This window comes from Acidisoma cellulosilyticum (assembly GCF_020621385.1).
In the GTDB taxonomy this organism is placed as follows: domain Bacteria; phylum Pseudomonadota; class Alphaproteobacteria; order Acetobacterales; family Acetobacteraceae; genus Acidisoma; species Acidisoma cellulosilyticum.
Window position 1 is genome coordinate 114229 of sequence record NZ_JAESVA010000005.1, and the last position, 111931, is coordinate 226159.

Genomic DNA, 111931 nt, shown 5'->3' on the forward strand with positions numbered 1-111931 from the left:
TCAGCTGGATCATCACCGCCGTGCCATGCTCATGGCATTCATCCGTCAGGCGCTTCATCCATGGGACGATCTCATCGCGATAGGCGAGAAGATTGCCGAAGGCGGCGGGCGAATCCCGGCTGACGACGGCCGAGCCCGCCGTCATGGTCAGCGCGATGCCACCCTTCGCCTTCTCGACATGATAGAGCCGGTAACGCTCCTTCGGCATGCCGTCTTCGGAATAGGCGGGTTCGTGCGCCGTACTCATCACCCGGTTGCGCAGCGTCAGGTGTTTCAGCTGAAAGGGCTGCAGCAGCGGGTCAAGGGTAATGTCAGGCAAAGGCGGCGTTCCGTTTAAAGGTGGTTGGCTGTCGTGCTTACGCGACCTGCACATCCGTTTTGGCAAAATCCTGGCCAACGAACAGCAAGGGGCAAGCACGTCTCCGAGCGAGCGCGTATGCGAAGCAATCGCCGAAGTTGAGGCCGGCCGGGTGAATACCTTTGCCCCATTGCCGATAGGCCGTGCTGACATCGTAAGCTTGCTCTATCGTGACGGGCACGATTTCGGCCTGCAGTCCCGCAAGCAGGTCAAGGATTGCTGCCTGTTTTCCAAGACGCTCGCCGACGACGAGGAGTTCGGCGAGCGTGCCACCCGACATCAAGATTGTTTCGGTCGGATGCAAAGCCGCAAGGCAGCGCTCAGCCTCCGGCTCATCCTTCAAAATGGCGATCAGTGCGGATGTGTCCAAGACGATCAAACCGGCAGGCCGTGATCGTCATAAAGATCCTCCGCATCCTTTGCGGCCAGGCCATCTTTCGCTGCACCGCGAGCGCGGGCGAGGGCAGCGAGGCGCCGCTCACCGTCGGGTGCAAGACTGACGAGCCTGGCGATTGCTTCGCCACGCCGCGTGAGGATGACTTCCTCGCCTTTCTCAGCGCGACGGACAAGTTCCAGCAATTGGGCTTTGGCGTCACTGACGGCGATTTTCATCGCACTCTCCTCGTGAGGCAAGATTTTGGACCAATGTAATGGTCCATGTCAAAACCTATCCGGCCATCCGCCCCGTCGCCGGGGGTGCCGCCAGCCGCATGCCAGCGCGGGCGGTGAGCGGGCTCATCTGAAACCGCCGGCGAAAGGCCCGAGCGAAGCTGGAGGGGGAGGTGAAACCATGGGCGGTCGCGACTTCGGCCACACCCATGGCGCTCTGTTCCAGCATCCGCTTGGCCGCCGACAAGCGCAGGTCCAGGTAATAGTCATAGGGCGATTGGCCGAGCTGGGCGCGGAACCGCGTCTCCAATGTCCGTCGCAACACGCCGGATTGTGCGGCGATAGCGGTCAGACCCAAAGGCTCTTCCAGATGGCGCTGCATGAGGGTGATGGCACGCGCGAGGGCCGGATCATCCCCCAGCAGGCGGCCGAGGGAGACGACCGGCTGCGGGGTGGAGCCCGGCAGCGTTTGGTCGTAGACAAAGACACTGGCGACGTTCAGCGCCAGCGGCAGCCCATGGTCCTGCCGCAGCAGGGTCAGCATCATATCCAGCGCCGGGGTGGCGCCGCCCGCCGTCCAGCGCTTGCGGTCCATGACGAACCGGTCATTGCGCACCGCGATCTTGGGGAAGCTAGCGGCAAACTCATCCAGATCCTCCCAATGCGTGGTGGCGGCAAACCCGTCCAGCAGCCCGGCGCGGGCCAATTCCCATGAGCCCGCTTCGACGGCGGCCATAATGGCGCCACCCCGGGCGGCGCGGCGCAAATCGGCACGCAAGCTACGATCCGTCATCCGCGTGTTGAAGGACCCGAGCAGGAACAATGCGTCCCGGCTGTCCGCCGGGTCGAAGACGTCATCGACATTGACGGAGAGGCCTGACGTGCTGAGGGCGGAAACGCCCTGGCGGGAGAGCAGGCGCCAGCGATACAGCGGCAGGGCGGCGACGCGATTGGCGGCACGCAACGGTTCGATGACGGCGGCCAGGCACATCAGCGAGAACTGATCCTGCAACAGCACATCGACCCGCATCGGGCCGGACAGGGCGAGGGAAGGCGCCTGCATGATGCTTCTTTCGCAAAACGGACGAAAATCTTCGGAAAATGTATAGCACGCACCGGGCCGCGGTAGCACCCTTTTGGTCAGAGGCGTGACACACGCCGCTTGACCAGCAGACGTCCTCGGAGCCATCGCCCATGAACTGGGATGCTTTCATTACCTGCGCCGTGACCGGCGTCGGCGACAGTGCCGGCAAGAACCCGCATGTGCCGATCACGCCCGAGCAGATCGCCGGTGCGGCGATCGAGGCGGCAAAGGCCGGTGCGGCGATCGCCCATCTCCATGTCCGCAATCCCGAAACCGGCAAGGGCGCGCGCGATGTGGCGCTATATGCCGAGGTCGTACGCCGCATTCGGGAATCCGATACCGATGTCATCATCAACCTGACCGCCGGCATGGGCGGCGATCTGGTCTTCGGCAGTGTGGAAAATCCGCTGCCGCTGAACCCCCATGGCACCGATATGGTCGGCGCCGAGGAACGGTTGGCGCATGTCACCGCGCTGCTGCCCGAAATCTGCACGCTGGATTGCGGGTCGATGAACTTCGCCGAGGGCGACTATGTCATGACCAATACGCCCGGCACGCTGCGCGCCATGGCGCGGCGCGTACAGGCGCTGGGCGTGCGGCCGGAGATTGAGGTTTTCGATACCGGCCATCTCGTTCTGTGCAAGCAGCTCATCAAGGAAGGGCTGATCGATGACCCGGTGATGATCCAGCTTTGCATGGGCATTCCCTACGGTGCGCCGAATGATCCGCAGACCTTGATGGCCATGGTGGCCAATTTACCGCCGGGTGCGGTCTATTCGGCATTCTCCATCGGCCGTATGCAGCTGCCCTATGCTGCCATGGCGGTGCTGGCGGGCGGCAATATCCGCGTCGGGTTGGAAGACAATATCTGGCTGTCGCGCGGTGTGCCGGCAACCAACAGCCAATTGGTCGAGCGCGCGGTGCAGACGGTCACCAGCATGGGCGCGCGCATCATGGGTCCCGAGGAAGTCCGCGCCAAGCTCAAGCTCGAAAAGCGTGTGGGAGCGCTGGCATGACCGCGATCCGTCATTGCGCCATCATCGGTGGCGGCGTCATCGGCGGCGGCTGGGCGGCGCGCTTCCTGCTCGCTGGCCTGGACGTCACGGTCTTCGATCCGCATCCTGAGGCGGAGCGGCGTCTGCGGGAAATGGTCAAGCTCGCCGGCCGCGCCTGGGCGAAATTGATCGCGGCACCTCTACCGCCGCTCGGGCATCTGCATGTCGCCGTCAGCCTGGAGGAGGCGGTGCGCGACGCTGACCTTATTCAGGAGAGCGCACCTGAGGTCGAAGCGATCAAGCAAAAGATCCTGGCCGAGATCGACCGTTTCGCGAAGCCTGATGCGCTGATTTGCTCCTCGACCTCCGGCCTGCTGCCGACGCAGATTTCGGCGATGATGGCGCGGCCGGAGCGTTTCATGGTCGCCCATCCTTTCAACCCGGTCTATCTGCTGCCGCTGGTCGAGCTTTGCGGCGGTGAGAAGACATCAGCCGATAACATCGCAAGGGCGAAGGCTTTCTTCGCTGACATTGGCATGCACCCGCTGCATGTGCGGAAGGAGATAGACGGGTTCATCGCCGATCGTCTGTTGGAAGCCCTGTGGCGGGAAGCGCTTTGGCTGGTGCATGATGGGGTCGCCACGGTCGCGGAAGTGGATGACGCCATTCGCTTCGGCGCCGGCATGCGCTGGGCCTTCATGGGCACCTTCCAGATTTACCGTCTTGCGGGCGGCGAGGCCGGGATGCGGCATTTCATGGCGCAATTCGGCCCGACGCTGAAACTGCCTTGGACCAAGCTGATGGATGTGCCGGACTTTACCGATGCATTGGTCGATCTGGTGGCTGAGCAATCCGATGACCAATCCGGCCAATGGGATTTCCGGGCGCTGGAAGCCAAGCGCGATGATTGCCTGATCGGCATCATGCGGTCACTGAAGGTGCAGGATTTCGGCGCGGGTGCCACCCTGGCCGGATTCGAGAAAGCCCTGCGTGACCGCGCGACGGATGGCGATGCCGAACCGCTGCGGCTGTATGAAGGTCAGGTCCCGGCCGAATGGATCGACTATAACGGCCATATGAACGAGAGCCGCTATCTGGAAATCTTCGGCTATGCGACGGATGCCTTGCTGGCGCGGATCGGCATGGATGACGCCATGCTAGAAAAGGGCTTCAGCTATTATACGGTGGAAACGCATCTGCGGCATCTGGATGAGATCAAGCTTGGCGAATCCTATGTCGCGACCACGCAGATTCTGGCGCATGACGAGAAGCGCATCCATATCTTCCATCGTCTGCTGCATGGCGACGGGCGGCTTTTGGCGACGGCCGAGCAGATGATGCTGTGTGTGGATATGAAGGCGCATCGCGCTACGCCGGCCGCACCGGAAACGCTCTCCGTTCTGCAAGGTCTTGCCGCCGGCCACCGCGCTTTGCCGATGCCGGATGGCGCAGGACGCAGCATCGGCCAGCGCTGAACGACGAAGACGACGAAACAAGACAAGGCTATCCGACTAGAAAAACGCATTGGGGAAAGACAGAGCGATGTCGATCATCGAACGGACAGAAGCCTTACCCGTGGCGCCGACTTTGCCGGCATCGCTCTATCGTGACCCCGCTTTGTTCGAGCGTGAGCGGCGTGAGATTTTCGCGCGCGAATGGCTGCTGTTCGCGCGCAGCGACCAATTGCCCAATGCGGGCGACTTCATCACCGGCACCATCATCGGCTATCCGATCATGCTGGTGCGGCAAAGCGACGGCAAGCTGCGCGGATTCCACAATGTCTGCCGCCATCGCGCGTCGATGCTGACGCAGGAAGACGCCGGGACCATGCCGGGCGGCGTCATCCGCTGCCCCTATCATAGCTGGACCTATAACCTCGACGGCTGCCTTAACCGCGCGCCGGGTTTCGGCGCGGCGAAGGGGGAGGTTGACCCGGCCAATTGGTCGCTGTTCCCCATTTCCGTCGATGAATGGCGCGGACTTGTCTTCATCCGCATCGCGAAGGATGGGCCGGGGCTGATCGATTGGCTGGGGCCGATCGTGCCGCTTGCCGCCCATTATCCGCTGGAAAGCCAGAAGTTCTTCTCGGAAAAGAACCGCGACGTCGATGTCGATTGGAAGGCGTATGGCGAGAATTATCTGGAATGCTATCACTGTCCCAGCATGCATCCCGGGCTTTGCGAAAGCCTGGATATCAGCCGCTATACGATCGATTCCTTCCCTGAGCACGGCTTGTTCCATCTCTATGGTCCGAAGAAGGACGGCGGTATGACGGATGGTCTGTATTTCTATCGGTTTCCGTTCCTGATGCTCAACCTTTATGAATGGGGCAGTTCTATCGCGACGGTGGAACCGCTCGGCGCGGGCAAGCTAAGACATATCAACTGGTATCTATTCTCCGATATCAGCCCGGAAAAAGCTGAGGAGAATGCGCGCTCCGCCGCATGGTCGGCGCAGATCATCAGCGAAGATCTGGAGATCGTGACGGGGGTTCAGCGCAATCTGAATACCGGCATCTATGATCACGGCATTCTCTCGCCACGGCAGGAAAAGGCCGTAAAGGCCTTTCAGGATATGGTTCGCCACGCGATGCCTGGATTGGAGGGCTGACTATGCCGGACAGCACCATCGCGGCCAGCGCAAGACAATACGACGCCATCATTATCGGCAGCGGGCATAACGGTCTGGTTTGCGCCAACTACCTGGCGCAGAAAGGCATGAAGGTCGCCGTGCTGGAGCGCCGGCATGTCATCGGCGGGGCGGCGGTAACGGAGGAAATCCACCCCGGTTTCCGCGCCTCCATCTTTTCCTATCTCATGAGCCTGCTGCATCCGCGCATCATCCGCGATTTTGAACTCCGCCGTCATGGGCTGACGGTGCTGCCTTGCTCGGACATGATCTCCTCCGTTTCCTATGATGATTACATCCTATTCTCGGAGGACATGAAGAAGACGCAGGAAAGTTTCGCCAAATTCTCGCAGCATGACGCGGAAATCTATCCGGTCTTCGATGCCTATCTGCAGGAAGCGACCAAGATCGTGCGCTCGCTGCTATGGGAAACACCCGTCGACCCGGCCAAGCGCGACTGGAAGAATTTTCGCGAATCCGCTGCGATATTATGGAAATACCGCAAGATCGGCCGGAAGATGTATCGCCTCGTCGATCTTCTGACCATGAGCGCCTATGACTATCTGCGCGAATGGTTTGAGGATGATCGGGTCATGGCCTGCCTCGCCTATTACGCGTCTATCGGCACCTTCGCGGGTCCGAAAACCCCAGGCTCCGCCTATGTCATCATGCATCACATCATGGGTGAGCACGAAGGCGCGGGCGGTTGGGGATTCATCAAGGGCGGCATGGGGGCAATTACGCAGGCGCTGGCGTCTTCCGCGCGGGAGAAGGGGGTTGAGATTTTCACGGAGGCTGCCGTTGGTGAAATCCGCGTCTCGGGCGGCCGCGCGACGGACGTGGTGACGACCAAGGGCGATGTTTTCCGCGCGCGGGTTGTCGCCTCCGGGGTCGATGCCAAGACGCTTTATCTGAATATGCTGCCCGAAAGCGCCGTGCCGGCCGATGTCTTGCGGGAAGCGCGGAATTACCGGACCTTCTCGACCGCCTTCAAGATGAACATCGCCTGCGAAAGGCCGCCGCAATATCGGATTCTGGAGAAGGCCAAGGCAGATGGGTCGCTGGGCAATTTCCCTTACCCGACCTATTGCCATATTGCACCCGATATCGATTATCTTGAACGCGCCTATGACGATGCGAAACATGGCTGGTATTCGTCCGAACCGTTTATGACGCTGTGTACGCCGACGATCGTGGATGACACGCTGGCGCCGCCAGGCAAGCATGTCGTGAACGTCTTCGGCGGTCATGCGCCCTATAAGCTGAAGAATGGCGACTGGGCGGTGGAGAAAGAGAAATTCAAGCAGACCGTCTTTAAGGCGATCGACAATTACGCGCCCGGCTTTTCCGGCGACATCATCGCCGAGCAGACGCTGATTCCGCCGGATCTGGAAGCGATCGTGGGGCTGCCGCAGGGGCATATTTTCCACGGAGAGCTATCCGCTGACCAGCTGTTCTTTCAGCGCCCGGTCTCAGGCTATGCCGATTACCGCACGCCGGTGAAGGGGCTTTACCTCTGCGGGTCCTCCACCCATCCGGGCGGCGGCGTCTCGGGCATTCCCGGCCATAATGCGGCGCGGGAAATCTTGCGGGATGTGAAGTCCCGCAAGATCTAATGTCTTACTTCATCTCGGCCAGGGCAAGGTTCAGCTGCACGACATTCACGTTGGTCGTGCCGATGAAGCCGAGCGCAGGCTGTGTCGCGATCCGGTTGACGAGGGCGACCACGTCCTCCACCGGCAGATGCCGTGCGTTGGCCACGACCGGCGCCTGGGCCAGCGCATTGGCGAGCGAGATATCCGGATCGACGCCGGAACCCGAGCTTGTCACCGCATCAGCCGGAACGGAGCCCGCGCCATAGGTCTTATGCCAGGACGCGATGCGGCTCTTGATCGCAGCAAGCAAAGTGGCACTCGTCGGCGCCAGGTTCGACGCACCTGATTCCGAATCGTCATAGGGTGTCGCCACGGCATTGCCCTTGGCATCGGTGCCCATCAGCGCGGAAGGGCGCGGATTGAACCAAGCGGGGCCGGTGAAATTCTGTCCAATGATGCCCGAGGCAACCGGCCGTCCCTTCTGCATAATCAGGCTGCCGCCAGCCTGGAAGGGAAAGACCGTCTGGGCGACCTGGGTGAAAATCCCCGGTATGATGAAGCCGAGTGCGATGGTGAACAGAACCACCAGGGACAAGGCAGGGCGTATTTCGCGGATCATGGAATGATCTCTCAAAGGTCAGGAAAATATGTGGAAGGCGTGCAGCACGACATCGATTGCCTTGATGCCGACGAAAGGCGCCAGAATGCCGCCCAGGCCGTAGATGAGCAGGTTGCGGCGCAGGAGCGCCCCGGCACCGATGGCCCGAAACCGCACGCCGCGCAGCGCCAGCGGCACCAGGGCCACGATGATGATGGCATTGAAGATGACGGCCGAGAGGATGGCACTTTCCGGTGACGACAGATGCATGATGTTCAGCGCCTGCAGGCCCGGATAGGCACCGACGAAGATCGCCGGCAGAATGGCGAAGTATTTCGAGATATCGTTGGAAATACTGAAGGTCGTCAGCGCACCACGGGTGATGAGCAATTGCTTGCCGATCTCCACAATCTCAATGAGCTTGGTGGGATCGCTGTCCAGGTCGATCATATTCCCGGCCTCGCGCGCGGCCTGGGTGCCGGTCTGCATGGCGACACCGACATCGGCCTGGGCCAAGGCCGGCGCGTCATTGGTGCCGTCGCCGCACATGGCGACAAGCCGGCCCTCCGCCTGCATCTTGCGGATATAATCGAGCTTGTCCTGCGGCGTTGCCTCGGCAATCACGTCATCCACGCCGGCTTCGGCCGCGATGGCGGCGGCGGTGATGCGGTTATCGCCCGTCACCATCACCGTGCGAATACCCATGCGGCGGAGTGCGGCAAACCGCTCCTTGATGTCCGGCTTCACGATGTCCTTGAGTTCCACCACGCCGAGCAGGCGATGATCGACGCTGACGGCCAGCGGCGTGCCGCCGGCGCCGGCCACGCGGCGCACGGCATCGGTGAAGGCTGCCGGCGGCTCTGTGACACCGATCGCACGCAGCACGGAATCGACAGCCCCTTTGCGGATGCTTTGTCCTGGCAGATCCAGACCGGAGAGGCGCGTATTGGCGGAGAAGGGCACGACCGTCGCGCCATCAGGCGCCTGCACGGTCAAGCCAAAGCGGTCGCGGACGAAGGTGACGATGGAGCGGCCTTCGGGTGTGTCGTCACCCAGCGACGACATCGCCGAAAACTGCGCCAATTCGCGCTCCGTCACGCCCGGCACCGGGTAGATCCCGGCGGCCATGCGATTGCCGAAGGTTATGGTGCCGGTCTTGTCCAGCAGCAGCGCATCGACGTCCCCGGCCGCCTCCACCGCACGACCCGAGGTCGCGATGACATTGAAGCGGATCAACCGGTCCATGCCAGCGATGCCGATGGCCGAGAGCAAGCCGCCGATCGTCGTCGGGATCAGACAGACCAGCAGGGCAGCCAAAACAGCGACGCCGAGATTGGTGCCGGAATAAAGGCCCAGCGGCACGATGGTCACGACCGCGATCAGGAAGATGATGGTCAGGCCAGCGAGAAGAATATCGAGCGCGATTTCGTTCGGCGTCTTGCGGCGTTCGGCACCCTCCACCAATGCGATCATGCGGTCGAGGAAGGTCGAACCCTGTTCGGCGGTGATGCGCACCACCAGCCAGTCGGACACGACCTGCGTGCCGCCCGTCACCGCTGACCGGTCACCACCGGACTCGCGGATGACAGGGGCACTTTCGCCGGTAATGGCACTTTCATTGACCGAGGCGATGCCCTGCACGATCTCCCCGTCCGAGGGGATAAGGTCCCCGGTTTCGACCAGGACCAGATCGCCCTTGTGCAGATCGGGGGCCGGTGTTGGCTTGAACATATGCGGTTCACGCGGATCGAGGATGAGCTTCGCCATCGTATCCGTCCTTGCCCGGCGCAGGCTTTCCGCCCGCGCCCTGCCGCGCCCTTCCGCCATGGCCTCGGCGAAAGTCGCGAACAGAACCGTCAGCCAAAGCCAAACAGCGACGGCGAGGGAGAAGGCGGCACCCCGGCCATGCACCATCTCCTCGATGCCGACGACGGTGGTGAGCATGGCCACGACTTCCGTGACGAAGATCACCGGGTTGCGCATCAATGTGCGCGGGTTGAGTTTCAAGACCGCGTCGCGCGCGGCGCGGGTCAGGATCGCGCGGTCAAACAGCGCGATCTGTTCTGCATTCTGCGTCATGTTCTATGGCTTCTTTGCGAGTGCCAGATCAATAAGTCTTGCCGGCGAAGAGCTGAAAATGCTCCGCGATCGGGCCCAGCGTATCCGCCGGCATGAATTGCAGGCCGCCGAGGATGATGATGACGCCGATCAGCAGACCGGTGAACAGCACTGTGTCGGTCGGGAAAGTGCCCGATGATGCCGGCAGTTTCGGCTTGGCAGCGAGCGATCCTGCGATGGCTAGCACCGGGATCAGGAAGGCGAAGCGGCCGAACAGCATGGCGGTGCCAAGGCCGTAGTCCAGCCAAGGCGTATCGGCGCTGATACCGGCCATGGCGGAGCCGTTGTTTTCGCTCGCCGATGTCCAGGCATAGATCATCTCGCTCAACCCATGCGGCCCGGCATTGGCCATGGAACTGAGACCGGTCTTGCTGATCACGGTATAGCCGGTGCCGACAAGGATGAAGAACGTCAGGATCAGGAAAGACAGCATCGCAAGCTTGATCTCCTTCGCCTGGACCTTCTTGCCGAGATATTCCGGCGTTCGCCCGACCATGAGGCCGGCGACGAAGACACTGAGCAGCGCGAAGACGATGATGGTGTAAAAGCCTGACCCGACACCGCCGGGCGCGATTTCACCCAGCTGCATCATGAAGATCGGCACCAGCCCGCCGAGCGGCATATAGCTGTCGGTGAAGCTATTAACGGCGCCGGTGGAGGTGCCGGTGGCCGAGACATTGAAGGTTGTGGACGCCGCAATGCCGAAGCGTGTCTCCTTGCCTTCCATATTGCCGGGCGCCGCGCTGATGCCGGCCGCGACATGCAGCGGGTTGGCGTGGGATTCGGCGGCATAGGCGCCGATAACGCCGGCGCCGAGGATGATCGCCATGGCGGCATAAAGCACAAAACCCTGGCGGGGTTTGCCGATCATGCTGCCGAAGGCGATGGGCAATGCGAAGCCGGTGACCAGCAGCAGCACGTTTTCAAGGATATTCGTCCAGATCGTCGGGTTTTCGAAGGGATGGGCGGAGTTTGCGTTGACAAAGCCGCCGCCATTGGTGCCGAATTCCTTGATCGCTTCCTGGAAGGCCATGGGGCCGATGCCGATGGTCTGCGCGCCACCGACGATCGGGTGAACCGTCGCGAAGGGCGCGAAACTCTGCGGCACGCCGGACCAGACCAGGAACAGGCCGGCGACGATGCTGACAGGCAGCAGCAGATACAGCGTGATGCGCGTCAGGTCGGCGTAGAAATTACCCAGCGAGGCGATGCTCGACGCCGTGAAGGCGCGCATGACGGCGCCGGCTACGGCAATGCCGGCAGCGGCCGAGACGAACATATGCACGCACAGGCCGAACATCTGCGCGCCGTTGGAAATCTGGGCTTCCGGCACATAGGCCTGCCAGTTGGTGTTGGTCGCGAAGCTGACAGCGGTATTGAAGGCCAGACGCGGCGACATGCCGCCAATATGCTGCGGATTAAAGGGCAGATATTGCTGCAGACGCAGGATGGCATAGAGAATAACGACGTGAATGACACTGAGGAGAAGCAGAGCCACCGTATATTCCTGCCACTGCATCGGCCGGTCAGGATTGATGCCGCAAATGGCGTAGATGCCGCGCTCGACAGGGGCGAGGAACCGCACCTGCCCCTTGAGGATGCGGGCGATGTAAAGGCCGAGCGGAATGGCCGCGCCCAGCGTAAGCAAGGTAATGAGGGCGATGTAAGCCCAACCCGAGACTGTCATGATATGGTTGATCCGTGGCCGGGAAAATCAAAAATCTTCGGGGCGCAGCAAGGCCCAGAAGAGGTAGACGAGCAGCAGGCCAGAAACGCCGCCGCCGAGAATGAGATCGAGCATGGCTCAGACCTTTCGACAAAATGTAACGAAACCGATCAGAAGCATGAAAATGACCGCCGTATAGGCGACCGTGATCACGTCCCCCATGATGAAACCCCACTCTTGAGACGATAGGCAGGGTGCCGGCCCGGGGCGTTAAAACGCCATTCGCGAAGCGGCAGCGCTGCATAAAAATGAAATTAAAAACGGCGCGGCGCGCGCTGCCTTTGCAGGCGCTGTTCTTCCCGGATCGCGGCCAGCGCCAGAAGGGCCAGCAGCGCGGATAGGCAGAGGATGACGACAATCAGGTTCAACACGGCACCCTGTCCGATGGTTCAAACGGACAGTTTCAATACGCGGGGATTGCGTTAAAGCGCGATGCGGTTTGGGCTACCGGCGCGTTAAAGCGGAATTAAAGGGGCTGGCCTGCCCTTGCCTTAGCCCGGCAAAAGCCGATCTTGATTGGTAAGGAAGCCAGTCGGCGGCGCGGGAGCAGGACTTGGATAAATTGGATAGGAACCCTGCCGACCGGCCGCTGAAAGCCATCGGTGCGCTGACCGCCCTCGGCATCGTCTATGGCGATCTCGGCACCAGCCCGCTTTATACCTATCAGACCATCGTCGCGGATGCCGGCGGCCATCCTTCGGCCAGGGTTGCGCTCGGGCTGCTCTCGCTCGTCATCTGGGCGCTGATCGTCACCGTCTCGGTCAAATACTGCGTCTTCGTGATGCGGGCGGATAATAGCGGGGAGGGTGGCATTCTGGCGCTGATGTCCCTTGTCACCAAGCGTGTCGGCGGGGAGCGGTCAAAGACCACGGCGGCCCTTGTCGCCATGGGCCTGTTCGGCGCGGCGCTGATTTACGGTGACGGCATCATCACGCCCTCCATCTCCGTGCTCAGCGCGCTGGAAGGGGTGAATGTCGTCACCACCAGCCTGCAGCCCTATGTGCTGCCGGCGGCACTGGCCATTCTGGTCATTCTGTTCGTCGCACAGCGCTGGGGCACGGCGCGGATCGGCCGGTTGTTCGGCCCCATCATGCTGGTCTGGTTCGCGGTCATCGGCCTGCTGGGACTGATGGCCGTGATCCGCCATCCGGGCGTGCTGGCGGCGATCGACCCGACCTATGCCATCGGCTTTCTGGTCCGGCATGGCGCCCGCAGCTTGTTCGTCCTCGGCGGCGTCTTTCTGGCGATCACGGGCGGGGAGGCGCTTTACGCCGATATGGGGCATATCGGGCGCGCGCCCATTCGCGCCGCCTGGTCCTTCATCGTGCTACCCGCGCTGCTGCTGAGCTATGCCGGGCAGACCGCGCTGATCATCTCAGACCCCGGTCTCAGCGGAAATCCCTTCTTCAGGCTCGCCCCCGGCTGGGCGATCATCCCGCTGGTTGTGCTGGCGACCTTCGCCACCATCATCGCCAGCCAGGCCATCATCACCGGGGCGTTTTCCTTGACCCGCCAGGCGATCCAACTCGGCTGGCTGCCCGGCGTCATCATCCGCCAGACCTCGGACGAGGAATATGGCCAGATCTATGTGCCTTCGGTGAACTGGCTGATGATGGTCGCGACGCTGGCGCTGACCTGGGGTTTCGGCAGTTCCGCGAAGCTGGCCGGCGCTTACGGCACGGCGGTTTCCACGACCATGCTGCTGACGACGGCACTGCTGTTCAATGCCATGCTCGACGTCTGGCGCTGGCCGCTCTGGGTTGCGGCTTCCGTCAGCGGGGTCTTTCTGCTGGTCGATCTTGGTTTTTTCACCGCCAATCTGCTCAAGATCGCCGAGGGCGGCTGGATTCCGCTCGTGCTGGGTGCCGCGATCTTCATCGCCATGCGGACCTGGCGGCGGGGCATTCAGGCCATGCGGGCAAGGATCGATGAGGAGGAGAAGGCCCCCAACCAGCTCATGGCCGATCTCGCTGCCGGGCGGGTAACGCGCGTGCCGGGCACGGCGGTCTTCCTCAGCCGCACGGACACGGCCGTGCCCATCATGCTGACGCGGCATGTGGCGCAGATGGGCGCGCTGCAGGAAAGGGTGGTGACGCTGACGCTCGTCTTCGAGGAAGTGCCGCGGGTGGCCGTGGCCGATCGGGCGCAGGTGGAGCAGATCGGGCCGGATTTCTGGCATGTCCGCGTGCATTTCGGCTTTGTCGAAGTGCCCAATGCCATGGTGGCGTTGGCCAGTGCCCGCGCCAATGGCTGCCCCATCGACCTGGATCAGGCGGTTTTCTTTGCGGCGCGCGATCATGTGGTGCGCGGGGCGACAAGTCATCGGCTGCCGGCCTGGCGGCGTGCGATCTTCAGCGTCATGTATCGCAACGCTGTCCGTTCGTCAGACCGGTTCGATCTGCCGGCCGACCGCTTTCTGGAAGTCGGCCGACAGGTGGAGTTGTAGACAAAACGCCGTCACACTTGGGCGGTTGTCGACCAACGCAGCCATCGGCAGTTTGCGCAGTTGACCGCAAAAGCGGTCAATTGCGATGCATGGATTGAATCCGCGAGCGCAAGAAGATCCATGAGCGTCCCGCTGCTGAGACGGTCTGTCCAAATTAACCCTCTTATCCTTGAAAGCGCATCGGATTATGCCTCGTTCATCATGCCTGATCAGAGAGTGACATCACCGCCCGCCGCCCCAATCAGTTTGGGTGCGTCTGAGCATGCCTCGGCGGAGCCCGTTGGCCTGTCGAAAGCGATCGTTTTCCTTTTCGCTTTGGCCTGCGGTGCCACGACCGCCAATGTCTATTATGCGCAGTCGATCGCGGGACCTATCGCAGACAGTCTGCATCTGCCGAGAAGCCTGGCGGGTCTCATTGTGACGACGACGCAGCTCGGTTATGGGCTCGGTCTGTTCTTTCTGGTCAGCCTCTCCGATCTCGTCGAAAATCGCCGTCTTGTCCTGATGACGACCTCCGGAACCGTCCTGAGCCTCGTTTGGGTCGCGATCAGCCTGTCGGCGCCGAGCTTCCTGGCCGCTTCGCTTGTTCTGGGCATCTGCGCGGTTGGCAGCCAGATTCTCGTTCCACTCGCGGTCCACCTGTCGCCGGAGAAGCAGCGCGGGCAGGTTATCGGCAGCATCATGGGTGGCTTGGTGACCGGCATCATGCTGTCCCGACCATTGGCGAGTTTTCTGGCGGCGCAATTGGGTTGGCGCGCCATATTCGTCCTGTCAGCCGCCATCATGCTGAGCGTGCTGCTGTTACTGGCGCGCAGCCTGCCTGCCTGGAAGCCCCATCCCAGTCGCGGCTATTTGATGACCTTGCTCTCCACCCTGCGTCTGCTCGCAACGGTGCGCACGCTTCAGCGCCGGGCAGCCTATCAGGGCACATTGTTCGCGGTCTTCAACCTGTTCTGGACCGGCGTGCCGCTGATGCTGCACACACGGTTCGGCTTGGGAAAAATCGGCATCGCGGCTTTTGCCTTGGCCGGTGCGGCGGGCGCCCTGGCGGCACCCATCGCCGGTCGCGTGGCAGACAAAGGCGGATCGACCATCGGCACAGGCGTGGTCCTGTTGGGCTCAGCCATCGCACTTCTTATCAGCGGCTGGGGCCAAGCCGCCGGATCCATTCTCATCCTCGTGGCCGCGGCTTTGATTCTCGACGGTGCCGTCCAGGCCAATCAGGTCTTCGGCCAGCGCATCGTTCAGAGTATCGATCCCAGAGCGCGGGGGCGGCTCAATGCAGCCTATATGACGGTCGTCTTCCTGTGCGGTGCGGCTGGGTCCGCACTCGGGTCCCTGACCTATTATCATGGCGGCTGGTGGCTGACGGCCTCAGTCGGGGCGCTGATGGCCCTGGGCATCTTCCTGGTTTTCCTGACGGAATCTCCGAGGTCCCGCTTGCCGGTCCGGTGACCTGGCGCCATTGCCCTCTGCATCTGCCGCTACAGGCTTGGCAGCAAGGGCCAATGGCGGGCAGGCCCGGTGTTTGACGGAACAAATGCGTCGATATTGTCTTGTTTCAACGCCCGCTAAACGACGCTCGCACTCCCGAGCCGACAGTCTCCTTTCAAATTGTGTGAGCCTTGGCTTACTGAGTTTTCACCGCAGCGCATTGCAGGCTAGAAGCTTCACTTCATGGAAAGCTTGCCCGCACAACCGCTCCGCCTGTCCTCCCTCGCTTTGTTCGGGGCCTTTTTCCAGGCCGGGCTGATGGGTTTCGGGGGGGTATTACCGATGATCCGCCGCGTGATGGTGGAGGATCGGAAATGGCTGACCCCGGCCGAGTTCAATGAGCTGATCAGCCTCTGCCAGTTCCTGCCCGGTGCCAATGTCGCCAATATGGCCGTCATCTTCGGCTCCCGCGTTTGCGGCCCGCAGGGCAGCGTGGCAGCGCTGCTGGGCCTGCTCGGCGCGCCGGTCGCCATCGTGCTGGTCATTGCCGAGCTATATGCCCGCTATGGGGAGTTGGCGCCGGTCAGGCATATGGTGACCGGCCTCTCCGCCGGTGCGGCAGGGCTTATTCTGGCGACGGCGCTGAAGATCGCCATGCCGCTACGCACATCGCCGCTCAATCTGGTGGTGGCAGCGCTGGCCTTCGCGGCGCTCGGCATTGTCCGGCTGCCCTTTTTGCCCAGCCTCTGCGTCCTCGTGCCGCTCAGCATGGTGCTTGCCGGGTGGAAGCTGCGGGCATGAGCCATCTTCTGGCGCTGGCGCTGATTTTCGCGGAACTGTCCTTCCTGGCCATTGGCGGCGCGTCGACGACGCTGCCAGCGATGGAGCACGCGGTCGTCCATCAGCAGCATTGGATGAGCGCCACGGAATTCGTCCGCCTCTATGCGCTGGCCCAGGCGGCACCCGGGCCGAATATGCTGGCGGTGACGCTGTTCGGTTGGGAAGTCTCCGGCATCGCGGGCGCCATCGTCGCGACGCTCGCCTTCCTGCTGCCGGCCTGCGCGCTGGCTTTCGTCATGGGCCATCTGTGGGTGCGGTTCCGCGACCGGCAATGGCGCAAGGTGGTGCAGGCGGGGCTGGTGCCGGTGACGGCCGGGCTGATGGTCGCGGCCGCCTATCTGCTCGTGCGCGACGCGGCGGTGGATTGGCGAGCCTTGGTATTGTCAGCCGGTGTCGCGATCGGCTGTCTGTTCACCAAGCGCCACCCGCTCTGGTTCCTCGGGCTGGCAGCGCTGGCGGGGTTGATCGGTTTTCGCTGACCCTTTGATAAGAAACGAAAACCTTCCCATCAGGTGACGCCACCTGATGGGATATCGCTTTATTTCACGCTGGAAAATGACGTCGGCATCAGGAATTCATTGGCGATCGAGGCGACGATAGGCTTCTCACGCTCGGTCTCGTTACGTTGAGCCACCCAGTCGGCGTCAGCGCCGAAGGCGGCCCATTTCTGTTCGCGCTCGGCCAGGCTTTCCCAGGCCAGCATATAGGTCAGGCTGTGATTGCTCTCACCCACCAGGGTCGTCCAGAAGCCGGCCTGGCGGATGCCGTATTTTTCGAAATAGCCCAGTGTGATGGTTTCAAACCTTTGGAGCAGGGCAGGTAAGCGTCCGGGCAGGCAGTGATAGGTACGGAGTTCGTAGATCACGCGCGTTCATCCTTGAGATGGGGCGGATATCGCCCGACTTTTGAGATTTTTTCTAGCTTTTGTTCAAAAGAGCCACCTGATCTTGGCAGCGCGGAACTCTAACGGCTCCAGCCGATTTTGCATAAAAAGAATGCGGCTTGCACATATGTGCGCCATTCGCATGAGAAAGATAAGCGGCGGCAGCGTTATGCTGCGCTGCCGCAACGGCTATCTCGGACCCAAGCCGATCACCGGTGTTCAAACGGTGGTCGAGGCCGGACACACAGGTGCCCGGCATGGTTTGGAGATGATACTATGAAGAGCATGATCCTCGCGGCCGTTGCCGCCGTTACCCTGGGCATGACCGGTTCGGCCCTGGCCGATGCGCCGGTTCGCCACAGCCTGTCCGGCGCCGAACAGGCCCGTAACTCGACGGTGCTGCCGAGCCAGCGCCCGTCCTACCTCGCGCGCAACTCGACGGTGCTGCCGAGCCAGCGCCCGTCCTACCTCGCCCGTAACTCGACGGTGCTGCCGAGCCAGCGCCCGACCTATCTCGCGGGCAACTCGACGGTTCTGCCGAGCCAGCGTCCGGCCTACCTCGCCTGATCAATCCGGCGAGCGCATGAAAAAGGCCGGTCCCTCGCGGGGCCGGCCTTTTTTGTCTGCGGTGAAGGTTTTAAGCGCTGCGGCGAATACGCGCGCCGCAGGCGATGAGCTTTTCCACCATCCCGTCATACCCACGGTCGAGATGGTCCAGTCCGTCCAGCACGGTCTCGCCCTCGGCGACCAGGCCGGCCAGCACCACGGCGGCAGCGGCCCGCACATCATGGCCCGTCACCCGCGCGCCCGTCAGCCGTTCGGCGCCGCGAATGAAGGCGACGCGACCCTGCACCTGGATGCGCGCGCCCATTTTCCGCAGCTCATCGACATGCCGAAAGCGCTGCTCGAAGATCGTCTCGGTAATATCGCTGGCACCCTCGGCCATGGCCAGCAGCGCCATGGCAGGCGCCTGAAGATCGGTCGCGAAGCCGGGATAGGGACGTGTCTGCAGCGCAATCCCCTTCAGCCCGGCCGGGTTGCGGCGCGCGATAAGCCCGCCCGCCACTTCCTCCAGCACCACGCCGGCGGCCTCGAAGGCCGGGCCGGCGGCGCCGAGCAGATCCAACCGGGCATGGGTCAGGTGCAATTCGCCGTTCGTCATCGCGGCCGCACAGGCAAGCGTGCCGGTCTCGATCCGGTCCGGCATGACGGTATGAACGGCGCCGGTCAGCGGCGCGCCACCGGCGATGCGGATGACGTCGGTGCCCGCACCGTCGATTTGCGCGCCCATGGCCTGCAGGCAAAGGGCGAGGTCGACAATCTCAGGCTCCAGCGCCGCATTGCGGATCGTGGTCTGCCCTTTTGCGAGGACGGCGGCGAGCATCAGGTTTTCCGTGGCGCCGACTGACGGCAGGGGCATGAGGATATCTGCGCCATGCAGGCCCTGCGGCGCGCGGGCGCGAATCTGCCCGGATTCCAGGGTGATCTCGGCGCCCATGGCCGTCAGTCCGGCGATGTGAAAGTCGATCCCGCGCAACCCGATGGCGTCGCCGCCCGGCATGGGCAGGCAGGCCTCACCCGCGCGGCCCAGCAGGGCGCCGAGGATCAGCACGGACGCGCGCATGCGGCAGACGAGCCCGGCATCGATTCGCGCCGGGTGGATCTGGTCGGCCGCGAAGGTGGCGGAGAGGCCGGCTGCCGTTTGCGACCAGGAGAGTTTGACGCCCAGACCTTCCAGCAGATTCGCCAGAACCGCGACATCCAGGCTCGCCGGGATATTGTTCAGCGTGACCAGATGCGGCGTCAGCAGTGCCGAGACCATCAGCGGCAGCACGGCATTCTTGGCGCCGCTGATCGGATAAGTGCCGACCAGCTTTTGGCCGCCCTCGATGATGAGCGACGTTTCAGGGCGCGGCTGCCACCAGGGCGAGGCGCGAAGCAGGGTCTGATCGAGAAGCGGCATCTTGTCCCTACGAACAAAAGGATAGCTGCCGTTCTTAACAACTCGCTTCCAGAAATCAAAGAGAGTTTCGCTATGTTACTGCCGCTCACGACCCCCTTTTTCGGACACGGTTGCGCGAGCGGACTGGGGCAAAGCGCGGATGACGGTGCGACTCATTCCGACAATCCAGGGGCATGTAAATGAAATTGCAGATTAAATCGAGTGGAAATTTCCCAATATTAAATGCGGCTAAAATAGGGTTATTCAAATCTGCCGCTTCGACTTCCGAACAGGCGTCATGACACGGGTATGTGAAGCATTGCGGGCGCCAATACTAGCCCCCGAAATTCCACAGAATGATGGTCGGATACTCGGCTAGTCCGCTGATATCAGAGGATTTTTTGTCAAGGTTTTGGGATGGTTTGGATTGCGCGATGGGCTTAACCGCCCGATCCTTGAAGAATATCCAGGCACTTACATATCCGATCACGAAACACGCTTCGGCCTCTTACACAAGGAGGACAATATGAAACGAGAAATTCTTGCCGCCGTGATCGGCGCCAGCTTTATCGCCGCACCGGCTTTCGCGCAGACGAGTTATCAGACGACGACAACAACCGTGCCGACCCCGCCGCCTATGGTCATGCAGCCGGTACCGCCGCCCGGTATTCAGCCGGTGGCGCCCCCGCCGCCGGGCACGCTCAGCGTGACGACGGAGAAGAAATACCAGGATGCCTACGGCAATTCGCAGACATCGCAGCAGACAACATACGGAAATGCGAACGGCACTGTGTCGCAGAGCCAGTCGACCACCGTCACGCAGCCCGTGCCACCGCCGGTGACGACCACGACCCGGACCACGACCACATCCGTCAACTGATCAAACAGGAGCCCTTCATGACCCGATTGAAAACACGTCTCGCTTTTGGTGTCGCATTGCTGGGCGGCACTTGTTCGCTCGGCGGCTGCATCATTGCGCCGCCGCCGACGCCGAGCAGCAGCACGACGACGGAAAGCACGACGACCCAGGCTCAACCCATGACGCCGCCGCCGCCCGTGCTGACGCCGGGCCAGCCGGGAACGACGACCACGACGACCACACAGCCTTCACCTTAACCCGTATTGAGCAGGCATCCTGCCTGCTCCGTCGGAGCATGTTTCGGCAGCCGATGCCGCAGATCGTTCAGGATCTGCGGCATCGGCTGCTTTGCGACTATTCGGATGGGATCAGCGGATCGGCGCGGAACCAAGACCCGCGTCGCCGCCCCCGGGCGTGATGCCGCCATCGTAATAGGCATCGACCGCGCGGCTATGCCCACCGCTCCAGCGGCCGATATCATCGGCATCGTAGTGTGGTGCGGTTTCAAGCTGCGCCCTGTTCATATCGACAACATAGCCGCCGAGCCGCGTGTGGTATTGCAGTTGCTGCCAGGGCAAGGGGTGATAGCGGTCGCCGATGCCCAGAAAGCCGCCGAAGCTCAGCACGGCGTAATCGGTTTGGCCGGAAACCTTGTCGATGACGATGTCATAGACCTGGCCGAGCTTTTCGCCCGCCGGATCGAAGACTGCCGTGCCGCTCACCTGGCTTGCCGCAATCTTGTCGCCGCTGGGATCGTGCGGAGCCTGAATTGAGGCCAAGTTATCCTCCTGTCGCGGCAAAAGGCCGCTGCCTCCGAATTGGTCAGCATCGACCGTCGCGGCAAGCATCCTCATCACAAGTTGAGTGCGGATCTTTCTAATGACTCGTCAACATTGTCCGGATCGAGATGGCTGAGATAGGCAGAGAACATATCGGCCATGGCCTCGGCATAGGTGGTGATATCCGCGTCGGTTCGTGGGGATTCTGAGAACTGCTTGCCCGCCGCGCTCAATGTCGTCGTTATCAGCGTGCTGACCGAATGGCGCTGGGCATCCGTCGCCTTGGGCAGAACGACCTGCATGAAGCGCCGGACCGTATCGCTGCCTGACACGCGCACCGCTTGTGCCTCGGGCGCGTCGCGATACAGCGGCGCTGCGTCGTTCAAGGCAACCCGCATCGCGGCTTCCTCGCATTCCGAACGGATGAATGCATGGACAAGCCGGCGCAGGCGCAGCAGCGGCGGCGTTTGCTCATCTTCCAGAATATCGCGCAGCATGTCCGTGGTTTGCCGCCATTCGTCGCTTTGCAGGCGGAATAGGATTGCCGCCTTATTGGGGAAATACTGATACAGCGACCCGATACTGACGCCGGCCTTCTCGGCCACCCGCGCGGTGGTGAAGCGCGGCGCGCCCTCCTTCGCCAAAACCTGAGCCGCCGCTTCCAGAATGGCGGCGACAAGCTCGGACGATCTTGCCTGTTTGGGCTGCTTTCGCGAGGAAATCCGGGGTTTTTTGGGGTCTGTCATGATGCGCCGCTGAATGCGAATAGAGAATGCGACGGATTAATCGTATTTCTGGCGGCGCGCAAGAACGCGCATCGCTTTGACCGGAGACCTGCATGACCACGCTGACGACTGCCCCCGTCGCTTCCTTGCTCGAACGCTTGTTCGAAACGGATGCTGCATCCTGGTCCGGGGCCAGCCCGGACCTCGCCGCGATGTCCGAGGACGAACAGAACCGCCTGATGCGGAGCAAGACCGAGTATCGCGATTTCTACGGCCGTATGAAGGACCTGCCGCTGGCGGTCAGCCGGGAGACGGGTGCGCTGCTCTATATGCTGGCGCGCAGCACGCGCGCGAAGGTGGTCGTCGAATTCGGCACGTCCTTCGGCATTTCCACGCTGCATCTCGCCGCCGCCCTGCGGGACAATGGCGGCGGTCGGCTCATCACGTGCGAGTTCGAGCCTTCCAAGGTGGCGCGGGCGCGCGACCATCTGACCGAAGCGGGCCTAATCGATCTGGTCGAGATACGCGAAGGGGACGCGCTGCAGACGCTGAGTGTGGATCTGCCCGAGACGATCGATTTTCTTCTGCTGGACGGCGCCAAGTCGCTCTATCCGGAGGTTTTAAGCCTGGTCGAAAGCCGGCTAAGGCCGGGCGCCCTGATCATTGCTGATAATGCGGATTATGCCCCGGATTATCTGGCGCGCGTACGCTCGCGCGCCAAGGGCTATATCTCCACGCCTTTCGGTGATGAGGTTGAACTGTCCATGCGCATCGGCTAGAGCATATCACAGTCAGATGACATCATCTGACTGTGTGAAGATGCTCGCAAAAACAATAATCTAGAGCGGTATCTGTGAGCGTAAGCGAACAGGAAACGCTTTAGCGCCCGGGCGTGGCGCCGATGAAGGGCAGGGGCGTATTGCCGGTCAGATAGGTCGGCATCACGCCATTCCAGCGCGACAGCGCACGGAGTTGCAGAATCTCAGGCGTCAGAGAGGCATTCACCAAAGCATTGGCCTTCGCCTCTGCTTGAGCCTGCAAAACGGTCGCCTGCGCGCTGCCGGTGGCGGTCTCCACCGCCGCGTCGGCTGCCGCTTTGGCCTGCACCACCTGTTGCTGCGCGCTGATCTGGGTCTGCTGCAGCGTGTACTGGGCCTGCAGGGCCTGCTGCTGCGCCACCTGTTTTTCCTCGATCGCCTGTTCATAGGCCTGGGAGAAGGCGAAATTCGCGACGTTCACGCTCTCGACCGTCAGGTGATAGGGGGCGAGAGACGCGACCACCAGATCCTTGATCTCGGCGTCGATCCTGTCGCGTGAGGTGACGAGTTCCTGTGCATCGTAGCGGGCGGTGATCGCCTTCACGTCATTGCTGACCGAAGGCGTGATGATGCGTTGCCCGACCGTGTCGAAGGAGCGGAAATTCTGCCAAAAATAGGATGCCTCGGCCGGATCGACATGGAAGGTCACCGCGATCGCCGTCTGGACGGTCTGCAGGTCATGCGTCGCCGCCGTCTCATTGCTGGTCACGGTCTGCGGCTGTGTCGAGACCGTGACCACCGTCTGATAGAACGGAATGGCGAAATGCAGGCCGGGCTGCAGCGCCTCCGGCTGAACGGACCCGAAGGCGGTCTTCAGCCCGACCGTGCCGGATTGTACGGTATAGAAGGGATTCAGGGAGACGATCACGACAATGACCACAAGAACGGCAATCGCCCCGATGATAAGCCGGCGGAACGGAGCGGGAGTCGGAGAGGGAAAGGAGCCCGCGGACGGGACGGAGGTCGGGAGACGCATGACGTTCCTCTGGTCATTGCTGGCCCGCCCATCATACAGGCTGGCCTACCGTTAGGCGACTGGCCGGGCCGCGCTGACGGGGCTAGGGTCGCCTAGAAGCCGGGGCCGGCCCATATCAGGCGAGAGACCGAAGCATGCTGGTTCATCAGGGCGAACAGCGCAGCTACAAGGCGGATCAGGGCCTGGCCTGGTGGCTGGCCGGTGTCGCCGGGGCTTTGAACACGGCGGGTCTTTATGCGGTCGGCATGTTCTCGGCCAATATGACGGGCAATGTATCTGCCTTCGCGGATCGCTTCGGCGTGGGCGATCTGCTCGCGGCCATCCCCTATCTGGGGCTTGTCCTCACATTCATTGCGGGGGCGACGATATCGACGGTCTTGATCAATTACGGCCGGCGGCGGGGGATCACCCGTATCTTTGCCTTGAATATCGTGGTGGAGGCATTGCTGCTGATGGCCCTGAGCCTGGCCGATTATTGGATGCCGCCGCTGGTCCACAGCACGGTGCTGGCTTTCGGCCTGGCTTTCGTTCTGGGGCTGCAGAATGCCGTGGTGACGCGCATCTCCAACGCCCGCGTCCGCACCACGCATGTCACCGGCATGGTCACCGATATCGGGATCGAGCTTGCGAATCTTCTCGAATTTCGCGGGGTGGCGTCGCCGGATGCCCGCGCCAATCGGGACAAGCTGCGGCTGCATCTGCAGACCGTCACATCCTTCGTCTTTGGCGGCATTATCGGCGTGATCGCCTATCGCCGCATCGGCGTCGGATTGCTGCTCGCCGCCGCGACCATCCTTCTGGTGCTTGCGATCCGTGGCCTCGTCCAAGCGGGGCATCTCCGTCAGGATGGCCTCGCCGCGCGATAGAGACAGCGCAAATTGCCGCTAATGCTTCACAAGGTTCATTGTGCTATCGCCAGGACGCTCCGGGAAGCTCATGGCCGTCCCTGCCGGCAGACGAGCAAATACCTTGGCGTCATGATGGAACGCGCGATAGGTCGCCTGGGGCAGCGGTGGCAGTCCCCAGTCTGACGGCACCGCCAGTAGGACGGTGCAAGCGAGAAGAGCCGAGCCGAGCCAGCGCGCTGATCCGATACGGCTGCAGGCGCAGGCGACCAGGACGACGAGCCAAGCGCAGATCGGGTGGAAGGCGTAGCGATACGCGATATTCGCCTCAAAACTTTGCCATGCGGGAATATTTGCCAGACGCAGGCTGTCGATCAGGCCGGCTGCAAATTCGCAGGAGACAAAAATCAGAAACAGTCTGAGAATCAGCGGGCCGCGCAGAAAAGCCGTCAATACGGTGCCGAGAGCTGCGAGCGTCAGACACAGGGACAAAGCGACGGAAACAGGATCGCCATTGGATATCCAGCCAAAGCCATATCCCCAACCATTGCTGACGATACGTTGCGCGCCGAAAGTGGCGACCCCGACGACGTTGATGAGCAGAATATTGGCGAAGGCAGGAATACTCGCACCAAGGCCCGCCCCGGCGCCGCCCCGGCTCGCGTGATGAAGAACAATAAGGCTCAGCTGGACCAGGGCCGTCGCGATGACAAGGCAGGCGCGCCAGAAATTCCAGCGGGAGCGTCGCCAAAACCACCAGATCAAGGCGGGTGGCGCAAGGAATGCCGAAAATGGCCCGCTCAGGCCGGCAATGAGGAGAACGAGTGTATCGAACAGTTTTTCGACGCTGTTGCGGGGCGTGGCGGCGGTCAAGACAAGGAAAGCCAACAGCGATAGGTGCCATTGGCTATCGGTTGTATTGACATAGACTTCATGCATGCCTGGAACGGCGATGAGCAGGGCGGCCAGAAAGAGGCGTTTACCCTGTGACGGTATCGCTTCTGCCATGCGGCGCGACAGGAGAAAGGCGGCCGGAGCCGCCTGGATCACAAGCGCAACCCAGGCAAAGACGATCGGCGCATTGATCAGAGAGACAGCCTGGCTGATCCAGGCTGTGAGCATCGAAACGGTTTGCAAATAGCTGCTTTGGTCGATCAGCAGACATTTCCAACCATTCGCATAGCAGCTTGGATACCAAACCCAGCCATCCTCTGCCCAAAAAGTCGCTCGGGACAATATTGTGGGGCAGCGCAGCCAAATAAGAAACATGACAATGCAAGTGATGGCCAGAGGGCGCCAATAGAACCGATCCGGAATTGCATTGAGCTTTGTCAAAAGAAAGCTGAGGCCGCTCTCCGTGTCGACAGAGAATTTGATGTCGAGGCCTAGGAGTCGAACAGACCGGAATGGATGTTTTATTGGTAAGGCCGAAGCTTTTGCGATGGTCCCAAATGCGGTCTGGGACGGATTGTCTTCCGCGATTTTGTTCAGCATTTGACGCCAGTTGCTCACACAGTGTCGACGTTAAACTTGCTGAAGCGGGTCAGTTGTTCAGTCTCTCCATTCATCTGAAAGACCAAACAAGCTATCCTTAATATAATTTTGTGGACCAAACAAGCTGTTGACCTTGTCGACTTTCTGCCAGTTTTGCTGTTACAAAGCAGGCCAAATTTTGTAAGGCCTTCATACCGTTCCGCTCTTTGCACGGAGGCTGCGGAAAGGAACGGCATGGGGTGAACCTTCGACGCTTTCGCTGGGGGGACGTGACCTGGACGCAGGTGCAGCGACTCGTTGAGGAGGCGCGGGGCCAGGCGACAGAGGCCGATCGCCGTGGCGAGCCTCTGTCAAAAAGGTCGGTTGTCAGTGCTCATTTGTCTGGATCGCTCGGCGCGAAGCGCTTTCCGGTCGATTGTGTGCAAGGCCCATGAACAGAAGGACGGCCACCCCCAAATCTGTCATGCGCGGGCCTGGCCGGCCCGCCCCCCGACCCGCGCATCTACCCGCTTGCGCAGGCAAACGGCCGTCTGGGTGGGGCGGCGGCTAGGTGCGGCCGGCTAGGTGCGACCGGGTAGGTCCGGGGCGCGCGGCCCGCGCAACAAGTGCGGGGATGACGAGTTATCTCTTAAAACCTGACAGGCTCTAGCGTGAGGAACTTATGGCTCCCGGCCAAACATCGCCCGATAGACTTCCTTATACGTGAGGATGACATCGGGAATGGTATCGGCCGATCTGATGGTTTCAAGCACATGGGCCGTAAGGGTCGCCGCCGCCTGAGCTTCACCGGCGCGGATCAAATGCTGTAACTCGGCCGCGTTCTGGCTGGAACTAGTCATGACGTTTCCTTTTTTGTTTGTTCTTGGCCGGATCCTAGGCTTGTGACATCGAACTGTCACGGATATCTGTTTGTGCAGTGCAAGCCAATCAGCGGGCGACTGGCGGCAAGGGCTCACCGCTGGATCAAGACGCGCGATTTTCAGCGCGAACCCGCGCGGCTCGCGCGGCGCCAGGTGCTTTCCAGCAGAATCGCGGCGAGGCCCAGAAACAGAAAAGGTCCTTTCCAGGTCAGCGATATGCCCAAGCGCGGTAGAGCGAGCCAGACAATCAACAGCCAGACGATGATGGCGACGGCGAAGCGGCCATCATCCACGAACAGGCCCCAAACTTCCCGCAGGATGGTTCTGATCCAGGACATCATGTGCTCCTAACCGGTCGCGCGGGAGGTGGCAGCCGCTCTCGACCGACAGAGCGGCACCGCAAGAAGGGCGATCGCCAGGAAGCCCGCGACCAGAAACAGAATCGACCGATCCTGGCCCGGCCAGGGGGCACCGATCCCCTCGCCGACCCAGAAGGTGCCGAAGGCCGAGAGCAGCACGCCGACCATGAATTTCAGCGCATTCTCCGGCACACGGGACAGCGGTCGGTGAAGGATGACACCAAGCATCCCGACCAGGACCAGGGCCGCGAATGCGCCGATGCTGGCCGATAGAAGCAGGCCGCGTCCACCCGCGCCGACCGCGATGACGATGAAGACGACCTCTACCCCCTCCAGCATGGTGATCTGAAAGGCCGCACCGAAAGCGACCTTATCCCAGCCGGAAGCAGCGCCGTGATGCCCCATGGCCTTGGTCTGCCGTTCGAACGCCGCCGTTTCATCGTGGAGAGGAATGACGCCGCTTGCGCGCAGGATCGCCTTGCGCAGCCAGCGCAGGCCAAACAGCAGCAGCAGCGCGCCCACGGTCAATTGGATGATGTCGAGCGGCATCCTTGTCAGGGTCGTGCCAAGCACGCCGACCAGAAGCAGCAGCACGCAGAGAGCGGCGGCCGTGCCTGCCAAGGCATCGCGCCAGCCGCGCATACTGCCGACCGCAAGGATGACTGTCAGCGCCTCGACGAACTCGACCGTCGAGGCCAGGAAGGCGGCCAGCATGGACGGACCGATATGGGTCCAGGCGAGATCGGTCATCCGAAATTCCCTTGTTTATTCGGCTGGGGCCGTGACCCGGTCAACATCGCGCCGGGTGACGGACAGATAGAAGACAAGCAGAACAATGCAGGCCGTCAGCAGCAGGCTGAGATGGCCGGTGCCGAAGCCCAAGCCGCCAAAACCTGTCGGCTTGCCGATCCAATCCGCGAAGGACGCCCCGAGCGGACGCGTCATGACATAGGAAAACCAGAAAGCGACGATCGGGTTCAAGCCGAATTTCCAGAAGCCAAGGCCCGGTAGCAGAAACAGGCCGAGGAAGACAAAGCCGGACAGCAGATTGCCGAGGTGAAGCGTGACGGCTGTCCAGTCCCCAGCCGCAGTGCCAAGCGTGAAGCTGGTCATGACCGTCACCCAATAGAAGACCTCACGCCGGCTCGCATCGATGCTGTGGACAGACAGCGTGCCTTCGACCCGATACCAGGCGAAGAAGATGACTGCCAGAAGGCTGGCGAAGACGACGGTGGAGATTGTCAGAGGTAAGCCGAATAAATGTAGCGCATCCGCGAACATGGTGCCGAAGATTGCGATCATCGAGACCAGGAACCAGTAGCTCCAGGAGTTATAACGCGTGGTGGAAAACTGAATGAGAAGGGCGATGACAAAGCCCGTGGCACCCAGGCCGACCGCCAGAATAGGGTCCATATGCTTCACGAGGTAGTCGGAGGCCGCTTCGCCCATCGCGGTGGAGAGGATCTTCACGGTCCAGAAATTCAAAGTTGTGAGCGGAACCTTAGATGCGCCGATGACGCGCGGCCTCTCCTCCAATGTCGTTACTAATGAACTCATGATCCTTCCTTTATCGGTCGGGGACTGCGCAGGGCATTTCCTAGGAAGCGCGCCGTGAAACGCGCTTCGCCCCAATATGAACCAGGCGTTAGATGAGTGGGCAGCGCCTATGAAGCGGCCTTATCAACCAGCCCGAGTGGGGTGTTGAGGAATTCTGTCGCCTGGGCCTCGGCTAGGCTCGCCATGGGAGACTCATGATTGAAGATGTGCCAAAGCGTCGCGATCAATACCAAGACGGACCTGCGGCTTGTTCTGGCGAAGAACATACGCCGCGCGCGCCAGCATGCGGAGCTCAGCCAACGCGACATTCAGAAGCGGACAGGGATCGCGCAAGCCTATCTGAGCCAATTGGAAGGCGGTCGGTGGAGTGTCGGGCTTGACACTATCGCGAAAATTGCAGAATCATCTGGATTTGTCTGGCATGAGCTGTTGAATCCCGACTTCAATCCAGTGATGAGCGCTTAGCGCGATGCCCAGTCCCACCTTCAGCTTGTGCAGGGTCAGCGATGGCACCTGACCGATCTGCTCGGCGATGAAGGCGCGCTGCCAGTCGCAAAGCTGGATGAAAACCAGACCTTGGTGATTTGTCCTCGGACCATTGCCTAAGCGCGGGTATGCGTGTGGTCGCTGCCCCGCCCGCCGTGCTCATGCCGGTCGTGCGTCACCGCCACCGGCACGACATGAAGATTGGCATGACGCACGCCGCGCTGGCTGGTCAGGCTGTCCGCTAAGCCGCGCACATCGCCCACCGGCCCGCGCAGGACCGACACTTCCAGGCAAGTATCATGGTCTAGATGCACATGCATGCCCGCGACGCTCAGATCGTGATGGTCATGCAGCGTATGGGTCAGCCGTTGCGCCAGGGCCCGCGTCTCATGGTCATAGACATAGCCGAGTATTGCCACGCAGGGCGTCTGGTCCGCGATTGCCGCTTCTTGTGTGGCGGCAGCACGAATCATGTCGCGAATGGCTTCCGATCGGCTTGCATAGCCTTTGGCGGCCATGAGCGTATCGACCGCCTCAAGCAGATCGTCGTCGATCGTGATGGTGAAGCGCTGCATCGGGTTCGATCTCCACATTGGTGTCTTCGGGCGCTGGACGTCATATTATCTTTATGAATAGTATGACGTCGAGCGCATGGGCGAGGCGGTTTTGCGACAGGTCATCTCTCGGATCTTCAATGACCGCAGCGGCAACCTGCCTATCAAGGTCATCGGCCTCTATACGATCCTGATCGGCGCCAATCTCGCGGCCTGGGCCTGGGCGATCATCGCCTTTCGCCATCACCCGGTCCTGCTCGGCACCGCGCTCCTCGCCTATAGTTTCGGCCTGCGGCACGCGGTCGACGCGGATCATATCGCGGCCATCGACAATGTGACGCGCAAGCTGATGCAGGAAGGGAAGCGGCCGGTTTCGGTGGGCTTTTTCTTTTCCTTGGGCCATTCGACCATCGTCATCTTAGCTTCCGTCGCGATCGCGGCGACCGCGACCGCCTTCAAAAGCCAGATCGATGGGCTGCACACAATCGGCGGCGTCATCGGCACCTTGGTCTCGGCGCTGTTTCTGTTGGCGATCGCGGCCATGAACCTCGTCATTCTATTGGGCGTCTACCGCACCTTCCGGCGCGTGAAGGCGGGCGCAGCCTATGTGGATGATGATCTGAACGCTTTGCTCGCCGGGCGGGGGCTGTTTGCCCGCCTGTTCCGGCCGATGTTCGGGCTGATCCAGCGCAGTTGGCACATGTATCCGCTCGGTTTCCTCTTTGGTCTTGGTTTTGATACGGCGACGGAGGTCGGGCTGCTCGGCATATCGGCGGCCCAGGCCTCGCAGGGCCTCTCGGTCTGGTCGATCCTGGTCTTTCCAGCCCTGTTCACGGCCGGGATGTCCTTGGTCGATACGACCGACAGCATCCTGATGCTGGGGGCCTATGGCTGGGCTTTCGTGAAGCCCATCCGCAAGCTCTATTACAACCTGACCATTACCCTGGTCTCCGTCGTCGTCGCGGTTCTGGTCGGCGGCATCGAAGCGCTCGGCCTGATTCAGGGCCAGCTCAACCTGACGGGTCCGTTCTGGCGCGGCATCAGTGCGCTGAACGACAATTTCGGCAGCATCGGTTATCTCATCATCGGTGTCTTCGTCGCGAGCTGGATCATCGCCGCGGTCATCTACCGTGCGAAGGGATACGACCGTCTGGACGTCGAGATCGGCTGACCGCCGATGATGGTGCCAGCCGCGCGCCCTATACCACGGGCGTGCTGACGGTTTTGAGCGCACTTGCTTAAGGCAAGGCGGGATGGCGGCGCAGGACGCGGCCATCCCGATCAGACCTTAGAGGCCGCTGCCTCCGGTCTGGCTGATCTCGATATCGTCGAGCTTCTTCACGCGGTAGATGACGAAGGAGATGCTCCAGGCGGCGGCAAAGATACCGATGATGCCATAGCCAAGCAGGCCGAAATTATTGTTGAGGTCGTTCATCCGATCCCAGAACCAGCCTTGCAGGTTCAACTCTCCCGCGATGAGGCCGAGCGTCTCGATCCCACCAATCAGTATGGCGACGATGGCGGAGACGATGGTGATGGTGAGGTTGTAATAGAGCTTGCGGATGGGCTTCACGAAAGCCCAGCCGTAGGCGCCGAGCATCAGGATGCCGTCCGTCGTGTCGATGAGCGACATCCCGGCCGAAAACAGGGCCGGGAAAGCCAGGATCGACCAGACCGGCAGGCCCTTGCTCGCTTCGGTCGCGGCGACCGTCAGCAGGCTGACCTCCGTCACCGTGTCGAAGCCGAGGCCGAACAGAAAGCCGACAGGCAGCATCTGCCAGCTATGGTCGATGAGCCGGAACAGCGGGCGCAGCAGGCGCGCGATCACCCCACGATTATTGAGCAGGATGTTGAAGCTGTCGTCGTCATAAGCGCCACCACGCCGCACGTGGCGGTAGGTCTGCCAGACCCCGCGCGCGATCATCAGGTTCATGACCGCCATGATCAGCAGGAAACTGCCCGAAACGATGGTACTGATGATGCCTGCGTAGGTGTTGAAGACGTCGAAGCCCTTCTGCAGGCCGACGACCGCGACGGCGATGATGGCCGTTCCGATCAGCAGCACCAGGGAATGACCGATGGAGAAGAAAAACCCGACCGTCACCGGGCGCTTGCCTTCCTGCATCAGCTTGCGCGTGACGTTGTCGATGGCCGCGATATGGTCGGCGTCGACCGCATGACGCAGTCCGAAGCTGTAAGCCAGCAGCGCGGTGCCGAGCAGAACCGGGCGGTCGTGAAAGGCGACGATGGCCCAGATCCAGGCCCCGATATTGGCGGCGATCAGGAATGTGTACATTCCGACGACCTTGCCGCGCACATCGGCTGAGCTGTCGTTGAAGACGTGTTTTAACGTTCTAAGCATGAGCAATCTGCCCTCAATCGGCGTTTGTCTCTACAAACCGGCTCAGGAGAGCAGATCCTGAACCCACCGAGGCACCCCGCCCGGTGTGAATGCGTCGACGCCTGTCGATGGCAGGTCTCCTGGCTCACGGGTCTTTGTCCAACATCGCCTTCCCGGGTCACCCCAGTGGCATTTTGACGAAGGACTCGCCGCTTACAGTTGCGGGGGCAGCCGTGGCATTGGGCTCGCCGCCCGCACCACATTCCCGTTTAATCCCCTCTCGGGGAACCATCTCCTCCGGCTTAGCCGGAAAGACGCGATCGTCGCAAGCGGCAGGTCAGCCATCATCAGCCATCAAAAGAAAAGGCTCCGGCATTGCCGAGGCCTTTCATCAGTCCGGTGAGGACGGTTAGCGCCAAGCGAGCTTCGGGCTTAGGCGCGGACGATCCAGACGGCCGGGAAATCAGACGGCACTTCGTTGATCGGCGGCAGGATCGCGGCCACCACAACGACGGCGACGAAGTCGGAGAGATGAGATGCTGCTATTTTCGAAAAATGAGTCCGCGGTGAGTTCGGGCGACGAACCCACTAGTCACTGTCGAACTTATTTAGGGAAAATCCACCACATAACCCAATCAAATCCGAGGGCTACGTGGTGGAGCCAAGGGGAGTCGAACCCCTGACCTCTTGAATGCCATTCAAGCGCTCTACCAACTGAGCTATGGCCCCGCCGTGCGGTGAGCGGCATATAGACGGGCCTTATCCTGCCGATCAAGCCCCCTCTTTCCGAAACCTGTCACATTCAGATGCATGGCTGACACCCTATCCTCCTCCATTTCCCGACAGGCCCTGATGGAATCAGAGGCCTGTTCCAACCTCTGGGCGCTCCACCTCTGGGCGGTAGCGTCTGGGACCAGGATTCCCCCTTGCGACGCCTATGGCAGCGATTCGGTATTGCAACTGATCCAGGGATTCGCCGGTCGGGCCGATATCCCGGCTCATCTGCTGGCCGGGCTGCTGCTGGCAGCCGATCTACGGCCCGACGACCGGTTATGGGTGGAGGGGGCATCGCCCGTCTGGCTGCCGCAGGCTCTGTCTCTCATTGCGGGGCGAGCGGCGTCCTATGAGGCAGCCCACGTGCTGGTGACGGACGCCTGGCCCGCCATCCTGCTGCCCACCGTCCGGAGGATCATTCTGACCGGCGACGGGGCAGGGCAGGGGGAAGCCCCGCCCGGCGTCACGGTCAGTCTCTCAAAAGACTGGTCTTAGGGTCGGGAATCGAGGGCCGATTGCAGGATGCGGGCGGCGGCCATCCTATCCACCACGGCGGCTCGGCGCTTGCGGCTGAGATCGGCCTCGCCGATCAGGATCTCATGCACGGCGGAGGTCGTCAGCGTCTCATCCCACAGCGCCGCCGGCAGTTCCAGCGCGTCGGAAATGGCCCAGGCCCAGTCCCGTGCCGCTTGTGCTGCCGGACCCATGCGCCCGTCCTCACCCAAGGGCAGGCCGACGATGAGCCCGCCGACCTCCTCCCGCATGATCAATTTGCCCAGCTGTTCGACGATGCCCGACAGCTTGCCCCGCCGAATGCTGCCATAAGGGCTGGCGACTTTCAGCCTTACATCGGACAAGGCGACGCCAATCGTCTTCGACCCGGGGTCGAGCCCGATGAGCCGTTCGTTATGCGCGAGCCCCGCGCATAGGTCCTCGAAGTTGATGACTGTCATGCTGCCCTTTATGGTCCGCGCCCATTCAAACCCCAAGGACCGTTTTTGCTCCATGGCCTCCTCATCCTCCCCCCTCGACCCTGCCGTCGTCCGCCGCATCGCCCGGCTGGCGCGTATCCGTCTGGCCGATGAGGATGTCGCCCAATTGCAAACCGAGCTCGGCTCCATCATCGGCTGGATCGAACAGCTGGATGAGGTCGATGTCTCGGGCGTCGATCCGCTCGCCAATATCGGGGCGGCGTCGATGACGTTGCGCGATGACGTGGTGACGGACGGCGATCAGGTCGATGCCGTGCTGGCCAATGCGCCCGCCCGTTCCGGGCCTTTCTTCACCGTGCCCAAGGTCGTGGAATAAGACGATGACATTGGAATTCACCCTCGCCAGCGCGCGTGACGCGCTGCGCAGCCGCCGCATCTCCTCCCGCGAACTGACACAGGCGCATCTGGCCTCCATCGCGGCGCTGGACCCCAAGCTGCACGCCTTCATCACCGTGACGCCGGACCTCGCACTCGCCCAGGCCGATGCGGCGGATGCCGCACTCGGCCGTGGCGAGGCCGGGCCGCTCACCGGTCTGCCGGTCGCCATCAAGGACGTCTTCTGCACCAAGGGCGTGAAGACGACGGCGGCCAGCAAGATTCTGGAACCCTTCGTGCCGCCGTACGAAAGCACGGTGACCAGCAACATGCTGCGCGACGGCGCGGTCTTCCTCGGCAAGCTCAATCTGGATGAGTTCGCCATGGGCTCGGCCACCACCAATTCGGCCTTCGGCGCCACCATCAATCCCTGGCAGCGCCAGGATAGCGATGTGGCGCTGGTCCCCGGCGGCTCCTCCGGCGGTTCGGCCGCCGCTGTCGCCTCCGGCATGGCCCTCGCGGCCACGGGCACGGATACCGGCGGGTCCATCCGTCAGCCGGCCTCCTATTGCGGCATCGTCGGCATCAAGCCGACCTATGGCCGCTGCTCGCGCTACGGCATCGTGGCCTTCGCCTCCTCCCTCGACCAGGCCGGACCCTTCGGCCGCACGGTGGAGGATACCGCCATCCTGCTCGGCTCCATGGCCGGGCACGATCCCAAGGACAGCACCAGCGTTCCCCGCGCGGTGCCGGATTTTGTGGCGGCCGCCAAGCGTGGCGTGAAGGGCCTGAAGATCGGCGTGCCGCGCGAATATCGCGCCGAGGGCATGCCGGCTGAGATCGAGGCGCTATGGGCGCAGGGTCTGGATTGGCTGCGCCAGCAGGGCGCGGAAATCGTCGATGTCTCCCTGCCGCATACCAAATATGGTCTGGCGACCTATTACATCGTCGCCCCGGCCGAGGCCTCGTCCAACCTCGCGCGCTATGACGGCGTGCGTTACGGCCTGCGCGTGCCGGCCAATGACCTCAAGGATTTGTATGAGGAGACCCGTGCTGCCGGCTTCGGTAAGGAAGTGCGCCGCCGCATCCTGATGGGCACCTACGTCCTCTCGGCCGGCTATTACGACGCCTATTACCTCAAGGCACAGAAGGTCCGTGCCTTGATCCTGAAGGATTTTACCGAGGTTTTTACCAAGGTTGACGCCTTGCTCACGCCGACGGCGCCGTCGGCCGCTTTCGCCATCGGCGAGAATGCGGATGACCCGGTGAAGATGTATCTGAACGATATCTTCACGGTCCCGGCCTCCATGGCCGGCGTGCCGGGCATGTCGGTGCCCGCCGGGCTGGACGCCCACGGCCTGCCGCTGGGCCTGCAGGTGCTCGGCCGGCATTTCGATGAGGAGACGGTCTTTGCGGTCGGCGCTGCCTTGGAAAAGGCCGCCGGCTTCACCGGCCTGCCGCAGATCCGCATGGGGGAGGGCGCCTAATGTCCTATATCATCGAAGGCCGCACCGGCCCCTGGGAACTGGTCATCGGTCTTGAAGTCCATGCCCAGGTTGTCTCCAACGCGAAACTGTTCAGCGGGGCCTCGGCCACATATGGCGGCGAGCCCAATGCGCAGGTGAGTTTCATCGATGCCGGCTTCCCCGGCATGCTGCCGGTCATCAACGGCGAATGCGTGGCGCAGGCGGTGCGCACAGGTCTGGGTCTGAATGCCGAGATCAATCTCGTCAGCCGTTTCGACCGCAAAAACTATTTCTATGCGGACCTGCCGCAGGGCTATCAGATCAGCCAGTTCGCCCATCCCATCGTGGGCAAGGGCATCGTCGATATCGAGCTGGAGAGCGGCGAGGTTCGCCATATCGGTGTCACGCGCCTGCATCTGGAGCAGGACGCCGGCAAGTCGATGCATGATCAGCATCCGGCGGAATCCTTCATCGACCTCAACCGGGCCGGCGTCGCGCTGATGGAAATCGTCAGCGAGCCCGATATGCGCTCGCCCGAGGAGGCTGGTGCTTACCTGCGCAAGCTGCGCACCATCCTGCGCTATCTCGGCACCTGCGACGGCAATATGGAGGAGGGCTCCATGCGCGCCGACGTGAACGTTTCCGTCCGCAAGGCGGGCGAAGAATTCCGCACGCGATGCGAAATCAAGAACGTCAATTCCGTTCGCTTCGTCATGCAGGCGATCGAGGTTGAAGCCCGCCGTCAGGTCGAGATCTGGGAATCGGGCGCGAGCGTTGACCAGGAGACGAGGCTGTACGACCCGGCGCGGAGCGAGACGCGGTCCATGCGCAGCAAGGAAGACGCGCATGACTATCGCTACTTCCCGGACCCGGACCTGCTGCCGCTGGTCATCGAACAGGCTTGGGTCGACCAGCTTGCCGCGATGCTGCCGGAACTGCCGGACGCCAAGAAGGCCCGCTTCATCAGCGACTATGGCATTCCGGCCTATGACGCCCGCGTGCTGGTGATGGAGCAGGCGAGCGCCGATTTCTATGAGACGCTGGCAAAGGGCCGCGACGGCAAGGCCGCGTCCAACTGGATGCTGGGCGATTTCTTCGCCGGGCTGAACCGGCTGGGGAAGGGCATTGAGACCAGCCCCATCTCGGCTGCCACGCTGGGCGGTCTGCTGGACCTGATCGCGGATGCGACCATCAACGGCAAGATCGCCAAGGAGGTCCTGGAGGCGATGATGGAGACGGGCGAGAGCGCGGCCGCCATCGTCGAGGCCAAGGGCTTGAAGCAGGTGACGGATACCGGCGCGATCGACGCGGCGGTGGATGCGGTTCTGGCTGCCAACCCGGATAAGCTGGCCGAATACAAGTCGGGCAAGGAAAAACTGTTCGGATTCTTCGTGGGTCAGGTGATGAAGGCCATGGCCGGCAAGGGCAATCCGGCGCTGGTGAATGAGGCGATCAAGCGCAAGCTTTGATCGCCTGCTGTCGCGGCCTGGGGCGCTATGCCGTCCCGGGCCAGCCTCCGGCCAGCTATGCATCCTGACCGCAAAATGAGGCGTTCAGGGTGCATTGACCGGGGTAAAACCCGCCGCTAGAAGAGGCCTGCAAACGTCGTGCAAATGGCATTGCTTCTCCCGGCGGAGGGGTGGCCGAGTGGCTGAAGGCGGCGGTTTGCTAAACCGTTGTACAGGGTCAACCTGTACCGTGAGTTCGAATCTCATCCCCTCCGCCAATTATCTGCACCTTTGGAAAGTGCGCACAGGCCGTTTACAACGGTTTTTGCTACACCTGTGACACCTTCTGCTACACCCCCACACCGTTTGCCACACCCCCACACCCTACTTCAGAGCGGCCGGAAGAGACCCGAAAAGGTCAGTCCGACGCCCGTATTGCCGATGGGCGCCCATCCCCCGTAGGAATCGGGTGTATTTCTCGGTGGTCTTGATCGAGCTGTGCCCCAAATGCTCAGATAGACGATAAAGGCATGTGTCATCGTCGAGGACCGACGCGATTGCGAACGAGTGTCTAAAATCGTGGATGCGGAATTTCTGCAGAGTCTCCGGATCCCGCCCCTCATCAGCGGCTGATTTTTCTTCGCGCCCCTGCCGCTGGCGCCGCCATTGTCCGTAACGCGTGCTGACCACGGCGCTATCTGCGTGAAGACGCGCGAACAAGCGCCCACGCTTCGGAAGCACTGGAAGCAGTTCAGCCGCTCGACCTAAATTAATTATCCGGGTCTTGAGGCCATCCCTGTTGCGCTTTACGCCTCGGATGAGGGTCGCCCTAACCACATCGGGGTGGATATCCTCGGCATGCAGATGGAGAGCCTCAGCCAAGCGCATACCGGTCTCGCGTAGGAACCGAAACAGCGTCGCCATATCTGCGCTCCACTCAGCGACCTCGTCGATGAGGGCCTGGGCCTGCTCGTCGGTCGGGGGATCTAAGTCGTCGACAGTCGTTCCCACAAACATATCCCGATCGAATGTCTTCGCGACATTCTGCTCAACCCAGCCCGAAACCACGGCGAACTGCAACGCGCGGCTCATCGCCGTGAGGTCGTTCAAAATTGTCGATGTCGACCGTCCTTCTTCGAACCTGGCCTTGGAGTAGTCCTTTAGTGTGCCAACTGTGATGGCTGACAGAGGCACCGGCGGGAACACACCGTTCTCGTCTGGATCACCGGCGAGTGCCAGCGTGAGCTGCACTAAGCTCACCCCGTAGCGCTGGACCGTCTTTTCAGATAGCGAGCGATTAGCAACAAGCTGCTTTGTGTGGTCAAGGTAGCCATTCACGGCATCCTGCCAAGTTTTCTCGGCCTCGCGGACGATGCCACTTCTGAGCGCCTTGTTCTCCTTCAGGATTTTGTCGCGCGCACGCCTCGCCGCTTTGACATCAGCAGTGCCAAGGGACTGGAGCTGGGGCTTTCCCCCGAGCTTAAAGCGGACGTACCATGTCGACCCGCGAAGCTGGAGGTTGTGATTCGGGTCGGCGGACGGACCTTTAGCGGGCTGGATGAGGGGCGGGGGCATTTGGGTGTAGCAATCCTGTTCTCTAAACCATTGATGTAGATCGAAATCTGTCGCGAGATAACGGTTTTGTCAAACAACCACACGTTTGCCCCAGGATATTTAAAGGCTGGCAAACTTCCCTCGGCAGCCATCTGCTCAATTTGGCGAACAGAAAAGGGCAAGATTTCCGCGACCTGATGGGATCTAATGAGCTGTGGGCCCTCGGAAATTTGGACGCACCTCGAGCTATCGTCGATCGCCTCAGCGTCGGGGATGGCTCGGAAGGAAGACATTAGGGTCCAAAATTTAGCGGGTAATCTAATGCTCTCCTGTAAACCTATATTCGTCAATGAATTATTTTGAGATTTCCAAGAATCTGGTCGAATTAGTCCGTTGGAGAAGTTTTACTTAATCTATGTTGACATCGTTGCTTAGGATTTATCGACAAAAAAGGGGGCCATCTTTACGATGAGCCCCCGTTTCTGTTCGCCGGAACTGACTGGTCTGAGATACCAAGATCTTAGTGAATCGCGGACGCTCCGGATTTCAGGAGATCTGAAAGGCTGCCGTCGAAAAGTAGGACTTCTTCTCCAGGAATTCCTCTCTCCAAAACCTTCTCAGCTAGTTGATGCGCAGACTCAAGAATGTCGTCAGTCAACGAATCAAACCCGACATCATCAGCATCGCGAGCAATCGACAGTGTGTATTCTTCGTGAGTGATGCCATCGATCACCCGAGTTTTTCTGGTCTGTGGCATAAGCGTAATTTTCATAGTTTCCTCCCAAAATTCGGCCCCAGACAATCAGGGCTCACTATAATAAGTGAGCCCTGGACTATGGAAATTGCAAGAAAGTCGTGATTTATTTTAGATCGACACGATTTCCTCATCCTCATCTTCGTTAACAATTTTGTTTGAATATCCATTTGCAAGCACGTCTGCCAGGTCTTCATCATTCCAAGAGTTGTTGTCAGACCAATCAGACCATTCGTAGCCGTCCGTAAGTTTGGAGATAGCATCTAGATCTCCGTTTACCGCAGCGACCAGGTCTCTGCCGATATCGCTGCCTACAGACGTGTAGTTGAGCAAAATTGTATAGTCGTAGTTCTCTCTGAATTCTGCTTGCGCAACGAATTCTCCTTGACCCTCGTAAACTAAATTAAATGAAAACGCGATTGTGTCGAGCGGCTCTTCTTCTTCGATTGCCTCAGCTTCTGCGGCCTTGCGCTCAGCGATGGCTTTCTGAATTGCGATGTCGCAAGCCACGTTAATGCGATTCCAGATCTCACCCCTACTCACAATGATGAACCCGGGGATCTCTTTTGCCGTGAACTTCGACTCTGATGAGCCGGTCTGTGCAAGCATGTCGTCAACGTTTTTATATCCAGCATCAACCATCGCGGCATCGATAGCCAGCGCTTCTGTGTCTGCCTGGAAAATTCCGTAGCTGTTGTTATTTGCAAAAACTTCAAATTTAGTCATCTTAGTCTCCATCTGTGGGGTCTGAAAGCTTCATCGCTCTCTTAATATTATGAAACCATGGGTTCATCAGAATTACCTAGAAAATCAGCACTTCCAAATCATCAAGGCTTGCATGCAATTTACTCAGTGAACAAATTTTCCAACGTTTACTGAACAACGTAGTCAGCCGGAAGCTCTGAGTCGCATAGTAGCTGATACAACACAAATATTCCAGGCCGCTTGTCGGGTCCGTCTTGCCAGAACATCCGGTGCCTGACTAAACCGATGCCTTTCCCGATCTGGCTCCAGTGCATCTGAGATAGCTCATACTGAATCAGTGCCCACAAAATCCCCCTCGAGCACCGACGGTCTCCGTAGAAAGCAGAATTTAGCCTCGCAATTTCCCACGCTTCCGTCGGCGTCCATCCGTCAGCCATCCGATTCATGGCGACTGTAACGGCAGATAGATGCCGATAAATTTCAGGATCCCTGTCGATCAGGATTTCCAGAAATTCAAGCTGCCGGTCACGGTCTGCGATGGTGTTCCTACTCGGAATTTGTTGACTGCTTTGAGTGTAGATTCCCAGGTGCGTCGGATATCCGAGGATCTGCCGAGGGTCTCGTTTTTTGGGGTGCGCATGTTGTTGAAGTCCTCCGGAGAGGGTAAGGGTCTCCGCGTGATCAGGAGACCCTTAGTTTGGGCGGACGTTAGAAGGGGAGGTTGTCATCATCGCTGTGATCACGAGGCTCTTCTGGCTTCCAACCCCTGCATATGTCGATGCACCGGCGCGACTTATGAGCGTGCATGGGTAGACCCATCTTCTCGAACGCCGAAGCCTCTTTCCCGAAGAATTTGATTTGCCGGGCGTTGACTACTGCCATTTCATCATCGCCGTACGGATTAAAGCAGCCGTAGCTCGCAAAATATGCATATATGCACCGCTCTACGATCTGCTCTGTTACATCAACAATTTCCTTAGATCCGTTCAGCTTAACCAGGATTTTATAGTTCTGGGCATTCTCAAGGCGCTCTCTTGTGTCGCTTTTGAAAATCCGAAAATACAGGTCCTCCTCGAAATTCTTGTGCGCTACGCTGCGGCCGATACTGCCGGGTTTAGCAAAAATACTAATCGCACGCATACTTGTGATTGCATCTAAATTCACGATTTCCATGATAAATTCTCCATATCTAAAAAGGGTTGGGCAACTTCAGGGTTTAGGATTTTAAAATTGCCAGGGTTTCTGTATTCGAAGCCATCTCAGCTTCGACGAGATCTACGAGTGCCTGGTGGATCCAGACCGGGACCGGTCTCTCACCTCGATCCAGTTTCCAGATCATCGATGGCGCCAGAGACCGTCGGGGTTTTCTCGGGTGTCGGGCACCCAGCTCTCTCGCGAGAGCTGTATGCCAACGATCACCGTAGAGTCTGATGCCGATAGCTCGAAGGGTCTCCGCGGTGATCATGGTTCACTCCCTTACGCGTGGGCTTCTGGGGAGGATGGCTTCCTGGTCACGCGGGCCTGCACCTTCGCGGCCGCCTTGGTTTTGCGGGCGTGAACCTCTGCGCGTTGAGTTACTGACAGAGCTACGCTATCAACGCCGCCTTCGCGGGGACACATTTTCACTGATTCGACGCTCTCAAGATACCAACCAACGCTATCGCGTTTAACGGTGGCGTACGTAGACTTAATCGGATACCGATAAGCCTTGGCTGATGCACCGCCGCGAACAAATTCTGCGGTCGCACCGGCACGGCGCCGCTTTGCGATTTTTAGGTCAGCCAGACCCTCTTCTGCATTGCGGGCGACTACCATTACATCAATAAAACTCAGGTCATTCTGGCCGCGACCGGTCTGCACGGTCCTCAGCATCGCGAGAATACCTTCGCGATTAGCCACAGCGATGCGGACGCGCTTGCGTGTGCCTGGTGTCGTCATCTTCAGTCTCCTGGGTATAATCTGGGGGAGGCGCTTGATTGCGTCCTCTTAATATTATGAGAACACACATTTCCCAAAAAACAATAATAAATCGAACACACATAGTACGCATAGCTAACTATATTTTTTGCGGTGACTTATCTGTTTACAGTACGCATATTCTGATGTCGTCAAACTATGTTGACAATTACTTGGGTAGCCCGTGACAACATTGTCAACATTGGGCCTAGGCGACCCACACACTCCTATATCCCCATTTTTGTCATCCCATCCCGAAAGTCATGCCCAGAAAACGGCCACTGGTGAGCAAAACAACGCATTGATGCCCGATATTCTTCACAGACACCCAAAACGCACCAGCGAGCCATACGGAGGCATTGGCGGCCATTCTCCCATTTTGTTGACCTCTACAGCCCTCCATAGGCGCCTGAGGGGGCCATATGAGCCATTGTCAACATAGTTTGGCGATGCTGGAGGGGCGCTGACGACCAATTATTGGTCGGCGTGGATGATGTTCTTCTGGAGGCCCTGATTCGCTCTGGCGGGCTTAAAAACGGGTATGGCTGGCTTTTGGGTATTTTGTTGACGACTTGGGACCGTCAATAAGGGGTGTACGGTGTTGGGTTTGGATATTTGAAAGTCAGTTATTGTCAATATTTGGCACTAGCCGACTTTCAAATAGTCGACCGGGCCATGTTGAGATCCTGATGGCGTGATAATCTATGCCGGTGAGGAAACCAGATCCAAAGATCGCCTAGGTGTCGGTCCCCGTAGATATCAGGTACACTATGTCACCACTGGTGCACCTGATATCTGCAGCCCATCCTGATCCCAGGAGGTGACCATTTGACCGGGTTTCTGAACCAATTTTGGGACCTAAAACACATTTATGTTCTACTAAGTAGACATCCCCGCCTATCCAGCTCACCCATGATACGTCAACAAATTAGCTTTCCCAAACCGAATCTACACGCAAAATACCGTAAAAATACCGTAAAACTACCGCATCCCACCGTGATCTAGTGCGCCCTTGCATCCAGCTTTCCTATTTGTGTTGCAGAACCAACAAGATGTGTTGCACGACCGATGCATTTGTGTTGCACAACTCTCAAAATGTGATGCACGCAAAACTACAAGTTTTGCATCTTGCAGTGGTATTCTACAAACATCGGAGAAATACCATGTTGAGTTTAGCAAAACAAAATCTGTTGACGCGTGCAGTATCTATAATGCGGTCGGTAAAATTCGGGCCGATTTCCGCATCCTCAGATGCCAAATATGCCGAGGTCGCCGCTCAGATCGAGGCACATATGATGCGAGATGGTGATCTTTGGACAGGTATAGAAAGCCTGGCATCTACTCATCGCTATGCGTATCTGCAGCGTGCAGCCTGGTCGAGGCATGCTCACAGCATGGTATCTCGACTGATCAAGGATCTCCACGCTCAAAGGATTCCCGCGAAGGATGGTCTGGCTCAGCTGGAAATTTGGGTTCCGGAAGCTGAGAGATATCCACCGCGCCAGGCAATCCCTCGGCAAGAGAGGACCAAGGCGGGCGATTGGCTGACTGCAGTCCGGGCTTCGGGAATCAAAATCCCTCCGAGCAGATCGAAGAGGCGTGGAATTCTATCGCTTCCGGATGATTGGCTAGATCAGATTTGGTCCGTCGCGGTCGACAAGGAATTCAAATATCTCGATAGCCTGGCGGTTTTGATCACCACCGGCTGCAGGCCTGCTGAAATCTGCGATGGTGTCGAGATCGAAGTGGTCGACGACCATCTGACGATCACTGTGACTGGTCGGAAAACTACGGATGTAAACGGTCAGCCCTGGCGTAGATTGACCGTTTCGACCGATAGCTCTCCGGCCGCACACCTGGCCGAGCAATTTCGTTTGGGGCAAACGAAAATCCGGTGCACAGCAACCCCGTGCGCCATCAGTTTAGCAATTGCCGACCTGGCTGTCGGTCTGAATTTCGGCCGCCGCATTTCAGCATATGATATCCGTCATCAAAGGTCAGCTGATATCAGGAATTCCTTTGATGATATGGCAATCGTATCTGCGTGGCTGGGGCATGCATCAACATCAACAGCACGCTACTATGGTCGCGCCCCAAAATCATCAGGATGCCGTGGACCTCGACCGATATCTGCGATTGCTGCGCGGATGGTGAGAACGAATAAGCCAAGTGTTGTCAACAAATTAGATTGCTGAGATCATGGCAATCCATCAGTATTTCTGATAACTTATACATAAGTAATCAAAAATTCCGATGGAGTGCGTTTAATGGGGCGTCGACAACAAACATCTTCAGAAGATAAAATTGATAAGGCGCCCAGAGAACGCTGGCAGCATGGCACTCAGGGAATCGAAATTGAGATAGGTAAACCGGGTGATGCTGTTCTCGCAAGAAGAGTTCAACGCATCGACACACCAGTTCTCTCACTGCATAGATCCCGTAAAATCGGGGATGCAGAAGTGGTCGCGGCCGCCCGCTGGCTAGCTGACTATGAGTCTGGTCGTCGATCACGGTATGTCCACCCCGCGACTGCAGGGATCGGAGGAGGTAGCGCGGCTGGTGCGGATGGTGTGCTACTGTGGGGTCTAGATGCGTCAACAAAATTGAGGGCGGCTAATCAGGCAATCGGGCGCGATGGTGAGGCTCTCTTGATACAAGCGGTTCATCTTGGCATGTCTATAGATTCTATCCGCAAGGACTGGCAGTGCCGGTGGGGCGACGTATGCCATGCCCTGAAAACTACACTTCTTGCGTTGAGCACTCACTATCAAAATGTGGATAGATTCTCGTTTGATGGCCGGATTCGGCGTGAATTTGAACTTGAATCATCAACATAGATCGTGTTCACGAAAAAAAGATGATATCATAAAATCAACGACGATATCCGGCAAATTTTAGAGGAAATCTCATGCTCAATAATGAAAATATCAATTTTACAGCAAAAGTCGTGAACAGTGCGCGACCGTTCGAGGATGCAATCGAAGCACTGATTTCGGGACCTGATCCGATGACGATTTCTTACACTTTGGGCTACGGTCTGGAATCCGTTCCCGAGCTCGCCGGGCTGACGGACATTCAGTTATCGACGTTAAATATTCGGACGCTTCTACTGTCGGTATCTGTCGCGAAAGAACTCGCATTTCGTGACGCGGCGCCGATCCGCGCAGTCTTGGCATCTAGTCCGCATGATCGGGAGGCTAACAGAGCGCTCTGGGATGCTGAAGACAGGCACGGGAAGGACTTCAAGGATCGGATGGGAGTCTGGGAGGGTGGATGGTTTCACTACGCAGATGGATCGGACTTAAGAGTGAGCGCTACCGGCGGATTTCCGGTGATTGCTGTGAAGACTACGTAAAGCTGGCGGATTGGATGCGTCAACAAAATTAAGATCATCAAAAGGGAGTCGACAGATTCTCTTTTGATGGTCGGATTCGTGATAGGGTGTCAGCGTGATGGAACAGTTTTCTTATATTGTCGATAGGTTTTCTAAACGATCGGATTATGAGCCCTATCCTCCAGGGCATCTGCAGTCGTATTCGGATGCCGGGATTCGTTTGGAAATCAGGTTGGCGGAGGCGATCAGAGATGATGGGCGACCCAGGCCGGATGGAGAACGTTTACGGGAGGAGGCCGATATAAGGCTGCTGGCTCTGGGGGATGAGTGGGAAGCTCGGGCTGTGCTGAGGCAAGCTGGTGTTTTTCTTGGTTTGCTATCTGCAGTTCGTGAGCTGCCGGAAGCTGCCAGGGCTGGCAATGAGGAGGGTCGGGCGGCTGTGGAGAGGGTTTTGGATCAGCTGGATAAGTGGATTGCGGTGATATAGTCTGCATACTTTGTTGACATGACTACAAAATATTGCAAACCTATGCGCGTTTTGCTTGCGATCGGCGGTGGCTTGTATCACTATTAGTGTCAAGTCACAGGAATGTGGCGCAATAAAAAGATCCGGATCATCGCGATTGGCGTCGCTCCCCGGATCTTAGCGCAGGAGTTTATTATGTCCGATACCCAAAAATTTGTCAATACATCTGCATCCATCGGAATCGATGAGGGTGTAGAGTTACTCAACGGCATGAGCGAAAGCGTGTTCGCCGGTGTGGCTCAGAATATGGTCGACCTGGGCTGGTCGATATTCCCACAAATGACGTCTGGCGAGCGTCGCCTCCCGGGCAAAATCGATGGCGGGGTTATAAAGTGGAAGGAGGATTACAATCTCTCTTTGGTCCGCCCGACACAAGATTTTCTCGACAGATGCATTTATCAGTGCGCATCACTGAACGTCGCGACCGTTTTTGGTCCCGCAAGCGGAAATACCTTCGCGGTTGATATCGATGTGCTAGATGAAAAACTTGCAGACGAGGTCGCCGAAATCGCCGAGGAAATCCTTGGCGATACTCCATTTGTCAGAGTCGGAAACAAACCAAAGCTCGCTCTTATTTATCGGCATGCTGAAGACGATGTTGTGGCTAGTGTGTCTCGCCGCCTTGCGGACGAAGAAGGTATGCCGTCTCAACATGGTCTTGAAATCCTCGGCGCCGGAAAGTTGCTTACCTTCCACGGCCGCCATCACAAGACAGGCCAGTATTTCAAATGGACTGGATTGGCGACACCACTTTTGGACGGCCCAGAAAAGGCACTTCTGGTAACGTCAGCACAGGTTGTCGATTTCCTTGCAGCCGTCGATACGAAGCTTGGATTTGCTCAGGCGCAGGTAATCAAGGCAAATTTTTCCTGGACCGAGGGAGAAGAGGGCGAAGTCCGCACCGCGATCATCGACACCGGTGTGAGTGGCAGACTGACCGACGGCCGCGAGGAATACCTGGGCAAGCTGGTTTGGGCGATGGTATGTGCCAACTCGCAGGAAATCTGTGCGGCGCGAGACCTTGGTGATGATGCTCTCCGGCCATTGTTGGCTGGTGTGTGCCAGGCGGTTTTCGATGAATTTGTTGTCAAGGCTGAGGCGAGTGGGCGCTGGGAGCCAAAGATGCTTCGGCAGGAAATTAGATCTCGTGTTGCTCGGGCGGCAGCAAAGGTTGAGCCGCCTCGTCCGAGGATGATCGCAAGCGGGGCATCTAAGAGCCATTTAGACTCCGACCTGCCGATCATCGAAATCGTGACTGGTGATGTAGAAAGCGCAGCAAATGCGGCCGAGCTAGCCCTGGTCGCCTCGGGTAGGGGCATCTATCAGCGTGGCGGTGCAATCGTGAGCATCGGGGAAACCTGGTCGCACACGGCGTCTGGACGCGAAGTATCGACTCAGAGGATCTTCCCGGTCGGTGAGCATGCCCTGGTCGAACACCTATCCGCCTCTGCGATCTGGATGAAATATGATGCCCGAAGCAAAGGGATGGCACGAACCTCGGCGCCGATGTGGATCGCGCAGACGCTCATGGATCGCAAAGGCCGCCTAGGACTTCCAGTGCTCTCGGGCGTAGTGGGGGCTCCCACGCTTCGCGGCGATGGCAGCATCCTGGATCAGCCTGGCTTCGACGAGACTACTGGGCTCCTTCTAGATCACCGCGGCGTTCAGTTTCCTGAGGTGCCTCAGGCGCCATCGCGTGATGATGCCTTGGTCGCTCTGGGGGCCCTGAAGGCGTTAATTAAGGATTTCCCGTTTGTAGCGAACGCTGATCGCTCGGTGGCCCTTTCTATGCTGTTGACAGCATGCGTAAGGCGTTCTCTCCGTACGGCTCCTCTCCATGCTTTCTCGGCACCAACCGCAGGAACGGGTAAATCCAAACTGGTCGATATCGCCTCAATCCTTGCCACGGGTCGTGAGGCTGGCGTTTTAGCGCAAGGCAAAACAGACGAGGAAACCGAAAAGCGCCTGGCATCCGCACTCATCGCGGGCGACCAAATCATCACACTCGATAACTGCGTTCTCCCTGTTGATGGCGACCTTCTTTGCCAGATGCTGACCCAATCGACCGTCCGCCCCAGGATCCTTGGTCGGTCTGAGACGCCGGATATCCCAGCATCAGCTCTGATGGCCGCCACCGGCAACAGCCTCATAATCGCCGGTGATGTTACGCGCCGCGCTATCTACTGCAGTCTAGATGCTAAGGTTGAGCGTCCCGAGGATCGGGAATTCGACATCGATGTTATCGCCGAGACAAAAAAACGCAGGCCAGAACTGGTTGTTGCCGCACTTACAGTTCTGAGAGCGTTCATTGTGGAGGGTAGCCCGAAGCAGAAGAATCCATTGGGCTCATTTGAAGACTGGAGCCGCACGGTCCGCGACGCTCTCGTTTGGGCCGGTGAAGCAGACCCATGCGAAACCATGGTAAGGATGCGCGAACTGGATCCAAAACTGGAGGCGCTGACAGCAGTTCTGTCGGGATGGGCAAAGGCTCTCAACGACAATCGGGTCACAACAAGTGCCATCGTCGAAGCTGCGACGGCCCAGGCCCACAATGAAGATGGCCAGATCGTATTTCGGAATCCTGAGTTGAGGTCGGCTCTTATGTCCGTGGCCTCAGCCGGATCGTCATCGGCGCTGAGTGCTCGCTCCCTTGGGAGGTGGCTTGGAGCCAACGCTGATCGGCGTGTCGGAGGCCTCCGCATCGTGAGGCTGGGTCTTTTGGATGGATCTCCGACCTGGAGGCTGGAGTCTGATGAGCCCGGTATCCTCGGACCAGCGAATTGGTAAACTAAAATAGCTCAGATTGTTCTTTCAAGGCTCACTCTCAAAAGGGGTGGGCCTTCTTCTTTTGGTGGTCGCTTCCCACGGAAAGGATGGTTCAAGAGGTCATGTCAACAGATTAGGTGGGTTAAGTGGGTTAAGTGGGGTAGTTTCGGAGAGATTGCTGAAAGTGTCACAGATAGTAGTCTGACAGTTTTCCGTGGGGTATCAGAAATAGCCCCCTATAACCCACTTAACCCACCTAATCTGTTTACACACCCGTGGGATGGGTGGTGATTCTTCTTTTTACAGGTCGTTTTCCTTCGAAAAGGGTGTTCAAGATATCCTTGTCAACAGATTAGGTGGGTTAAGTGGGTTAAGTGGGGTAGTTTCGGAGAGATTACTGAAAGTGTCACAGATAGTAGTCTGACAGTTTTCCGTGGGGTATCAGAAATAACCCCCTATAACCCACTTAACCCACCTAATTTGTTTACACATCCCGTGGCAGGGGTGGGTGATTCATTTACATGCATCAGAATAGTATACCGGTGAAATAAAAGGCGCGACTTCCTTGCTTTTTAGTCCTCGCGTGTGTGCACAATACAAATACGGGAGGACTACAACATGAAGAAAGCAAACAAACATTCGCGTATCATCAATCGTGGAATCGACACTATCCAAGATCTCGAAAAGCAGGTCGCAAGCCTCAAAGATCTGCTATCAAATACGGAAATGGAAAACACGATTTTGCGCTGCCGAGCGCCAGATCCAGCTCTCACAATCGTCGGCACAATCCATCTAGAAGGCCTTACGATCACGTTTTCTGATGCGTCGGATTTCCGCGAAGTTGCGGGTCATTTGGCGGAATCGATTGCGGCGTACGGCTACGGTGGCGGCTCGATGGAGAGAAACATGCCAGAGGAGTGCAAGTTATGAGCGAGCGGCAATAGAAGCCCGATCCAGGATTGAAATTTCTTCGAAATCATCGCATACAACTCCGATTCGTAACCCAAATACGAGTCGGAGTTTTTCATGTCCAAAGCTTTCCTAGCTCAAGTGATCCAAGAATCACTCGAAACCACGGGCGTCGCAGCCAATCGAGCGGCCGCCGATGTAATCGATGCTATCGTGAAGGAACTAAAAAAGGAAGGCGGCTTCACCCTGCCAAGCTTCGGCACCTTCACCGTGAAGAAGACCAAAGCGCGCAAGGCTCTCAATCCCCGCACCGGCGAGCCTGTGAAGGTGAAGGCTAGTAAGACCGTGCGGTTTAAGGCGTCGCCCTCGCTGAAGACGGCGGTCTGATCCAGATGAGCGGCGACCTTTATGATTTCTTTCGCGACCAAGGCGGCATCATAGCTGGTGTCTTGGCGTTGGGCGCCGCTCTCATTGCTAACCGTGGAGCCAAGTCTGCTGCAAAGCATCAGGTCGATGCGATGGAGAGGCAGGCAAAGAGGGTGTTGGCGCGTGACAATAAAATTGCTGAAAACCGTCTTTTGGGAATGCTTTCGAAGACGGATGACGACATCCAGATACTAAAGAAGCGTCTCGAGGCATCAAAATATTATATTGAGAATGCGCCTGTCGTAAGAGAGGTTCGCCAAACTATACGGAAACCAAATTTGGATATCGTTTGGAACGATATTGGTCGCTTCGGAGAGGAATTTGTCGCTCTCTATATGACACTAGATAACCGCGTTGACGATTTCATTAATTCCGACATCACCGAAATTAATGCCGTCAAAAATGAGCTTGCGGAATTCGATACGTTCGTCACAGTCTTAGAAAACCATCTCAAGGCCGCAGCGAAGAAGACGAACGGTATGATTCTGGAGACGGAAAAGGCTCCTGCGCGTTGGCGCGGTGTGTCAATTAAGCGGCTTGTGCCCTTCCGTGTCGTTCGGATATCCGATTCCAACCCGATCTCAGCCGATCCAAAACGCCTGGAACGGGTCGACAAACCCTCAAACCACGGCGAGCTATAAGCTCAGCCTGCCGTGGCGTATTGCCAGCTAAAATTTCCGCATCAGCAAGCTGACCTGTCCAGATCTCTTCAAAAATTTGGGCGACGCAGAGCCTGCCCGAATACCAAATTGCCGATGGCATGCCTTCGATCTGAGCCGCGCACCATGATTCAAACAGTCGGCAAGCGCGTTCTTCCGCTGATCCATAGTATGTGCCTGGCATCTCCACGCCGGTCGCCACGGCCTCGCCGATCACCGTCAAAGCCGCCTGGCTCAAATGCCCTCTGAGCAGCCTATGCATAATCTCGTGCGCTAACGCCGTGAGCATAGATGAGGGATTAGTTTCGGCGACGAGGATGATATTACCATCGCACGGGGCCAGGCCGCCAACGGCTTTGTAGGTTGCACCATCTATATCGTAGCTAGCTCGTGTAACGCCGAAATCGTTGACGTTACTATCAACTCGGTAAATTTTGGGTGCTACGATCACGGTAAGCCATGGTGCGATGCGGTCAGCCAGCTCGGCCATAGTCCCCAAAACAGCTCTACCGTCAGCATCTCCGGCGCCAGGCCCCACCGCTACTCGGCCGATCAGATGCTTGGGAAGACTGTAATCACTCAAAGAAAACCTAGTAACAACGCCATCCTTTATTTCATAGACATCTGTAGACCTATCTGCCGATTTTACGATTTTGGGTGCCTCTAGCAAAACCCCAGTGGATCTATACTTGCTCTCCGTTTCCATTATTATTATTTCCTTGATTTACATTAGTTTACCCGACACTAATACTCGCAATCCAGGCTCCATCTATAACAAGCCAAAATTGGCCGATTAAACCCGAAAACCAAGGTTAACCAGCCAATTTTGGCGTCTTATGCAACAGTGAGTTTACCAACTTGCCGAGCAAACTCAGTCCGACCGGCAATCAACTGCCGCCGATATTCGATACCATCAGCATTGTTGATATCGATCCAAACAGAATGCCAAATTGCCTTGCTACCCTTTTTGGTTGACGTCTTCGACGCGGCATAGTCAGCCACACTCAAAGTCGAATCCAACACAACAACCCGGTGTGCACCATTGTTGGCCGACCAATCCTTTGGCACCCTCACAGTAGATAACACAACTCGATGGCCGTCGCTTAATTCATGGGTTTCGTGGATAATAGGCATCTTACACCTCCTGGCCGACCGTACGTTTGGCCTGCCCGATAAGGTCGGTAGCCCAAGAAACAAGGCTCTCAACAGCATACGCTTCGCTCGCCACGATCTCCGCGTAGTCATCGTCCATGTCGGTGTAATCGACATCATCTGCATCGATACCGACAACTACATATGCCGCAACACGCTTAGGAATGCGATGCCCGGAGCTCAGCATAAGCTCGTGCTGGCCATCTTCAATAGTCAGGGACAGCACGGATGGATTGTTGCTGACTAGGTTCTCACCGGCTAGCTTTTCTCCGATCAGCTGCTGCAATTCAAATTTGGATATCATGATACTCGGTCTCCACAGGCCTGGGTTAGCTCTACAATTATGAAACCACGACTCATTCATAATTACCTAGAAACTAAGCACTTGCAAAACAGAATACGTCCACTGCAAATTCCTCAGTGAACATATTTTGCTCAGATATCTGTGGACAAAAAGAAACCCCAGTAATGCCGGGGTTTCTAATTCAATTTGGATATCTGTAGTCTGGGTCTACCATTTCGAGTTCGACGGCCTCAGTATCGGGGTAGTCAGGATCATAGATCCTTGATTGCTCGGCCAGGAAATCTTCATACCAACTCTCAGAAATCTCCATCGCTAGAGTGCTCCCAGGGATTCTAGGCTTGTGTTTATGCGCGTGCGAGACTTGATTTCAGCGCAGATTACCATCGGCAGGGCTCTCCGGATCCAGGTGGGGGTTGGCATGGCACCATGAGCTATCTGCACCAGCTCAGCCAGCTCAATGCGATTATGTTGACACAAGGCTTTGGTCAGCCGCTCGGGATAGCCAGCGCCGTAGAGTGATTTGCCGATTTGTGAGATTGCCGTGCTCATTATGCGCACTCCTCAGATGCGATTTCCTTGGCGGCCGCACGCATAGCAATTGAGGTTTTCTCGGCGCTGATTGCGGCGGACTCCAGAATCATGGGTAGGCTGGAGGAAACCCAGCCCGGCACTTCATCCTTTGCGCGCCAGACTTTAATGGAGCGCGGGCTGAGACCGTGACCGGTGTATTTCACGCGTGTGCCCGCCAAATCCCGCGATAGCCCATCGAGCCATCGTTTTCCGTACATTAATGTCGCGGCGTTTTCGAGTATTTTGAATTTCATGTGAGTTCTCCTTTAGATCAAGGATAACCCTGGGATGCCGCAAATACAGAGTAAATGAGCACTTCGTTATTTACATTGGTAACCTGCAAAATTCACAGTAAACAAAATAGCAGTGTTCGACTTGCTGGTATTTTACATGCTCAATAGAGTAAGATTAATTATGTTTGGGGCAAACGAAAATGAGCCAAGAAACTGATGCTGAAAAGCTCGCCGAAAAGCCGGAGCTGGCTTACATGGTGCTGCCGCACGTTGCGGATGATGATGATGGTGATGAAATCGAGTGGCACCTCCTGACCGGCGGCCTGGCCCGGTAAGCTATCCAATTTGGATCATAGTCGACATGATCTAAACGCGGATTGCCAAACCAAGGGTCACCGAGGTATCAAGCTCGCTATGACCAATATGGCAAACCTCGCTTCGTTCATACGAGCCTGATTCCTCAAGGGTTTCAGTGTGGCGCAATCGCGCCCTGGGTTTGCTATAGAATATAAGGTCATCCCATCATGACTACGAAAACACGTTCGATCGGTAAACGTCGGCCGCCGAGCACTCTGCATGCAGCTCTGGAAGCTGCGAAAGCGCGGCCGACCATTGTGCAGGGCTATGATGAATGCGGCGACCCGCTCGATGTAAGCTCAACACAGAAACCGGATATCCGAGAAGCGGCTGCGACCATGATGGTGATGGACGCGCTGACTGATAGGGATATCGAGCGCATCCGGATGCTGGATTCGTGTGTTGTTATTGAGTGCGAGGTCGCTTGGGAGAAGTGGCTTTCTGAGCCGATCTGGAATCTTGTTGACAAGGAGATTTCGCGACTCAATGTGATTCCTTCGTCTAAAGCTGACATCCCACCCGAGGATCGCCTGAGGAGTTTTCCGGAAACGACGGTTGTTCTGTGCCGCAATATCGAGGAGATCGCTCCGGAATATGCTGGAGCTTACGATGTCCGACTCAGGATTTCTGGACTTAGCGCAGATCAACTCAAGCGTCTCATCGGAACCTCGCCTATCATCGAACGCGAGCTCACGGATGAGATTGCTCTCTCTGTGAGTGCTGTCCGGCTCTTTATGTCGGCGCACAAGGAGGCATCGGGTGAGGCGATTTTCCAAAAGTTGCTCACGATTTACGCGGCCGAGAAGGGTGTGACTTCTAAAAGCGCAGTGAGCCACAAGTCGAAGAGCAAACCATACCTTGATCTCGACTACATTCACGGCATGCCGGAAGCAGTAAAATGGGGTCGCGATCTGGCCGAGGATATCCGGGCTTATAAAGCGGGTCAGCTTGACTGGTCGGACGTTGATCCTGGTGTGCTAATCGGTGGTCCGCCTGGCACCGGGAAAACCATTTTCGCCCAGGCTCTCGCAGAAAGCTGTGGAATTCCGTTGATCGCGACTTCCTATGGCGCTTGGGGGAGAGCTGGTCATCAAGGCGAAGTTCTCAAAGCTATGCGTGCAGATTTCAAACGAGCCAGGGAATCCGCGCCATGCATTCTTTTCATTGATGAACTGGATTCCATTCAAAGCCGAGGAAACTCAAAGAGAAGTGATGACTGGTGGTCGACAATCGTAAATGCCCTACTGGCTGAACTCGATGGCGCCGAAGCTCGTGATGGTGTTGTCGTGGTCGCGGCGTCTAACTATCCGGACAAGGTCGACCCCGCCATCCGGCGTGCCGGTCGATTAGATCGCGTGATCAAGATTGGTCTGCCAGATCGTGTTGCGCTGGCTAAAATCCTGCGCGACCATTGCTACGAGTCTGACGTAGATTTCGATCGGATTGCTCAACGCATGGTCGGCAAAACAGGTGCGGATTGTAAGGCCCTAGCTCGCACTGCAGGTCGGAGAGCGCGACGTGAAAAGCGCGAACTGAAAACTGAAGATTTCCTGCAGGAATTGAAGTCATCGCAAAAACCGAGAGCTCCCGAACTTCAATACAGGATTGCAATTCATGAAGCGGGCCATGCTCTGCTTGGGAGTCTTCAAGGGTCGCTGCATTCTGTGTCGATTCTGAGTTCGGGTATCACGTCGGGTGGCGCAATTTTCGATGACCGATCTGCAGGTAGCGTTCGAGACATCGACGACATGATTCGTGACTGGCTTGCTGGACGTGCTGCTGAGGAAGCCATTCTTGGCAGGGTTACAATCGGAAGTGCTGGCCATGCGTCAAGCGACCTGGGATTGGCGACGGTTTTCGCAGCGAGTTTGGAAACCGAGTGGTGTGTGGGTGACTCCGGTTTGAGCTGGCGAGGCGAAGTGAACCAACACAATATCGGAAATCTACTTGCCATGAATCGCGATGTTGCGGGTCGTGTTGAAGCTCGGCTGCAGAGACTCTATTCGGAGGCTTTGGAAATCGTCCGGCATCGGAGTAACGCGGTCGTCGCGATTGCAGAGGTTCTTATGGATCGAGAAATCCTGGATGGGCATGAGGTCGCTGAGATTATCCGGATCAACAAGCCCATCATGGTTTCGAAGAGAGCTAAGGCGACTGACGTGATGGGCATGCACTGAGATGGCCAAAACTTGGTTTGTGGCAGACACACATTTCGGGCATCGGGGAATCATTGAGATGTGCTTCCGGCCGTTCGCGAGTATCGAGGAGCACGATGCGGCGTTGATCTCGAATTGGAATTCGAGGGTTGGCGGCAGCGATACCGTATATCATCTCGGGGATTTTAGCCATCGATCCGGCCGGGATTGCTCGCACTATTTAGATAGGCTCAAAGGTAAGGTCCATCTGATCCACGGCAATCATGATCGTGAAGCAACCCGCGCTGATGAAAGATGGCTGTCGTCAACACCGATGATGCATATCAATCATCAAGGCCACCACATTACACTATGCCATTACGCAATGCGGGTTTGGCCCAAAAGTCATCGCGGTTCCTTACATCTGTACGGTCATTCTCATGGTCGATTGTCTGGTGACCGGCAATCTCTAGATGTCGGGGTAGACTGTTGGGGGTATTACCCGATTTCGCTCGATGAAATCCTTGAGCGTCTGCAAACTCAGCCTGATTGAGGCCAGCCGTGAGAAATGTTTTCATTGGTGTTGAAGTTTCATCTGACCTAAAAATGGCAGCCAAAATTGCCTTGTGTTTTGAAGATGGGATTAGGATCTCGTATTCGATCAAGCCACGTAAACCCGTGGATATCTCTGCAGTCGAAGGCGGCCGCGATGCAGAGGATGTCGCGCTTCTTGTCGACGCCCTCATTAATCACGATGATATCCAACTCGTGTCGGAGCACCCTAATGCGGATGCCAGATTGCTTAAAATTCTTCTGCAAGCATCGCACTTGAGAATGCCAAAACGTGAGATCGCTGACATCGACGAAATCCTACGGCTTGAATGCGTCAGCCTATACGATCTGGATCTTCCAGAGGATGAGGTTGACGTTGAGATTCGCCATGTCATCGCACGCGCGAAAGATAACCTTCGCGGCACCAGCGACGATACTCATGGCGCGCTCGCTAAGGCTAAAAGGCTGTCTGAGCTGCTTACGGAAACCAAAAGACTAGTCGACGAACGCCTGAGCTGACCCTATTTTCGTCAACAAAACACGAAAATGCCCGCTAATGCAGTTCTAAGGCCCACTGACGCGTTTCTGGTGTCTGTGAGGGATATTGTAGTCCTAGAACACAAATTGCTAACCAGCGACCGTTTGCTGATGATGATTTTGTTGACAGAAGACGAAAGTCGTCAACAAAGTATCGCCATCAATAATAAACAGATGACTTGCTTGATATTTGCGCACTGTATTGAGACCATGGATTACGCGCTAGAAATAGCGTCAAATCCCGGGAAGGAATCAAATAATGCGCAGTTTCTTGGCCAGTTTGGCATCCATAATCTCAAAGCTAATCTCAATGCCGGTTACCACCTTCAAATTTGTTGGCGGCAAATTCATAGCCGTCACTGAGGCTGTGTTTTCGACGGCGTGGGATATCGTCACCTTGCCGATCACTATCGCATCTGGTCTTGCGCAGTCGCTCATTGGCAAGCCCTCCAATCCAGACCAAGCCGCCCATGACGCTCGGGCGGCCGAGGAGGAGCACCAGGCAAACCTATCGAAAAACGAGAACGCAAAGCTTGATAAGCAACGCACTCTTCGGGAAATCCACGCCCTGGCGACGGCCTATTCCGGAGGGCAGGGGATTCCCTATGAGCCGGAGCATTCTTGCTTGGCAAAGTCGGACTACACGTATTTTGGATGCCTCTCTCGCGAGGAGGCGCTTAAACTGGCTAGCTTAAAGCCGGATGAGCTGGCTGAGTTTTGGTCAGGCTCACATGTTGAAGGTGTTCGCTCCAGGGTTGAGATTGCCGATCTGCAGAAGGCTGCCCTGGTCGTAAGAGAGGTGGCGAAGGCGAGGGCGGTCGGCCAACCACCCAAGGAACGCGATTTGGCACGGCTATCGGGCCCTCAGAAGGCATACGTCATTTCGGCTAGGGCGCTGGACTGCGATGCGATCGTCGAGATGTCGCCACGGGAGCTGGTAGCGGTCCTCGGTCGACTGGATCATGGTTTAAAGGAGGTATCCGAGCCCGAGGATACCGTGGATCCCGTAGCGGCTAGAAAAGCTGAACTCCGGGCTATGGTTCGGCAGTCCTTAATCTCGAAGCCTGATGAATCGACGGTTTCCCGGCGTTTCGGAATCTAAATTTGGTCGGCAAGACATGAAAAAGCCGCCCAGGATTTCCTGAGGCGGCTTAACTCATATAAAGAAGCCTAGATCTCAGGCAGCCATCTCAGCCGCGATCTCCTGCATCAGGCCTAAGTCAACCTGGGCACTCGCCAGCTGACCACGAACCAACGCCAGTTGCGAACGAAGGAAATCACGCTCGGTTTGGACATCGCTCAGTGCGACGCGAGCATGACTCAGCTCGGTCCGCATATCGCTGAGCGTCCGCCTCAAAACGTCCTCGCGAGCACCGGTCGATGCAGCGGCCGCACGAATATGCGACCGCTCAACAGATTCGCGACCTGCTGCGAGCAAGGCAAGGCCAATTCCGGCGACGCCGACATTGATGGTCGAGTGCATCTGGTGAGAAACATTATCAGCGTAGCTCATGATGGGCCTCCTGAGTCCTGGATCCACTTCGTCAGTGGCCAATGCTTATATCGGTAATCCCATTTAGATCGGTTTGTCAACTAATTTTGCATAAGATATTGATTTAGATCGGAAAACTTGACTCGGGATGAGCTGAGCGTTATATTTTAGTAGACTCCTCTCCGCGTGTCCGCTGATACGTCGCGACGCCAAGAGGTGTTTTCGTTTCCTCCCGGAACGTGGCCGCCTTGGGATCTACCAAGGCGGCCTTTATAATTTAGCGCTCTGTAGATGAGGGGGCAAAACGAGATGCCCCTGAATCCTCAGCGCCAACGTTTTGTTGACGAATATTTGGTGGACCTATCACCGAGTCGAGCATCGATTAGAGCTGGCTATTCCGCCAAGACGGCTCCGCAAATTGGCCAAAATCTGATCAAGCGACCCGATGTCAAAGCCGCAATCGCGGAAGCAATGGCTCACAGGGCGAAGAGAACTCATATTAGTCAGGATCGCGTTCTTAGAGAGTTAGCCAGAATCGCTTTTGCAGACATCAGGGACACCGTTGAGTGGTCCTCATCAGGCATAAGCATCCGTGACTCTTGGGATATCTCCGATGATGCGGCCGCCGCCATTTCTGAGGTATCGGAAACCCGGACAGGCAAAGAAGTCCGAACCAGCGTCAAGCTCCGGGATAAAATGGGTGCGCTCGCAGTGTTGAGTAAACATCTTGGCATTGGTTTGGCTCCGGTGGACGAGGACGACGGATCAAGGATTGCTGACGATGTCGATCCGGAAATCCAAGAATAAGAAGTCCTTCATAAAACGTGAAAAGCTCTCCAAGCCGCAATATGAGATCTACTCCTGGGGATGGAGATCTGAAGCGAGATTTCGCACAGCAGTTTGCGGCCGTCGCTTTGGAAAAACTTTTCTAGCAGTTGAGGAAATCCGCAGAGCTTGCCGTGAAGCGGTGAGACTGAACATCAACACGGACAACGAAATCTGGTATGGCGCGCCTACATTTCGCCAGGCTAAGCGTGTCTTCTGGCGCCGACTGAAAAAGGGGTTGCCGCAATCCTGGTTAGCATCGAAGCCTAACGAAACCGACTGCAGTATTGTGCTCAAATCAGGGCATGTAGTTCGATGCGTAGGACTCAACGAATACGATAACCTCCGTGGAAGCGGACTCTGGTTTTTCCTTGGTGACGAGTGGCAAGACGCACCGCCCGAGGCATGGACGGAAACCATTCGCCCCATGCTTTCCACCGCCGGTGGGCACGCATTATTTATAGGAACACCGAAGGGTTTTAACCACTTTCGCGACAATTATATTGACGGCCAGCCAGGCGGAGAGCCCGATTGCAAGAGCTGGAAGTATACAACTCTTGAAGGTGGAAACGTCCCAGCAGACGAAGTAAAGCAAGCCCAGCGGACCCTAGATTCCCGCACATTTGAGCAAGAGTACTGCGCGGACTTCAAAACTTTCGAGGGTCGCATATTTTACGCATTCACTCGTGATGCAAACTCAAACGATTTGGGAAGCATTAGGGCTAAGGCCTACGATCCTGCGAAACCCATCGAACTGGGCATCGACTTTAACATCAATCCAATGTCATGCGCTGTGCTTCAAAATCACGATGGCGCGGATTATCAGATTGATGAAATTGTAATCAAGACATCGAATACCGATGAGCTGGTTACCGAGATTAGAAATAGGTATTCCAGAAATGGTTCGCTAACTCACATAACAGCCTATCCTGATCCTGCCGGTGCCCAGAGACGAACGTCAGCTCAAGGTCGGACGGACATCAGCATTCTGCAAGGCTCTGGCATGCGGGTAATCGCGATGTCTAGTCATCCGCTTGTGCGAGACCGCGTTAATGTCGCGAATTCTCGCGCTAAATCCGGGGATGGCGCTCGTCGGTTCTTCGTTGACCCACGCTGCAAACACAGCATCGATAGCTATGAGCGCCATGTATACAAAGACGGCACAAGCGAGCCTGACAAAGGCACCGGATTCGACCATCAATTCGACGCCGTTTCATATCTTCTTTTCGGCAAATACGCCTATAAGCCACCGCAACAGCATGCAATCAACATAATGGGTCGCTAAAAAGGGGAGGGGAGCTTACATGGATTGGCATGCTCTCATCTCGCAGCATCCCAAGGACTCGGGTCTTCCTGACAGATGTCACCGCATTTCGGCGCTCACCAGCGTTCTCGATGGGACCTTATACAATGTCATTCGGCACCCATTCAGCATGGAGATGTCGGACGGCGGTGAGTATGTGCCACTGCACAAGCGGAGACCATCCGTTAAAAGCGGTCTATGCCGCACGGTGGTCGATGATTCGGTTGCGCTCCTCTTTTCTGAGGGGCATTTTCCATCCTTTCGGGGTGACGAAAAGGCGGTCGAGGCAATCCAGGCTTTCGTGAAAGCTTCCAAGCTGAACGAGATCATGATCGACGTGGCGACCCGTGGCTCAGTCGGATCGGTTGCTGTGTTGTTTCAGATCCTAAAAGGCGTTCCGTATCTAAAGGTCATGCCAACGGCGTGTTTGACGCCCGAATGGGACCCTGAAGCGCCGGATCAGCTACTCCGGGTGACCGAGAAATATAAAGTCCGTGGCCGCGATTTACGTTTACAGGGATACAATATTCCTGTCGATGCCGACGCTGAGAAATTTTGGTTTCAACGCTGTTGGGATGATCAGGACGAAACGTGGTTTCAGCCAATTCCATGTTCGGAAACCGAAAGGCTTCCTGCTGTCGATTCCGAGCGTTCGCTCACCCATGGCCTAGGTTTCCTTCCGGTTGTTTGGGTCAAAAACTTGCCAGGCGGAGATGCTGTTGACGGTGCATGCACTTTTGAGGCGGCCATAGATACGGTAATCGAAATTGACTATCAGCTTTCGCAGGCTGGACGTGCTCTCCGTTATGCCGGTGACCCTAGACTGATGGTCCGTGATGCCGGTGGTGAAAACAGACCAATCACAGGTGGCGCTTCCAACGCCATCGTGCTGTCCGATCCGGCTGCCGATGCGAAATTTCTGGAAATCAATGGGACGGCGGCAGCGGCGGTTGAGAGCTACGTTCGATATCTCAGGCATCTAGCCCTGGAAAGCATCCACGGATCTCGGGCCGACCCAGAGAAAATGAGCGCTGCTCAATCCGGACGCGCAATTGAAATGTTGAACCAGGGCTTAATATGGCTCGCCGACCGTCTCCGGATTTCCTACGGGGAGGGCGCACTCATGGCCATCGCTCGCATGCTTTGCCTGGCATCTAGCAGGGTTAAAGGCGGCCTGATCATTGGTGGGAAGGCTTACCGTGATCTGGGTGCCGATGGGCTGTCGTTGGCTTGGCCCAGATGGTACGCTCCTACGGCTGAGGACAGGCGGAGCGAGGCGACCACACTGGGTAGCCTGGTGAACAGTGGCCTGATGAGCCATCAGACGGCAGTTTCCGTGTTAGCACAGACGTACGACATCGAAGACATTGATGCCGAGATGTCGCTCATTGCTGCTGAGAAGGCTAAGGCTTTGAAGCAGGCACAGGCTGCGGCGGCGACGATTGCGGCGACGGAGCCACTGGCGGGCTAGGCGACATCTGCATTTCCTGAACAGAAAGTGCAGACTGAACAACCGATCCCATCAATATGGAGAGCCCAATACTGCAGCCGACATAGATGGCCGCAGCGGGCAATCCCACTACCAGCACCCAAGGCCTGATAGGGAAGTGGCGAGATTCAAGGTCAATTCGCCCAACGGTGTTCACTAGCAAGTAAAAGACAAGCCATTCCTGAAGACCTAGACCAATCCAATGAAATATTGGGCGGTGAATAACCGCGCCGATGAATTCGATGCCAGCAACAACAACTAGCCACTGAATGAAATCAAAGACGACTCTTGTGATTTCGTTCAGCCGAGTAGGTGGCTTCCGATAGTTAAACAGCGGCATCGTGTCACACCTAAATTACTGTCCCCTTTCTTAGCAGGGCAGTCTTCACAGCGGAAGAGTCCGCAACAACCTAACAGCCCAACAGCCAGACGGCTCAAATTAAGGACCAGATGTCCATGAGTATTCGTGCCCTAATCAATCCCGCTACCCATGATGCTGAAGGAAACCCTGGTGGAAGCCCGACACCAATGGCAACCACTCCGCCTGCTCAGCCGACGCAAAGCGAAGAGAAAACCTTCACATTGGAATACGTGAAGTCTCTACGCGCCGAAGCGAAGGCGAACCGTGAGGAAGCGGCAACTTTCAAGACCAAGCTTGCCGAAATTGAAACGATGACCGCAGCGCAAAAGGCAGATGCCGAAGCTGCATTAGCTAAGTCCGACAAGCGGTTTTCTGATTTCCAGAAGGCGCTGAGTGACAAAGCAATCCGATCTGAAGTCAAGCTAGGCGCTAAAGAGCATGGCCTAATTGACGTGGATCTCCTCAAGGTGCTGGACACCTCAGGATTCAAGGTTGACGAAGACGGTGAAGTGGTTGCGCCAGAAGGATTCTGGGACGCGCTCAAGACTACAAAGCCGCATTTCTTTCAGGTGACCGGTGCTCAGACGGGCACAACATCAAACACGCGTGGAGCACCTCCTCCCGCAAAGCTATCCGGCAAGAAAGCCAGTGAGCTGTCCGATGAGGAATTCACGCGCGAACTAGCCGCACTAACAAGCGGTAGATAACACAATATTATCGGACACTGGGTTCGACCCCCATGCCGACTTCACACACATAAGGAGAACCCAGCATGGGTATCGAAAACTTCCCCTCTCAGCTTCAGCCAATCATTCAGCAAGGCTTTCTTTCCCGTACTTTCCGGAAGCCACTTACGAGCATTCTAGGATATCGAAAGGTCGCCGAACGCCGGGTCTTCCAGAATCGGGTTGGCCAGACAATCACTGACACAAAGCGCGGTTTGAAGAAGCCGTCGACGACTCCGATTGCGGCAACCGCAAATACGGGCCTCGACAACGGAATGACCTCTAGTCAGTGGTCGGTTGAGCAGTATACACTTGGCATCGACATGTATGCCGACACTGAAGACTTGAATATGGTAACTCAGGGTGTTGGTCTAGCCGCTCAGTTCGTCCAAAACGCAGAAGTGAACGCAACTCAGGCCGCCCAGTCCCTGGACGAGATTGCGCGCAACACGCTATTTTATGGCTCATCCTCTCCTTTGGTTACCGATACGGGCGGATATCTCGGCGGCAATACGCGCGTTGTCGCAGCCCTCACGGCAGATGGTCTTTCCCTGGAAGTCGACGACATCCGTGGGTTCAAAAACTCTGTTTCGCAGGTCCTGAACTCCACTGGCGAGGGTACCGTAGTCGCGATTTCCTCGGCTAATCCGGCCAGCGTTTCCGTAAACGGCGTCGTATACACCTGCATTGGTGCCGTTCCCGATGCAACAAATGTTTCGACCGCTCCCGGTGGAATCTCTGGAACCCTTACGTTCTCGGGCACAAATGTTGCCGAGGCCAATGGTGTTTTGGCTGCCCCCGTGGTTATCAGCACTGCTCCGGTTGTGCTTCGCCCAAATGGCCGGACAACCACGGCAGCCCTGCAGGCTGGCGACACCCTGACGATGTCCATGATTCTGAGAGCGGTTGCGACGCTTCGCAAGAACGCGGTTCCCACGATTGATGGAATGTATAACTGCTATATCGAGGATGACCAGCTTTTGGAGCTGTTCAACGATCCTCAGTTCCAGCATCTGTTCCGCGGCGCCTATAACAGCACGGAATTCAGACAAGGTCAGGTTTTCGAATTGTTGGGTGTGCGTTACATTCCTACAACCGAAGCCCCTCAGCAGGCCTCTCTGGGCGCGGGTCCAATCCTGCGCGCGATCATTGTCGGAGGTGGAGCACTCATCGAAGGAGATTTCGAGAACACGGCTTACTCGGACGTTCCTGATGCAAGCCGCTCGCTCATCGAGATGATTGATGGCGTTGCGATGGTTACGCGCGCACCGCTTGACCGCCTTGATCAGATCATCTCTCAGTCTTGGTACTGGATCGGTGGATTTGCGCTTCCAACGGATGTTACCAGCACTGGTATTATTCCAACGGCCACGAACAGCGCCCTGAAAAGAGCGGTTATATTGGAATCACTATAATCGACTAAGAACAAGGGAGGGGAGGGGTTCTTCCCCTCCCAAGTTCACATGGCTAGAAAACCAAACAACCCAATTTCTCAAGAAACCGAGATACTACCCACGGTTTCTTCAGCAATTAGGTTCTTGCGTCCATACGGATTCGCCGACGAGTTTGGCGACCAGTGGCACTGGCATGCCGGGCAGACGGTGAGAAATCCGTATGTGCTTAGCCTGCTATCGGGACGAAATCCGCCGGTCGAGGCTGTCTAAAAGGAGGGCGTGATGTCTGACACACTAAGCAGCTTCGGCGCCGCCCAGTCCACAGACCCTTTAACTGACACCGAGAAATCGGATATCCGATTTTTTTGCGGCTACGAGATGTATGGAAACTCGGCCGCAGGTTTCCTAGGTTACCGATTCTTCCAAGAGCAAGGCTTCCTGGAATACCGTTTGACTAATGCCGCCCCATCCGAGTGCGCCTCGATCCGGCAGATGCTCTCTGAAATGCAGACCCTACGAACGGCGATTCTAGGCGCCTCTACGATGATGGGCACTGACCAAGCCGCCGTGTGGACCCGCAATAGGAACGAGGCCAGGGATAGAACGGCACTCTATGATCAATGGCGCACTCAGCTCTGCAGATATCTCGGCGTTCCAGCGGGCCCGGGCATTGCCAGTGCCCAGGCCGGTCGGATTATTGTCTAGCTAAATCGAGCGCAGTTTATAACGCATAGTGGATACCGCCGATGAGCAAAACTCTTCGACGGCATCCTGAAACTGAATAGCTAGCGCCTTGCTCGGAAACACAAAACGTAGGTATCCCTTCTTATCAAAGAGATCGTTCGTCTGGTGTTTCTTCAGCGTAAAGCCGAGTCTGCCACCAATGACGGTATCAAGAAGACGTCGGGCTTGGTCGAGAAGTATGTAGATATTTCTATTTGAGCGACGGACCTTCACTCGTACAGAGCGCCTTGATCGGTTGTTGCGAAGTCTAGACGGCGTTTTCATTCTAATCTCCTATTTATTGGATTTCTCTAGGCGGGGTCATCATGAGTCAATCTCAGGCGGCTCTTATACAGGCCCAAATCTACGCAGGGGCTGCGATCGCAGCGTCGGTGATTGGAAGCCCTTTTACAGTGTTCCGAGCTACCTCGGCAACTGAGAAACCTATGGACTCCACGCCAATCTTGGGAGGGCTAAACGTAGTTTCGGCTGTTGACAGAGGGTTTGCCAGGACCCAAACATTCGGCAAACCTGCATGGCTCCTATACGCAGATGGAACCCAACTTCAGCCAGGTGACATCCTTGTCGAGCAGACTCCATTTGGACCCGGACAACAGGCCCGCACGTTTTTCATAAACTCGATGAATCCAATGAGCGACATCGTAGGAACCCTCTGCAACACCCAGCTCACTATCAAGCGAGAGCAGGCCAATCCATCCGTCGGCACCCAGGGATACGGAGGCGACACCAAAGTCTCAGAATCCACCATAATGGACAACTTCCCTGCATCAGTTCTCCAGGGATCCAAAGGTGAGAAATCTGACCTGGGATTGCCCGACCAGACCCGTCAGCCTTGGTATAGTGTGCTGATGCCAGCTATCGACGGTGTAGCAATACTCACTGATGATTTGGCATACGATGCCGATGGAAACCGATACAAAATATCGAGCTGTGAGTTGAGCAATCTCGGTTGGCGGTTATCTATGATGTATTCGCAGCCGTAATCAAGGATTCGCCAACATGCTCAGTCGTCGTTCCGCTGCAGGCCTTATCGCAGCAACCCCATTTCTCGCCGGTTGCTCAGCACTCACCTGCGCCCTGACATCTGCGGCATCTACAGCTAACACGGTTTCAACCACGGCCACGGCGGCCGCAGCATTGTCGGCGTCCGCCACGACGGCGAGTACGACCACGCTTTGGGGTATAATTAAAGGTGTAGGTCAGGTCGCCCTCGGTGTTCTGGAAACCGTTGACCCTGGGGTGACCGTGATTGTAGATGGCATCACGGCGGTTGATGCTTTGATGGCTCAGCTACCTGCGCTGGAGAGTGACGCAACGGCATTTGCTTCGGCGATTTCGAGCATTCATACCAGTGCGCATGCCGTGCTTATTGCCAGTGCGCCAGTTGTGCAGGTGACTCCGAATGGTCAGACGACTACTGGGTAGGAAACGTGGCGCTTCGTATGTCAGAACTAACCAAGCTTTGTCTTATTTGAATCGATCCATTCGACAAACTTGTCACGCATAGCCTGCTTCGCCGTAAGCTCGATTGAGACAATGTGATAACCACCACCAGAGATATCGCGATCTGTTATCTTCCTCTCGAGAGCATATTCGATACGCGCCATTACCGTAGCGTCCTGAAGTTCTTCTCTCGGCAATACAAATCTAAGGCCAAACCGTTTCATATCAAGTAGATGGATTCGTCACCGACATAACGGATTCAATATATTGCCTAGCTGGGTGCGCTCTGCAGTAGTTTTCAGCAACGTCCATTGCAGTATCAATAGTAACTGAGAATGACTTGTTGACCGAAAAACTCGTCAATGTCAAAGCGCCCGCCATATATTGCAAATAACCAATATAAGCCGGGTAGAGGGCCTCCCCACCTTGCCGCGGATGCCCCGACTGTATCCAAGCTGCGCGTTCGTTTTCAACTGCAAGCAGGTAGTCCGAACACTGAAGTCCGCCGACGCCAAAAATCTGGAATTCGCCCGGTGGGTTTTCTCTTGCCAATGCCGGGCTAGACGTCGCCAGGCCCGCGACGAAACCAAACAACAAGGCTTTCCTGAACATTTAGAGAATCCCGGCAAACTGTATAGAACGGCCAATTAGATAGCCAAAACTCAGGTTAGTCAACCGATTTTAGGGCATAAATACTGTCCTATTTAACATGAAGATAAATTCTGCGGGTTTTGGCTCGCTCGGCGCCCTAGTGAAACAATTTTTCCACGGTTTCTATAATTCTCAGCGTACCGAACACGAATTCGACCGCGAGGACGAACGACGCGAAACCTGCAAAAGCCTTTGTTTTCCAACCGCCACGTTCAGTCGCTATTAGCCAATGAAATCCGACGACCACTACATAAAAAACGAGCGCAAAAACCCGATTACAATCGACACGGAGGACTCCTCAAATGGCAGACATCTCCGATGTGCAGGATGCCCTGGTTACTCAGATAACCAAGGTTGTCTACCCAAATGGACCCAGCTTGCCAAGCGCACTCCCAGGCAAGCAAGGCGTAAAAATCTACCCTGGGTGGCCGAATAGCGCGGGTCTGAACAACGACATCGCCGCAGGCATCCTAAACTGCTCAGTTTTCGCCTTGCCGAGCCATTCCAAACTCACGACCCGATACCCACGCGACTGGCATCCTGCTGGTCCAGCAGCACCCCTCGCGCTCGCTGTGGCCCAGACCAAGACCCAGACGACCTTCACCGGCACGCCAGCCGTCAACCAAATCATCGGCATCCGATGCGCCAAAGCCGTCTACAGCTACGCCGTGGCGACCACGGACACTCTGGAGACCATCGCCACGGCCATCGCCAGCTTGGTGCCTGGCGCCTCGGCGGATGGAGCAACCGTAACGGTCCCCGCAGCCCCAGATTTCCTCGTTCGCTTGGGTCAGATGAGGCTTATCGAGCGGGAAATACGACGCCAACAGCAAATGGTCGCGGTGACGCTCTGGTGCACAAGCCCAGACACCCGAAATAAGCTTGGAAGCTTAATCGACGGTGCGCTCGCCGACGTCGACTGGCTGCCCCTGCCTGACGGCACCTATGGCTGGCTCAAGTACGCAAGCACCGCCAATGACGACGTTCCCACGAAGGATGCGTTGTGGAAGCGGACGCTGCAGTATTTGATTGAGTATCCGACGATGCAAACACAGGTGGCGCCACCACTACTGTTCGAAATCATCGACAGAACGGCCAACAATTCGACGGTTTCAGAAACCGTTCTCTAGAGGATTTCTCAATATGACAACTGCAAACCAAGCTGCAACTGCGGCATCTTCAACCACGCCTACTGCTCTGATGGTTACCTCGGATTTCGGGACCTATAAACGCGGCCAGCTCATCACAGACGCGGCGGCGATCGCAAAAGTGGTTGCGTCCGGACAAGTCCGACACACTGTAAGGGTTAGCCGTCCAGCGGTAAAGCCCGTTGTTGTTGCGGCTCCAACTGAAACATCGGCATTGGCAGCTGCAGCATCAGCAATCGCAGCCGCCGAGGCAATCATCAAATCGGCGCCAGCCAAAGAATAAGCAATCCAAATAGGGAGGCGAGCATGATCATAGACACGATTTCGCCTCTCAGCTCCGGGGCGCTTAATGAATTTAAGTCGGCCGGTGGGACTGGAGTAATCAAATATTACTGCCCGAACACTGCAATTCCGAGCAAGCGACTGACGCGTTCAGATGCCGAGTTAATCATAGCTGCCGGATTAACTGTAGGCGCCGTCTATGAAGTGGGCGCAGCATATGCCGATTTCTCATCTGACCTTGGCAGCCAAGCTGGCGAATACGCACTGGAATATGCATCCACAGTCATTGGACAGCCTCAGGGTTCGGCCATCTATTTTGCGATCGATTACGATGAAACAGGTGCTCATCTACAGAGCAATGTCGCCCCTTATTTCCAGGCAATCAAAACGATAATTGGCGGCTATTACAAAATCGGTTGCTACGGAAATGGTTTGGTTCTCCAGACTTTGCTCGATGCTGGCTTGATTGATTATGCGTGGCTTTCCGAGAGTTCGGCTTTCACCGGCACCAAGGATTTCTTGGCATCTGGTCGCTGGCATCTCCATCAGTCGGTGAGCAAGCCCCTGTTCGGGCTCGTAGTTGATACGAATACTGTCGGAAACAGCGGCATCTGGGGCGGTTTCTCAGCGCTGAGCCCAATCTAAATTTTAGTTACCCATAAACGAAAATAAGCCAACCTCGCCAGCGCGGGGATTTCGGCATGTACGAAGGAAATCCCCAAAATGGCTTCTCAGCTTTATCAGTCAACCGCGTTAAATCAGGCGGCGTTAGTTGTCCCCGACCTCTATGTCGATATCGTGCCCCCGGCTGTTGCGGCTATCAATGCGGCCTCTACGGATACCCTAGGTCTTGTTGGCGCGGCCTCCTGGGGACCGGTTGAGGTGCCAACAGTCGTCGGTTCTCTATCGGAATACGTCAACAATTTTGGTCCAGTGATTGCTCGTTTATATGATATCGGAACTCATGTTTCGATTGCTCAGCTCCAAGGAGCCACCAGTTTTGTGATCGTTCGCCACACAGATGGCACTGATACCGCTGCTACTAGCGTTGTTGCTTCGGATGATCTCACGGCGGCTTCGGATTTCTATGCTGCGGTTGCAATTGCTATCAATTCCGGAATTCCCAACGTAAGCGGGAAATCTAATCTTGTAAGTTTCGATGTCACATCCGGGACTTTCGCAACCCTCTACACCGGAATCTACGGCGATAGCCTGGTTACGACCATTTCCAAGGGTTCGAAAGCTGGCACTTTCAGGGTAACTAACCAGCTCGGAAGCTTGAGTGAGTCCTTTGATAACATCGCAATCGGAGCCGGAACCGCACCCACATCGACAGCATTTGCTTACACCGGCGGCACCGATGGCTACACAGGAATCACTGGCGCAAGCCTCATGGGTGAGGATGTTTCACCTCCCACGGGCATGTATGCGCTCCAGACCACTGATGCCAGCGTCGGAATCCTCGTTGATTGCTCGGACTCCGACACTTGGAGTGAGCAGTCTGCTTTCGGGCTCGAATTCGGAATCTACATGATTCTCTGCAGCCCAAGCGGCGATACCGTAGCCAATGTTTTGACCTCTAAAGCCACAGCAGGCCTAGACTCTTACGGCGCAAAGCTGATGTTTGGCGACTGGTTGTCTTGGTATGACACCAACAATGGCATTACCAGATTGGTAAGTCCTCAGGCATTTGCTGGTGGCGAACTAGTTGCGTTGACACCGAACAACAGCTCTCTGAACAAGAGTTTGACTGGAATCGTTGGATCTCAGCGCAGCGCAAGCGGTCAGGGTTCTTATACGAAAGCGGATCTCACACAGCTAATCAGCGCGGGCATTGACGTGATCGCTAACCCTTCGCCGGGCGGGAAATATTGGTCTTGTCGGAGTGGACATAACTCGTCCTCCGACAGCACGAGATATGGCGACAATTACGTTCGGATGACCAATTTCATCGCGGAATCCATTGCAGGCTCAATGGGTATCTATGTGGGATTGCCGATTAGTGTGACGCTGCTGCAGAATATCACAGCAAGCTTGGTTGACCTTCTCTCCACAATTCAGAGCCTGGGCTACATCGGTTCGCCGAACAACGGAACTGGTGCGCTTCCTTACAGCGTAATCTGCAACCTGTCGAATAACCCGCAAGCCAGGACGGGCAAGGGCTTTGCGACTGCTGATGTAGCTGTCCAGCTTCAGGGTATCAACGAGAAATTCGTGGTCAATCTGCAAGACGGCGCGACCGTGACGATTGCGACGACTGGTTCAACGGACTCCTAACTTTTATTAGATTACACAACAAATAGGGCGCCTCGTTGGTGGGGCGCCTTTTTTTATTAGGAGGCCTCAACAATGGCATCGTCAACAAAATTTAGCATTGGTAAAGACATTTCTGCGGTGGTCGTCGGACCTTATGGCACGATTGACCTGGGAAATGTCATCGATTTTCAGTCGAAACCCAAATATAAGGCTACGACATCTGCCGTTTTGGATGGTCCAGAAATCAGGATTTCCGAGCCAAATGGCCACGATTGCACAATCACGATTGACCGGACAAAGCGAAACATCGATGATTTGGTAGCTCAAATTGAAGCCGCGTATTGGGCTGGTGGTGGATTCATCACGCTTGGTAGCGCATACAAATATGTGACCGAGCGCGATGGGACACAGAGTGCGTGGTCGTTCACCGATTGTGACTTCCAGTTCGACTTGGGTCAGTGGAAATCTGAGCAGACGGTAGCTCTGAAAATCGAGTTTTTCGCCAGATATATGCAAGTGATTTCCTAATCACTTGCAGTTGCCACAAATTAATAAGCGTAATTTCGGGAGTTAACTAAAATGGCACGTAAGCCACAATCATTTTCATCGGCTCCAGCAAATCCTGGTCAGCCGCGTACTATGCCAGCCATCGTTCAGCAGCCACAGCTACAGACACCATCACAGTCAATGATTGAAGAACAAACAACGCTTGAAGTCGTCGACCGTGCGGGTCGTAAAATTGTCTGGCATTCTCTGGACTTTTTGGAAGAATTCAAATTGCTTCGAGTCGTTGGAGACGCTGCGGATGGCTATAAAGGTCTAGCGCGCTTGGTGTGCGGTGTGCGCCAAATTGGTGAGATGCCCCTGTCGTTTCCGTCATCCGAATCCCAACTCGATGCGCGTGTAAAGCTCGTTGGCACGGCGGGAGCGAACGCTCTTTATGTAGCAATCACAGCAGAATCCGAGACCGCCGACGAAGATGAAGGCTCTGATGAGTGAGGAAACGGAAGGCCGGAGGTTCTTTGATTCAGTAAAAGCGATCTGCGAAGATCCGCGCTTTTCCCAGTCGGTTTTTCTCGTTCATCATGGCATCCCCTTCGATATCGCTTTCGGCACCGACGCTTATTTCCGCACTGCACTCTACATCAAAATGTGTGAAATCGAAGGCTCAAAATTCGACTTCGACACGATGGAATTCCAAAAACCGGAGGCCTGAGCATGCCTAAGATATCTATTGCTCAAGCCATTTCCAGGTTCACAGAAATCGGTTTGCGGGTTCACCAGAACAACGTGAGAGCTCTTGATAAGGGTGCGTCAATTATCCAAAAAGAAGCCAAGTCCTCGCTAGGACACTATCAAGATGGCTGGCCAGAGCTTGCCGAGTCAACAAAAGATGAGCGTGAGCGCCAAGGTTTTCCTGCTGACGAGCCTCTAGAGCGCGACGGCATCCTGAAGAAGAATATTAAACGCCAAGTTGACGTTGAGAGCATGTCCGCCAGCGTTGGTGTTCCCTCAAAGATGGTCGAACATTCCTATGCCATGAAGGCTGTTGATATTGCAACTATAGCCAAGGCTCATGAGCACGGAACTGATCGCATCCCTCCACGCCCATTCCTGGGTCCTGCCGCTCACCGCAAAGGCGATGCCGTCGCCAAGGTCGTCGGCCAGGCTACCAAATACGCTATCAAAAATCATCAGTATCCTCGCACGCCGGAAGATGCCGATTTGGATTAAGGATGCATAGCCAATGATGGAAGAACTCTTCGAGATTGGCGTAAAGCTCAGTCTGGATAACCGACTTTCGTCAGGCCTACATGTTATCTCCCGTGATCTTATCGGTGTGCAAGGCCACGTTGACGAGACCGAAAAAGGCCTGAAGCGCCTAAGAACTGCCGCCGTTGCTGCAGGTGCTGCTGCAGCTGGAACGGGCATTGCCGCTGGAATGTGGGATGCTGCGAAAGCGGGCGCGCAGCTTGTGAGCATACAAGCCAAAATCAGCTCTGCGGGCAAATCCCAAGCGGATGTAGCAGCGATGACGGCCGCAGCATGGAGGACCTCTGGGCAAGTGATGGGCACATCCATCACTGATAACCTTAAGCTTGCGGCTGACCTGCGTGACACATTTGGAAGCCTTGGCGAATCCATCTCCTCTCTGCCGCAGATGGCAAAAGCTGGCGTAGTAATCCACAGGTTCACCGGCACAGACGCGGAAAACGGCGCAAACACACTTGGTAAATTCCTCGAAAACCGGGGCGCTTTGATAGATCCGGCGACCGGAAAGGTTTCGGAATCCAGATTCCTCTCGGAATCCTCTCTGGCGCAGGGCATCATCGCAGGCACAAACGGACGCGTAGACCAGAATAAGCTGTATGGCCTCTCAGTAACAGGACGTGGCGCTCTTACTCAGATGTCCGATCAAGGTTTGATTGACCTTGCACCATATCTGCAAACTCAAGATGGTCAGCGAACCGGCACGACCCTGACAGCATTGCAGCGTCAGCTTTTTGGCGGCGGTAGAAATCTGACTCTTGGCGCTGCGGAAGCTCTTCAAAAAGCTGGCGTTTTGAAAAAGGGGTTTTGGCATCAAGTAAAAGGAAAAGGCATTGTCATCGATCCAGGTGCCTATGTCAACGAAGATCATATGCAGTCTGACATAGCCGGATGGACCTGGGATACGCTACTTCCTGGGTTGCAAGCCGAGGGTGTAAACACAAAAGATCCAAAGGCATTGCTCCGGGCCGTTTTAGGTCTTCATTTGAATTCCAACGTGGCGGGAATGCTGTTTGAGCTCATAAACAACAAGGATTCCTACCAAAAGGACATTGCTAACAACATCGTCCCAGCAACTAAAACAGATCAATACAAAGCTCTGCTTAATGGCAATCCTATTCTAAAAATGCAGGCTTTGACGACGGCGTTTGACAACCTGATCACTGCAATCGGAAGCCCGTTAGTCGGCAAGGGAAGCGATTTTCTTTTGGGTTTAGCTGCAGATATTGATAAGCTCACTGCCGTCGCCGTGGCTCATCCCGAGGCTGTCAAGTTCCTCGATAAAACCGCGCTGGCTCTTGCCGGACTCATGATAGCCGGTGGAGCGATCACGGTTTTCACATTGTCAGTATCTCCATTTCTAGCCGCACTGAAGCTCCTGATCGGCGGTCTCAAAGCTGGTGAAGAAGAGGCTCTTCTGCCAGGTGTCGGAGTTCCGTTCAAGGATTCGAGCGGAAGGTGGCGAGCCGGAAATGGTCGTTTCTTATCCGAAGCGGAGTCCGCAGCAGCTCAAGCGGCGGAGGTCGGCGTCGGGGCTGGTGGTTCGGCCGCAGCAAGCAAACTCCCTCTCCTTCGCGATGCCAGGGGCCGCGTGATGTCCGCTACTGCTTCGGCAGCAAAACGGGCGGAAACCTGGGAAAAATGGGCAGCAGACTGGGGTGGCTACGACCTTTCTGGCGATGTGGGCCCCACGGCAAAGGCAGCAACAAAAGCCACGGCCAAGGCGGTCGCCAAACGAGGCCTTCTGAGCTCGGTTCTACCGTGGATTCCGGGCATCGGTGAGATCTACGATTTGACCGGCAACTCGACATCAGCTGGCGCCGGTGAGGACGCGGCATTCAAATCCTGGGCCGCGAAGCAGGATGCCGATAAATCTGCGGCCACCCGGTTGCAGCGCACGATCGACACTCATGTGCAGCAGCTTCAAAAATCGCAGCCCACCAAATCATCTCCGATGCCAGTGGTGGTAGTCGGCGGCCAGGTCGGCGCGACGATCACTAACCCCCTGGCTCTCCACCAGGGGACCGCATCGGCCATGACCAACGCGATGAGCTCCGCAGCAGACGCTGGTTTCAGCACCGTCAACCGCCGCCAAGTTCCGGTTTCGCCTAGCCAAACGGGTCTTCGCTAACCAGGCGACCAGGGATTCAAATTTGAATCCCTGGTCGCCTACCTAATTCAAATTTGACTAAAATCGGAGGTTCCCATGAGCGGTCTTTTGGGCGCCGGACTAACCCTGCTATCCGCCGCAGAGAATATTCTAGGGTCCGCATCGGTCACCATTGGCGGTATAGGTCTCGCATCGACAGAGGTCCCCGAACAAATTCCGTGGGGCGGCGAGCAAGCGGTAAGCGTCAAACGCCTACCGGGCGGCGGCAAAGTTGTTGACGTCCTTGGTGCGTACGAACGCGATATCCAGTGGTCCGGACTATTTTCAGGGACTAATGCAGTCTCGCGAGCCAGGTCTATCGATGCGCTCCGGAAGGCCGGAAAGCAAATCACCCTGGTCTGGGGGACTTTCAGCCGCACGGTCGTCATCAAAACTTTCGAGCCAGACTATAAGTCGATCGGATACCTGATTCCGTATTCCATCACGCTTGAAGTGATTACCGAACAAGATAGTAACCCAACATCTATACTTGATTCCATCACGGACGATATCGGCAACGCCTTGGGTATCCCTGGACTGAGCGCAGACATCACTAGCGCGCTGACTACAGCTCAAGCCGCTTTGCCCGTCGTCGGCGTCCTGGCCAGGGGGTCTTCCGCATTTCTGGGGCTTTCCTCAGCTCTCACGAGTGCCCAGTCCGTGGCATCGCTAGCTCAGGTGTCGGCGGGAACCATCATAGACGGCGCCTCGACTGCCGCGACGGCTGCCGGTGGGGTTTTCCCCGGGTCGGCATCGCTCAGTGCGGTCGTCGCGGCCCGAACGCTGGAAGCCAGCTCGACCGAGGCCCTGAGCTATATCGGACGGTCGATCACCAATTTAGGGATGCTGTGACATGGCGACCAAGACTATTCAGGTTTCCCCGGCTGACATCGACCTCTTTCATGTAGCGGCCGCTGAATGGGGCGATGCCTCGGCGTGGTTGGCTTTGGCGACCGCCAATGGGATGGTCGACCCGGTGATTTACGGGCTCCAGAGTTTGGTTGTCCCAGAGTATCAAGCGAGCTTTGAAGGTAGTCTTCCGGCTAGCTAGTCACCTTGCTCGCAGTCCACGGTCGTCATACCTGTTGTTGAGATAGATGAGCCGCCAGTGAATCCCGCTTGAACAGCGACGGTCGCTATTGCCGAACTTTCGTCTCCATATCCACGAAAATTCGTTTGCTGCCCAGGGCTTATGGGGTCGAATTCTAGTGGGATCCCACCCGACGTGCTTAGAAATTTCCCATTTGAATCTTTGAATGTCGCATAAATCTCGACAAACTTGAGAGCCTGGTTGCTGACATTTGTAATCTGACCTTCAATCTGTGGTCCCGCGCCGGTCAACTCACAAGTCAGCGCATCAAACCGAATGTCAGCCGCCTGAGCTGCGAAGACTGGAAATACGATGAGTGCCGCAATGACGATTAAGGACCTCATAGGTATTCTCTAGTGCTCGGTTATGATGACGTCTATTGCTTGCTTACTTGAAAAATCGTAATGGCAGGTTGCCGTTGAGTGAACATAAGCCCCAAACGCGTTTTGGAATTGAGCATCCGGCTCGATAAGCGTCATCTGGCCATTGGTCGGTCCAGAACTCCCGGTTTGATAAGTGCCAAACGGCGAAAGCCATGGGAATTTCGGACTCCCATACTTAGCCTCGGAAATCGCTTCTTCTTTGCACTGAGACTGAGCGGTTCCATAACTAGAGAAGTGATTAACTAAATCGGTGTTGTCTGCGCACTTCGTATAGTCTGAATCGCAGCCTGGATTGCCCGCCGGAACGGATGACGACCCCGTAGTTGAGCCGCCGTTGCTCATTACACCGATTACGCTGATGACAACAAAGGCTGCTACGCCGATTAAGAGCCACTTTTTCGTATTGCGAGATTTTTCTCGCTTCTGCTCGTCTTCAATGGTCGAGGCGGGTGTCGGATCCAATCCGGGTCTACGGTTCTCGTGAAAACTGCCGCCCGGCTTAACCGTGGGGTTAGGAACACCGCATCTCGGGCATTCCCTGGCTTCGGTCGAAACCTGGGTTCCACACTCTCGGCACGGAAGCAAAGCCATCTGTATCGACCTGGTTTATTTTACTACCGCACCATAAAGGCGTAGCCCAAGCCCGGTCAACTGTTCGAAAGCGAGGTATATATTGAGCGCCGCCCTGACCTCGACCTCCGGTCCCGCGAAGGCGTGGCCTATATCCCAAAACGTAGTCCGCGAGCCCATATGGCAGCTCCTGGTTAACGGCAAGCCTATGTCGGGCTGCACCGAGCTTAGCATACACACCAACAACCATTTTGAGCCCGATCAGCTTTCAGCGACCTTAGCCATCTCGGCCGACACGGGCTCGCTCACCACCTGGACCGACGCGGACCCCGCAGTCCTCATAGAAGCCAGAGCTGGCTTTATCGACGCAACCGGCACAATGTCAGTCAAACAAATATTCTACGGCGAACTCGACAGACCGACGGTTGCTCTCATAGAGCGTACGGTTACTATCGAGGCCCGAGACCTGTCACGACGCCTTGCAGATACAAAAACCCGCGAAAATTTCAGCAATTACACGGTTTCAAATCTCATAAAAACGCTTGCCGGACGAGTAAAGCTTACTGCTGATGTTGATAACTTTCCTCAAAAAGTCGGCGCATTCTATCAAGTCGACCACGACAAGATTTCTCAGGATTCTTATAGCCACACGACGAATTTGAGAGACCTCACTATCTGGCTAGCTCAACAAGTTGGAGCAGATTTCTGGGTATCCGGGCAGACGCTGCATTTTAAAAGTGCGGTCGACGCGACGAAGACGACACCGTATTCTTTGGTTTACACACCGCCAGGTGCCGACAATCCATATCCATCTCTGCCAGCCACCAGCATTCAGTTGGCCAGAGACCTAACGATTGCCAAAGATGTTGTGCTGAGTATGCGGATTTGGGATTCCAAACAGAAGCAAGCCACGGTTTTGTATTATCCAAAATCTGGACAATCCGCGGTCGAAAACGGCACTTCTCAGGAATACGTGCTTCCTCCGCGACCGGGGATGAGCCCTGCGGCAGCCTTGGTTTATATGCAATCTCAGTACCAGGCTATCGTCCTTCATGAGCGCCTGGTTGCAGTTGTTTGCCCTGGCGAGTTGGTGCTCGACGCGCGTTCGGTTATCAAACTGAGTGGCACCGGCACGACGTTTGACCAGAGCTATTATGTTGACAGCATAGATCGGACTTGGTCTGTAGACTCTGGATTTGATGAGAGCATTCAGCTCAAAAATCATAGCACTGAGAGTCAGCAATCGCTGTAATTTCTTAGGTCTCTGTGAAAGTCTCTGCTATCTTATTCTAATCTCCGAAAGCATATTCCTATGATGCGCGCACTGATGCAGCGATTTCGCGCGCTCATGCGCCGAGATATAGAAGCTGCTGTTTCTACCATTGCACAGCCTCGCTATGCCACGATTGCCTCCGTCGACCCGGACAATCATGCGGTAAAATTAGCAATCCAGCCAGAAGGCGTCCTCTCAGGCTGGGTTCCTGATGGTTCAGCAGTCTATGCAAGTGGCGGCTATGGGATTGTTGCTCCTCCACAAATCGGAGACCAAGTCTTGTGCGTGCACGCACACGGAGATGGTGACCATCCTGTAGTTATTGCGCGCATTTTCTCGACAGTCGACATGCCTCCGGTTTCGGGTGTTACCAACAAATCCGTCCAGCCCGGAGAGTTTGGAATCTTCTCGCCGGGCGGTGCCTGGGCACATTTCGTGTCCGATGGCTCATTGCATGCTGCAGCTCCAGCCGGTGCCTTTATCGCTGCGAATACAAAAATAACGGGCACCCTAACGGTAACTGGCAACACAGTTCTCCAGCAAAACTTAGAGGTCGACGGCGACATGGACATCCTTGGAACAGCCGAAGGATCAGGCGGAAATCTAGTCACTAAGGGCAACATCACAGATTTGTCCGGCTCCCATGGCAGCGTTCAGGATTTCCGGACAACCTACGATGGACATATTCATCCGGGTGTGCAGACGGGTGATGGTTCAACCGCCAAAACCCTGCAGACGCAATAATCGAGAGGTCCCCTTATGTATGATCTCTCTCTTGACTGGAGTGGCGATCTATCGCTGTCTCCCACCGGTGGCCTCGAACTCTCAACCGGCGCCAATCTAACTCGGCAACGCCTCATCAGAAGGTTGCTGACAAATCCGGGCGACTTGCTCGAAGACCTCACATATGGCGCGGGTCTCGCTCAGTATATCGGATTGCCTGTAAATGCAGGCGCGCTGCAGGCCCTCATCGAAGAGCAATGCTTGCTGGAAGATACCGTCGAGAGTGTGAGTTCTGTAAAAATTCTTACGGACGGAAAAGGCTTTGTGAGCGCCACGATTTCATATGTGAGCATTGATGCATCCGAAGCCCAATCCTTAACCTTGCCGACTACAACTTAAGCGTTCGGAGATACTTAGATGCCAACCTTATCTCTGAGATCCGTATCGCAAATGCTCTCGAGTGCCGCTGCGGCCGCTCAGGCGTCGTGTGCTCAGCTTTTGGATCTTTCCATTGGAAGTCCTGCGCGAGCAATTTTGTGGGCAACATCGGCTTTGTGGTCCTGGAATCAAAGCAATACAGACGCCGTTTTGCAGGCCTCAAGATTGGCCACCTGCGTGGGTTCGGACGTCGACTCTTTTGTTGGTGACTATGGACTCTCGCGAGCTCCCGCGACGTACGCGACAGGTCAGGTAACCTTAGGACGCAACGTTTATACGGGTTCAGCGACGGTTTTAGTCGGCTATCAGGTCCGGACGGCCGACGGTTCGATTACTTACAATATTTTGGCAGACCCGACGAATCAGTATTGGTCTGCTACCGCAGGCACAGCGGGCGGATACGTTTTACCGCCGGGAATCCAGAGCATCACAGTTAATGTGCAATGCACAACCATCGGCGCAATCGGAAACGTAATTGCGGGTGCAATCAGCCTTTTTGGTACAAATATCTCGGGTATCGACACCGTCACCAATTCGGCTGCCATCGAAAATGGGGATGATGCTGAATCCGACGCAAGCTTGAAATTAGCTTTCGTGGCTTACCTTGCGAGCCTTCCTCAAGGGACGGTCGACGCTATCATCAACGCCGTAAATTCGGTGCAAGCTGGCATAACTTGCAGTTTAGCTAACAATTTCAACTCAGCAGGCGTTTTTACACCAGGCTGGTTTACCGTCTACGTCGACGATGGTTCCGGCGACCCACCGGCGAGTTTACTGAACACAATTACCACTATCGTAAACAAAGTCCGCGCGGTCAGTGTTCAGTCAGCAGTCCTCGGGCCTAACAAGGTCCTACTCAATATCAATTTAAGCATCTCCGTGAGCTCGGGGACCGCAGCTTCTCTGTATGCCGGTGTGCAGCAAGCGGTCTCAGCTTATGTCAACAGTTTGCCAGTCGGGGCCACATGCACTGTTTTTGGAATCTCTCAGGCTGCGGCTGCCTCAAGCACGTTGATAACCAATGTCAGCGCCGTCAACATCCAGCAAACGACGCCTGCCAAAAGCGTGATCGTTGACCTTGCCGCGCCAACATCTGTGTCCGTTTTCAAAGCCGGACAGGTAGTCGTAAACTCGTAAGGAGGTCATCACATGGCGACCGGTGACCAATCCGACTTCGTTGCCCGTCTAACGAAATTGCTACCGCGTGGGTGGTTCGGCGAAACTTCGTCAACACCATTCTTACAAGGCGTGCTGAACGGAATCGCATACACTCTTGCGGACGCCTACGCTTGGATCGCTTACGCTAGGACTTGCATTCGGTGGTCAACGTCGACTGCAGATGCCCTCGACGCGAGAGCCATTGATTTCTTGGGCGGCCGTGTCGTTAGGCTTTCCGGCGAGACGGATGCTGCATTTCGCGCGAGATGCCTAAAAGAGCTTCTACGACCGAGAAATACCAGGGCCGCCCTAATTCAGGAAATCATTGATACAACCGGGCAAACGCCGGTGATTATCGAGCCCTGGAATCCTGGAGATACGGGCGCATATGGAGATGTGGGCGACACAACTTGGCGCGGATTAGCATACGATACTGTTGGCTATTACGGAGATCCGGAGCTCCCGAACCAAGTTTTCGCAATTGTCTACAGGCCCGCGCTGGTTACCATCCCTTACATCGCAGGCTACGACAACGGTGGCGTCGCTGGCTATGCATCAGGATTGGATCTCACTTACGAAGGTCCGCTGGAATACGTGTCGGGCGACAGCTCAGTAACAGACGACCAAATCTATGCGGCAATCGACTCAGTTTTGCCTGCAGGAATCGTCTGCTGGACGATGATCACTAATAAGCCTCCGGTCGCTGGCGATTTGCTCAACATCGATTTCGTGATCGGCACGAGCACACTCGGATAACTCAGGAGACCTTATATGCCAAATCTCTACGAGTTTGTGTCGGCAACTCATCCACTGGCAGTCGACATTAACAGCGACATGTCGGCGATAAATGTCGGTATCATTTCAGCCGGTGATGCCGTCGCAACAGCGGAAGCCGTTGTTGCATCAGCTGTTGAATTGGTATCAGAAAACTCATCCGAATTGACGACTATCGTTTCCGGGGCCTCCATTATCTCCTCGGGCGCCGAAGATTTAATCACGTCGGCTGCAGAAGTCCAGGGCCTCACAACCTCAGCGATATCTGCCGATAGCGCGACCTCAACACCACTCAGCGCGCTAACATCCAGCGTAAATCTGATATCTGCCTTGGTATCTTCGACGTATTTATCCGCACAAACCCAGAGCGCGACACTCAGCTCAATGGAATCCGCGACATCTGCAGCCGCTAACGAAGCCAGCTCGGCCATTTCAGCCGGTCAAATCACCTCTGGTGGCATCATTACCCTGGGGTCCTCAACATCGGGCTTGATTACTTCAGCAGGACTTTTGATTTCCTCCGCTCCAGCCATCATATCTGCCGGGTCCGCTTTTGAAGCTTTGGTTTCCGGAGGTAGTATAGCGCGCCTTGATTCTGCAGGACATATCCCGTTGATAGAGATGCCTTATACAGCGGGCTCGGGCTCGGGCATCGCTATATCTGGAAGCCAGATTATTGATCTGAATGCCCTCGGCGGCGGCCCTGATGCCTATGTTTATTTTGGGGGAGCCGCGACCGCCACTAGCGGTGAATATAGTTTCGGAATCCGCGCAAGCAAAGGCATTGCAAGCGTGGTTCACAACTCGACGGGCTGGTACACGATTAATTTCGCCGTGCCTTTCGCTGATGCAAATTGGATCGGAATCTATAAAGCCAGCTGGGGCGGCGATAACACCGGCGCAACTAGCGGCGACTTGACAATATGGGATTACACACAGGGTTTGATTTCCGAGCATCACGGCGGCGAATACGCATCACGCACCGCCAGCTCTGTAATACTCTCCACCCTCTACGCAGCTCCAGGCGTGGGCGGAAGAAATTCCGGCGCAGTTGTCGACCTCGCAAGAATTAGCCTCATGTTCTGGGCCGCCCCAACTTCCACGATTACAACATCTGGCACCGTCTCCACCGCAAGTTAAGGAATATAGGAAATGAGTGGAGCAAATTTACATACTTGGTCGTCTGGGGAAGTTTTGAATGCCTCCGATCTTAACGATAATTTTACAAATTTAAATGGCGCAATCACAACAACAGAAGCCGAAGCTGAGCAAGCTTTTATTTCCGCGACCTCGGCGCTTCAGATTGCATCATCTACTTCATCCGTAATGGCAGGTCTGGAATCCCAGGTAGCCTCGGATACCGCCCTGGTTACCTCTGGTGGATCTATCATCTCAGCAGCTGACACAGCCGCCAACAGTGCCCTGGCTATCGCGAACGGGAATTTGATTACCATTAGCGGTCTCGAAACCGAGATTTCTTCGATTTCTTCGACCTCCGAAGCTGCTGAAGCGTTGGTAATTTCCAACGGAGGTCTGATTATTCCATTATCTGGAGCGGTGACCTCGGCATCATCGGCGGCATCATCCGCCCAGGCAAATGCAACATCCAACACCAGCGCGATATCCGGTCTCAGCGGCCAGGTCGCCTCGGCTCAGACGCAGGTCGCATCATCCACGGCAGCCGTATCCTCGGCCGCAACCGAAATCGCCGTGATTTCAGATTCTATCGGCCAGCCCAATGGCATTGCGACTCTAAGTTCTGGTCTCGTTCCCTTGTCCGAGCTTCCGTACACGGGCGGCGCTGGCATTACTATTTCGCCAACCGGTCAAATTTCGGCAGCTGCAGCAGGCTCCGTGACCGGTGATCCAGATGTTTACTGTTATTTCGGTGGAGCATCGACAGCAACCACAGGCGAATACGCTTTTGGCATCCGAGCAAGTAAAGGCATCGCCAGCATTACGCATACTGCAACTGGGGTTTACACGATTGTATTTACAACTCCATTCGCCAACGCTTACTGGATCGGGGTTTATGCTGGCGGATATGGCGGCGATAACACCGGCGCAACTAGCGGCGACTTGACGGTGTGGGATGCTACACAGGCATTGATTTGTGAGCATCGCGGCGGCGAATTCCCTTCTAGATCGACCACGCAGGTCATCTTGAGCACTGTTTATGCGGTCGCCGGATCTGTCGTTGCCGCCGATCTTGCCCGAATTTCCCTCGCAATCTGGGCCGCCCCAACATCTCAGCCGACCATCGTTACCAGCGGCACAACATCTACTGCATAAGGAAATCATTATGTCAGGAACTACACAAAACGCGACAACCTATGTCGTCCAGCAGGCCGATAACAGTGTTCTCATTGTATCCGCAATGCCCGGTTATGAGCCTCAGCCTGCAGCAGCCGGGCTTTCCGTACGAACCTTGGTCGCGGGAGAGGTCATGCCGCCTGGCGAATTTAGGTCATCCTGGACTTATGGTGCCACAGAACTCGGCGTCAATATGGTTACGGCGGCCGCTACACATCTGGCAAATCTTGTGTCCCTGGCTAGCCCGGTTATGAGTAATGTTCGGGTTGCCTATACAACCGCAGACATCATCGGCGATACAACGACAAGGGCCGCATGCGCAACGCAGCTAGCAGCACTCATGCAAGTCGGGTCAACAGATTTGAGTTCGGCGACCACTCCTGTAGAGCTAGCTGCATTGATTCCGGCATGCATCACACAAGCGGTTCCCGTGCCTGCGGTTCCAGCCGCCTAACCAGATTATAGCCTAACCCAATCAAATTTTAGGCCTACCCAACCTCGCGTTTGCGGGGTGTTCGGCGTTGAGGAAACATATAAATGGATCGCACAATTACATACGTCGGAGCCGTGCCATCGGTTCGCGACCAGCTCAATCCACAGCGGTCTACCATGATCGCACTCGGCTACATTCTTCAGATGATGCTCGGTACGGAGACCGTTGTTGACGGTTTTGCTTGCACGCCAGCCGCCTCCGGTGTTGGTATCACCCTGGCGCCTGGCACGATCACTCAATTCACGGTAGTCGACCAATCGTCTTTTGGCACTCTGACTGCAGATAGTGATCCTCTCGTAAAAATGGGTGTCAACACTGAATCGACAACCCTCGATTTGAGCGTTCCTACGACTGCCGGGTATTCACAAAATTACCTAGTTGAAGCCCTATTTTTAGAGCAAGACGTCGACCCACTTGTTCTGCAATTTTACAATCCCGCCAACCCCGCACAGCCGTTTTCAGGACCGGGTGGTGGAGAGGCGTCAGTCAATACGACGCGGGCTCAGACCGTAAGTCTGCAGGTTAAGGCGGGCGTCGCCGCATCGGCAGGCACTCAAGCGACGCCCGCCGTCGATGCCGGGTGGACTGGATTGTATGTCGTCACCGTCAATGCGGGGGCAGTAAATATTGTTCAATCAAACATTTCCGTATATCCCAGTGCTCCGTTCTTACCCAATAAGCTCACTGGACTTCGCAAGCCAGTTATTGGGGGAACGCTCAATTTCTACATCAGCCCCCTCGGATCAGACCTCGCACTAGGGACCACAGCTCTCACTCCGCTAGCGACGATTCAGCAAGCTTTAACGATCGCTGCAGAGCAGTATGATCTCTCTGCGAGCACGATTACAATTAATCTCGCCAACGGCACGTATAATGGATTCAGCCTCGCGGGGACATCTATATCGACTCCGGTTTCCATCGTCGGAAATCTCACGGTTCCGGGTAACGTTGTAATTCAGGGTGTCAATTTAAGCGCGGTGACCGCGACAAAAAGCTCAAACCTCACGATCAACGGCGTCCATCTGACGGCAACCGGTACCAGCGCAAGCTATTACAACGTTGGGAGTTGCATAGTGTGCACGACTGATGCGGGTGTTCTTATCGGACCCCAGGTGGAATTTGGCATCGCGGGAACCTCGCACATCGATTGCTGGACCGGCGGATCGGTATCTGTAGAAACATTGGGCCCCAACGAAGCTTCGGGTTACAAAATTGTGGGCGGCGCATCTCAGCATATAAGCTGTAACAGCGGGGGATACGTCGCTATTGCTGACGCGCCATTTACGCTGACCGGCACACCAAATTTTTCGGGAGCATTCATTGTTTGTTCAAATGGCTTAGTGGCCGCATATGGATCCACGTTCACCGGCGCTGCGACCGGCACTCGATATTCGGTAAGCTTAGGCGGCGTTATCGACACAGCAGGCGGTGGACCCAATTATCTGCCCGGCAGTGTGGCGGGATATGCCGACACTGCGACCTGCGGCGTCTACGCATAGAAAGGAAATCAAGCATGTATATGATAAACAACTGGTATTGGATCGTCGGATCTAACACCGCCTCAGTCTACTCGTCAGCCAGGGCTTCATATGTCGCCCCAACAAACACGGCTTATAAATCCTGGCTAGCTTCCGGCAAAAAGCCCACCAAAATAAATGATGAGACCGATTTGCAGTGGGTTTTCCAAAATGGGGGAAACCCCGCAGGCTGGACAGCCACCTCATCAGCCTCCGCGGCAACCCCGCTAGCCTAACCTGTTGACATCCTGTCAACAGGTTATCCAAACCGAGTTTTAAGCCCTCTACAGCACTGTAGGTCATCTCAGAAGGATATCGGGCCACAACACCACGATATCCTTCTGTACGGGCTTCCTGTGAGTCCACATATTTTCCATATCTCAAGGATTGCCTTCGTGCGTCCACTTTTTGAAAGCTACCCGCATGTCCGGCAATCAAACGCCCACACCTCCGAACGCGGATCGGTTGACACTGACAAGGATAGCCCTGGCCGCAGGCCTCATTATTCAGCTCGGCACAGGAATATGGTATGCCGCCTTAGCTTTTTCAGAGCTCGGCGACCATGCCAGGCGGATCGTCGCGCTCGAAGCATCGCAGGCATCAAGCAATACGCAGATCCAAGCATCACTGCAGAGCATTAGTTTACAACTCGCGACGATTACTCAAAAAGTAGCTGATCTGAAGTCAGATCAGGGTTCACAGAAGTAATTCTGTGGACAACATGTAAACAGAATAATAAAAACAAAATAATACTGCAAAATCATATGCATAAAGCTTGCTTTTGCTGTGTGTGATCCATCAAGCTAAGGTTAAGCAGAGTGATATCTGCATACCCCGCCTAGACTCGGAGTAAATCACATGAAAGCGCACAATAACGGACAACCTAAAAGCTTAAGACAGCAAGCCAAGGATGCAGGAATCCCATGGTCTACATTTCGGCGAAACAATAAAACTGCCGAGCAAAACACAACGGTTGAGAAACCACGAGTTCGCGTTCAAGCTTTATCGATAGCAATACCTGAAATCATACAGAAGCCATCGAAATCGGAAAGGCCGTTACTCGGTGGTAGCCTTGAAGGCCCAGAAGCCCGCGTTAAGAAAGCCAACGGCCGCCGTTGGGTAATCACATCGGCCCAGAATAACACGAGAATTTTCGATAGCTTCTTCAAAGCTATCCTTGGTTTCTGCGACCATAATGGCGCCGAACTCCTTGTTGCTGGTTTCTCATACAATAAGAATGCGTTCGAAAACCCGCATCAACAAACCAAAGCATCAGAAGATCTTTGGTATGATGAGGCGATCCAACCATTCCTTGTAAACGCACCGACACGCCTGGCTAAAGACCTGGTTTTCTGCGGAGAATTGGACATTCTGCCGACGGCCGTAGACCCTATGTCCGGTCTAGATAGCTACACCAAATCTTCATCCGGCATCATCCCACACGCCAAGATTGCGATGAAATCCATGGCCGTGATGAAGGGTCAACACGCCCGGTTTCTCTACACTACCGGCGCATGCACCCAGCTTAACTACATCCAGCGGAAAGCCGGTCAAAAGGCTGAATTCCATCATGTGTTCGGGGCCATTTATGTTGAAGTCGATGAGTCAGGCGATTGGTTCTGCCGCCAATTAATTGCTGGATCTGACGGTTCCTTCTACGATCTCGACAAGCATTACTCGGCATGTGGTATATCCAGGGCACGTGTAGAAGCCATAACATGGGGAGATTTCCACGAGGAGAAGCGGGACACCCAAGTGTTGAATGCTTGCTTTGACAGCGAGCATTCCATCCTAGAAAGCCTTCGCCCGCGTGAGCAACACGTTCATGACCTGGCAGATTTCACTGCTCGCAACCATCACAACAGAGGCTCGGCCTACTTCCTTGCTCAAACCCACTTCTCGGGCGGTGCATCAGTACGTGATGGCATGAAATCCTGCGCGGACAAGCTTCAGAGCATCGAGCGATCCTGGTGTCGGACGGTTGTCGTCGAAAGCAACCACGACCAAGCATTCAGGAGATGGCTCGAAGAAGCTGACGGGCATCGTGATCCAATCAATGCGAGTTATTGGCACCGCTGGAACCTCAGAATGTTCGAGGCAATCGAAGCCGGTGTTGAACCGCTAATTTTCGAGGAGGCAGTCAGGTCCTCTACGAAATCAAAACTCCAGAACACAACCTTTCTGCGCGAAGATGATAGTTGGGTGATTTGCGCCGACCAAGGCGATGGAATCGAATGCGGGATGCACGGCCATCGCGGACCCAACGGAAGCCGTGGATCTCCAAAATCCTATCGCCAGATTGGCCGACGCTGCAACACAGCTCACACTCATAGCTGCGGCATCGTAGATGGAATTTACACAGCCGGAGTCAGTGGCTCTCTAGACATGGGTTACAACAAGGGTCCTTCGAGCTGGTCTCACAGCCATATCATCACATACCCAAACGGCAAGCGCGCCATTCTCACGATGCGCGGAAAGAAATGGAGGGCGACATGACATCGAAATCCGGATTTTATCATCTCTCTCATCGCCCAAACGCATCGGGGCCGTGCTGAAAACTTTGGCGCAGGAGGTCTTCCAAAGACTCTGGCCGACAGAATCTTCAAGGCTTATCAGCAGGGCGTGATCACCGAAGATTTGCAGGATCGATTTCATTTTGTGTGCCCTCGCCAAATAAGCAGACTTATCTCTGAGAGAGAACGTCAAATAAGGGAATCTAAAAATGCATGAGAAAATGACAACCGCCGATCAGATTCTCCTGATGTGTCAGCTCGCCGAATACACACTCGGCATCATAGCAAATCTTGCTGACGGCGAAGAGGTCCCAGCCATCCCACTCATCGTGAGTTCTTTTGTTGCCAGCAAACTCACTGGCGGAGCAACCGTTCATTAAGCCTGCCGTGCCTATGGAGTAAATCCAATGCCATTGATCACCACGCTTACCGATGCCGACTATGCATCTGCCGCCCAGACTCTTGGATGCGATATCCCCGCCATTAAGGCTTTCTCCATCGTTGAAAGCGGCGGTCAATCCGGATTCCTTCCCGACGGCAGACCAAAAATTCTCTTCGAAGCCCACATTTTTCATGAGCAAACCTCTGGAAAATTTGACGACCACAAAGATAGGTCCGGCGTCCTTCTGTCGACCTCGACATGGATTCCCTCGCTATACGGAGCACCAGGCACACATCAGTGGGACCGGCGCGATGATGCGGCCGCCCTGGATCCAACGGCTGCCGATTCTGCGTGTAGCTGGGGCGAATTTCAGATCATGGGATCGAACCATGCCGCAGTGAGCTTTGAAAACGTCTCCGATTTCGTAAAAGCCATGAAATCTGGAGCTGGAGCACACCTCGATGCATTCGTTGCCTTCATTCAGTCAGCAAGACTAAACCAAGCCCTGAAATCCCACGACTGGCAAACCCTCGCTCGTGGCTACAATGGCCCAGGCCAAGTTTTCGGATATGCCTCGAAACTACAAGCTGCTTATAGCCGCCTGATTACTACGCAAGCGGTGTAATTATTTCACGAATTCCAGCGAGATCTGAGCATCCGCGTGGTAATCTAAATCAACAGAGTTCCATAAATTTACGGAGGACTTAAATGTCTGCTACCACAACTACGGCTGTCGTCGCCACGACTACGGCAACACCATCGAAACTGTCAGCGATCCTGACTAAAGTCGCCAGCCACCTTCAACAGCCTACCTCGATTACGGGCCTGGGTATGATCGTGGGCGCTGCGGTAGGTGCCGCTTATAAGGTCATCTCGATTTCTGATGCGGTTCCCGTAGCCGTCGGTGGCGCTACGATGTTGGCCATTCCAGACAACTCAAAAGCTAGCGCAGATGCGGTTACCCTCGCAAAAGCTGCCATTGCAGCGGTAACGACCAAGTCGGCTAGTTCGGTCGCCCTGGCTGCTGAAGATGGCGTGACCCTCGCAACGGATATCAGCCCGACAACCGGCGCCCAACTTGCCTCGACCGCCGAGGCCTTGATCGCAGAAACCGCAGGATCAGCTGATCCTGTCGTCGCTGCCGCAGCCCCAGTTGTCGCGGCCGCCGCGCCGGTGGTTACCGCCGTCGCCCAGGCTGTCGAAGCCGCAGCTCCTGCGACCGGTGCAGCAACCATTGCAACGGAGGTTTCAGCCGTGGCAGGCGAGGCGGCTACGATCGCCAAAGCTCTCTAATCTCGTCTAGATATCCGATCTGAATTGGCCGCCCTGGGAAACCGGGGCGGCTTTTTTTGATTCCGGGATGGTGTGAAGCGGGTTAGCATCCTCCCGGATGAGAAAGGGGTGTGAAAAGCATGCTAACAACCGATGAAGCCGTCGCCAGAATTCTGGCCGAGATACCTGGGCTGAAAGAACTTCGGGGCACATTTAAGTCCTACCCTGGCCCAGATAATAAAATGAAATTCTCAGTCAAATTCTCATATATTGATAAAGATTTCGAGGTGACCGGACATCTCCAACGACTAAGAGATGTTGATGAGCGCATGATCAGCCAAATACGGGCAATGGCCCACGCCAAGGCTGCGGAGACCTAAGTCTAGTAGATCTCCGAAAATAAAAACGATTCAGTTTGCGACTGCCCATTGACCATATTACGAAACCGATCTAGATCGCTCAACCCCGGTTGAGGGGTCTATTTCGGGGGTCCAGATGTCGGCTACTGCATTTATCTCGTGCCCATTTTGCAAAGGCTCCATTAGCCCCGATGCAACCGTCTGCCAGCATTGTAGGGCGGTCAAAGAAAGTTACAACGGCAACGCGATTGGTCTCCTGGCTCTCATTGTGTTGCCGTCAACATATCTCGGGCCACCCATTCTTCTTCTCTACGCCATCTGCTCAAAAATGGGCGCTAACACCGATGGGTGGACGTGGCTCGATATTGTCGGGGTCGTCCTGGGCAGCGTTGTTTGGATTTGGATCGGCACAAAATTTCTCGGAAAAATCAACAAAATTCCCGAGAAATTTATTTGGAAGCGATACGCTTAATGCCTCGGAAAACTTTAATATTTGTCGCGACGACATTCCTAGGAGGCCTTATCATAGGCCTCCTCATGTCAGTTTAGTTGTCATCAACTCCGAGTAGCAACTCGTGCGCCATGTGATGCCGAATTGCAACCGATGAAGGTGAAGACTTGCATTTTCTGCATTTCAATCTGCTTATGACAGACGATAGCTGAACTTCACCGAGAGATTCGTGAAGGTATGTGCACTCAACCGTCGAGAAAGCCCTACACCAGCCGCACCGGATCTGGAGACGCCACCCCCGATGCTTGGAAAGTGGCTGACCCAGTTTTTCAATTGCGCGTTCAGTCAACATCGCAAAGCTGACGGACCAATTCTGGAAGGTGCCCGATATTAGTAGGTTTGTCTGCAAAAGTAATCGGACCCTTACTCAGTAGTCGGTAAGTAGGACGACACTTGGGATTCTACATGCAAGATATGATCGGCATGTTTCCTGTCGTTCGTCGGACAACTTACGGCCCGCTGAGTAAGATCTCTCATTTTCGTCTCGATGTATGGTTCGCCAGAACGCATCAAAATCGGCAATCCTGGATGAATCTTGCGGGCGATTTTACTCAGCACGATACCGTCTATTCCGGGCGGCATGTCATAATCGGTGATCAGCAAATCGATTTCGACGCCCGACCTTATGATCTCGGCAGCTTCGTCGCCGGACAGGGCGCCTATCACATCCCAGCCCTCTTTTTCCAGCTCCCGAACCGAAAAAAGAGTGGTGACCTCGTCGTCATCGACTACCAGGATATTGAGATTCGACATATCCACAGAGCTCCTTGTCGGCGTGAGTTCATAGAACATAAAGAGAACATTGGTTCAAGCCATCGTGCGATCACAGCTTGTAATCAAACCTGTGGCCACTATATATTTCGCAGATATCCGCCAGTTTTGGAGTGCCCGCGATGACCCAAACCGCTTATGAGGCCAAGGCAACCCGTGCCTGGCAGCTGATCCACGACGACAAAATCCCCGCCAAAAAGGCCGCCGTGACGCTCAAAATCGACCTGTCCGATCTCTATGAGATGCTAGCGTTTTCTAGGACTCGTCGAGAAATTTTGGACTCCCACAAGGCAACATTCGCCTCGATCTCTCGCTACAATCCGTCACCCGCCAACGCTGGCCACTCGGTCAGGCCGCCCGTTTCAGCCTAGGTCGCCGCTGCTCTACCAAGGCATCTAGGGCCTGACCAAGCAGCTCAGCCGTGGTCAGACATAGTTCATCCCTGGCCAGCCTGATCCTTTCGGCCAGCTCTGGTGACACAGTGAGCGCCACAGAACCATGAGTTTCCCTCCACCTGCGATGCCTTTCCCCGCCGGTCATAGGTCTCACACCTTTTGTCGGCCGACCCCGCTTTCTAGCGATCACTGCGCCACCCAGGATCTCCTTCACCACCAGGCCAACCGCATAAGCGAGGGGAGGCGGCACAGAGTTGCCAACTTGCTTCAAGGCCTCCGATTCCGAACATGGAAACCCGAAATTATCAGGAAATCCCTGGATTCGGGCGGCTTCTCTCAGTGTGAGCCATCGTGAAAAATGAGGGTGAATCCACTCAGAGAGGTCCTTTCCCATCTGAGCTAGCAACGTATGCGACGGTTTCGAGCCATCCAGCCGTCTCCATTTTTGGGCCCTGACACCATCCCAAAGCTCCGGCGGTAAGCTGTCCGCGTTCTGACCAGCGGCCAGGTGGGCAATCAGATTAGCGCGGCGAGGACCAATGCGTTTCGTATGATGCCCGGAAACCTTGAGGTTTCTACTGCGCCTTGTTCTCTGATAGTCGCTCGAGGGCTTTGATGCGTAGCCCACCATCTCACCGGGCTCGCATACCGCCTCCGGCAAATCCGAAATCGCTTCGTCGACCGAAATTACGGGCTGTCGGTGAGCATCGAGGCCAGATTTCAATAGGCCATCGAGCGATCCGGAAAGCCTCAAATCGTCGCGTGTTCCGACAAAAAGCACTCGCTTGCGGATCTGCGGCGCCCCAAAATCTGATGCATCTACTTGGACCAGGGTTACATTCGAGTATCCGATCGCCTGGAATTTTTGAAGGATTTCCCGTTTAAATTTTCCGAGACCTGACGACAGGATGCCAGGGACATTTTCCATGATAAACGATTTTGGCCTGATGGAATCAATAATTCTTGCAAACTCAACCCAGAGACCATTGCGCTCATCATCAGCATCGCGCGCTCCTATGCTCGAATGCCCCTGGCACGGAGGGCCTCCGTAGCATAAGTCGATTTCTTGGAGGCCATACAGCTCGCCATGACCTGATTTCGGCGCCAAAAATTTCTGGATATCCCCTTCATATAAAGGGACCGAGGGGAAATTGGCGCGATACGTTTGACAAGCCGACCGGTCCTTTTCGACCGCCACAGCGATCTGGTATCCGGCGCGTTCGATGCCAGCGCAAAATCCACCGGCGCCAGAAAAAAGAGAGATAGCCCTAAGCCTATACATGCTCATATAATCCGAAGCCCACACATAATCTTACCGGCCAAACAGGTTCAAACGCAATGATGTCTGCCCCAATTTCGAGGCCCGCTCCCGTTCATAGCGATCTGTTAACGCCACGACGGCTGGACGGAGATCGGGAGCTGATGGTCCAAGGTCTCCGTGCATAGTCACGCGGGCCTCAACCCCACTTAGCAAACCAAAACTCTCGAGTTTTCCGTCAGCATCGAATTTCCCGATTTTGGGTGACATAGAGTAGCCCGGGATCTGAAAAGTTTTGAATGCAATGATTACACCGCTCTGAACGCGTCGAGCGATTTGACGGACATCAATCGGAGTTCCGTTAACAAATTCTCCCCATCTCCAGCAAAACGTGTTGACATGGCAGGCCTGGATTTCGGACCAACCCTCCGGTTCTCCATCGATCTCGATTTCAGAATCCTCGGGTCCTACAAACCATCCATTGGGAATCTGAGCAGGTTTGGCGGGTTCGATTTTGATGGGGTTAACGAGTGCATTTAAGCGATCAAATTCAGCAGCGGGAACGCGCCATATTTTGTATGTTGAATCGAATTTGCCGCCTGAAAATTTGATAGTGTCGCGATGTCGGTAAGTATCGCCTGGCAGGTCTATGTAAACAGAATTGCTCATGTTGTCCTCACACTAGTATTCGGGGTTACTATTAGTGTGAGTGATCTAGAGCGCGAAAATCAAGTATATCGAGCATTATTTTTGTTTGCATTAGACATAAAAGAAATCTGATCGAGATAGTGGATCTCAGGCGCTTGGATCAGGCATACTATTTGTAGAGGGCATCTCCGCATGTAGATGCAATCGAGCTCATCAGTGGTCTCCAACGCGAGATGAGAAGTGCTTGTAGGGGTACGGGTGCGCAGAATCCTGGGATTGAGCTTGCTCTCCCAGGATTTTTGCTTTCTTGACATATCGTTTATATGTGTTCCGGAGCGGCCAAGCGATGCCAGGAGGGTTCTATGAATATCACACTCGGAAAGCTTGAGCAGATGAAGCCCAATTCTGAGTCGGTTCCGGTGTCTGATCCTGGGAGTGCCTAAGCTCATATGGCGAAGTCGACAGAGCATCCCAGAAAACACCATTACATCCCGGTATTTTACCTGAGGCGGTGGTGCCGACAAAGAGATGGACGGCTCGCGCAGTTTCATCGCGTTGGTCCGACCAAAAGGCTGTTCAAAAAATGGGTTTGCCCAACGGAAACAGGATACAAGGAAGGTCTCTATACCCTGCCGAATCTTGAGCCTGAGAATCAAAATTGGTTGGAAACCGAGTTTCTCGGCCTGGTCGACAAAAACAGCGCGGAGGCTAGAAATAAGCTGATCGCACACGAAGACTTGTCGCCAGACCTGAAGGATTCCTGGTGCAGATTTATAATGTCTATGATCCATAGAAATCCGGAGAAGATAGCCGAGATTAGTAAGGTCTGGTACGAGGGTTATGACGACCTCACGCGGCGATTGGAGCCTCGATATGACGAGCTTCGTCAGGAGGGCGACCCTCCCAACTATGCAGCCTACGTTGCGTCCCAGAAGCAGGGCACCAAAGAACGGCTATTTGCTAACCTGATTAAGGGGATGATGGATAGCGAGCCAATTGGACTCGTTTTGAACAATATGAGATGGGCAGTGTGGGATTTCCCTCACACATGGAAAACTCTGATGACGTCGGATCGTCCGATCGTCATGCCTCATGGATTGGCTCATGATGACTCGTATGTGGGTGTCGCGTTGAGCCCGAGACGCATGTTCTTGGCTTGCAATAACCGCGAGCGATACGAGAAGATTTTAAAAAATGTAAGTGGCGATAGACTGGTCGCAGCACACAATGACGCGGTAGTCCGTCAAGCAAAAGACTATGTTTATGCAGCAAGTCATTTTGATGAGTCATTCGTAGATAGTCGCCTAGGACATCAACCGCCGCAGTTCCTTGGCTGGATCCCAGGTCAATATAAGAAACCTGACGGATGGGATGCTATCCCACAATCTAAAGGTAACTTTCCTGCGGTGCCCGAAAAGCGAGAGGACTAGGTTTCATTTGCCAATTTGACGAAAAAGTTCGTTCCAGCCGCTTTCTTTAAAGAATTGCTTGCGTTGATCCATCTGCTCTTTGGTAGGCATGTATACTTGCACTTCATTCGCCCATCGACCAATGCCACTTACTTCCAGGTCAAGTCGCACAGACAGGCGATTATTAACAGGTTGAGAATCAAGCACAACCACTTCGTTAACCTTAATCACGCATCTTAATGGGGTCTCGGCGGTCCCGTTTATCTTATCTCGAACCGGGATGGAGGCTTGACGTATAACATCCAACTTGAACAGGAGATCTAGCCAGGGAGAGTCATGATATGCGCTATAATACTCATATAAACGAACGCCGAAAAGCTGATGAAAAGGGCTTTCACCGATTTGCATCGATAGAACTTCTCGAATCCGCTGCGGGAAATAGTCGCTGCCGGAAACCATTGCTATATCGCCAGTGGGCGTCACATAGATATCATTATTAATCGGATCGGTTGCCAGGCTTGTCCCTAAATCTTCAACACTAATTCGTTGCGAAGAGGGTAATATAGGGCAAACTAGGTGGTATTCGTCATAATGCCGCTTTAGGCTAGGTGAATGACTTAACATTCGACCGTCACCCAGTTCGTTGCTGATGATATAGCGATACTCTTCTGGCAATTCGCTGAAATGCTCAATTAGTGACAGAAGAGTTGCAATTTCGCCTTCGAGGAAATGCTTAAGATTAAGGGTCCAGGAATCCTTTGTGAATTCGACAACATCACCTGTGCAGATCACGCTGGTGCCAATACCCAACAGACCGGTTGGGATGTTGACGGCAGATCTGTTTCGTATCGCCAGCGAGCATTTCTGTTCGTGCGCGAGCCTTAGGCGCCGTAGCTCGGCTCTTGTATAAGTTACCTCGTCTCTGTCGATTTCAATTGAACATGTGGCGCAGAGCCAGATGCCATTTTCGATACCTGATCGCTGTTCGGGCGTCATGGAACTGTCGTATCGTCTCCCACCAGGTCCCGGTGCTGCGGCCGAAATATGCGCCGCTACACCCACCATGGTGACTGATTTGGTGCTTTCCTCACTCGGACCTACCGTAAGTTGTCCGCATTTTGAGCAGTGCCACCCAGCTCTGGCGGCCAGGGCCTGCTTATCCTTATCGGAGAATTCATCCCGGCTTGAACGAGCCATGATTAGCAGGCCTCTCCTTTTCTCGGCCTAGCCATAGCCCAGGCGCCCAATTGGGGCCAACGCTTAAAGCGGGCAAAAGAAGTACGGACCCGTCCAGGCCCTCACGATGCGATGATACCAGTTGCTCAAAGCCGACGTCGCTCCCAGAAACCTGGGAATCGCTGGTTGGCCTCGCTTTTGGCCCACGGCATCGGCGAGGTGATGTCCTGGGTGGACAAGAACAAAAAGGGAACTATGATGTTCCGCGCCCACGCGGGTCTCGGACCCGGCTTGGGAATGATGGTGCTGAGCCTGAGCGTTCGGATCTTGTGCGTCCTCAGTCGCGGATCTATCCGAACGAATGGTGAGATAGAGGAGGTTACGGTGGCGCGGATTGCTGTGGACCGGGGTCGACGTATGGCCGCAATACGCACCGGGAACACGAAGCCAGAGCTCGCCGTTCGCCGCGCTCTTCACGCCCGAGGGTTCCGCTATCGACTGCATGTCAAAGCCCTTCCGGGGACGCCGGACCTTGTTATGCCGGGGCGTCGGGTGGCTGTTTTCGTCCACGGGTGCTTCTGGCATGGGTGCTTAAAATGCGATCGGGGCATCAGGAGACCCAAGGAGAACGCCGAATTTTGGGCGAAAAAGCTCACACAGAACCAGGCTAGAGACAGTCGCAATGTCGTCGATTTACAGGCCTTAGGCTGGCGAGTCGTAACATTTTGGGAGTGCGACACCCGTTCCAAGGAAAAGCTGGAATCGGCCATCGACGGACTCCAAACTTTCGTGCGAGTCTAAGGATATGGATTGCGCTTCAACCACGCCTACGGGGGCACCAAACGCCTGGACGGTCGCCGACTTTTTTAGTTGTGGCGGCGGGACAAGCGCGGGCTTTTCTCGGCGACCGGACTTCCGCCTAGTGGGCGCAGTCGACCTTGAGATGGCAAAACCCTCAGGAGGCGAGGGGGCGTCTGACTGCAACGGGACCTACTTCGCAAATCACGGCGTCCGCCCGATGGCCCGTGACATGATGACGTTGCAGCCGTCCGAGTTCTCAGAGGCCATCGGTATCAACCGCGGCCAGCTCAACGTGATGATTTCGTGTGCGCCCTGCACCCATCTGTCGCGGGCCAATCCGAATAATCATCTTACCGACCGCCCGGAAAACACGCTGATCGGACGGAGCGCTGAGTTCGCGGTCAGCCTGATGCCCGAGGTGTTCTTCATGGAAAATGCCCGCGAACTCATCATGGGCAACTACCGACATCACCACGAGGCCCTAGTCAAAAAACTGAAGAAGGCCGGGTACAGAGTCCATTCCGACATTCATTTTCTGGATCGGTTTGGCCTTCCTCAGGTTCGGGAGCGCGCTCTAGTCGTGGCATCACGAGTCGGACCGGTTCGGACGCTTGAAGACCTGTGGAAGGGATGGAAGGTCCGGCCAGAGGCGACCACAGTCCGGGCTGCACTATCCCGCTTGGCCGAATGGAAGCGCGAGAACCCGGTAGATCCGGACGGCGATGTTTTTCCGGGCATGGGCCCCCTGGTTCAGAAGCGGATGGCTGTAACCCCCCATGACGGCGGGGGGTGGGCTGATGTCGCCCGGAACTCCCGAACGAGGAAACTGCTGACTAAGGACTGCCTGCGTCGATGGGAGCTCGGAGACCTTGGCTCTCATCCCGACGTGTATGGCCGCATGGCCTGGGACCGAGCGGCGCCCACAATTAAAAGAGAGTGCGCGCATGTGGGAAACGGTCGGTATGCCCATCCGACCGAGGATCGTCTCCTGACGGTGCGGGAGATGGCCTCGCTTCAGGGTTTCCCGTTCGACTACCGCTTCCCGGCTCGGGCCGTGGCTAACCGCTATCGGCATGTGGGTGACGCGGTGCCGCCGATGATCGCCTACCAGATGTCGGCTCTCGCGATGTGGATGAAGACGGGCGTCCGGCCGGAGCCCAAGGACTGGGTTATGCCGAACACCACCTTGCGTGTTGAGGATATTGTTGCAGCCTAAAGGCCGCACCAAAGCCTGACGCGCTGCTTGAAAGTTTCCCAGTGCTCCGGGTGCCGGATACGCCCTCCATCCCAGCCCCAAGCGTGATGGAGATTAAAGACGTCGGTGAAGCGGACAGTGTCACGGTTCTGAAGTGGCGCCCGTCCGCTCTTCCTGCCGGTTCCACCTTCTAAGATGTCCTTGGTGAGAAGGGCCATAAACAGGAATCGATCAGCGTTCACTTCAACCTTTGTTTCCCGTGAACCCAGAGCCAACCGTTCATGCAGATTGCTCGGATCTGTCGCGGTCTTCACCTCACCGACGGCAAACTCTTTAAGCTGTTGAGACCTCTGGACCGGGTGTTGGCGGACCTGGTTATACAGCGCCAGCGCTCCCTCTCCCCTAGTTAGTGGCTTCAGCGGTTTTGGAACCTTGGGCTTTTTGGAAGAATTCTTCGTCGCCTTGGGGGCGGCAACCTTTGGGAATTGCGGAAGCTGAACGAGCGGATAAAATATTGAGACGTCCGGGTCGCTTGAGAACACAACGAAACGCTCATTGTTCAGAACCAGCGCCTTTATCTGCTTCGCCTTAATGTCAGTTTTCGTGCCCGAGACCAGATATTCAGCAATAGCCTCGGGAGACTTGTTCCTGAGGATGGAGGGCGAAGTCCCCACAATTTCGATAATGCTTCCGGGCGAAATTTCGTCAATGGCATCGATGAACGCAATGGCCGCACCCATGGCGCCCACAGCCCCTGAGAAATTCTGGCTCGATCCATGAATGCCCAGGTGCCGATGGTAGGCGAGGAATGTCTCAGGCTGAACGCCTGTCCGGCGGATCCAGGCGAGGTGTAGATTGAGACGCTTTACCTCGTCAGCCAGCTCAGCCCGGCTTCCGCCGCCGATCTGGCTGGAGAACCAGGGATAAAGGTCTCGCTTCTGCTTATCGGAGAGTCCCGTCATGTCTAAGAAGGTCGCGATTGTGGCCTTTGAGCGAGCGAGGGCGACCTCGATATGGAGAAACAGCCTCCCAGGGTCGGTTTTGGCCGCAACCGCCTTAGCAACATCAACGGGGTCGACGCCAGACTCGACCAGCAACACGCTATCATTCCAGTCGACTTCAAGGTCTTCTCCAGCGGCGGCTGCATGAGCGAGGGGAGCTGATAGAGCCTTGGTAATGCCTGCCAGCCGCACGCGGGCAAACGCTTCCATGAAGGCAACAGATTCCTCTTTTGACTGGGCGCAGCGAGCGAGTTGCTGCGCGAAATCCTGCATGCTCAGAGCCACTGGATCGTCCCGATATCGATCTAGGAGAGGATCACGTCCAGCCCTGTCGAGCAATGCCTCGCGGGCTCGCTCGACGGCATGGCGCCATTCGTCTCTGAGGGGGTGTCTAGTCGCGCAGAGCAGTCACCCGCGGGAAGGCTTTCTCCGACGATATCCTTTGCCTATTTACTAGGCATGAGCACGACAACCGAACTAGCAACCGGACCAGAGGCTTGGCGGCTAATCCATGAGGATGGGTTACCAATTAAGCAGGCCGCCGCACGCCTCGGCATGGCAGTGGCGGACGTATATGAGCTCCTCGCTAGAGAGCGTTCTAGGCGAGATATTGCCACCCACAGGGCTGCCGCCCTGGGTCGGAGCGGGCCTTCAAAGTGAGGGCGTCCGAGCAAACTCCTGCTACACCCTTTGCTACACCCCTTATGCGGCATGCGCTTTCAGTGCGGTTTGTTCGGTATATAAATCATTGAAATACATTGAAACCTAGGTAGGGCCTGGGTTTCGGTGGGCGCCAGAAACGAATTGCTAAACCGTTGTACAGGGTCAACCTGTACCGTGAGTTCGAATCTCATCCCCTCCGCCAATTCTCTCCTGCAATTCCAACAATAAATTGCGCCGGATCCTGCGTACCGGCGTTGGCGCCGTTGGCCAGAACCGGGCGGCGCCGATTAAGGCCTGGTGGTTTTCCGCAGATCCGCTGTCACGCGATCGATGACAGACTCCCAATCGCCAGGCTGGTCCTGCTGGTACACACGCAAACTCGGATACCAGGGGCTGTCTTCACGTCCCAAAAGCCAGCGCCAGCACGAGTCGAATCTATTGAGCAACCAGATCGGTTTGCCCAGGGCCCCTGCCAGATGTGCCGTCGCGGTATCGACCGAAATAACGAGATCCATCTGGCTGATCAGCGCAGCCGTATCGGCGAAATCGGTCATTTGATCCATGACGTCGATCAGCGGGAAATCGGCCGGTGCGGCCGGTCCGGCTTTCTGCAGACTGAAGAATTCTATGCCCGGCATTTGCAGCAAGGGCGCGAGCAGGTGAGGTGACAGGGATCGCCGCCGATCCACCGCCGCTCTGGCTGGGATGTCCTTATAGGCATTGCCCGCCCAAACCAGGCCGACGCGCAGCGGGCGATCTGGTAGCGCAGGCAAGTGATTCCGCCAATGATCGACCAGCGACGCATCGGCCTGCAGATAGGCTGGAAACTGCGGAACGGTATCGATCGTCGTTCGAAAAGCCAGCGGCAGGCTCAGCAGGGGACAATGCAAATCAAAGCTCGGACGCTTGTCCCCGTAAGCGATAACCTTGGCGACGCCCGGCAGTGTTTGCAGCAGGCGCAGCAATGGCGCCTGCACTTCCATAATCACAGTCAAGCCGCGCGATGCGGCAAGGGTGGCATAGCGGCAGAACTGGATCGTATCGCCAAGACCTTGTTCCGCGTGAAGGAGGATGGTCTGCCCTTCCGCGGACTCACCCTTCCACTGCGGTTGCAGGAATTGCTGTTGGGCGGATCGCATCAGCGGCATTTGCCAGCGCCACTCATGCTCCACCCAGCCTTGCAGCATGTCGCCCTTCAGCAGCAATGCATTGCCCAGATTGTGATGGGCCGCTGCATCCTGCGGATCGAGCGTGATGCATCTGCGGTAGCAGCGAATGGCCTCATCGATTGCGCCTTGGTCGCGCAGCGCATTACCGAGATTGTTGCGAATGCGGTTATCCGCCGGCCTGACGTCGATCGCCTTCCGGTAACAGGTAATCGCTTCATCCAGCCTGTTGTGATCGCGCAGCGCATTGCCCAGGTTCAATATAATATCGGCATTGCCGGGGCTGAGGGCAATCGCCTGCTCGTACATGGCGATCGCTTCGGGCAATCGGGCCTGCAGAGAATAGGCATTCGCGAGATTGAAATAGGCTCCGGCGAAATCCTTCTGAAGATGGATCGCCTGCCTATAGGCAGCGACGGCATCTTCGATCTTCCCTTGCCCGCTCAACGCCATGCCAAGATTATTATAGGCGATCGGATCATGGGGGGTTTGGCGCAGATAGGCGCGGTATCCGACGATAGCCTTTTGGAGATCGCCCCTCTGATGCTGTTGAATGACGGCCATCAGCTGTGAGCGCGCCAAGGCCGCAGGCTGGTCCCTCGGCTGGTCGCCGTCTCGGTGAGACTCGGCCCTGCGCTGCTTTCGGTTCATAAAATCTTCAATCTGCTAGGCTTTTAGCCGCCTGGACGGTTTCCGCGCCGCATCCTGCGGTTTGGGGTGTCGGCAGTCAATCGCCGGCGCTTTGTCCTGTGGAAAGGACGCCATTGCAGCCTCAGCATCCTGCGCCTGGGCGGTGGCGGTCGATCGTCGCGTTGGTGGTTCGGTGTTTCGCTAAAAATTAGTGAAAATTTCTTGCTAAAACGTTATGAATTGATTTGCCTGTTGGTCGTGTTATGTGTCGAGGCTGAATCCCGAAGGCGTTTCCTGCGACGGCCAAGCCAATAGCGAGAGAGGATAAAATCCCGTGAAGAGGTCAGAACCCAGCATCATGGGCGGGGAGGGCAACATCCCATTCTACGCGCGCAGCCGGGATGAACGTTTGGCGCTGACGGAGGCCGCGATGCGCGGCAAAAGCACCCTCATCGCGCGTTGGGTGGCTTTGGACAATGCAGAATCGTCGCATTGGAACGCGCGCGCGGCCCTCGCGGCCGGCTTGCTGGAAGATCAGCCTTCGGTCGCGGATTTTGGCTGCGGGACTATGACCTTGGCGGCGTATCTAAGGCCCAACCAGCGCTATATCCCGATAGATGTCATTGCCCGTGACGATAGAACCATCCTCTGCGATTTGAACAGACAAATGCTTCCGGAAACCGAGGCCACCGCCGCGGCATTCTTAGGCGTTCTTGAGTATCTTTACGATCCGCAGGCGGTTCTCCGAAACGCGGGTCATCAGTACGGGACAATGGTGGTCAGCTATTGCATCACGGATGCGCCCGATCCGCTGGAGAATCGGCGCGAGCACGCCTGGGTCAATGATTTTTGTGAAGCCGAGGTGATCGCACTTTTTCACTCGGCCGGCTGGCTGCCGGACGAGGGAAGAATGGTCGATGGGTTGCAAAAAATATGGCGCCTGCAAAACCCCCTCGTACAGTCGGAACTTTAGAAGACGCCAACGCTTATCGGCGGTCTTGGAACGCCGCGCGATCTCATCCCCGACCCTCAGGGTCACGCGAGACCGGCATCATCGGCGATATTGATCAAGCAAACAGATCGGGCTTGCTCCGCATCAGATCGATCATGCCGGCATATTGTCCACCGAAGGAGAAGTGACCGGCGACCGCATGGGTGGTGACAACGATGGGCCTGGAATGAAGCATGGCCGCAGCACAAATATGCGCTTCATCGCCGCCCAGCGTATTCATCCCGGCCAGCAGCTTGCGACGATGGACCGTGAAATAGCCGAACGTCTCCCAGAAGCTGCGCTCGAAAACGATGATGCCAATGCTGAACTGGATAGGGCTCAACAGATCGTCGGACTCCGCCTGGCCCAATTGCTGCGCCAGCTCGTCCAAGGGCGAAGTCTTTTCCCAGATCCAGCGCGCGACAATGGGATCGGTATGAATGGGCAGGCCGGAGGTCGCGAGGCGGGCCTTGCCGAAACGGGCCTCGAATTCGGCGAGCAAGCCAAGCCTGCTCAACAAAGGACGGTAGCAGAAACCATTCAGCGGGATCATCGGCGCGACGAAACCGGGGTCCACCTTGCCACTGTCCTTGATACGCTTGTATTCGCGGACAAGGTTCACAATCGTGTCAGGCAGCAGGAACATATCCTCGTCAAGCTTCACGATCCATTGGGCTTGATCGAACTGCTTGAAGCAGATGTTTTGTGCGAGCGAGACATCATTGGTGGATGTCGCCAGATAGCTCCAATTCTCGGCCTTGCAGAGATCGGCAAGGGCTTGGTCCCTTTTGCCCGGCGAGACAAAGCAGATGTCAGCGCCGTTCATGGCCCTGATCGCCGCCTTCAACCGCGGCATCACAAGCGGCCAAAGATCCTGCTTATATCCGGCAAGAATGGTGACAAGAACATTCGCATTGACGCGGCGGTCGTCGAAGGTCACGCGGTCATGGAATTTCGAATAGGCGTCGGCGACCTGGGCCGCGCGTTTCACCGCACCATAGGCTTGAGAGCTGATCGCGCTGCGCAGCGACAGCCTCGGCTTATCGCTCATCACCGCTGTCCGCGCCGATGGCAACAGCTTAGTCCCGGTCGAGATATTGGCTTGCGCCACAGGCCTCTCCTTCAGACAAGAATAAGGGCAGCCATCACATCAAGCTTTAAGCCAAAGCTCTCAAGCTCGCTCTAAGGGGTAGGGCACTACCCATTCGGCTAGGGTGCATCGCTAGTTTTCCCCTCTTGAGACTCAGGCAATAGATCAGACATCTAGCCAGACTTTCTCCATCCCGAGGACGTGCATATGGCTGATCAATCCTCCCCTACCCAAGTTGCGCAACGCGCCCTGGCCTTTCCAGAAGAACAGCGATCTTCAACGGATAAAGCGGGCGAGCAAGGTTTTACGGGATTGGATTCTCGCCAATTGGAGATTGAGGCGATGAGCCATACGGTGATGTCAGCGCCTGACAGCCTTATCAAGGCAAGACTTGCAATGCCGGACTTGGATGAGAGCGAGCGTGACGGCCTGGACTTGTCGCGGCGTAAGCTGCGCGCCCCGCGTATCGCGATCGTCCATGAATGGCTTCAGGTCAATGCCGGTTCCGAACGCGTGCTGGAACAGCTTCTGCTCTGCTTCCCGGATGCCGATCTGTTTGCGACGGTCGATTTCATGTCGCCCAAGGAACGCGCCTTTCTAAAAGGCCGTAAGGTGACGACGACCTTCATTCAAAAACTGCCCGGCGCAAAGCGCCTGTTTCGGCACTATCTGGGCCTGATGCCGATGGCGATCGAGCAGCTTGACGTCAGCGCCTATGATATTGTGATTTCAAGTAATCATGCCGTCGCGAAAGGCGTTTTGACCGGTCCCGATCAGGTCCATGTCAGCTATGTCCATTCACCCATGCGCTATATCTGGGATTTGCAGCATCAATATTTGCGGCAGGCCGGTCTCGGTTGGAGCCTCAAGGCGATTTATGTGCGCTGGCTCTTTAACAAGATGCGGTTGTGGGACTTCGCGAGTGCGCAGCATGTGGATCATTTCATCGCGAATTCCCGCTATATCGCCCGGCGTGTGAAAAAGGCCTATGCGCGTGACGCGAGCGTCATTCACCCGCCCGTTGATGTGACGGACTTCACCATCGGCCGGCAGAAGGGTGACTTCTACCTGCTGGCCGGCCGCTTCGTGCCCTATAAGCGCGCGGATCTGGTGGTGAGTGCCTTCCAGGCCGACCCCGGTCGCAAGCTGGTGGTGGTCGGTGACGGGCCGGAGGCAGCCAAGGTTCGCGCCGCAGCTAAGGGCGCGTCCAATATCGAGTTCCGCGGCTCCGTTCCTAAAAGCGAGCTCATCGATCTGATGCAAGGCGCGCGCGCCGCGATCTTCGCGGCCGAGGAAGACTTCGGCATCGCCATGGTCGAGGTCCAGGCTTGCGGCACGCCGGTGATTGCCTTTGGCAAGGGCGGCGCGCTGGATATCATCGAGACCGCCGAAGAGGCTTGCCCCACTGGCATCCTTTTCGATGATCAATCCGTCGAAAGCATCAAGGATGCCTTGGCAAGGTTCGACGCTATGGCGGCAGATATCGCGCCTGAAACCTGCCGCGCCAATGCCTTGCGCTTTTCTGAGGAGCGATTCCGCGACCGCATGCGGTCCTTCGTGCAGGACATGGCGGGTGCCGAAGTCTGACGGCGAAAGCGCTAGCTCACAGCGGCTAGCGCGTCAGGCTTGATCGCGGGCCGCCGCTTGCTCTCTTGCCTTCAGGTATCGGCGGCGCGGCGGGGGCGGACCCTGTCGCGGAGGATCCGGGCGACATCCGTCACATGACGCGGCGTATCCGACAAAGCGGCCAGAGAGGCCAAGGTAAACTCCCGCTCATGCTTCAAAAGATGCAGAGTGAAGGCCGCGCTGAGCAGCAGCTCGCTCGTGATCAGCGCGATCGCAGCTCCGGTCGCCCCCCAGGCGAAGCAACCGCCGACCAGCAGCACAAGATAAAGCAGCGTGAAGACGATGGTTATGCGGGAGACGTCGCGGCTCCAACCCAGCGGGATCAGGAACTGCCGAGCCAGCGTGCCGGCAATGCCTGTCAGCAAGGGCAAGGCTGAGAGCCAGCGGAGCACATCGGCTGATTTGTGGAATTGCGGCCCCAGGACGATGGTCGCAATGGGATCGGCGCCGAGGAAGAAGACCGCGCCGAGGGCGACGGCCACCAGAAGCTGAAAGCCCAGGAAAGGGCCGGCGACCTTGGCCGCGGCCAGGCGTGACTGGGCCAGAAGCGCGTTAACGCGCGGATACATGACCATGCTGGCAGGCACGGTCAGCGCCATAGCAATACGGGTCATACGATCGGCACCGGCGAAAAGCCCGACCTGCGCGGAGCCGGCGACGAGCGCGAGCACGAGCGGTGCGGCGGTCGAATAGGCGATCCAGCTGCTCTGAGACAGGAAGTAATGGCGATATTGCCAGATCTGCCGCACGGCCGAGCGCAGCGGAAACCTCGGCCGGCCCATCTTGAGATAGCGACAGGCGATGTAGAAGCCGGCAAGGCCGCTGGCGATTGATCCGACACCCTGAAGCGCGCAGGCGATCCAGGTATCCTTGGGGCCATGCACCATGATGAAGGTCAATAGAACCACCAGGCTGCGGCCGGCTATGGAATAGATGGTGAACATGCCCATGCGTTCCAGACCCTGCACGAACCAGTCGACGGTGACGACGGCACCGAAGATGTTCAGCAAGCCCGGCAGCAGCAGATAGATCGGTGCGGGCACGCGATTCAACGGCAGCAGAGCGAATAGGACGGCCGTGGAGAGCAGGGAGAGCAGCATCTTGGCGGTCATGGTCCGCCAGAAGATGTCACGCAGCTTATCCTCATCCCCGCTGGCCTGGGCCACGTCGCGCGTGGATCCGAGCGAAAAGCCCCAGTCGATGATGATATAAAGATAGGCGTTGATGCTGATGACGAAGGCGAGGACACCGTAATCCGCGACACCCAGGGTGCGGGTCAAATACGGTACGTTGATCGCGGCCAGCAGATAGCCGCTTGCTTGAAAGACGGTCGTAGACACCAGATTGCGCCCGAGGCGCTTGAGCATGGCCGTATCAGCCAAGGGAGTTCTCCGTCTCGGCAGCGATAGGGAGCGGAGCAAAACCGATCGTCATACTGTCCTTGCTGTCTTGCTAGTCTGGCTGAACTATTCGCGAGGTTGAGAACCGGTCTTTTGTCCAATCTCAAGCGCTATCCCACGTTTAAAAGTATTGCCCTTTCCCGGTCGAGGAAAATACGCCTTTTGATGGTATCGCTCTCACTAGTTTAGAGAGCAACGCAGTTTCGCGTCGGGATCGCGCTAAGGAACCCGCAAAGCTACCTCGTTCGAGGGATCTTTCATCCCATCAGACAGATGGCGGCGCAAGGAGGGAGCGTTTAGCAGCGGCATTGTCATTATCCGAGGCCTTCTGCCATGCTCGATCTCATTCGTGACGCCGATATCGTCATCATCGGGTCCGGATTTTCCGGTGCTGTGATTGCGGAAAGATGCAGCACCGAGCTTGGCTTGAAGAGCGTGATCCTGGACCGCCGCGCCCATGCCGGCGGCAATTCCTATTCGGAAATCGACCCCGATACCGGTATCGAGGTGCATAAATATGGCGCGCATCTCTTCCATACATCCAATTCCGAGGTATGGAGCTATATCAATCGGTTCACGGAATTCACCGACTACAAGCATCGCGTTCTCTCCGCCTATCAAGATAAAATCTATGCGATGCCGATCAATCTGCTGACCATCTCGCAGTTTTTCGGCAAGTTCATGACGCCGGAATCCGCCATGGCGCTGATCGCCGAGCAGCGCGGCGAGATGGCAGGCAAGACGCCGCGCAATCTGGAAGAGAAGGCGATTTCGCTGATCGGGCGGCCGCTGTATGAAGCCTTCATCCGTGGCTATACCATGAAGCAATGGCAGACTGACCCACGCGATTTGCCGGAAAACATCATCACGCGGCTGCCGGTGCGGACCGATTTCAACACGCGCTATTTCGAGGATCGCTTCGAAGGCCTGCCGGTCAATGGCTATGCCGCGATCTTCGAGCGCATGCTGGCCAGCGACAAGATCGAAGTCGTGCTCGACACGGATTTCTTTGACCTGCGCAGCCAGATCGAAGCCATGGGCAAGCTGGTCTTCTATACCGGCCCCTTGGACCGCTTCTACGATTACCGCTTCGGCGCGCTGGGCTGGCGCACGGTGGATTTCGAGCGTGACGTCATCGGCACCAAGGATTTTCAGGGCGCGCCGGTGATCAATTACGCGGACGAGGATATTCCCTATACGCGGATCCTTGAGTTCCGGCACATGCATCCCGAGCGGAATTATCAGACCGAAAAGACCGTCATCTTCCGCGAGTATTCGCGGGCGGCGGAGAGCAAGGACGAACCGTACTATCCGATCGGTCGCAGCGTCGATAAGGACCGCTACGATCAATATCGTGCGCTTGCTGCGGCTGAGGAGAATGTGGTCTTCGGTGGGCGTCTGGGCACTTACCGCTATCTCGACATGCATCAGGCGATCGGCGCCGCGCTCTCGATTTTTGATCGCACGATCAAGCCGCGTCTCACGCAGCCGGAGCAGGTATCTGGCCGCAAGGTTGCGGCTTATTCCGACTGATAGGACAGGTCATCCGCGCCATGCTCGCGCGGATGACCAATTATCTAATAAAACCTGACAGACTTTGGCGCAGTTACTGGCGTGCCGGCGGCGGAATGCGGATGATGACCGCGTGATCGCTGAGCGTGAGGTTTGCCAGGCTGACATTGTGCAGGCTTTGCTGCGGTGCCACGCCCTTGGCGATGTCGAAAACCTCCATCAGGGCTTGCGGCTTGCCGAAGGTGACGGAGATGCTGTCCTGGCCGGTCTTCCGCTCATCCCAGATCACCAGATCGAATTCGCCGCTGCTTTTCTGCAGCAGCAGATCATGGACGGTAGTCGCGCCGGTCTTGATTGAGAAGGCAAGTTCGCCGGGTTGCGGCAGCGGATGGCGGTCAGCCAGGATTGTCGTCAGATTGTGGATATAGACGGCGGCGGGCTTCGCACGATCGCCGGCGAAAAGCCCTTGATGACCCGTGCCGCCTTCCTCATCCTTCAGCTCATAGATGAAGGTAAAGCGCCAGCCGCGCTTGAACTGGGCAAGGTAGGTATTGCTCAGGACAGCCGCCTGGGCGGCTTCGCCGCCGGGATCGGAGATGCTGTCCCAACCGGTCTCAGTCGTCACCCTGGGCTGCAGCAGAAGCGCCGCATTGCTATAGCCCTGATATTGGCGGAGCCAGGTCCTGCCGGAATTGCCGTATAGCCCGTCCCAGCGCCCGTTCAGCACCGGATCGGCGGCAGACCAGGCCTGGTTGTTGCTATAGCCACCCTGCGTTCCGCTGACATAGTTATGGACGTTCAGATCGTCCGAATAGCGGGTATCGGGCGGCGCGGCGCCGGCGAAATCCTTCGGCGTGGTGCGGAATTGCAGGCCGACATTGTCGGTCTCGGCGCCGGTCTCCGACGGACCGAAGACAGGATGGGTTTTGAGCAGCGGGTCCGTCTGCACGGCCTGATAAAGCGCGGATTGGAAGGCGGCCACCGCCTTCCAGCTATGGCCTTGGCCGCCGCCTTGTTCGCCGTGGAAATGGATCGGGAAATTATTGGGCTCGTTCGGGCCTTCCAGGGCCAGAAGGGCACCGGCCTTGGCCAGCGTCCGGCCTGCGTCCAGCTCACCGTCCAGATCGCCATAGCCGGTGATATCGAAGCGCAGGCCGGTCGCCTTGGCAATCATCACGTCGCTGTCGATATGGCGAATGCCATCCCGCACCGCACGGACGCCCAGATAGCGCAGAGGCTCGATATAGGTTTTCGGGTCATAGCCCTGGTCGACATGGGTATTGACGCCAAGGGAGGAGAGAAAGCGATCTGCGCTTTGCGCGCGGATGGGCTTCACCGGTCCATTGTCCAAGCCGCTAGTGTCGCCCTGCACGCCGGCCAGGGCTGACATCGGCAAAGCCAGAACGCAGATGAGGGAGATACGGGGCAGGGCGCTGGTATTATGCGTCACACGGGGCAATCAGTCTCGTCTTTCGATGAGGGGAAAACCACTTCGACTGGGCGAATTCGGCTGGCCGAAATCATCCCGCGCCAGCCTTTTGATAGATAGCACAAAACCGTCCATCAGGTGATGTCACCTGATGGCATTTTGCGTCAATGCGCGCCCGTGCGTGCCAGGACTGCGGGCAGGGTCTTCAACAACACCGTGATATCCAGCCAGACGCTCCAGTTGTTGACATACCATACATCAAGCTGAACACGCCGCGCATAGGTCGTATTGCTGCGGCCACTCACCTGCCACAAGCCGGTCACGCCAGGGCGGGTATTGAAATAATGGGCGATGTCGTCACCGTAGAAGCGCACTTCGCTTTGCACGATCGGGCGCGGCCCGACCAGGCTCATCTGCCGGCGGATGACGTTGACCAGCTGCGGCAGCTCATCCAGGCTCGTTTTGCGCAGAAAGCGTCCAAAGGGCGTGACACGAGGGTCATGACGCAGCTTCTGCGTCAGATCCCACTCGGCCTTCAGCTCCGGATCACGCGCCAGGGCCTCCTGCAGCACGCGATCACCATCGACGACCATGGTACGGAATTTCAGGCAAGGAAACATCTTGCCGCCGATGCCCAGGCGCTGATGGGCAAAAAACAGCGGCCCATTGGAGAAAAGGTTGAAGATGGCGGCGACGAGAAAGATCGGGCTCGACAGAATGAGGAGCAGGATCGCGGCCAGGACGTCGATGCCGCTTTTCACGCTCTGCGCCAGACTGCGGTGCGATCCATGCTGAAAGCTCAGCATCACCACATCCTGGCTGAAGAAGCGTGTCGTCCGCCAGCCGAGCGCGGGCATGGCCTGCGGGCCCGGGACAACACCGAAGGGGACCTTATCGCGCAGCGCCTGGTCGATCAGCTGGCGTTGCAGCGCGCTGTCATCGTCAAGCGCGAAGAGGATTTTGCCGGCCTGGTGACGTTCCAGAATGCTCCAGAGAAAGGAGCTGTTGGATTGCAATACGATCCGCCTGGGGTCGATGCGGCTAACAATGGCATAGCCAAGGCCGGGGTCCGACGCGATGGCGGCTTCGACGGCGATAGCGGCCTCTCCGGTTCCGATCACGACGATGGGAAGGCGCCAGAGGCCGACCTGCGTCAGCATGGACTTCGTCAGTGCATTCGCGAAGGTTGCGATAAAGGGGAATAGGACCAGCGTCGCCAAGCCGGAAAGGTGGCTGTCGATCCTATTGTTCAGCAAGCTCGCCAAAATATAGGCGCCCACCGCCCAGCCGCCGATGCTGAATATCTGGCTCGCCTCCGTCCAGAACGGCGTGCGTGTCGTGTAGCGGCCACGTATGGCGAGATAGAGAACGACAACGCCCAGGATGACCGTCACGTCAAGCAAGTTCGGCGCGACAGACTGTAGGGTTGCGTGATGATCGACGGCGGAGAGCAAGGCTGTGCCACCGACCAGACCCTGTGCCAGCATGGCCGAGACGATATCGGCTGCCAGAAAAGCCATCGCGCAGATGGCGGGTGAAAATTTTGGTTGAGCACGCGACAGGAAATCGATGTGATTTTCTGCCATGCCCGGAGAAATCGGATGACCCTTCAAAGTCGTCAAGCAATCCCCCTGCACAAACGTGTTTCCGAATGCGCCTAGATTTAGAGCCCAGCGACAAAGTTGAGAGGCTGCCAGTTTGGCCGAGCGCTGGGTCGAGAGGGTTAGGGTCCAAACCTTAGTTTTGGCAGGGCGGCTATCCACAGGAATGAGGTCGCCGCCTAACTCTACCCAGCGAGGTAGGGTTAACGGTCCGGATGGCTTGGGAATTTTTCAGATTTATCGCCGAATAGGATTATGCTGCGTTGCAACACAAGGGGCTAATACGCCTTTTAGTGGATTATCGCTTCATCCGCCTATTCCCTAAAGGCGAGGGGGGACTGATCAAGCGGTTCTTATCACCTTCCTGTTGGGTGGGGCAGGATCCGGCCGCTGGCCCGGGTCCTGGCCCGGCTAAGCTTGTTTGCGGTCAAGGGGGCGTGCAAATTTGTTCTTAATCCGCGTTATGTTAGGGACTTGCGGCGCTTAACCTCGATGCTTTTCTCGCCTGCTCAAAGCATCCCGATCTGATAGTATCGCCGACACTTGAGTATCGCTGACACTTGAGTATCGCTGACACTTGATTATCGCTGACACTGGCCGACTATTCTCGCAACGCCGCCCTTCTGACGGATCATTCCTTGATAGAGTTCCTCTCGCCCAGTTCCTCTCGCGGCTTTTTCACCGCGCCGCGCGCCTGGATGCTGCCCTTGCTGGGCACAGGCTTGGTCGCCTGGGCAATGCCTGCCCAGGCGCAGACCACCGCGGATGCCTATTTTCCGACCGGCACCTACGGCTATGACCAGGACCTGGGCGTCACCGTTCTGACCCGCGCGAGGCCGGAATACGACGAGCAGGGCATCCGTTTCGGTGGGTTTACCGTTCGTCCCCAGCTTGATCAGTCCCTGTTCGACAATACGAATGTCAACGGCACGGCCGGCGGCGGCTCGGGAAGCTGGGGTTCGGAGACGTCGGGCAGCGTCACAGGCCAGTCGGATTGGAGCCGCAACAGCCTGCAGGCGACAATGGGCTTCGACC

General features: G+C 56.5%; 119 protein-coding genes, 2 tRNA genes and 1 riboswitch (2 of these 122 running past the window's edge). Of the genes, 74 read left to right on the plus strand and 47 right to left on the minus strand.

Going from position 1 to position 111931, the window contains the following annotated elements; translation table 11 throughout:
- The 4 genes in view from ACELLULO517_RS15390 to ACELLULO517_RS28925 are tightly spaced (at most 55 nt apart) and all read right to left on the minus strand, a layout consistent with a single transcriptional unit that may run on beyond the window.
- Positions 1 to 319, minus strand: the 5' portion of a protein-coding gene (locus tag ACELLULO517_RS15390; RefSeq protein WP_264481525.1) for an NADH:flavin oxidoreductase. 1730 nt of this gene lie to the left of the window's left edge; only the first 319 of its 2049 coding nucleotides appear in the window; it begins with the start codon at positions 317 to 319; the stop codon falls past the left edge of the window.
- 37 nt (positions 320 to 356) lie between these two features.
- Positions 357 to 728 carry a type II toxin-antitoxin system VapC family toxin gene (locus ACELLULO517_RS15395; RefSeq protein WP_227308299.1) on the minus strand — a complete coding sequence of 124 codons (372 nt, stop codon included), beginning with the start codon at positions 726 to 728 and terminating at the stop codon, positions 357 to 359.
- A 5-nt stretch (positions 729 to 733) separates the two neighbouring features.
- A complete protein-coding gene (locus tag ACELLULO517_RS15400; RefSeq protein WP_227308300.1) occupies positions 734 to 970 on the minus strand; it encodes a type II toxin-antitoxin system Phd/YefM family antitoxin in 237 nt (78 codons plus the stop codon).
- A gap of 55 nt (positions 971 to 1025) precedes the next feature.
- On the minus strand, positions 1026 to 2030 hold the full coding sequence (locus tag ACELLULO517_RS28925; protein ID WP_319796431.1) for a GlxA family transcriptional regulator: 1005 nt from the start codon (positions 2028 to 2030) through the stop codon (positions 1026 to 1028).
- 131 nt (positions 2031 to 2161) lie between these two features.
- Between ACELLULO517_RS28925 and ACELLULO517_RS15415 the strand changes: the two genes are divergently transcribed.
- The 4 genes from ACELLULO517_RS15415 (at position 2162) to ACELLULO517_RS15430 (ending at position 7290) form a co-directional block, all read left to right on the plus strand.
- Entirely contained in the window at positions 2162 to 3067 is a 906-nt protein-coding gene (locus tag ACELLULO517_RS15415; protein ID WP_227308301.1) for a BKACE family enzyme, read from the plus strand.
- Complete coding sequence (locus ACELLULO517_RS15420) at positions 3064 to 4521, plus strand: carnitine 3-dehydrogenase (protein ID WP_227308302.1); 1458 nt, start codon at positions 3064 to 3066, stop codon at positions 4519 to 4521. The genes ACELLULO517_RS15415 and ACELLULO517_RS15420 overlap by 4 nt, the downstream gene beginning before the upstream one ends.
- Before the next feature lie 67 nt (positions 4522 to 4588).
- On the plus strand, positions 4589 to 5656 hold the full coding sequence (locus tag ACELLULO517_RS15425; protein WP_227308303.1) for an aromatic ring-hydroxylating oxygenase subunit alpha: 1068 nt from the start codon (positions 4589 to 4591) through the stop codon (positions 5654 to 5656).
- Positions 5657 to 5658: 2 nt separating this feature from the next.
- Positions 5659 to 7290 carry a phytoene desaturase family protein gene (locus tag ACELLULO517_RS15430; RefSeq protein WP_227308304.1) on the plus strand — a complete coding sequence of 544 codons (1632 nt, stop codon included), beginning with the start codon at positions 5659 to 5661 and terminating at the stop codon, positions 7288 to 7290.
- A 4-nt stretch (positions 7291 to 7294) separates the two neighbouring features.
- Here the strand turns inward: ACELLULO517_RS15430 and kdpC are convergent, their stop codons facing one another.
- Genes kdpC through kdpF form a run of 4 tightly spaced genes read right to left on the minus strand, consistent with a single transcriptional unit; the run spans position 7295 to position 11786 of the window.
- Positions 7295 to 7888: a potassium-transporting ATPase subunit KdpC gene (kdpC, locus tag ACELLULO517_RS15435; RefSeq protein ID WP_227308305.1), complete on the minus strand. Its 594-nt coding sequence runs from the start codon at positions 7886 to 7888 to the stop codon at positions 7295 to 7297.
- A gap of 18 nt (positions 7889 to 7906) precedes the next feature.
- On the minus strand, positions 7907 to 9946 hold the full coding sequence (gene kdpB / locus ACELLULO517_RS15440) for a potassium-transporting ATPase subunit KdpB (protein WP_227308306.1): 2040 nt from the start codon (positions 9944 to 9946) through the stop codon (positions 7907 to 7909).
- 28 nt (positions 9947 to 9974) lie between these two features.
- Entirely contained in the window at positions 9975 to 11672 is a 1698-nt protein-coding gene (kdpA, locus tag ACELLULO517_RS15445; RefSeq protein ID WP_227308307.1) for a potassium-transporting ATPase subunit KdpA, read from the minus strand.
- 27 nt (positions 11673 to 11699) lie between these two features.
- Entirely contained in the window at positions 11700 to 11786 is an 87-nt protein-coding gene (gene kdpF / locus ACELLULO517_RS29050) for a K(+)-transporting ATPase subunit F (RefSeq protein ID WP_227308698.1), read from the minus strand.
- 487 nt (positions 11787 to 12273) lie between these two features.
- Here kdpF and ACELLULO517_RS15455 point away from each other — a divergent pair, with 487 nt between their 5' ends.
- The 4 genes from ACELLULO517_RS15455 to ACELLULO517_RS15470 all read left to right on the plus strand — a co-directional run bounded on the left by ACELLULO517_RS15455 (position 12274) and on the right by ACELLULO517_RS15470 (position 16910).
- Positions 12274 to 14157, plus strand: a complete 1884-nt coding sequence (locus tag ACELLULO517_RS15455; RefSeq protein WP_319796432.1) for a potassium transporter Kup — start codon at positions 12274 to 12276, stop codon at positions 14155 to 14157.
- Positions 14158 to 14373: 216 nt separating this feature from the next.
- Complete coding sequence (locus ACELLULO517_RS15460) at positions 14374 to 15612, plus strand: MFS transporter (RefSeq protein ID WP_227308308.1); 1239 nt, start codon at positions 14374 to 14376, stop codon at positions 15610 to 15612.
- 222 nt (positions 15613 to 15834) lie between these two features.
- On the plus strand, positions 15835 to 16392 hold the full coding sequence (locus ACELLULO517_RS15465; protein WP_227308309.1) for a chromate transporter: 558 nt from the start codon (positions 15835 to 15837) through the stop codon (positions 16390 to 16392).
- Positions 16389 to 16910, plus strand: a complete 522-nt coding sequence (locus tag ACELLULO517_RS15470; protein WP_227308310.1) for a chromate transporter — start codon at positions 16389 to 16391, stop codon at positions 16908 to 16910. Before ACELLULO517_RS15465 ends, ACELLULO517_RS15470 begins: the two co-directional genes overlap by 4 nt.
- A 59-nt stretch (positions 16911 to 16969) precedes the next feature.
- On the opposite strand, the gene ACELLULO517_RS15475 is transcribed toward ACELLULO517_RS15470, so the two are convergent.
- Positions 16970 to 17296 carry an NIPSNAP family protein gene (locus tag ACELLULO517_RS15475; RefSeq protein WP_227308311.1) on the minus strand — a complete coding sequence of 109 codons (327 nt, stop codon included), beginning with the start codon at positions 17294 to 17296 and terminating at the stop codon, positions 16970 to 16972.
- Positions 17297 to 17590: 294 nt separating this feature from the next.
- On the opposite strand from ACELLULO517_RS15475, the gene ACELLULO517_RS15480 reads away from it, so the two are divergent.
- Positions 17591 to 17881 (plus strand): hypothetical protein, encoded by a 291-nt coding sequence (locus ACELLULO517_RS15480; RefSeq protein ID WP_227308312.1) that lies wholly within the window; start codon positions 17591 to 17593, stop codon positions 17879 to 17881.
- Positions 17882 to 17951: 70 nt separating this feature from the next.
- Here ACELLULO517_RS15480 and murA read toward each other — a convergent pair whose 3' ends face one another.
- Positions 17952 to 19277: a UDP-N-acetylglucosamine 1-carboxyvinyltransferase gene (gene murA / locus ACELLULO517_RS15485; RefSeq protein ID WP_227308313.1), complete on the minus strand. Its 1326-nt coding sequence runs from the start codon at positions 19275 to 19277 to the stop codon at positions 17952 to 17954.
- 505 nt (positions 19278 to 19782) lie between these two features.
- Here murA and ACELLULO517_RS15490 point away from each other — a divergent pair.
- Both ACELLULO517_RS15490 and ACELLULO517_RS15495 read left to right on the plus strand, forming a co-directional pair.
- Positions 19783 to 20136 carry a hypothetical protein gene (locus tag ACELLULO517_RS15490; protein ID WP_227308314.1) on the plus strand — a complete coding sequence of 118 codons (354 nt, stop codon included), beginning with the start codon at positions 19783 to 19785 and terminating at the stop codon, positions 20134 to 20136.
- 17 nt (positions 20137 to 20153) lie between these two features.
- Positions 20154 to 20372, plus strand: a complete 219-nt coding sequence (locus ACELLULO517_RS15495; RefSeq protein ID WP_227308315.1) for a hypothetical protein — start codon at positions 20154 to 20156, stop codon at positions 20370 to 20372.
- A gap of 111 nt (positions 20373 to 20483) precedes the next feature.
- Here the strand turns inward: ACELLULO517_RS15495 and ACELLULO517_RS15500 are convergent, their stop codons facing one another.
- Both ACELLULO517_RS15500 and ACELLULO517_RS15505 read right to left on the minus strand, forming a co-directional pair.
- Positions 20484 to 20894, minus strand: coding sequence for a PRC-barrel domain-containing protein (locus ACELLULO517_RS15500; protein ID WP_227308316.1), 411 nt, complete (start codon positions 20892 to 20894; stop codon positions 20484 to 20486).
- Positions 20895 to 20968: 74 nt separating this feature from the next.
- Positions 20969 to 21640, minus strand: coding sequence for a TetR family transcriptional regulator (locus tag ACELLULO517_RS15505; protein WP_227308317.1), 672 nt, complete (start codon positions 21638 to 21640; stop codon positions 20969 to 20971).
- 92 nt (positions 21641 to 21732) lie between these two features.
- Between ACELLULO517_RS15505 and ACELLULO517_RS15510 the strand changes: the two genes are divergently transcribed.
- Positions 21733 to 22398 carry an O-methyltransferase gene (locus ACELLULO517_RS15510; RefSeq protein WP_227308318.1) on the plus strand — a complete coding sequence of 222 codons (666 nt, stop codon included), beginning with the start codon at positions 21733 to 21735 and terminating at the stop codon, positions 22396 to 22398.
- A 100-nt stretch (positions 22399 to 22498) separates the two neighbouring features.
- Here ACELLULO517_RS15510 and ACELLULO517_RS15515 read toward each other — a convergent pair whose 3' ends face one another.
- Positions 22499 to 23413, minus strand: a complete 915-nt coding sequence (locus tag ACELLULO517_RS15515; protein WP_227308319.1) for a prohibitin family protein — start codon at positions 23411 to 23413, stop codon at positions 22499 to 22501.
- Between the two features lie 134 nt (positions 23414 to 23547).
- Here ACELLULO517_RS15515 and ACELLULO517_RS15520 point away from each other — a divergent pair, with 134 nt between their 5' ends.
- Positions 23548 to 24279: a YoaK family protein gene (locus ACELLULO517_RS15520; protein WP_227308320.1), complete on the plus strand. Its 732-nt coding sequence runs from the start codon at positions 23548 to 23550 to the stop codon at positions 24277 to 24279.
- Between the two features lie 18 nt (positions 24280 to 24297).
- Here the strand turns inward: ACELLULO517_RS15520 and ACELLULO517_RS15525 are convergent, their stop codons facing one another.
- The 5 genes from ACELLULO517_RS15525 to ACELLULO517_RS15545 form a co-directional block, all read right to left on the minus strand.
- Positions 24298 to 25380 (minus strand): hypothetical protein, encoded by a 1083-nt coding sequence (locus tag ACELLULO517_RS15525; protein WP_227308321.1) that lies wholly within the window; start codon positions 25378 to 25380, stop codon positions 24298 to 24300.
- 1031 nt (positions 25381 to 26411) lie between these two features.
- Positions 26412 to 26591, minus strand: a complete 180-nt coding sequence (locus tag ACELLULO517_RS15530; RefSeq protein ID WP_227308322.1) for a hypothetical protein — start codon at positions 26589 to 26591, stop codon at positions 26412 to 26414.
- 140 nt (positions 26592 to 26731) lie between these two features.
- Positions 26732 to 26950: a hypothetical protein gene (locus tag ACELLULO517_RS15535; RefSeq protein ID WP_227308323.1), complete on the minus strand. Its 219-nt coding sequence runs from the start codon at positions 26948 to 26950 to the stop codon at positions 26732 to 26734.
- Between the two features lie 9 nt (positions 26951 to 26959).
- A complete protein-coding gene (locus ACELLULO517_RS15540) occupies positions 26960 to 27721 on the minus strand; it encodes a COG4280 domain-containing protein (RefSeq protein WP_227308324.1) in 762 nt (253 codons plus the stop codon).
- A 15-nt stretch (positions 27722 to 27736) separates the two neighbouring features.
- The gene (locus ACELLULO517_RS15545) at positions 27737 to 28528 is read right to left on the minus strand and encodes a COG4705 family protein (protein ID WP_227308325.1); all 792 of its coding nucleotides are present in this window, start codon (positions 28526 to 28528) and stop codon (positions 27737 to 27739) included.
- A 204-nt stretch (positions 28529 to 28732) separates the two neighbouring features.
- Between ACELLULO517_RS15545 and ACELLULO517_RS15550 the strand changes: the two genes are divergently transcribed.
- Complete coding sequence (locus tag ACELLULO517_RS15550) at positions 28733 to 28993, plus strand: helix-turn-helix domain-containing protein (protein ID WP_227308699.1); 261 nt, start codon at positions 28733 to 28735, stop codon at positions 28991 to 28993.
- Between the two features lie 137 nt (positions 28994 to 29130).
- On the opposite strand, the gene nikR is transcribed toward ACELLULO517_RS15550, so the two are convergent.
- Entirely contained in the window at positions 29131 to 29589 is a 459-nt protein-coding gene (gene nikR / locus ACELLULO517_RS15555; protein WP_227308326.1) for a nickel-responsive transcriptional regulator NikR, read from the minus strand.
- A gap of 76 nt (positions 29590 to 29665) precedes the next feature.
- On the opposite strand from nikR, the gene ACELLULO517_RS15560 reads away from it, so the two are divergent.
- The gene (locus ACELLULO517_RS15560) at positions 29666 to 30739 is read left to right on the plus strand and encodes a HoxN/HupN/NixA family nickel/cobalt transporter (protein ID WP_227308327.1); all 1074 of its coding nucleotides are present in this window, start codon (positions 29666 to 29668) and stop codon (positions 30737 to 30739) included.
- Between the two features lie 117 nt (positions 30740 to 30856).
- On the opposite strand, the gene ACELLULO517_RS15565 is transcribed toward ACELLULO517_RS15560, so the two are convergent.
- Entirely contained in the window at positions 30857 to 31930 is a 1074-nt protein-coding gene (locus tag ACELLULO517_RS15565) for a HoxN/HupN/NixA family nickel/cobalt transporter (RefSeq protein WP_227308328.1), read from the minus strand.
- A 92-nt stretch (positions 31931 to 32022) separates the two neighbouring features.
- Positions 32023 to 32217: riboswitch (cobalamin riboswitch) on the minus strand.
- A 345-nt stretch (positions 32218 to 32562) separates the two neighbouring features.
- Positions 32563 to 32638: transfer RNA gene (locus ACELLULO517_RS15570), tRNA-Ala, on the minus strand.
- An 81-nt stretch (positions 32639 to 32719) separates the two neighbouring features.
- Between ACELLULO517_RS15570 and ACELLULO517_RS15575 the strand changes: the two genes are divergently transcribed.
- Positions 32720 to 33178: a hypothetical protein gene (locus ACELLULO517_RS15575; protein WP_227308329.1), complete on the plus strand. Its 459-nt coding sequence runs from the start codon at positions 32720 to 32722 to the stop codon at positions 33176 to 33178.
- Here ACELLULO517_RS15575 and ruvX read toward each other — a convergent pair.
- Positions 33175 to 33636, minus strand: a complete 462-nt coding sequence (gene ruvX / locus ACELLULO517_RS15580; RefSeq protein ID WP_227308330.1) for a Holliday junction resolvase RuvX — start codon at positions 33634 to 33636, stop codon at positions 33175 to 33177. The two genes, ACELLULO517_RS15575 and ruvX, sit on opposite strands and share 4 nt — an antisense overlap.
- Before the next feature lie 52 nt (positions 33637 to 33688).
- Between ruvX and gatC the strand changes: the two genes are divergently transcribed.
- The 4 genes from gatC (at position 33689) to ACELLULO517_RS15600 (ending at position 37182) form a co-directional block, all read left to right on the plus strand.
- Positions 33689 to 33991: an Asp-tRNA(Asn)/Glu-tRNA(Gln) amidotransferase subunit GatC gene (gene gatC, locus ACELLULO517_RS15585; protein WP_227308331.1), complete on the plus strand. Its 303-nt coding sequence runs from the start codon at positions 33689 to 33691 to the stop codon at positions 33989 to 33991.
- 4 nt (positions 33992 to 33995) lie between these two features.
- The gene (gatA, locus tag ACELLULO517_RS15590; RefSeq protein WP_227308332.1) at positions 33996 to 35477 is read left to right on the plus strand and encodes an Asp-tRNA(Asn)/Glu-tRNA(Gln) amidotransferase subunit GatA; all 1482 of its coding nucleotides are present in this window, start codon (positions 33996 to 33998) and stop codon (positions 35475 to 35477) included.
- Positions 35477 to 36925, plus strand: coding sequence for an Asp-tRNA(Asn)/Glu-tRNA(Gln) amidotransferase subunit GatB (gene gatB, locus ACELLULO517_RS15595; RefSeq protein ID WP_227308333.1), 1449 nt, complete (start codon positions 35477 to 35479; stop codon positions 36923 to 36925). The genes gatA and gatB overlap by 1 nt, the downstream gene beginning before the upstream one ends.
- A gap of 164 nt (positions 36926 to 37089) precedes the next feature.
- Positions 37090 to 37182, plus strand: a tRNA-Ser gene (locus tag ACELLULO517_RS15600).
- 106 nt (positions 37183 to 37288) lie between these two features.
- Here ACELLULO517_RS15600 and ACELLULO517_RS15605 read toward each other — a convergent pair.
- From ACELLULO517_RS15605 to ACELLULO517_RS15625, 5 genes are all read right to left on the minus strand, one after another.
- The gene (locus ACELLULO517_RS15605; RefSeq protein WP_227308334.1) at positions 37289 to 38479 is read right to left on the minus strand and encodes a tyrosine-type recombinase/integrase; all 1191 of its coding nucleotides are present in this window, start codon (positions 38477 to 38479) and stop codon (positions 37289 to 37291) included.
- A gap of 499 nt (positions 38480 to 38978) precedes the next feature.
- Positions 38979 to 39230: a hypothetical protein gene (locus ACELLULO517_RS15610; RefSeq protein WP_227308335.1), complete on the minus strand. Its 252-nt coding sequence runs from the start codon at positions 39228 to 39230 to the stop codon at positions 38979 to 38981.
- Between the two features lie 93 nt (positions 39231 to 39323).
- Positions 39324 to 39938 carry a hypothetical protein gene (locus ACELLULO517_RS15615; protein WP_227308336.1) on the minus strand — a complete coding sequence of 205 codons (615 nt, stop codon included), beginning with the start codon at positions 39936 to 39938 and terminating at the stop codon, positions 39324 to 39326.
- Positions 39939 to 40625: 687 nt separating this feature from the next.
- Positions 40626 to 41090, minus strand: coding sequence for a hypothetical protein (locus ACELLULO517_RS15620; protein ID WP_227308337.1), 465 nt, complete (start codon positions 41088 to 41090; stop codon positions 40626 to 40628).
- A 303-nt stretch (positions 41091 to 41393) separates the two neighbouring features.
- On the minus strand, positions 41394 to 41855 hold the full coding sequence (locus ACELLULO517_RS15625; RefSeq protein WP_227308338.1) for a hypothetical protein: 462 nt from the start codon (positions 41853 to 41855) through the stop codon (positions 41394 to 41396).
- A 1181-nt stretch (positions 41856 to 43036) separates the two neighbouring features.
- Here ACELLULO517_RS15625 and ACELLULO517_RS15630 point away from each other — a divergent pair.
- The 8 genes from ACELLULO517_RS15630 (at position 43037) to ACELLULO517_RS15665 (ending at position 50475) form a co-directional block, all read left to right on the plus strand.
- Positions 43037 to 44068, plus strand: coding sequence for a site-specific integrase (locus ACELLULO517_RS15630; protein ID WP_227308339.1), 1032 nt, complete (start codon positions 43037 to 43039; stop codon positions 44066 to 44068).
- A gap of 72 nt (positions 44069 to 44140) precedes the next feature.
- Entirely contained in the window at positions 44141 to 44710 is a 570-nt protein-coding gene (locus ACELLULO517_RS15635) for a hypothetical protein (protein ID WP_227308340.1), read from the plus strand.
- A 71-nt stretch (positions 44711 to 44781) separates the two neighbouring features.
- Positions 44782 to 45228: a hypothetical protein gene (locus ACELLULO517_RS15640; protein WP_227308341.1), complete on the plus strand. Its 447-nt coding sequence runs from the start codon at positions 44782 to 44784 to the stop codon at positions 45226 to 45228.
- 97 nt (positions 45229 to 45325) lie between these two features.
- Positions 45326 to 45694, plus strand: a complete 369-nt coding sequence (locus ACELLULO517_RS15645; RefSeq protein WP_227308342.1) for a hypothetical protein — start codon at positions 45326 to 45328, stop codon at positions 45692 to 45694.
- 174 nt (positions 45695 to 45868) lie between these two features.
- Positions 45869 to 48520 carry a bifunctional DNA primase/polymerase gene (locus tag ACELLULO517_RS15650; protein ID WP_227308343.1) on the plus strand — a complete coding sequence of 884 codons (2652 nt, stop codon included), beginning with the start codon at positions 45869 to 45871 and terminating at the stop codon, positions 48518 to 48520.
- Positions 48521 to 49117: 597 nt separating this feature from the next.
- Complete coding sequence (locus ACELLULO517_RS15655) at positions 49118 to 49429, plus strand: hypothetical protein (RefSeq protein WP_227308344.1); 312 nt, start codon at positions 49118 to 49120, stop codon at positions 49427 to 49429.
- Between the two features lie 96 nt (positions 49430 to 49525).
- Entirely contained in the window at positions 49526 to 49795 is a 270-nt protein-coding gene (locus ACELLULO517_RS15660; RefSeq protein ID WP_227308345.1) for an HU family DNA-binding protein, read from the plus strand.
- Between the two features lie 5 nt (positions 49796 to 49800).
- The gene (locus ACELLULO517_RS15665; protein WP_227308346.1) at positions 49801 to 50475 is read left to right on the plus strand and encodes a hypothetical protein; all 675 of its coding nucleotides are present in this window, start codon (positions 49801 to 49803) and stop codon (positions 50473 to 50475) included.
- Between the two features lie 852 nt (positions 50476 to 51327).
- Here the strand turns inward: ACELLULO517_RS15665 and ACELLULO517_RS15670 are convergent.
- The 4 genes from ACELLULO517_RS15670 to ACELLULO517_RS15685 all read right to left on the minus strand — a co-directional run bounded on the left by ACELLULO517_RS15670 (position 51328) and on the right by ACELLULO517_RS15685 (position 52773).
- Complete coding sequence (locus tag ACELLULO517_RS15670) at positions 51328 to 51627, minus strand: hypothetical protein (protein WP_227308347.1); 300 nt, start codon at positions 51625 to 51627, stop codon at positions 51328 to 51330.
- A gap of 1 nt (position 51628) precedes the next feature.
- Positions 51629 to 51949 (minus strand): hypothetical protein, encoded by a 321-nt coding sequence (locus ACELLULO517_RS15675; protein ID WP_227308348.1) that lies wholly within the window; start codon positions 51947 to 51949, stop codon positions 51629 to 51631.
- A gap of 312 nt (positions 51950 to 52261) precedes the next feature.
- Positions 52262 to 52498 carry a hypothetical protein gene (locus ACELLULO517_RS15680; protein WP_227308349.1) on the minus strand — a complete coding sequence of 79 codons (237 nt, stop codon included), beginning with the start codon at positions 52496 to 52498 and terminating at the stop codon, positions 52262 to 52264.
- On the minus strand, positions 52498 to 52773 hold the full coding sequence (locus tag ACELLULO517_RS15685) for a hypothetical protein (protein WP_227308350.1): 276 nt from the start codon (positions 52771 to 52773) through the stop codon (positions 52498 to 52500). The genes ACELLULO517_RS15680 and ACELLULO517_RS15685 overlap by 1 nt, the downstream gene beginning before the upstream one ends.
- Positions 52774 to 52952: 179 nt before the next feature.
- Here ACELLULO517_RS15685 and ACELLULO517_RS28680 point away from each other — a divergent pair, with 179 nt between their 5' ends.
- From ACELLULO517_RS28680 to ACELLULO517_RS15705, 5 genes are all read left to right on the plus strand, one after another.
- Complete coding sequence (locus ACELLULO517_RS28680) at positions 52953 to 53087, plus strand: hypothetical protein (protein WP_264481526.1); 135 nt, start codon at positions 52953 to 52955, stop codon at positions 53085 to 53087.
- Between the two features lie 189 nt (positions 53088 to 53276).
- Positions 53277 to 55286, plus strand: a complete 2010-nt coding sequence (locus ACELLULO517_RS15690) for an AAA family ATPase (protein ID WP_227308351.1) — start codon at positions 53277 to 53279, stop codon at positions 55284 to 55286.
- A gap of 1 nt (position 55287) precedes the next feature.
- Complete coding sequence (locus tag ACELLULO517_RS15695) at positions 55288 to 55797, plus strand: metallophosphoesterase (RefSeq protein WP_227308352.1); 510 nt, start codon at positions 55288 to 55290, stop codon at positions 55795 to 55797.
- Between the two features lie 8 nt (positions 55798 to 55805).
- Complete coding sequence (locus tag ACELLULO517_RS15700) at positions 55806 to 56315, plus strand: hypothetical protein (protein WP_227308353.1); 510 nt, start codon at positions 55806 to 55808, stop codon at positions 56313 to 56315.
- Positions 56316 to 56592: 277 nt separating this feature from the next.
- Positions 56593 to 57435 (plus strand): hypothetical protein, encoded by an 843-nt coding sequence (locus tag ACELLULO517_RS15705; protein WP_227308354.1) that lies wholly within the window; start codon positions 56593 to 56595, stop codon positions 57433 to 57435.
- A gap of 75 nt (positions 57436 to 57510) precedes the next feature.
- On the opposite strand, the gene ACELLULO517_RS15710 is transcribed toward ACELLULO517_RS15705, so the two are convergent.
- On the minus strand, positions 57511 to 57846 hold the full coding sequence (locus ACELLULO517_RS15710; protein ID WP_227308355.1) for a hypothetical protein: 336 nt from the start codon (positions 57844 to 57846) through the stop codon (positions 57511 to 57513).
- Positions 57847 to 58134: 288 nt separating this feature from the next.
- Here ACELLULO517_RS15710 and ACELLULO517_RS15715 point away from each other — a divergent pair, with 288 nt between their 5' ends.
- The 6 genes from ACELLULO517_RS15715 (at position 58135) to ACELLULO517_RS15740 (ending at position 64627) form a co-directional block, all read left to right on the plus strand.
- Positions 58135 to 58632, plus strand: a complete 498-nt coding sequence (locus ACELLULO517_RS15715; protein WP_227308356.1) for a terminase small subunit — start codon at positions 58135 to 58137, stop codon at positions 58630 to 58632.
- Positions 58607 to 59935 (plus strand): terminase large subunit domain-containing protein, encoded by a 1329-nt coding sequence (locus ACELLULO517_RS15720; RefSeq protein ID WP_227308357.1) that lies wholly within the window; start codon positions 58607 to 58609, stop codon positions 59933 to 59935. Before ACELLULO517_RS15715 ends, ACELLULO517_RS15720 begins: the two co-directional genes overlap by 26 nt.
- Positions 59936 to 59954: 19 nt before the next feature.
- Positions 59955 to 61424 carry a phage portal protein gene (locus tag ACELLULO517_RS15725; protein WP_227308358.1) on the plus strand — a complete coding sequence of 490 codons (1470 nt, stop codon included), beginning with the start codon at positions 59955 to 59957 and terminating at the stop codon, positions 61422 to 61424.
- 474 nt (positions 61425 to 61898) lie between these two features.
- The gene (locus tag ACELLULO517_RS15730) at positions 61899 to 62510 is read left to right on the plus strand and encodes a phage scaffolding protein (protein WP_227308359.1); all 612 of its coding nucleotides are present in this window, start codon (positions 61899 to 61901) and stop codon (positions 62508 to 62510) included.
- Between the two features lie 65 nt (positions 62511 to 62575).
- Complete coding sequence (locus ACELLULO517_RS15735) at positions 62576 to 63943, plus strand: DUF4043 domain-containing protein (RefSeq protein ID WP_227308360.1); 1368 nt, start codon at positions 62576 to 62578, stop codon at positions 63941 to 63943.
- Positions 63944 to 64204: 261 nt separating this feature from the next.
- Positions 64205 to 64627, plus strand: coding sequence for a hypothetical protein (locus ACELLULO517_RS15740; RefSeq protein WP_227308361.1), 423 nt, complete (start codon positions 64205 to 64207; stop codon positions 64625 to 64627).
- Here the strand turns inward: ACELLULO517_RS15740 and ACELLULO517_RS15745 are convergent, their stop codons facing one another.
- Positions 64628 to 64930: a hypothetical protein gene (locus ACELLULO517_RS15745; protein WP_227308362.1), complete on the minus strand. Its 303-nt coding sequence runs from the start codon at positions 64928 to 64930 to the stop codon at positions 64628 to 64630.
- Positions 64931 to 65295: 365 nt separating this feature from the next.
- Here ACELLULO517_RS15745 and ACELLULO517_RS15750 point away from each other — a divergent pair, with 365 nt between their 5' ends.
- Both ACELLULO517_RS15750 and ACELLULO517_RS15755 read left to right on the plus strand, forming a co-directional pair.
- Positions 65296 to 65649, plus strand: a complete 354-nt coding sequence (locus ACELLULO517_RS15750; RefSeq protein ID WP_227308363.1) for a hypothetical protein — start codon at positions 65296 to 65298, stop codon at positions 65647 to 65649.
- A 16-nt stretch (positions 65650 to 65665) separates the two neighbouring features.
- A complete protein-coding gene (locus tag ACELLULO517_RS15755; protein ID WP_227308364.1) occupies positions 65666 to 66091 on the plus strand; it encodes a hypothetical protein in 426 nt (141 codons plus the stop codon).
- Between the two features lie 26 nt (positions 66092 to 66117).
- On the opposite strand, the gene ACELLULO517_RS15760 is transcribed toward ACELLULO517_RS15755, so the two are convergent.
- Entirely contained in the window at positions 66118 to 66273 is a 156-nt protein-coding gene (locus ACELLULO517_RS15760; RefSeq protein WP_227308365.1) for a hypothetical protein, read from the minus strand.
- Positions 66274 to 66334: 61 nt separating this feature from the next.
- Entirely contained in the window at positions 66335 to 66721 is a 387-nt protein-coding gene (locus ACELLULO517_RS15765; RefSeq protein ID WP_227308366.1) for a hypothetical protein, read from the minus strand.
- 341 nt (positions 66722 to 67062) lie between these two features.
- Between ACELLULO517_RS15765 and ACELLULO517_RS15770 the strand changes: the two genes are divergently transcribed.
- From ACELLULO517_RS15770 to ACELLULO517_RS15820, 11 genes are all read left to right on the plus strand, one after another.
- Complete coding sequence (locus ACELLULO517_RS15770; protein WP_227308367.1) at positions 67063 to 67890, plus strand: hypothetical protein; 828 nt, start codon at positions 67063 to 67065, stop codon at positions 67888 to 67890.
- A gap of 13 nt (positions 67891 to 67903) precedes the next feature.
- Complete coding sequence (locus tag ACELLULO517_RS15775; RefSeq protein WP_227308368.1) at positions 67904 to 68191, plus strand: hypothetical protein; 288 nt, start codon at positions 67904 to 67906, stop codon at positions 68189 to 68191.
- 23 nt (positions 68192 to 68214) lie between these two features.
- A complete protein-coding gene (locus ACELLULO517_RS15780; RefSeq protein ID WP_227308369.1) occupies positions 68215 to 68835 on the plus strand; it encodes a DUF1906 domain-containing protein in 621 nt (206 codons plus the stop codon).
- Positions 68836 to 68913: 78 nt separating this feature from the next.
- Entirely contained in the window at positions 68914 to 70467 is a 1554-nt protein-coding gene (locus tag ACELLULO517_RS15785) for a phage tail sheath protein (RefSeq protein WP_227308370.1), read from the plus strand.
- A 72-nt stretch (positions 70468 to 70539) separates the two neighbouring features.
- Positions 70540 to 70974, plus strand: coding sequence for a hypothetical protein (locus ACELLULO517_RS15790; RefSeq protein ID WP_227308371.1), 435 nt, complete (start codon positions 70540 to 70542; stop codon positions 70972 to 70974).
- A gap of 51 nt (positions 70975 to 71025) precedes the next feature.
- The gene (locus ACELLULO517_RS15795) at positions 71026 to 71445 is read left to right on the plus strand and encodes a hypothetical protein (RefSeq protein WP_227308372.1); all 420 of its coding nucleotides are present in this window, start codon (positions 71026 to 71028) and stop codon (positions 71443 to 71445) included.
- Complete coding sequence (locus tag ACELLULO517_RS15800) at positions 71438 to 71662, plus strand: hypothetical protein (protein WP_227308373.1); 225 nt, start codon at positions 71438 to 71440, stop codon at positions 71660 to 71662. Before ACELLULO517_RS15795 ends, ACELLULO517_RS15800 begins: the two co-directional genes overlap by 8 nt.
- 2 nt (positions 71663 to 71664) lie before the next feature.
- Positions 71665 to 72180 (plus strand): phage virion morphogenesis protein, encoded by a 516-nt coding sequence (locus ACELLULO517_RS15805; protein WP_227308374.1) that lies wholly within the window; start codon positions 71665 to 71667, stop codon positions 72178 to 72180.
- Positions 72181 to 72193: 13 nt separating this feature from the next.
- Positions 72194 to 74347, plus strand: a complete 2154-nt coding sequence (locus tag ACELLULO517_RS15810; RefSeq protein WP_227308375.1) for a hypothetical protein — start codon at positions 72194 to 72196, stop codon at positions 74345 to 74347.
- 75 nt (positions 74348 to 74422) lie between these two features.
- A complete protein-coding gene (locus tag ACELLULO517_RS15815; RefSeq protein ID WP_227308376.1) occupies positions 74423 to 75217 on the plus strand; it encodes a hypothetical protein in 795 nt (264 codons plus the stop codon).
- 1 nt (position 75218) lies between these two features.
- Positions 75219 to 75416, plus strand: a complete 198-nt coding sequence (locus tag ACELLULO517_RS15820) for a hypothetical protein (protein WP_227308377.1) — start codon at positions 75219 to 75221, stop codon at positions 75414 to 75416.
- On the opposite strand, the gene ACELLULO517_RS15825 is transcribed toward ACELLULO517_RS15820, so the two are convergent.
- Together ACELLULO517_RS15825 and ACELLULO517_RS15830 are read right to left on the minus strand one after the other, a co-directional pair.
- A complete protein-coding gene (locus tag ACELLULO517_RS15825; protein ID WP_227308378.1) occupies positions 75413 to 75799 on the minus strand; it encodes a hypothetical protein in 387 nt (128 codons plus the stop codon). The two genes, ACELLULO517_RS15820 and ACELLULO517_RS15825, sit on opposite strands and share 4 nt — an antisense overlap.
- A 9-nt stretch (positions 75800 to 75808) precedes the next feature.
- Positions 75809 to 76300 (minus strand): hypothetical protein, encoded by a 492-nt coding sequence (locus tag ACELLULO517_RS15830; protein WP_227308379.1) that lies wholly within the window; start codon positions 76298 to 76300, stop codon positions 75809 to 75811.
- Between the two features lie 316 nt (positions 76301 to 76616).
- Between ACELLULO517_RS15830 and ACELLULO517_RS15835 the strand changes: the two genes are divergently transcribed.
- The 14 genes from ACELLULO517_RS15835 to ACELLULO517_RS15900 all read left to right on the plus strand — a co-directional run bounded on the left by ACELLULO517_RS15835 (position 76617) and on the right by ACELLULO517_RS15900 (position 89644).
- Positions 76617 to 77660 (plus strand): hypothetical protein, encoded by a 1044-nt coding sequence (locus tag ACELLULO517_RS15835; protein ID WP_227308380.1) that lies wholly within the window; start codon positions 76617 to 76619, stop codon positions 77658 to 77660.
- A 60-nt stretch (positions 77661 to 77720) separates the two neighbouring features.
- Positions 77721 to 78425, plus strand: coding sequence for a phage baseplate assembly protein V (locus ACELLULO517_RS15840; RefSeq protein WP_227308381.1), 705 nt, complete (start codon positions 77721 to 77723; stop codon positions 78423 to 78425).
- A 15-nt stretch (positions 78426 to 78440) separates the two neighbouring features.
- Positions 78441 to 78803, plus strand: a complete 363-nt coding sequence (locus tag ACELLULO517_RS15845; protein ID WP_227308382.1) for a phage tail protein — start codon at positions 78441 to 78443, stop codon at positions 78801 to 78803.
- 18 nt (positions 78804 to 78821) lie between these two features.
- Positions 78822 to 79979 (plus strand): baseplate J/gp47 family protein, encoded by a 1158-nt coding sequence (locus ACELLULO517_RS15850; RefSeq protein WP_227308383.1) that lies wholly within the window; start codon positions 78822 to 78824, stop codon positions 79977 to 79979.
- A 12-nt stretch (positions 79980 to 79991) separates the two neighbouring features.
- Positions 79992 to 80756: a hypothetical protein gene (locus ACELLULO517_RS15855; protein ID WP_227308384.1), complete on the plus strand. Its 765-nt coding sequence runs from the start codon at positions 79992 to 79994 to the stop codon at positions 80754 to 80756.
- Between the two features lie 15 nt (positions 80757 to 80771).
- Entirely contained in the window at positions 80772 to 81914 is a 1143-nt protein-coding gene (locus tag ACELLULO517_RS15860; protein WP_227308385.1) for a hypothetical protein, read from the plus strand.
- 12 nt (positions 81915 to 81926) lie between these two features.
- Positions 81927 to 83066 carry a hypothetical protein gene (locus tag ACELLULO517_RS15865; protein WP_227308386.1) on the plus strand — a complete coding sequence of 380 codons (1140 nt, stop codon included), beginning with the start codon at positions 81927 to 81929 and terminating at the stop codon, positions 83064 to 83066.
- Positions 83067 to 83624: 558 nt separating this feature from the next.
- Positions 83625 to 85079 (plus strand): right-handed parallel beta-helix repeat-containing protein, encoded by a 1455-nt coding sequence (locus ACELLULO517_RS15870; RefSeq protein ID WP_227308387.1) that lies wholly within the window; start codon positions 83625 to 83627, stop codon positions 85077 to 85079.
- Positions 85080 to 85520: 441 nt separating this feature from the next.
- Positions 85521 to 85805, plus strand: a complete 285-nt coding sequence (locus ACELLULO517_RS15875; RefSeq protein WP_227308388.1) for a hypothetical protein — start codon at positions 85521 to 85523, stop codon at positions 85803 to 85805.
- Between the two features lie 150 nt (positions 85806 to 85955).
- Complete coding sequence (locus ACELLULO517_RS15880; RefSeq protein WP_227308389.1) at positions 85956 to 87593, plus strand: hypothetical protein; 1638 nt, start codon at positions 85956 to 85958, stop codon at positions 87591 to 87593.
- Positions 87594 to 87819: 226 nt separating this feature from the next.
- Positions 87820 to 87990 carry a hypothetical protein gene (locus ACELLULO517_RS15885; RefSeq protein WP_227308390.1) on the plus strand — a complete coding sequence of 57 codons (171 nt, stop codon included), beginning with the start codon at positions 87820 to 87822 and terminating at the stop codon, positions 87988 to 87990.
- A gap of 27 nt (positions 87991 to 88017) precedes the next feature.
- Positions 88018 to 88617: an N-acetylmuramidase family protein gene (locus tag ACELLULO517_RS15890; protein ID WP_227308391.1), complete on the plus strand. Its 600-nt coding sequence runs from the start codon at positions 88018 to 88020 to the stop codon at positions 88615 to 88617.
- Between the two features lie 83 nt (positions 88618 to 88700).
- Positions 88701 to 89285 carry a hypothetical protein gene (locus ACELLULO517_RS15895; RefSeq protein WP_227308392.1) on the plus strand — a complete coding sequence of 195 codons (585 nt, stop codon included), beginning with the start codon at positions 88701 to 88703 and terminating at the stop codon, positions 89283 to 89285.
- A 110-nt stretch (positions 89286 to 89395) separates the two neighbouring features.
- Positions 89396 to 89644 carry a hypothetical protein gene (locus ACELLULO517_RS15900; RefSeq protein WP_227308393.1) on the plus strand — a complete coding sequence of 83 codons (249 nt, stop codon included), beginning with the start codon at positions 89396 to 89398 and terminating at the stop codon, positions 89642 to 89644.
- A gap of 853 nt (positions 89645 to 90497) precedes the next feature.
- Here ACELLULO517_RS15900 and ACELLULO517_RS15905 read toward each other — a convergent pair.
- Positions 90498 to 90887 carry a response regulator gene (locus ACELLULO517_RS15905; RefSeq protein WP_227308394.1) on the minus strand — a complete coding sequence of 130 codons (390 nt, stop codon included), beginning with the start codon at positions 90885 to 90887 and terminating at the stop codon, positions 90498 to 90500.
- Positions 90888 to 91027: 140 nt separating this feature from the next.
- On the opposite strand from ACELLULO517_RS15905, the gene ACELLULO517_RS15910 reads away from it, so the two are divergent.
- Positions 91028 to 91276, plus strand: coding sequence for a hypothetical protein (locus ACELLULO517_RS15910; RefSeq protein WP_227308395.1), 249 nt, complete (start codon positions 91028 to 91030; stop codon positions 91274 to 91276).
- On the opposite strand, the gene ACELLULO517_RS15915 is transcribed toward ACELLULO517_RS15910, so the two are convergent.
- Together ACELLULO517_RS15915 and ACELLULO517_RS15920 are read right to left on the minus strand one after the other, a co-directional pair.
- Complete coding sequence (locus ACELLULO517_RS15915) at positions 91254 to 92582, minus strand: DNA cytosine methyltransferase (protein WP_227308396.1); 1329 nt, start codon at positions 92580 to 92582, stop codon at positions 91254 to 91256. The two genes, ACELLULO517_RS15910 and ACELLULO517_RS15915, sit on opposite strands and share 23 nt — an antisense overlap.
- Before the next feature lie 30 nt (positions 92583 to 92612).
- Positions 92613 to 93227 carry a hypothetical protein gene (locus ACELLULO517_RS15920; RefSeq protein ID WP_227308397.1) on the minus strand — a complete coding sequence of 205 codons (615 nt, stop codon included), beginning with the start codon at positions 93225 to 93227 and terminating at the stop codon, positions 92613 to 92615.
- 428 nt (positions 93228 to 93655) lie between these two features.
- Here ACELLULO517_RS15920 and ACELLULO517_RS15925 point away from each other — a divergent pair, with 428 nt between their 5' ends.
- A complete protein-coding gene (locus ACELLULO517_RS15925; RefSeq protein WP_227308398.1) occupies positions 93656 to 94636 on the plus strand; it encodes a DUF4238 domain-containing protein in 981 nt (326 codons plus the stop codon).
- A gap of 3 nt (positions 94637 to 94639) precedes the next feature.
- Here the strand turns inward: ACELLULO517_RS15925 and ACELLULO517_RS15930 are convergent, their stop codons facing one another.
- Positions 94640 to 95812 carry a hypothetical protein gene (locus ACELLULO517_RS15930; protein ID WP_227308399.1) on the minus strand — a complete coding sequence of 391 codons (1173 nt, stop codon included), beginning with the start codon at positions 95810 to 95812 and terminating at the stop codon, positions 94640 to 94642.
- A 279-nt stretch (positions 95813 to 96091) separates the two neighbouring features.
- Here ACELLULO517_RS15930 and ACELLULO517_RS15935 point away from each other — a divergent pair, with 279 nt between their 5' ends.
- Together ACELLULO517_RS15935 and ACELLULO517_RS15940 are read left to right on the plus strand one after the other, a co-directional pair.
- A complete protein-coding gene (locus tag ACELLULO517_RS15935) occupies positions 96092 to 96592 on the plus strand; it encodes a very short patch repair endonuclease (protein ID WP_264481539.1) in 501 nt (166 codons plus the stop codon).
- A gap of 4 nt (positions 96593 to 96596) precedes the next feature.
- Positions 96597 to 97808 carry a DNA cytosine methyltransferase gene (locus ACELLULO517_RS15940; protein WP_227308400.1) on the plus strand — a complete coding sequence of 404 codons (1212 nt, stop codon included), beginning with the start codon at positions 96597 to 96599 and terminating at the stop codon, positions 97806 to 97808.
- On the opposite strand, the gene ACELLULO517_RS15945 is transcribed toward ACELLULO517_RS15940, so the two are convergent.
- Both ACELLULO517_RS15945 and ACELLULO517_RS15950 read right to left on the minus strand, forming a co-directional pair.
- Positions 97805 to 99061, minus strand: a complete 1257-nt coding sequence (locus ACELLULO517_RS15945) for a hypothetical protein (RefSeq protein ID WP_227308401.1) — start codon at positions 99059 to 99061, stop codon at positions 97805 to 97807. The two genes, ACELLULO517_RS15940 and ACELLULO517_RS15945, sit on opposite strands and share 4 nt — an antisense overlap.
- A 677-nt stretch (positions 99062 to 99738) precedes the next feature.
- The gene (locus ACELLULO517_RS15950; protein ID WP_227308402.1) at positions 99739 to 101199 is read right to left on the minus strand and encodes a tetratricopeptide repeat protein; all 1461 of its coding nucleotides are present in this window, start codon (positions 101197 to 101199) and stop codon (positions 99739 to 99741) included.
- 382 nt (positions 101200 to 101581) lie between these two features.
- On the opposite strand from ACELLULO517_RS15950, the gene ACELLULO517_RS15955 reads away from it, so the two are divergent.
- Entirely contained in the window at positions 101582 to 102220 is a 639-nt protein-coding gene (locus ACELLULO517_RS15955; protein WP_227308403.1) for an RRP8 family class I SAM-dependent methyltransferase, read from the plus strand.
- Positions 102221 to 102314: 94 nt separating this feature from the next.
- On the opposite strand, the gene ACELLULO517_RS15960 is transcribed toward ACELLULO517_RS15955, so the two are convergent.
- Positions 102315 to 103349: a hypothetical protein gene (locus ACELLULO517_RS15960; RefSeq protein WP_227308404.1), complete on the minus strand. Its 1035-nt coding sequence runs from the start codon at positions 103347 to 103349 to the stop codon at positions 102315 to 102317.
- Positions 103350 to 103670: 321 nt separating this feature from the next.
- Here ACELLULO517_RS15960 and ACELLULO517_RS15965 point away from each other — a divergent pair, with 321 nt between their 5' ends.
- Positions 103671 to 104915 (plus strand): glycosyltransferase, encoded by a 1245-nt coding sequence (locus ACELLULO517_RS15965; protein ID WP_227308405.1) that lies wholly within the window; start codon positions 103671 to 103673, stop codon positions 104913 to 104915.
- Positions 104916 to 104986: 71 nt separating this feature from the next.
- On the opposite strand, the gene ACELLULO517_RS15970 is transcribed toward ACELLULO517_RS15965, so the two are convergent.
- Positions 104987 to 106336 (minus strand): oligosaccharide flippase family protein, encoded by a 1350-nt coding sequence (locus ACELLULO517_RS15970; protein ID WP_227308406.1) that lies wholly within the window; start codon positions 106334 to 106336, stop codon positions 104987 to 104989.
- Positions 106337 to 106687: 351 nt separating this feature from the next.
- On the opposite strand from ACELLULO517_RS15970, the gene glf reads away from it, so the two are divergent.
- On the plus strand, positions 106688 to 107887 hold the full coding sequence (gene glf / locus ACELLULO517_RS15975) for a UDP-galactopyranose mutase (protein ID WP_227308407.1): 1200 nt from the start codon (positions 106688 to 106690) through the stop codon (positions 107885 to 107887).
- A gap of 73 nt (positions 107888 to 107960) precedes the next feature.
- On the opposite strand, the gene ACELLULO517_RS15980 is transcribed toward glf, so the two are convergent.
- Both ACELLULO517_RS15980 and ACELLULO517_RS15985 read right to left on the minus strand, forming a co-directional pair.
- On the minus strand, positions 107961 to 109325 hold the full coding sequence (locus ACELLULO517_RS15980; protein WP_227308408.1) for a hypothetical protein: 1365 nt from the start codon (positions 109323 to 109325) through the stop codon (positions 107961 to 107963).
- A gap of 134 nt (positions 109326 to 109459) precedes the next feature.
- Positions 109460 to 110917, minus strand: a complete 1458-nt coding sequence (locus tag ACELLULO517_RS15985) for an exopolysaccharide biosynthesis polyprenyl glycosylphosphotransferase (RefSeq protein ID WP_227308409.1) — start codon at positions 110915 to 110917, stop codon at positions 109460 to 109462.
- 617 nt (positions 110918 to 111534) lie between these two features.
- On the opposite strand from ACELLULO517_RS15985, the gene ACELLULO517_RS15990 reads away from it, so the two are divergent.
- Positions 111535 to 111931, plus strand: partial view of an outer membrane beta-barrel protein gene (locus tag ACELLULO517_RS15990; RefSeq protein WP_227308410.1) — the beginning only. The gene runs 950 nt beyond the window's last position; the window shows 397 of its 1347 coding nt (coding positions 1–397); the start codon lies at positions 111535 to 111537; its stop codon lies beyond the right edge, outside the window.

Coding starts and splice junctions, on each gene's coding strand:
- ACELLULO517_RS15710 (WP_227308355.1), bottom strand. CDS start 57,846: ATGAGCTACGCTGATAATGTTTCTCACCAGATGCACTCGACCATCAAT.
- ACELLULO517_RS15775 (WP_227308368.1), top strand. CDS start 67,904: ATGACAACTGCAAACCAAGCTGCAACTGCGGCATCTTCAACCACGCCT.
- gatA (WP_227308332.1), top strand. CDS start 33,996: ATGACATTGGAATTCACCCTCGCCAGCGCGCGTGACGCGCTGCGCAGC.
- nikR (WP_227308326.1), bottom strand. CDS start 29,589: ATGCAGCGCTTCACCATCACGATCGACGACGATCTGCTTGAGGCGGTC.
- ruvX (WP_227308330.1), bottom strand. CDS start 33,636: ATGACAGTCATCAACTTCGAGGACCTATGCGCGGGGCTCGCGCATAAC.
- ACELLULO517_RS15610 (WP_227308335.1), bottom strand. CDS start 39,230: ATGAAAATTACGCTTATGCCACAGACCAGAAAAACTCGGGTGATCGAT.
- murA (WP_227308313.1), bottom strand. CDS start 19,277: ATGCCGCTTCTCGATCAGACCCTGCTTCGCGCCTCGCCCTGGTGGCAG.
- ACELLULO517_RS15490 (WP_227308314.1), top strand. CDS start 19,783: ATGAAACGAGAAATTCTTGCCGCCGTGATCGGCGCCAGCTTTATCGCC.
- ACELLULO517_RS15705 (WP_227308354.1), top strand. CDS start 56,593: ATGCGCAGTTTCTTGGCCAGTTTGGCATCCATAATCTCAAAGCTAATC.
- ACELLULO517_RS15495 (WP_227308315.1), top strand. CDS start 20,154: ATGACCCGATTGAAAACACGTCTCGCTTTTGGTGTCGCATTGCTGGGC.
- ACELLULO517_RS15860 (WP_227308385.1), top strand. CDS start 80,772: ATGCCAAATCTCTACGAGTTTGTGTCGGCAACTCATCCACTGGCAGTC.
- ACELLULO517_RS15810 (WP_227308375.1), top strand. CDS start 72,194: ATGATGGAAGAACTCTTCGAGATTGGCGTAAAGCTCAGTCTGGATAAC.
- ACELLULO517_RS15915 (WP_227308396.1), bottom strand. CDS start 92,582: ATGTATAGGCTTAGGGCTATCTCTCTTTTTTCTGGCGCCGGTGGATTT.
- ACELLULO517_RS15670 (WP_227308347.1), bottom strand. CDS start 51,627: ATGCCTATTATCCACGAAACCCATGAATTAAGCGACGGCCATCGAGTT.
- ACELLULO517_RS15650 (WP_227308343.1), top strand. CDS start 45,869: ATGTCCGATACCCAAAAATTTGTCAATACATCTGCATCCATCGGAATC.
- ACELLULO517_RS15930 (WP_227308399.1), bottom strand. CDS start 95,812: ATGGCTCGTTCAAGCCGGGATGAATTCTCCGATAAGGATAAGCAGGCC.
- ACELLULO517_RS15695 (WP_227308352.1), top strand. CDS start 55,288: ATGGCCAAAACTTGGTTTGTGGCAGACACACATTTCGGGCATCGGGGA.
- ACELLULO517_RS15465 (WP_227308309.1), top strand. CDS start 15,835: ATGGAAAGCTTGCCCGCACAACCGCTCCGCCTGTCCTCCCTCGCTTTG.
- ACELLULO517_RS15845 (WP_227308382.1), top strand. CDS start 78,441: ATGTATGATCTCTCTCTTGACTGGAGTGGCGATCTATCGCTGTCTCCC.
- ACELLULO517_RS28925 (WP_319796431.1), bottom strand. CDS start 2,030: ATGCAGGCGCCTTCCCTCGCCCTGTCCGGCCCGATGCGGGTCGATGTG.
- ACELLULO517_RS15795 (WP_227308372.1), top strand. CDS start 71,026: ATGGCACGTAAGCCACAATCATTTTCATCGGCTCCAGCAAATCCTGGT.
- gatC (WP_227308331.1), top strand. CDS start 33,689: ATGGCCTCCTCATCCTCCCCCCTCGACCCTGCCGTCGTCCGCCGCATC.
- ACELLULO517_RS15805 (WP_227308374.1), top strand. CDS start 71,665: ATGCCTAAGATATCTATTGCTCAAGCCATTTCCAGGTTCACAGAAATC.
- gatB (WP_227308333.1), top strand. CDS start 35,477: ATGTCCTATATCATCGAAGGCCGCACCGGCCCCTGGGAACTGGTCATC.
- kdpB (WP_227308306.1), bottom strand. CDS start 9,946: ATGACGCAGAATGCAGAACAGATCGCGCTGTTTGACCGCGCGATCCTG.
- ACELLULO517_RS15715 (WP_227308356.1), top strand. CDS start 58,135: ATGCCCCTGAATCCTCAGCGCCAACGTTTTGTTGACGAATATTTGGTG.
- ACELLULO517_RS15635 (WP_227308340.1), top strand. CDS start 44,141: ATGGGGCGTCGACAACAAACATCTTCAGAAGATAAAATTGATAAGGCG.
- ACELLULO517_RS15945 (WP_227308401.1), bottom strand. CDS start 99,061: ATGCAGGATTTCGCGCAGCAACTCGCTCGCTGCGCCCAGTCAAAAGAG.
- ACELLULO517_RS15800 (WP_227308373.1), top strand. CDS start 71,438: ATGAGTGAGGAAACGGAAGGCCGGAGGTTCTTTGATTCAGTAAAAGCG.
- ACELLULO517_RS15425 (WP_227308303.1), top strand. CDS start 4,589: ATGTCGATCATCGAACGGACAGAAGCCTTACCCGTGGCGCCGACTTTG.
- glf (WP_227308407.1), top strand. CDS start 106,688: ATGCTCGATCTCATTCGTGACGCCGATATCGTCATCATCGGGTCCGGA.
- ACELLULO517_RS15565 (WP_227308328.1), bottom strand. CDS start 31,930: ATGCTTAGAACGTTAAAACACGTCTTCAACGACAGCTCAGCCGATGTG.
- ACELLULO517_RS15470 (WP_227308310.1), top strand. CDS start 16,389: ATGAGCCATCTTCTGGCGCTGGCGCTGATTTTCGCGGAACTGTCCTTC.
- ACELLULO517_RS15545 (WP_227308325.1), bottom strand. CDS start 28,528: ATGAGTTCATTAGTAACGACATTGGAGGAGAGGCCGCGCGTCATCGGC.
- ACELLULO517_RS15400 (WP_227308300.1), bottom strand. CDS start 970: ATGAAAATCGCCGTCAGTGACGCCAAAGCCCAATTGCTGGAACTTGTC.
- ACELLULO517_RS15725 (WP_227308358.1), top strand. CDS start 59,955: ATGGATTGGCATGCTCTCATCTCGCAGCATCCCAAGGACTCGGGTCTT.
- ACELLULO517_RS15935 (WP_264481539.1), top strand. CDS start 96,092: ATGGTGCTGAGCCTGAGCGTTCGGATCTTGTGCGTCCTCAGTCGCGGA.
- ACELLULO517_RS15430 (WP_227308304.1), top strand. CDS start 5,659: ATGCCGGACAGCACCATCGCGGCCAGCGCAAGACAATACGACGCCATC.
- ACELLULO517_RS15625 (WP_227308338.1), bottom strand. CDS start 41,855: ATGACGACACCAGGCACACGCAAGCGCGTCCGCATCGCTGTGGCTAAT.
- ACELLULO517_RS15820 (WP_227308377.1), top strand. CDS start 75,219: ATGGCGACCAAGACTATTCAGGTTTCCCCGGCTGACATCGACCTCTTT.
- ACELLULO517_RS15420 (WP_227308302.1), top strand. CDS start 3,064: ATGACCGCGATCCGTCATTGCGCCATCATCGGTGGCGGCGTCATCGGC.
- ACELLULO517_RS15940 (WP_227308400.1), top strand. CDS start 96,597: ATGGATTGCGCTTCAACCACGCCTACGGGGGCACCAAACGCCTGGACG.
- ACELLULO517_RS15620 (WP_227308337.1), bottom strand. CDS start 41,090: ATGGAAATCGTGAATTTAGATGCAATCACAAGTATGCGTGCGATTAGT.
- ACELLULO517_RS15510 (WP_227308318.1), top strand. CDS start 21,733: ATGACCACGCTGACGACTGCCCCCGTCGCTTCCTTGCTCGAACGCTTG.
- ACELLULO517_RS15875 (WP_227308388.1), top strand. CDS start 85,521: ATGTCCGGCAATCAAACGCCCACACCTCCGAACGCGGATCGGTTGACA.
- kdpA (WP_227308307.1), bottom strand. CDS start 11,672: ATGACAGTCTCGGGTTGGGCTTACATCGCCCTCATTACCTTGCTTACG.
- ACELLULO517_RS15415 (WP_227308301.1), top strand. CDS start 2,162: ATGAACTGGGATGCTTTCATTACCTGCGCCGTGACCGGCGTCGGCGAC.
- ACELLULO517_RS15630 (WP_227308339.1), top strand. CDS start 43,037: ATGTTGAGTTTAGCAAAACAAAATCTGTTGACGCGTGCAGTATCTATA.
- ACELLULO517_RS15605 (WP_227308334.1), bottom strand. CDS start 38,479: ATGCCCCCGCCCCTCATCCAGCCCGCTAAAGGTCCGTCCGCCGACCCG.
- ACELLULO517_RS15535 (WP_227308323.1), bottom strand. CDS start 26,950: ATGTCCTGGATCAGAACCATCCTGCGGGAAGTTTGGGGCCTGTTCGTG.
- ACELLULO517_RS15645 (WP_227308342.1), top strand. CDS start 45,326: ATGGAACAGTTTTCTTATATTGTCGATAGGTTTTCTAAACGATCGGAT.
- ACELLULO517_RS15925 (WP_227308398.1), top strand. CDS start 93,656: ATGGCGAAGTCGACAGAGCATCCCAGAAAACACCATTACATCCCGGTA.
- ACELLULO517_RS15530 (WP_227308322.1), bottom strand. CDS start 26,591: ATGACTAGTTCCAGCCAGAACGCGGCCGAGTTACAGCATTTGATCCGC.
- ACELLULO517_RS15720 (WP_227308357.1), top strand. CDS start 58,607: ATGTCGATCCGGAAATCCAAGAATAAGAAGTCCTTCATAAAACGTGAA.
- ACELLULO517_RS28680 (WP_264481526.1), top strand. CDS start 52,953: ATGAGCCAAGAAACTGATGCTGAAAAGCTCGCCGAAAAGCCGGAGCTG.
- ACELLULO517_RS15640 (WP_227308341.1), top strand. CDS start 44,782: ATGCTCAATAATGAAAATATCAATTTTACAGCAAAAGTCGTGAACAGT.
- ACELLULO517_RS15815 (WP_227308376.1), top strand. CDS start 74,423: ATGAGCGGTCTTTTGGGCGCCGGACTAACCCTGCTATCCGCCGCAGAG.
- ACELLULO517_RS15675 (WP_227308348.1), bottom strand. CDS start 51,949: ATGATATCCAAATTTGAATTGCAGCAGCTGATCGGAGAAAAGCTAGCC.
- ACELLULO517_RS15765 (WP_227308366.1), bottom strand. CDS start 66,721: ATGTTCAGGAAAGCCTTGTTGTTTGGTTTCGTCGCGGGCCTGGCGACG.
- ACELLULO517_RS15665 (WP_227308346.1), top strand. CDS start 49,801: ATGAGCGGCGACCTTTATGATTTCTTTCGCGACCAAGGCGGCATCATA.
- ACELLULO517_RS15740 (WP_227308361.1), top strand. CDS start 64,205: ATGTCTGACACACTAAGCAGCTTCGGCGCCGCCCAGTCCACAGACCCT.
- ACELLULO517_RS15680 (WP_227308349.1), bottom strand. CDS start 52,498: ATGAGCACGGCAATCTCACAAATCGGCAAATCACTCTACGGCGCTGGC.
- ACELLULO517_RS15850 (WP_227308383.1), top strand. CDS start 78,822: ATGCCAACCTTATCTCTGAGATCCGTATCGCAAATGCTCTCGAGTGCC.
- ACELLULO517_RS15560 (WP_227308327.1), top strand. CDS start 29,666: ATGGGCGAGGCGGTTTTGCGACAGGTCATCTCTCGGATCTTCAATGAC.
- ACELLULO517_RS15910 (WP_227308395.1), top strand. CDS start 91,028: ATGACCCAAACCGCTTATGAGGCCAAGGCAACCCGTGCCTGGCAGCTG.
- ACELLULO517_RS15505 (WP_227308317.1), bottom strand. CDS start 21,640: ATGACAGACCCCAAAAAACCCCGGATTTCCTCGCGAAAGCAGCCCAAA.
- ACELLULO517_RS15540 (WP_227308324.1), bottom strand. CDS start 27,721: ATGACCGATCTCGCCTGGACCCATATCGGTCCGTCCATGCTGGCCGCC.
- kdpC (WP_227308305.1), bottom strand. CDS start 7,888: ATGATCCGCGAAATACGCCCTGCCTTGTCCCTGGTGGTTCTGTTCACC.
- ACELLULO517_RS15840 (WP_227308381.1), top strand. CDS start 77,721: ATGATGCGCGCACTGATGCAGCGATTTCGCGCGCTCATGCGCCGAGAT.
- ACELLULO517_RS15690 (WP_227308351.1), top strand. CDS start 53,277: ATGACTACGAAAACACGTTCGATCGGTAAACGTCGGCCGCCGAGCACT.
- ACELLULO517_RS15525 (WP_227308321.1), bottom strand. CDS start 25,380: ATGCTCACAGCCTGGATCAGCCAGGCTGTCTCTCTGATCAATGCGCCG.
- ACELLULO517_RS15615 (WP_227308336.1), bottom strand. CDS start 39,938: ATGACTAAATTTGAAGTTTTTGCAAATAACAACAGCTACGGAATTTTC.
- ACELLULO517_RS15685 (WP_227308350.1), bottom strand. CDS start 52,773: ATGAAATTCAAAATACTCGAAAACGCCGCGACATTAATGTACGGAAAA.
- ACELLULO517_RS15885 (WP_227308390.1), top strand. CDS start 87,820: ATGCATGAGAAAATGACAACCGCCGATCAGATTCTCCTGATGTGTCAG.
- ACELLULO517_RS15895 (WP_227308392.1), top strand. CDS start 88,701: ATGTCTGCTACCACAACTACGGCTGTCGTCGCCACGACTACGGCAACA.
- ACELLULO517_RS15835 (WP_227308380.1), top strand. CDS start 76,617: ATGTCGGGCTGCACCGAGCTTAGCATACACACCAACAACCATTTTGAG.
- ACELLULO517_RS15730 (WP_227308359.1), top strand. CDS start 61,899: ATGAGTATTCGTGCCCTAATCAATCCCGCTACCCATGATGCTGAAGGA.
- ACELLULO517_RS15890 (WP_227308391.1), top strand. CDS start 88,018: ATGCCATTGATCACCACGCTTACCGATGCCGACTATGCATCTGCCGCC.
- ACELLULO517_RS15755 (WP_227308364.1), top strand. CDS start 65,666: ATGCTCAGTCGTCGTTCCGCTGCAGGCCTTATCGCAGCAACCCCATTT.
- ACELLULO517_RS15660 (WP_227308345.1), top strand. CDS start 49,526: ATGTCCAAAGCTTTCCTAGCTCAAGTGATCCAAGAATCACTCGAAACC.
- ACELLULO517_RS15655 (WP_227308344.1), top strand. CDS start 49,118: ATGAAGAAAGCAAACAAACATTCGCGTATCATCAATCGTGGAATCGAC.
- ACELLULO517_RS15785 (WP_227308370.1), top strand. CDS start 68,914: ATGGCTTCTCAGCTTTATCAGTCAACCGCGTTAAATCAGGCGGCGTTA.
- ACELLULO517_RS15870 (WP_227308387.1), top strand. CDS start 83,625: ATGGATCGCACAATTACATACGTCGGAGCCGTGCCATCGGTTCGCGAC.
- ACELLULO517_RS15520 (WP_227308320.1), top strand. CDS start 23,548: ATGCTGGTTCATCAGGGCGAACAGCGCAGCTACAAGGCGGATCAGGGC.
- ACELLULO517_RS15780 (WP_227308369.1), top strand. CDS start 68,215: ATGATCATAGACACGATTTCGCCTCTCAGCTCCGGGGCGCTTAATGAA.
- ACELLULO517_RS15880 (WP_227308389.1), top strand. CDS start 85,956: ATGAAAGCGCACAATAACGGACAACCTAAAAGCTTAAGACAGCAAGCC.
- ACELLULO517_RS15965 (WP_227308405.1), top strand. CDS start 103,671: ATGAGCCATACGGTGATGTCAGCGCCTGACAGCCTTATCAAGGCAAGA.
- ACELLULO517_RS15480 (WP_227308312.1), top strand. CDS start 17,591: ATGAAGAGCATGATCCTCGCGGCCGTTGCCGCCGTTACCCTGGGCATG.
- ACELLULO517_RS15760 (WP_227308365.1), bottom strand. CDS start 66,273: ATGGCGCGTATCGAATATGCTCTCGAGAGGAAGATAACAGATCGCGAT.
- ACELLULO517_RS15855 (WP_227308384.1), top strand. CDS start 79,992: ATGGCGACCGGTGACCAATCCGACTTCGTTGCCCGTCTAACGAAATTG.
- ACELLULO517_RS15905 (WP_227308394.1), bottom strand. CDS start 90,887: ATGTCGAATCTCAATATCCTGGTAGTCGATGACGACGAGGTCACCACT.
- ACELLULO517_RS15745 (WP_227308362.1), bottom strand. CDS start 64,930: ATGAAAACGCCGTCTAGACTTCGCAACAACCGATCAAGGCGCTCTGTA.
- ACELLULO517_RS15920 (WP_227308397.1), bottom strand. CDS start 93,227: ATGAGCAATTCTGTTTACATAGACCTGCCAGGCGATACTTACCGACAT.
- ACELLULO517_RS15825 (WP_227308378.1), bottom strand. CDS start 75,799: ATGAGGTCCTTAATCGTCATTGCGGCACTCATCGTATTTCCAGTCTTC.
- ACELLULO517_RS15735 (WP_227308360.1), top strand. CDS start 62,576: ATGGGTATCGAAAACTTCCCCTCTCAGCTTCAGCCAATCATTCAGCAA.
- ACELLULO517_RS15770 (WP_227308367.1), top strand. CDS start 67,063: ATGGCAGACATCTCCGATGTGCAGGATGCCCTGGTTACTCAGATAACC.
- ACELLULO517_RS15750 (WP_227308363.1), top strand. CDS start 65,296: ATGAGCGACATCGTAGGAACCCTCTGCAACACCCAGCTCACTATCAAG.
- kdpF (WP_227308698.1), bottom strand. CDS start 11,786: ATGCTCGATCTCATTCTCGGCGGCGGCGTTTCTGGCCTGCTGCTCGTC.
- ACELLULO517_RS15515 (WP_227308319.1), bottom strand. CDS start 23,413: ATGCGTCTCCCGACCTCCGTCCCGTCCGCGGGCTCCTTTCCCTCTCCG.
- ACELLULO517_RS15865 (WP_227308386.1), top strand. CDS start 81,927: ATGAGTGGAGCAAATTTACATACTTGGTCGTCTGGGGAAGTTTTGAAT.
- ACELLULO517_RS15790 (WP_227308371.1), top strand. CDS start 70,540: ATGGCATCGTCAACAAAATTTAGCATTGGTAAAGACATTTCTGCGGTG.
- ACELLULO517_RS15550 (WP_227308699.1), top strand. CDS start 28,733: ATGTGCCAAAGCGTCGCGATCAATACCAAGACGGACCTGCGGCTTGTT.
- ACELLULO517_RS15575 (WP_227308329.1), top strand. CDS start 32,720: ATGGCTGACACCCTATCCTCCTCCATTTCCCGACAGGCCCTGATGGAA.